This window comes from Chloroflexota bacterium (assembly GCA_009840355.1).
Taxonomy (GTDB): Bacteria; Chloroflexota; Dehalococcoidia; order Lucifugimonadales; family JADFKI01; genus Bin90.
In genome coordinates, this window is sequence record VXNZ01000025.1 from 1 (window position 1) to 115343 (window position 115343).

Here is a 115343-nt window from a genome sequence, read left to right on the forward strand (position 1 = left end):
CCAAAGAACATTGCCCGTGTCTATGCCCCGCTGCGCGTCGCTCATAGAAGTTCGGAAGATGTAATCGCCTGCGTTGGCGATGTCCGGGTTTGTAGCCAAGCCTGAGAACATCACCACGCCTTCTTCTTCGGCGAGCGGCGCTGCACCGAGCATCGCGCCGCTGCACGATGTGCCGAGGATAATCTTCACGCCGTCAACATCGGTCAGTTTTCTGTACGCGGTGATGGCATCCTGCGCGTTGCACTTCTCGTCTTCCACAATAAGCTCGATCATTCGTCCGTTCACGCCGCCGGCTGCATTAATCTCATCCACCGCCATCTGCTTCGCCTGCACCGCGACATTGCCGTAAGTCTCACCTGGTCCGGTTACAGACTCCATGACGCCAATCCTGAACGGCTCATCACTTGCGACGCCGCCAATAGAGCCGCATGCCAAGACTGCGATGGACGAGAGCGCCACAAGCGCAATCACGAATGCCTGCCTGAAATATCCGACTGTCATCTGGTCCCCTTTCCACGAAGCGCGTTTACAGATTCAACCACCTACGATTTCGTTAGTCAAGCGTCACTATGAGTCACACATAGCCATTAGACACATATCCATTAATTTTACCATATACTACCCCTTACTAAGGTTATGCAATACCTTTTGCGTGCTTGACAGGCAAAAGAACGGGCGCGAATGGCATTTCCGCAGAGCCTTGATACCTTGATGCATAGTAGCAAGCCTTGACGAATAAGGTTACAATTCACTGCGGGATAAAGGATGGACGGGCAGACTGCGTTCGCCGGAACGGTGATATTCTTCCGCATCTGACCGCATCGAGACTACGCATCGTGGAGAATGCCAATGCAAAATAGCGAGCCAGGCTCTGACGAGATCGTACATGAATCCAACATGTTCAAGAAGATGGAAGGACATGTTCAGAGCAAGACACTCGCTGGGTTGATAGACCTCGTACCTATTCTGGTAACCGTCGCGGTCATCGTCTTCCTTGTGGAAAATACAGACTCCTTTGTGAGACCTATGCCGTTCGTCGCTGGCCAGCCATGGGACTTCCCCGGCGTCGGCTTGATTGTGATGATAGTGCTGTTCTACCTGCTAGGGCTGCTAATATCCACGACATTCGGGCGCAGGGTCTCAGGTTGGAAGGATAATGTGATCGAGGTCATTCCCGTCGTGCGGAACATCTTCGGCGTAACGCGGCAGGTCATGACATCGTTCACATCGCAGTACACATTCAGCCGCGTCGTCTTCCTCGAATGGCCACGGGAAGGCATGATAGCCATGGGCTTTGTTACGGGACGCGCCTTTTCCGCGCGAACCAAGGATTCGATGGCGCTGGTGTATGTGCCGACAATCCCCAACCCGACTTCAGGCAACTTGGCGCTCGTGATGGAAGACGACCTCATTGAGACCGACCTGGATGTGGACGACGCGATGAAGCTGGTGTTCTCCGGCGGCATCGTTCTGCCGGAAGTGCTCACATTTGCCCGCATACCGCGCGACGGCAACGAGCAGATTGAAATCATCGGTAGGTTCGAAACAGAGCGGAAGGGATAATGATGCCGGAGGCGAAGAGCGTTGAATGAGTTTGCGAACTAGGTTGCGGACTAGACTGATTTTACCTGTTGCGATCTTAAACTTCCCCCAAGGGCCCTCCCATGAACCTCACCTCAATGAGCGACTGAACTCTAACAATTGAGGCTATATGGCTAAATTGAGACTATGCAGGTAAACCCTGCACGGGCAGCGGGCTTTGATATATCATGCAATATACCGAAATGCCACGAATGAAATTCCGCTCATCATCCAAGAAGATTCGCTAAATCCGAAATCAACAGACATCCACCGCAAGGAGATTGCCAATGGGCAGCCCGATTCTGGAAAGAATAGACGCTCCAGGCGACCTCAAGCCGCTGACATACGACGAGATGACGCAGGTGGCGCAGGAAGCTCGCGACACCATTATCTCCGTCATCACACAGCGTGGCGGGCATCTGGCGTCCAATCTCGGCGTGGTGGAACTCACGCTTGCGCTGCACCGCGTCTTCGACAGTCCCCAGGACAAGATTGTTTGGGACACGACAAATCAGCTCTACACACACAAGCTAGTAACGGGCAGGCGCGACGAGTTCAAGAACATTCGGTTGCAAGGCGGACTGTCCGGCTTCGGCGAGCCAGGCGAAAGCGAGCACGACACGCTTTGCGCGGGACACGCAGGCACCGGTCTGTCAGTCGCGCTAGGCGTCGCTCAAGGCGCAGTTAACCGCAACCTGGATTCGTGGACGATTGCCGTCGTCGGCGATGGCGCGATGACATCCGGATCCAGCTTCGAGGCGCTGAACAACATCGTGCATCTCAGCCCAGAGAAGATGATTGTCGTACTTAACGACAACGGCATGTCCATTTCCGAGAACATCGGCTTTCTGACGAACTGGCGCAAGCGGCTGATTACGCATCCACAGTACCAAGCGATGATTCGCCGAATGACCGCGCTGTCGAAGAAAGTGCCGACTGGCGAGCTAATCTACCAGCTGGTCAAGAGCATGAACGACGGCATCGAAAGTTTTATTCTGCCGACGATGTTTTGGAACGAGATAGGATTCCGCTATCTTGGTCCGGTTGACGGGCACGATTTCAAGCAGTTGGAAGACACACTGCGGCAGGCGAAGCAAGCTGCCGGCGCGGTGCCAGTGGTGCATGTGGTTACCCACAAAGGGCACGGCTACGAACCTGCCGAAGACGATCCGGTGAAGTTCCACCAGCCAAGCTCGCCATTGGGCACGGGGTCCGGAGCACCGACATACTCGAAGGTGTTCGCGCAGACTGTCAGCCGCCTGATGCGCGACGACGACGGGGTTGTGGGCATATCGGCGGCGATGCTGGAAGGCACGGGGCTTGAAGAAGTGCGGCAGGACTTCCCGGGCAGGGTGTTCGATGTGGGCATCGCGGAACAGCACGCGGTCAGCATGGCGGCGGGAATGGCGTCCACCGGGTTCAAGCCATTCGTATCGATATACTCCACATTCCTGCAGCGCGCGTTCGACCAAGTGATGCACGATGTGTGCCTTCAGAACTTGCCGGTGACGCTGATAGCAGACCGTGCGGGCATCGTGGGCGAAGATGGCAAAACGCATCATGGCGCGTTCGACATATCGTACCTGCGCTGCCTGCCCAATGCAGTCGTCGCCGCACCGACGAACGAGAACGACCTGCAGCACCTCATCAATACCGCGTACAAGCACAACGGACCGTTCGCGATACGTATTCCAAGAGGTACCGCGACCGGCGTATCGCTGGATCCGGCGCTCAAGGAACTGCCGATTGGTAAAGGCTATAAGCTGCGCGAAGGGCGCGATGTCGCCATATTCGCCTTGGGCAAGCCTGCCGGACCCGCTCTCGAAGCGGCGGAAATCCTAGCCGACTTTGGCATCGATTGCGGTGTGATCAACCCGCTCTTTGTCAAGCCACTCGACACCGAACTGCTGCTAGACGCCGCGCGTAAGACCGGACGCATCGTAACCGTCGAGGAAAATGTGCTCGCAGGCGGATTCGGTTCAGCAGTGCTGGAAGTCATCGCAGAAGCAGGGCTGCAAAGCGTGGCAGTGCACCGCATCGGCATGCCGGACGCATTCGTAGAACACGGCACCGCGGACGCCCAGCGCCACGAACTTAACCTAGATGCTGAGGGCATAGTGAGGCAAGTGCTGTCCGCATTCTACCCCGGCGGCCAGCCATCGTCCCACACGCCAGTAGTCGCCGCAGACTAATCTTCGACGACTACTGGGGAAGTTCAGGATGGGGAGGCAGTGAAGTGCCCTCAGTCCAACGAGGCATTACTTGCCACTACTTGCTGATCGACGCGGTCATACCCCAACGCAATCGCGGATCGATTCCGCTGATGCGTATGTCAGCGGAGTAGGTCACGGCGCCTTGCACTTCTTCACCAAAGCGGCTGATTCGCATAACCGTGCCGTTCATCTCGAGAGCGGGCAGCGCGTCGAAATTTATGCGAACGCTGTCGCCTTCGGACAGATGAATCACGCTGAGTTCGTCTAGGTCAACCGTTACCAACTCCCACTCGGATGCGTCCGCGAGGCTCATCAGGAATTGGCGCGGTGCGACTTCTTCGCCTGCGTCAACATTGGGTGCCACGATTACACCGCTGAACGGGGCGCGCAGTTCCATGTCGGCGAGCGCGAGCTGTGCCGACTGCCGCGCGGTCTCCGCCACCGTTACACGCGTTTCCGCGGCGATGATGCGCGCCTCCCTGCGCTCTTCGTCGAGCGGGTCTCTGCCCGCTTCCAACTTCTCGACGGCGAGTTGGGCATCTTCCATATGCTGCTGCGCGAGCGCGATGTCGTGGTCGTCGTGGTGCAAGTCATCGAGCGTCGCAAGCGCGACTTCAAGGTTCGCCTTCGCCTGCGCGACTTCCGCCTCGTCGGAGAAGTCTAACAGCGCCTCGAGTGCGGCGTTGGCCGCGTCCAACTCGGACTGTATGCTAGCCGCGCTTGCTTGCGGACGACCGGACTGGGCTATCTCAAGTGCGCGTTCTGCGTCCTCAAGGTGGTTCTGTGCCGTCAGCACTTTGCTCTCTGCGGCTTGCACTGCCGAGACGCCATTGGTCTCGGTGGTAATGTACGATGCGCGCGCGTCCGCGAATCCTTCCCACGCGTCGTCATACTCCTGCCTGATGCAACGCATGCCGGACGGCAGTGTGTTGACTTCGCTGCAAGTGGTCAGATGCGCGTTGAATGGGCTCAAGCCAAGCCTACCAAAGAGCTTCAGCTCGTCCCAACGTGTTGCCGGGTCGTCTTGCAGCACGTCGTCCGGGAACGACAGGTGATCGCGGTCAAAAATCTTCTCAAAGTCGGCGCCCCACTCGACGAAGAGCGTGTCCGGGTCTTTGTGCAATTCAGCCGCCGTCAGGTCGATGCCCATGTAGTGCTGGTGTACCCCGCGCCATAGGAATTCGGCGTCGGAGTATGCTTCATTGGCGAGCCTGTTTGCCTCGGCAGAATCGACGACCGTAACCTCCAAGTCGCGCTCGGCATTGGTCAGAAGCACGGTCGCGACAGTTATCGCATCCTGCGCGTCCTGCACAATCTTGTCAATGTCTTCGGCGTCATCGAGGGCGTTCTGCAAGTCAACTATCGATAGTTGGGCGGCTGCGATACGCGCGTCCCGCTCGGCGATTCTCGCGCGGCTCTCCGCATCGGCGTCGATGCCGTCAACGCTAGCTACGCCCATCGCCTTCAGCAGCGCGTCTTCGGCTTGCTGCACGCCGAGTTCGGCTTTCGTCCTAGCCTCGATGTATCGCGCCTCAAGCAGTGCGCCCTCCGCGCTGACGGACGCGCCTGCCCTGAGATTCGCGCCGGACAGGTGCAGGTAGCGTTCTTCCGCCCTCTGCAAAGTGTGCCGCGCCTGCTCAAGCCTGCCTGGCCTTGTCTCGTCGTCGAGTTCGCGTTCCTTGGCAATGGAGATTTTCAGCGTCTCAACTTCGGCGCGCGCGCTTGCCACAGCGTCCGCCGCGCGCTGCAACGCAATCTCCGCATCCGTCGTGTCCAGCATCACGAGGAGCTGCCCCTCCTCTACCGTGTCGTTCTCGCTCACCAGCACTTCGGTAACCGTGCCACCGCGCGGCATGCTGAGGCTGGCGCTGCGTAACGGCACGACCACCGCATCGGCGCGTACGGTAGGCGTTTCGTTCACGACTGCCGCGGATAGTTCACCGTCGTCCACATCGTCGTCGCGCAGGAAGAAAAAAAACACCGCCGCGATCACAATCGCAGCCACAACGACGAACGCAATTATTCCCGCAACCAGTCTATTCACAGAGTTCTCCTTCTGATGCGCCGGCGAGATATGTCAGCCGCATCTGCCCTGGGAACGCGAATTCAAAAGAACCTTGCGCCCATGCGAAATACAGAAACTAATCAATGTCTAGTTCGTGATTCAATCTTAAATGCCTGTTTGCCGCAAAGTAAATGTAATAAATGAACCACAATCACTGAATATCATAATCCAAAACTGGATTCACATCTCACCGAAGCAGTAATTATCCGGTGGTAAGACTTTGACTGACCTCGTATAATTGCAATTAACTTCTCGTATAATTTGCAAAGGTCAAAGAGCAACCAGCCGCACAACTCAACCGACAAGGGGTGTACCGATGACTGCCAAAATCGATTTCAACTGCGACATGGGTGAGAGTTTCGGCATGTACAAGATGGGCTTCGATGAGGAGGTCATCAAGCACATCACATCCGCGAACATTGCGTGCGGCTTCCACGCGGGGGACCCAATGTGGATGCGGCACACGGTCGAACTCGCGGAGGCGCACGGCGTCGCCATCGGCGCGCACCCAAGCTTTCCGGACCTGAACGGCTTCGGCAGGCGCAATATGGTCGTGTCGCCGACTGAGGCGAAGAATGATGTTACATATCAGGTCGGCGCGCTGCAGGCGTTCACGGCGAGCAAGAAGCTGCAACATGTCAAGCCGCACGGCGCGATGTACAACATGGCGGTCAACGACGAATCGCTCGCGCAGGCGATCTGCGAGTCGGTGATGGATGTAGATCCGCAGATGATTCTGGTCGCGCTCGCAGGTTCACGCTGGATCGACATCGCGGAAGATATGGGCATGAAGGTCGCGCGAGAAATTTTCGCCGACCGCGCGCTGAATCCGGACGGCACGCTAGTTTCGCGCTCACAGCCCGGCTCTGTCATCCACGACACGAACGAGGTCGTGGAGCGCAGCCTGCGCATGGTAACGGAGGGCAAGGCAACAGCGATAAGCGGTGAAGAAATCGATGTGCAAGCGGACAGCCTCTGCCTGCACGGGGACACTCCCGGCGCCGTGGAGATGGCAGCCGAGCTCAAACGCGAACTCGAAGCGGCCGGCGTGGAAATACTGCCGCTCGGCAGGATTCTGGACTAACGCCGTGCTTTACGACAATCCTCGCTTCTTCCCCGCCGGCGATATGGCGCTCGTCGCCGAGCTTGGCGACGCCATCAGCCCGGCGATTAATCGCCGGGTGCGCAGTCTCACGGACGCGCTCGAAGAAGACGGCGTGCCCGGCGTCTTCGATTTCCTGCCGACATACCGATCAGTGCTCGTGTACTTCGACCCGCTTGTGGCAACTTCGGGCGAAGTTCAAGACAGCATTGAGCGGCTGCTGCAACGCGCGCAATCGACCGACACGAGTACGCGAAATGTAGTGCATTTGCCCACGCTGTACGGTGGCGACTTGGGGCCCGACATCGCATTCGTTGCGCAACACAGCGGCATCGACGAACAGGAAGTCATCCGAATGCACTCTGGCACTGATTACCTAGTCTATATGATGGGCTTCAGTCCGGGCTTCGCGTATCTTGGCGGCTTGGACGAACGCCTTGCCACGCCGCGCCTGCAATCTCCGCGCACCGAGATTCCGCCCGGCGCGGTGGGCATCGCCGAGACGCAGACGGGCGTGTACCCGGTGGCAAGCCCGGGCGGATGGCAGCTCATCGGCAGAACGCCGGTAAGACTGTTCGACCCGGCACGCGAGCGCCCTGTGCTGCTGAACGCGGGCGACTATGTGCGCTTCGTACCAATCGAATCGCGCGAGCACTACGACGACATCTTTCGGCAGGTTGATGCAGGCGAATATGTAGTCGATGTAGAAACAGAAGCGGCCGAATCATGAACGGCCCAGCGCTGAAAATCATCCAGCCGGGGATGCTGTCCACCATTCAGGACCGAGGACGATACGGCTACCAACGATTTGGCATGCCCACAGCCGGCGCGATGGACACCTTCGCCCTGCGCGCCGCCAACGCGCTGCTCGGAAACGACGACAACGCCGCGTGCATCGAAGCGACCGTACTCGGACCCCGCGTTGAGATTCTGGCGGCTATACGCATCGCCATCACAGGCGCCGACCTGTCCCCGCGCTTGAACGGTGAGCCTCTGCCGATGTGGACGGCTGTACGCGCCGGAAAAGGTGACACGCTGGACTTTGGAGGACCGGCAGACGGCGTGCGCGCCTATATCGCAGTGTCGGGCGGAATCGATGTTCCGCAGGTGATGGGCAGCAGGGCGACATATATGAAGGCTGCCATCGGCGGCATCGACGGCAAGCCGTTGCGCGCAGGCGATATTCTGAATGTTGACGGCACAGATTCTACCGGCGCAGACGCGGAAGAACGACCGGACGGCAATATGCCGCAGGATGCGATTCCACAGTACGGCAGCGAGCATGTCGTCCGCGTGGTTCTTGGACCGCAGGACGCATCATTCACCGCAAAGGGCATCGATACGCTGCTTAGCGCTCCATATACCGTGTCCATCAACTCCGACCGTATGGGATACCGACTCGAGGGCGATCCGATTGAACATGTGGACGGCGCGGATGTGATTTCGGACGGCACGCCATTAGGCACGATCCAGGTGCCGGGCGACGGTCAGCCGATAGTCCTGCTCGCGGACAGGGGCACCACCGGTGGCTACACGAAAATCGCGACAGTCATCAGTCCGGACTTGAGCAAGATCGCGCAAGCGATGCCGGGACATACCATTTCCTTCAAGGCGGTTAGGGTAGAAGAGGCGCAGGCGGCATACCGCGCGCAGGAACGGCTGCTTGCATCGATACGCAGCGGTAGCGGCGTTACGGATGGCGCCGCTCCGCGCATCGCCTTAGTGATGGACGATTCTATCTCTGATATACTGGACGGCGACGGCGAACCGCTGACGCTGCCAGCAGCGGCGGGCGAACAAGCAGGCAGTCGCAGTGGCACGGCGCGAATTGGCGGAGCGACTTACGAGTTCGAAATAACGGTGAGGCGGATGGGCGATTCTGAGATTGATTAGGGATGGGCAAATCACCCAATCCCGCCCCTTTCTCCATCAAGGGGCTAGGGATGCAGTTTAGGACATTTCGGTTGTCACCCTGAACGAAGTGAAGGGTCTAAAGTCGCCCTATGGAAACAAGCCCGTCCGAAGTCAACGCGTTTAGATTTCTCGCTTCGCTCGAAATGGCATGAATAAACGAAAGACCCTAGGACACAGTAAACACGATAGGCAAGATTTAAGGAGATTACGATGTCAAAGAGGATTGCCATTTTCGGCGCGGGCGCGGCTGGCAGCTACATCGGGGCGTTCCTGACGCGTGAGGGGCACGACATCACGCTCATCGATATGTGGGGCGAGCATGTGGACGCGATGAACGCCAACGGGCTGCGCGCGTCCGGCAGTCAGGGCGATTTCACCGTCCCTGTCAATGCAGTCCATCTTGCCGACGCTTGGCAATTGGAGCACAACTTCGACATCATTTTCCTGGCGATGAAATCCTACGATACCGAGTGGTCGAGCCACTTCGTCAAGCGCCTTCTCGCTTCCAACGGCGTGGTCGTCAACAGCCAGAATTGCATGAACGACCAGCTCACGGCGTCCATCGTGGGCTTCGAGCGGCAGGTCGGTTGCATAATGTCCAGCATCACGGTCGCACTGTGGGAGCCGGCGCATGTTACGCGCGGGGGCACACCCGGTCGCGACCGCGGGCACGATGTTTTCCGCGTGGGCGAGCTGCATGGCAAGATTACGCCTCGCGTGCAAGAAATCGCCGAGATGCTGAGCTGCATTGACGGCTCACGCGCAACATCGAACATCTGGGGCGAACGCTGGTCAAAACTCACGACAAACTCCATCGGCAATCCTGTCGGCGCGATGACGGGGCAGGGTTCGCAGTCTTACGCGGCGAATCCGCGCACGCGGCTCATTCAGATTCAGATTGCTAAGGAATCGACGCAGGTCGGGCTGGCGCTGAACTACGACATCGAAAATATAAGCGGAGTAAGCGCGCAGACTTGGGCGAACGCCGATCAGGGCGATGTTTACGAAGAGTTGGACGCGATATTGCAGCCCAAGCCCGGCGCGGCGGACTGGAAATCGTCGATGGCGCAGGATGTGGCGAAGGGGCGGCGCACCGAGACGGCGTTCATGAACGGCTACATTGTGGCGCGCGGCCGCGAAGCCGGTGTGCACACTCCCATCAACGCGGCAATCGTCGAGGTGATGCACGGCATCGACAGTGGAGAAATCACGCCCGACCCGTCGAATGTAGAGCGCGTACTGAGCATGGCAGGGCTGTGAGCATCAACCGCCGGCGCCTGATAAGCATGCCTGAATCATCAGACGACTCCACGCCAAGCGGTTCGCTCGGCGTGGGCACTCTCAATCTCTGCGCTCTTATCGCTAGTGTCTTTGAGCATGGCAGCTGCTCACAGGACATTACATCTGCGACTATCTCGCCTATGATCGCCCATGATTGAACTCGTCCGCGAATTATCGCACTGGATGGTCGGTTTCGCGGACAGCGAGTGGGCGATGGCTGTGCTCGCCGTGACCGCGTTCACCGAGTCGATATTCTTCCCGTTGCCGCCGGACCCGCTGCTGATAGGCATGTCGTTCGTGCACCCGCGCCTGGCGCTGCTGTTCGCCGCCATCACGACGGTCGCATCTGTCGCAGGCGCGGTGGCAGGACGCTGGCTTGGCATGCGATACGGCAGACCGATACTAGACAGGTTTGTATCCGCCGACAAGGTTGACCGCGTGGAGGGGTTGTTCAATCGTTACGGCGTCTGGGCAATACTCATCGCCGCGATAACGCCGATCCCGTACAAAGTCTTCGCGTTGTCAGCCGGCGTGCTGAACATGCCCCTAACGCCCTTCGTCATCGCATCCATAATAGGACGCGGCGCAAGAATGTTCCTCATCGGCGCGCTGATATTCCTATTCGGTGAAGCAATCCAAGACTTCCTAGAGCACAGCTTTGAGCTTGTCATGATAGCGGCGGGCATAGGCACGGTATTGTGCGTCACGCTGTTCATGCTGTTCGTGCGGACGCGAAGGGCGAAGAGCGTGGCAGAGGTGGAATAGCCCCATCGATGGGTGGGGCGAGTCGGAGAACGGTCAGCGTTAAGACGCGCCGGCATCACTCCATCGCCTGCCTGTATTGCAGCGCCTCCGCGAGATGCGATACCTCAATCGTTTCGCTGCCTGACAAGTCTGCTATCGTTCGCGAGACCTTTAGTATGCGGTGGAAGCCTCTTGCGGATAGACTCATGCGTTGCATTGCGGTCTGAATTAGATTCTTCGCGGGGTCGTCCATTGGGCAGAAATCCCAGACTTCGTTGGGGCCCATTTCGGAGTTGTTCAGCCTGCCGGTGCCCTTAAGCCGCTGACGCTGCGCAGAAATTGCCGCCTCCACGCGCTCGCGTACCTGCTCGGAGCGTTCGGCGTTGCTGGGCATCGTCAGCTTATCGTATTCCACGCGCGGCACATCGACAAACAGGTCTATTCTATCCAGCAAGGGCCCGCTGATGCGCTGGCTGTACCGGGAAATCTGGCTCGGCGTGCAGACGCACTGCTTGGCGATGTCGTTGCGGTAGCCGCACGGACACGGATTGCGCGCCGCGACCAGCATGAAATTCGCCGGGAATCTAATCGTCCCCTGAGCGCGGCTGATGGTAACCGTTCTGTCCTCGATGGGCTGTCGCAGTACCTCCAGCACATTGCGTCCGAACTCGGGCAATTCGTCGAGGAACAGCACGCCGCGGTGGCTGAGCGTGATTTCGCCCGGACGCGGTATCCTACCGCCGCCGACAAGTCCCGCATTCGAGATAGTGTAGTGCGGCGCGCGAAACGGCCGCTCTTCGACGAAGGGCAGTGAACTCGACAGCAGACCGCTCACGCTGTAAATTTTCGTTACATCTATCGCTTCGTCGTAGGTCATAGCGGGCATGATTGACGGAATGCAGCGTGCGAGCAGCGTCTTGCCACTACCCGGCGGTCCCGTCATCAGCAGGTTGTGGCCTCCGCCTGCAGCGACTTCGAGCGCGCGCTTCGCATGCTCCTGACCGCGCACATCCGCGAGATCGACTTCCCTGCCCTGCCTGTCTTCCGTAACGCGTTTGAGCGCCAAGCCGTTCGCGCCGGACATTTCTTCCGGCACGGGTTCGATGGCAGTCTGTTCGCGGAAATGCTGCACTAGCTGCCCCAACGCCTGCACGGGATACACACGGACGCCCTCGACCAAGGCGGCTTCCGCAGCGTCGCAAGCCGGAACGAACATCGACTCGACGCCCTCTTCGCGCGCGACGGCGACCATGGGCAGCATGCCGTTGGTGTGCCGCAGCGTGCCGTCGAGCGACAGTTCGCCCAAGAACATCGTGGATGACGGCGCGGGCGGAAGCTGACCTGAGCCAATCAGCACGGCAAGCGCGAGTGGCAGGTCGTAGGCGGGGCCGGCTTTGGGCAAGTCTGCCGGTGCCATGTTGGTCGTAATGCGTTGCATCGGGAACTCGCAGCCGGAGTTGCGTATTGCCGAGCGAACCCGCTCGCGCGCCTCTCGCACGGCGGCATCCGGCAAGCCAACAATTGTGAACTGCGGCAAGCCCGGCGATATGTCCACCTCGACTTGGATGGCATATCCTTCCAAGCCAACGACCGCACATGTCAGTGCTCTGGCAAGCAAAAATTCTACTCCCTATACCGACCAGACGCCTATTGAGCCCGGTCCAATAAGCGCCGGCTCTTCTTGGCCGGTGGCGTCGGCGATGTATATTGATGATGCTGACCTGTCCGGCAAGGGACCGCGCACCTCGAGGAGACCTAGCACACCGGCGAATAAGAACTTGTCGCTGTCCGGGGACCACAAGTTGTGGGACTGCGCGTACTGGTCAAAGAACATGAACATCGTCAGCTGCTCTTGGCTTGGTAGGAAGTCCGCAAGGTAGCGCACATTGCCGGTTTCGACACTCAGCACCGCCCAGCACACCGAGCCTTCCGCGTCTTTGGATGGCGTGATGTATGCGATCTTGTTGCCGTCGGGTGACCAGAAGAAGCACAGCATTGGTTCGTCGATGAGTTCGCGCTCGACGGTCGTGTCGGCATCCAGCAGCACCAGTCTGTCGTAGTATCCGCTGCTGCGGTCCAGACCGCTTGCCACGGCAATCTGCGAACGCCAAGGGCGCCACGCCAGCGCGGCTGAGCCTTCGACCTCGCCGACGACTTCTGCGCCGCCCTGAATTGTCGCTACGATAATGCCCTGCACCGTGTCGGACATCTCGCCGCACATGGCGATTCGCCCGTCGTGCTGACTGACTGACGGCGCTTGGTAGCCCAGGGATACGACCGGCACTTGCGCAGGTTCCGGGTCGCTGAGCTTAATCAGGTAGTGCAACTCGCGCGTATGCACCAGGATGTACTCGGAATCGAGCGACCAGCAGAAGTACAGGGGCGCGCCGTCCAGCAGGCGCTGCGGAGATGTCCCGCCATGCACATCCGTAACCATGAGCGACATACCGGCGTCCAGCGTTTGCGCGATGAATGCGACCTTCCGGCTGTCCGGCGACCACATCAGATAGTGCGGCGTATTCTGCGCTATGGCGTCCGTGCCGGGTTCGTTTGTATAAATGGCGGTCGCAGGTTCGCCGGGCGGTCGTGAGATTACCCTGAATACGCCGTGCCCGTTGCTGCCAGCCGCGGGGTATGCCGAGTACACGACCATCCTACCGTCCGGCGACCAGACGGGCCAGGCACAGCGATGCTCGCGCGGCGATATGCGGAGATATGGTACACCCAGCACTTCCGAGCTGACCACGCGCACGCGCTCGTCGCCGCTGATGATGGCGATGCGGTTCAAAACGCACTCCCCAGCCCGGACTTCGCGCGGGTCAGGTAATCTATCACATCAGTGTCGTATGGCAGGTCGATTTCGTGCCGGTGGGATGGCGGCAAGCGCGGCACATCTGCCTGCAAGCGATTCGTCAGGCGATTGTACGCAATCTCGGCGAGCGCGGGCAGCGATGCCACGTCCTCGGCATTGTACCTGATCAGCGTATCGCGCGCGCTGTCGCTGCCGTGCCGCTGCCACATTCGCCATAACAGCACCGCGTCATAGCCACTCAGCGCGCTCAATTCGGACGGTCTGCCAACACCGGAACGCTGCTCAATCGCCTTTAGCCCGCCTGAGAAGCCCGCGCGCTTTAGCGGGAAGCGCAGGTCGATGTGCGCCACATGCTTGAAGATGCTGCCGAAGTGGTATTCGATATACGGCAGGTCGAACGCCGCGCCGTTGAAGGTAATCACAAGGTCGTAATGCTCTAACGCTTCGCGGAAGTCCGCTAGATTGTCATCGTACACGTAAGCAGTGTAGCCGTCGGCATCCAGCACGCCTATCATCGTGATGATTCCGCGCTCCGGAGATAACCCCGTCGTCTCGATGTCCACGAATGCGGCACGCTCGCGGAAGTCCGCGTACAGCCGCCACTGCTCGCCCGGACGTAACACTTTGTCGAAGTAGGCGGCATCGCGCAAGTCGTAGTGTTCTTCGGAGCGCTGGATCAGCGACCGCAGGTGGCGCCGCTTGCCATGTATGCGCGACGGTAGCTGCTTCGCGTGCAGAAAGTCAGTCCAGCTGTCGATGCCCGCATCCCAGATTTCGGACTCCGTGACCTTGCCCACTCTCGGCAGATGGATGAATGACTGTTTCAGCAATGTTGCACTCGGCGGTTCGGGTTTGGCGGTCTATTTCAGTGTCTTTTCCCCAATAACGGGGAAAGGCTAGGATAGGCATGACAATACTACGGCCGTTAAGTCGCGCCACTTGCCATTTTACGAAAATGCCGTAGCGCAATCTTACCAGACGCCGCAGGAAATTGTAGGGTACAAGACTAGAACTTAGCGACAACTAAGCGGGAGCCTGGGCGAGACGCGCTACTCCGCCGCCGTATATCGTGCGCATCGTCATGAAAAGGCTGCTTAGTTGGACGATGATGGCGAAGGAGAGTCCCGTAACTATCAGGACGAGCGGCGCGCCTAGGTAACTCGACAGCGCGCCATCCAACACATTCATCAACACAGGTACGCCGACCAGGATGTCTGACAGCCAAGCGTTGAGCGCGTTCATCGACGCCATCATGCCGCCGATGTGCACCGAGTAGATTGCCCCAACGCGTCCGCGCACACCGTCCGGCACGATGGTCTGTATCATCGTGTGCGTTAGCGTCATGAATGCCGCCGTGCTGACGCCCATAATAATGGCGCTGGGCAGCGCGGTCGCCAGATTAGGCGAGAGTCCAAGTGCGAAAGAAGACAGCCCGGAGAACACGCCGAATATGAAGAAAAGCCGTCCTTTTGTCAGGTCGCTCTTGATTCCGGCAAGAATGATCGCGGATGTAAGCGCGCCGGCACCAACCGCCATCATCAGCACGCTGAACCCGGCGCCCGATTCGTTCAGCAGCGCGGTCAAGCCGACGAAGAAAGTGCCGCCGCCTTCGGACTCCAATAACTTGGTGGACAGCACCGGCAGCATCGACTCGAACGACATCACAAGCCCACAGTGGAATATCGCCATCACGACTATGGAGAACAATATCGGCGTTCTGTACACATAGACCGCGCCTTCCGAGAAGTTGCGGATGAAACTCTGCCTTTGGTCAATGCGCCCTGTGGATGCGGTGCGAAGTCGCATCGTCTGCACAAGGCTGATGAGGTAGAAGCCGGCGCATAGGAATATCGCGCCGGTCGTGCCAGTGGTGGCAAGCAATGGGATAATCGCAAGCGGTCCCAGCAGGCGCGATCCGTGCATTGTCGCCTGATTGAGCGCGATGGCGTTCAGCAGCAATTCACGCGGTACGAGGTTCGGGATAAGCGCCTGACCTGCGGGCATCTGCGCGGCACGTGCTGATCCGTTGACGAACGACAGCACAACGATGTGCCATATCTCCGCGCTGCCGCTCAGCATCAGCCAGCCTAGCACAAGATTGTGCAGCGCGTTCAGGGCGAACATCGCGCGCAGCACAGTGCGTCTGTCGAATCGGTCGGACAGATAGCCGGTGAAGGGCGACACCACGACACGCGGCACCATCGCGGCGAATGTTACGACGCCAACCCACAGCGACGAGTCCGAGAACTCGTACACAATCCAGCCACGAGCAACGATGAGCGCCCATGCCGCAGCACCGGCGAAGAAGTTCGCCGTCCACAGCGTCTGATAGTCGCCATACGCCAGCGCCGCCAGAAAGCGACTGCCAACGGCACGACCCCGTTTGGGTTCAACTGCCATTAGTATTCTCTAATTGGCTCTGCCGAATTAAGCTATAGCCCGAATTTTTCGGGGCAGAACGAGGGTTGCGCAGGGCGAAGCTCCCAATTTCTACGCCCTGCTCAGCAACCCGCGATTGCCGGTGTTGCAGCGGTGATGCAATAGTGCAGCCCGTGCGGGCAGTCATTCCACCTCAATGCAAACGGGGCGCACGCCGTTGATGATGTAGCCAAGACTGTTCCAACGCGTTTCGAGCGGCTGCTCGTTGCCGTCTTCGTCGGTCGCTCTGGCAACCAGCGTGTATTTGCCCCTGGCTTTCGGCGTCCACGCGAAGTTCCACTGCTGCCACGAGTAGCGGTAACGTGGTCCTACGAGGTCTGCCGGATGCCATGTCTCGCCGCCGTCGTCGCTGACCTCGACTTTGGCGATGTGGGCGAAGCCTGACCACGCCATGCCGTTAACCATGTGAGGCTTGGCAGGCAGATGCATGTGTTCCGCAGGCCAGCTGATGAGCGACTTAACATGCATCTGCGCGACCGGCACGGTCTCGCCGTCGTCGCCTTCGATGATGTAGCGGTCGGTCTGGAAGAAGCCGACAAATCTTTCCTGCAGCACGGTGATGCGCTTCAGCCACTTGACCGATGCCATACCGTACCAGCCCGGCACGATGAGACGCACAGGATAGCCGTGTTCTCTCGACAACGGTTCTCCGTTCATCTCGTAGGCGAGCAGCGTATCCGGGTGCATCGCCACATCGATAGGCAGACTGCGCAAGTATGGCTGATGGCTTTCGCCCGGCGCGGGTTCGCCGGAGTCGAAGCCTTCGAACAGCACTTCGACCGAGCCTTCATTGACGCCGGCGCGTTCGAGCAGATGTCGAAGTGGAGCGCCCGCCCATATCGCGGTACTCACTGCGCCGTTCTGGAAGGGGTTGCCCGGCACTGTGGGTTCGAGGTCGCTGCGGTTGTTGCCAGCGCACTCTAGCGTGATGGGCAGCGTCTGGATGGGGAAGCTGTGGAAGTCTTGCAGCGTGATAGACAGCGCGTCTTCCACATTTCCGTCAAGGGTTAGTTCCCAGTCGGAAACACCCTCAGGAATAGTGTAGTGATTGCGGATGTAGAAGAGGGGGTTTGGGGTTAGCCAGCTTTTCAATATGGCCTGCGGGGTCTCACCGATAATCGGCTCTTCTTCGATAGTAACGAGACCCTTACCTTCAGGCTGAGCACTCAGGGTTTCGCTCCTATCCCTGTCGGACTCAGCCTTGCTACACTTGCAGGTATTCATCACAACCTCCGATATTTGTTATCGCACCTAGCGTATCGTGCTTTTCGCATACTATACATATCTGCAACCACTTGCACAAGTGGATTTTCTGCACTGACGCGCTTACAAGAATATTTCTTTTCCCCTTCTGCCTTCGCATTCCTCTTTCACCCTTTGATAAGATAAGAGGTTAGGATGGGGACAAAATATGGAGGGCTGGCGGAGTACCCCTGCCACACAACCGACAACCGCCATCTGTGATATGATTTCAGGCGAAAACACGCGCGTAAGAGGAGGCAGGTGAATGGCAGAATCAAGCCGCAGGCAGTTCGTAAAGTACAGTTTCTTCAAGGTTGACCCGGAGTGGCGTCGGTTGCCCGAAGAACTTCGATTCGAGAGCAAGCGAAACTTCGCGCAAGCCGTTACGGAAATCTCCGAGGAGATGTTCACGCGCTCATTCAGCCTCGTGGGAATGCGCGGCGACTCCGACTTCTTCCTCCAGCAGGCAGCCGACACGCTGGAAGAGATCCAAGACTCCGCCGTTCGCCTGTGGTCCACCGATCTCGGCGCATATCTCACGCAGCCGCATTCCTATCTCGCAATGACGCGCCTATCCGAGTATGTCGGCAAGGGAAAGCACGAACATGAGGGACAGGAGGGAACGGGCACTCGGCTTCGCCCGGTGGACGCCAAATACTTCATTGTTTATCCATTTCTCAAGACACGGGAGTGGTATCTGCTTCCGCAGGAAGAGCGCCAGAACATCATGACCGGGCACATTAGCGTGGGGCACAAGTACCCGTCCGTCAAAATTAACACCACCTATTCTTTCGGTCTCGATGACCAGGAATTCGTTGTTGGCTTTGAGACGGACAACCCGGGCGACTTCCTCGACTTGGTTATGGACCTGCGGACAACCAGAAGCAGCCTGTACACGCTGCGCGACACGCCTATTTTCACGGGCATCCACAAGACGATTGAGGACACGCTGGACGATTTGGGTGGGCGACCGTAGCGCGGGCGGCGTAAGGGACTGAAGTATAGCCCGCAACGGCAATTGATGTTACCATCGGTCTGGTAAACGGGCAGACAAATTAGTGTGGCAAATTAGACACGCAAGAATGGGAGGGCCTAAAAGCATGGCTACTACACTCAGCGGTGAACGGATCGAAGAACTGAAGCAGCAGGCGGCCGACCATTTCTGGCCGCACAACAACCCTGCTGGCAATATGGACGACGACGGCATCAAGCTCGTGCAGAGCGGCAAGGGCGTGTGGGTCGAGGATGTCGAGGGCGAGCAGTGGTTCGACACGATGGCGGGCATGTGGCTGAAGAACATCGGTCATGGTCGCAAGGAAGTCGCCGATGCCGTGTACAATCAGATGCTCGACATCAGCTACACTCCTGGCGGCACCGTTAGCCCGTCGACCGCGGAATTATCCGCCAGAATTGCCGGCCTCGCGCCCGACAAAGAAGCCCGCACCTACTTCGTCAGCGGTGGCTCCGAGGCAGTGGAAACCGCAATCAAGATGGCGAAGCAATACCACAAGAACAACGGCGAGCCAACCCGCTGGAAAGTCATAAGCAGGCGCGGGTCGTATCACGGTGCCACGCATGCCTGCATGAGTCTGGGCGGAGGCGGTGTGAGCGCGCCCATCCATTTCGGACCGCTCATGCCCGGCAACATCCACATCGCCAACCCGGATAGCTACCGCAACAACGGCAACGACCTTCAATGCGCGCGCGACCTGGAAATCGCCATACAGCACGAAGGTCCATCGACGGTCGCCGCCTTCATCGGCGAGCCAATCTCCGCCGCAGCCGGCATCCATGTGCCGCATCCCGAATACTGGCCCACCATCCGCGAGATTTGCGACAAGTACGGCGTGATAATGATCTGCGATGAAGTCATCACCGGATTCGGTCGCACCGGCAAAATGTTCGCCACCGAGCAATGGGGCATCAAGCCTGACATCTTCACGGTCGCCAAGGCGCTCACCAGTGGCTACATTCCCATCGGAGCGGCAGTCGCAAGCAAGAAGGTCTCCGAGGCATTCATGGGCGACGATTCCCAGTTCCGCCATCTGATTACCTTTGGCGGAAACCCGGTCGCCTGCGCCGCTGCCATGGCTAACCTCGACATCATGGAAGGCGAAGGTATGGTCGAGAACTCCGCCGAGATGGGCAACTACATGTACGAGCAGCTTCAGACTCTTTACGAGCATCCCATCGTCGGCGATGTGCGCGGCGGAATGGGCTTGCTCTGCGCCGTCGAACTGGTCAAGGACCGAGACACCAAGGAGTCCTTCCCTGCCGAGGCAAAGCTCGCCGACAAGATCGCGCCGCTGATGAACGAGCACAACCTGCTCGGTAGGCCCGGCAACAGCATCTACCTCGCGCCGCCGCTCTGCATCACCAAGGACGAGGTTGACCATGTCGTTTCGCAGGTGGACAGCGTCATAACCAAACTGGAAGCACAACTCTAACCCGCCCGGGTGGGAGGCTACAGCTCGCGGACCCCGCCGAACTGGTAGCCAAGCAAAAACCTGTGGGCGGATGTCTATTGGCATCCGCCCACAGATTGCTAAACCATCCTCCGCCTCAAAGTGAATAATGCTGAAACTCTTGGCGAAAGGCGGCAGGTAGAGTGTCGACTGAGGTCTTACGAAATTCAGTAGCCAAAAAATTCTTGCGCGCCGCGGAATTAGAGCAGCGAGGTGCCTCTCCCCTCTATGAACGCCTCTCGCTCGGCATTGCAAGAGACCCGACTTTGCTCAGATTAGCCGCTGAAGCTCGGCACGACCAACCTATACCCAACCTCTTCTTCGCAGCGGTCCATTTCTTGCTGCTGAGCGGCGTCCGGCATGAGCTTGCGAAGTTCTATCCGACCGTCACTGGCAGGCCCGGTTCCACCGCTGATCCGCTTCCTAACTTTCGCCGATTCTGCCTCGAATATTCAGATGAGATTAAACGGATCATCAAGGAACGGCGCGTGCAAACCAATGTCGTTGAACGTTGCGGCCTGCTTTTTCCTGCATTTGGAATCGCCGCCGAACGCGCCGACCACAAGCCCTTACATATGATCGAAATCGGCTGCAGCGCAGGACTGAATCTGTTGTGGGACAAATACTGCTACAGTTATGGCACTGGCCGCAGCTACGGTAATAGCACGTCCCGGGTTCAGATTGACGTCGAGACACACGGGATGACCCCACCAACGCTGACCAATACGACTCCTCATGTATTGTCGAGAGTCGGCATAGACCTTGAGCCTATCGATGTAAATGACGACGAATCTATGCTCTGGTTGCGTGCACTGGTCTGGCCAGAAGACTACGCCCGTCTGCAACGAATGAACTCAGCTATATCGATTGCGCAGTCCAGCCCGCCAGCCATTTTCAAGGGCAATGCTTTAGAACTGCTTCCTGCAGAGTTGGCGGATGTGCCAAGCTATGCAACGCCGATAGTTTATCACACTCATACAGTCAACCAATTTTCGACTAGCGAACGGCAATTGCTGGACGATTTGCTTTCGGACGTAGGGCGTAGGCGTGACCTTTACTGGATTTCGAGCGAGTATCGCGCCAGCCCTCGTCGATGGCTGACCGATAAAGCGGAAAGCGTACGCCCCACATTGAAGCTCGTTTCCTTCGAGAGTGCCGTCCGTCGGGAACGCACGCTGGCGCGTTGCCACCATCACGGCCGTTGGATCGAGTGGTTGGATGACCAATGAACCCTGAACAGGTCGGGTCAGTAATTCGGCCCGTTGGCACTGCCAATCGAGCAATGCCAACAGGCCGGATGATAGGAGTTACTGCAAAGGAGAAAACTCAGCAGGAAGAAGAATCTTGCTCTCTTGCTGGAGAGGCCTAGCAGCGCCGGTGGGCGGCCAAATTCCCCTTTCGCGGGTCTCTTCCCGCACTTGCATACGCTGTTCGAAACTCTCGTATGCCCAGATATGAGTCCACCTGTTCATAGAACCAGCATCGGAGTAGAATGCCCCGACCAGCGGTGAATACTTCTCCCGCTCCTCGATGGCATCTCCCCAAGCATCAATCACTTTAGATATGTCGCCGGACCGGTAGGTGTACGTCCGCATCTCGTAGATAGGCCCAAATTCGGCTTCGCCGAGTGGACGCATGAACGGCGCTGGCAAGTATATGTCAGACTGCATGTTCACGAGGAACTCAGCACCCAGGCAGCCCCACACGTTTCTGGCGTTCATAAGTGCCCGCGACGCTGTGCGGTGTTCCATGTTCTCGTAAGGCCAGATGTGAATGATCTGGTTGAGCGGTCCGACTTCAGTATGCCAGAAGCCACCAAGTGGAGAGATTTCAAGTCTCGTCGGCAGCACTTCTGCCACTTGCCCTTCAAGTTCAGCAACGGCCCGAGGCTTCACGTCGTAGGTATGAATATCGTATAGCATATCGAACCTCCTTATATTATCTCTAACCTAGTTAAAGCATACTATATAAGCAATAGATACGCAACACTTTATTCATTGAGCCTTATGAACGTCGCCTCCTAAAGGCTTACATCTTTCTGTGAGACTTTACGAACGCCCTACTGCATTGGCGAGCACTCGGCAGGCAGTAGTATCTTGTTTTCCTGGTGAACTGGCGCGACCGGGCTGGCCGGTGGCCAAACGCCCTTAGCGCGTGTCTCTTCGCGCACCTGCATGCGATGCTCGAAGCTCTCGTATGCCCACATGTGGACCCACTTGTTCAGCGCCCCTACATCCGAGTAGAACGCGCCTACTAGCGGGGAATACTTCTCGCGCTCTTCGATTGCGCCGCCCCAGGCCTCGATGACCTGCGGGATGTCGCCGGGTTTGTAGGTGTAGATGCGGATTTCATACACGGGTCCGACCTTGCGCTCGCCGAGCGGCTGCATGAACGGTGCAGGCAGGTAGAAGTCGGACTGCATATTGACCACAAACTCGCCCGTGTTAGGTGGCCATGCGCCCGCCGCCATTGCCTTGCCGCGCGTGTCGGTGCGGTGGTTCATGTCGTCGTAGGGCCAGATGTGCAGCACCTGATTGAGTGGACCCGCTTCCGTGTGCCAGAGGCCCGCGAGCGGCGAGAACTCCAGTCTGCCGGGCAACTTATCGCCGAAGCGCTTCTCGAACTCAGGCACGCTTCGCGGCACCAAGTCGTAGGTACGAAACTCATATAGCATATCCTGCTCCTTTGCTTATCCTTTCCATTCTGTCTATCGATGTTTGAATCCCTAATATACTCCGGTGCGCCATTCAGGATAGCGCGAATCTTTGCCTCTTACAACATCGTGGAAGAGTTGCTCCAATTGCGATACGGCCGGTCCGATTTCTCCGTCACCGATGGTATAGCCGTCGATGTTGCTGACGGCTTGCACTTCGGCGCCGGTGCCGCAGATGAACACTTCGTCGGCGATGTACAGCTCAGTGCGATCAACGTCGCGCTCTACGACTGGGATGCCGAGTTCGTTCTCGAAGAGTTGGCGCACGACATCGCGGTTGATGCTTTCCAGAATGCCGGCGGACACCGGCGGCGTTATAGCCACGCCGCCGCGCACGATGTACAGGCAGGCGTACGAAATCTCCGACACCTTGCCTTGTGGATTGAGGATTATGCCGAAGTCATAGCCGTGCCGCGAGGATTCGTCCGCGACATAGCGACTGTTCTGGTAATTCGCGATCGCCTTGACTCGCGGCGGCATCACGTTGTCTGATATGCGTGTCCACGAGCTTACGCCACAGGTGACGGTGCGCCCTGAGCCTAGCACCGAACCAATCTGCCGATTGAAGATGGTGATGTCGCCGGGGCGCTCCGATACCGGCAGGTAGCCGGGCGTGGTACTGCCACCGAAGTACGCGAGCGGCTGCACATAGATGTCGTCGCGGAATTCGTTCGCCTGCACCAGCTTGACGATTTCAGACTTCAGCTCGGTGACGGACCACGGCGACGTCATGCGCATCACCTTCATTGAGCGCAGCAGGCGGTGAAGATGCAAGTCAAGATGGAAGATGTTTAGCTGCTCTTCCTCGGAGTTCCAATAGCCGCGTATCCCCTCGAAGACCATCGAAATCGCTGACCAACCAAGCGTCGATGAGTGCACCACCGCATCGTCCCACGCCACGAGATCACCGGACATCCATACATAGCTCGGGTCATCTCCGGTTGTCCCCAGCGTGTCCCTAATTCCTCTTGTTGTCATTGAAGCATCCTCTTGCGCTAAATCGGTCCACTAATGCAAATCAATGCGAAAAGAGTAACATGGGGCGAATGCCATGTGAACCTTTAAGCGGGGGCTTGTCTATTCCCCCTGCGGAGAAAGAGCAGTTCGCCGGCAGCCGTTTATAGTAAAATATCCATGCCACACCAGCAAAACACTGTTTGCAGGAGCAACCCATGACCAACAGCGCGAACCGTCTCTTCGACGCCACCAGCGATCGGATACTCTCGGAAACCTGGGAGCACTACCCTAGCATGGCGTCGCGGCTTGGGTTGCACGAGTACGACGGCAGGCTACCGAGCGTATCGGCTCGTGCGATTGCCGCGCGCACGGGTCAGGTGAGAAATGGCTTAGCGGCGTTGGAGAGCATCGATACCACGGCGCTGAGCGCGCGCAGCTACTATGACCATCGCATTTTGACCGACAATCTGCGGCGCGAACTGCTGGAATTGACCGAACTGCGCTGGCACGAGACAAACCCGATGGAAATGCTGTGGCACATCGATATGAGTGCGTACATCCAGCGAGACTACGCGCCGCTTGAACAGCGCGTCGAATCACTAACGCAGGCTCTCACCGGCGTGCCGACATTCATGGCAGAACTACGGTACGTGATGAGCGGCAGGCTGGCGTCACCCGTGCTTGAGGCAAGCATCGAAGCATTCGAGGGCATCATTGACTTCTACCAACAAGACCTTGTAGATGCGACAGACGCAGTGCGAGACGACGGCCTGCAAGCTAGATTCGAGGACGCGCGCAGCCTCGCAACTGTATCGGTGCGGGAGTTTGTGGAGCATCTGAAGGCGCTGCGTCCATATGCGGACGCGAGTTTTGCCATCGGCGGCAAGCGGTTCGCGGCGCTGCTCGAGTACGGTGAGATGGTGGATTTACAGCTTGAGCAGCTGCTCAACTTTGGCGAAGCGGACTTGAAGGCGAACATGGAGCGCTTCGTAGAAGTCGCTGCGCTTGTGGATGCGGACAAATCGCCGGCAGAAGTGATGGCGGAGATTGCCTCTGACCACCCTGCCGCAGACGCGCTTATCCCGGAGACGCGCGACATGCTTGAAGACATCAGGCATTACATCATCTGCCACGACATCGTGAGCGTGCCGTCGGAAGTGCGCTGCCAAACCGTGCCCACGCCGTCGTTCATGCGCTGGGCATTCGCCGCGCTGGACTTCCCCGGACCGTATGAGCAGAGCGCGGACGAGACATTCTACTATGTAACGCCGGTCGAAGAGCATTGGAGCGACGACGAGAAAGAGCAGTGGATGACATCGTTCAACTACGCCACGCTGCGGGCGGTGTCCGTGCACGAGGCGTATCCGGGGCACTACATCCACTACTTGCACACCATGAGCGCGGACTCGATGATAAGCCGCGCATTCGGCGCGTACTCGTTCTGGGAGGGCTGGGCGCACTATACAGAGCAGATGATGGTGGAGGCCGGCTACCTGTCCGACCCGCGCAGTGAACTCGGTCAGCTGATGGAGGCGCTGATGCGAAACTGCCGGTACATCTGCGCCATCAAGATGCACACGCAGGGCATGACAATCGATGAAGCGACGCGCTTCTTCATAGGCAACGCCTTCATGGAAGAGCTGCCAGCAAGCAAAGAAGCGATACGCGGCACATTCGACCCGATGTACCTGAACTACACGCTTGGCAAGCTTATGATCCTGAAGCTACGCGAAGACTACCGGCAAGCAAAGGGCGACGCGTACACGCTGCGCCAATTCCACGACGAATTCCTTTCACACGGTGCGCCGCCAATACCACTTGTGCGCGAGATGATGCTTGGCGAAGATTCCGGGGATGTGCTCTGAGCGAAAGATGGCGACACTCGCGCTATTGCAATTCCGCCAGAATCTCGTCCGTATGCTCGCCCAAAGCCGGCGCGTGGTGGCGGATTTCGCCTTCGCTTTCGTCTAGGTGCACCTGAATGCCGACCTGCCGCATTGTGCCTAAGGCGGCATCGTCGATTTGTGTAACGGCGCCCATTGCGGACGATTGCTCGGTGGCTAGCCATTCGTCCACGGTACGGCACATTGTGCATGGCACGCCCGCGTCATCCATAACTTGCTCCCATTCGAGGGCGGGACGGCTTCGCCAGATGGCTTCCAGCGCGTCAATCCACAGGCGGCGGTCTTCAGGATGCGCGCGCAGGCTGTCCGTATCTAGCAGCGGCTCCGCCCATTCGGGATGCCCGAATGCTTGCACCATCGGAATCAGCGCGCGCGGATAGCCGGCGTTGATGTTCACCCATCGGCCGTCGCTGCACTCGTAGAAGCGCGCGACGGCCGGGTGTGGCTTAGCGTCGTCTGCATCGGGAGGCAGCACGACTGCCTGCGCACCCATCGCGCCGAACATTGCGTCGTACATCGGCAAGTCAATGCGCTGACCTTCGCCTGTTGCTTCCCTGTGCAGCAGCGCGGCAATGACTGCGGGCGCAGCGGTGATTGCGTCGAATATGCTCGCATGCGGAACGGCGATATAACTTGGCGCGCCTTCCCCTGTGCTTCCATCCGTGCCTCTAGTCGCGTAAATGCCGGTTGCGGCGGCGACAAGCGTCTCATGCGGCGGCAATGCAACGTTTGGATGTTCACTGCCAAATGCGGGCAAACAGACGGAAATCAGGCGCGGATTGTTGGATTGTATATCGCTGACATACGCGCCGTATGGCAAGGCTTCGCCATCGCTCACCAGAATATCGGCTGACGCGGCGAGACGCGCGATAGTCTCAGAGACATCGTCGCTTGCGGCGTCAACGACAATGGATTTCTTGCTACGATTCCACACCGCGAACGGCGCATCGCCGCGCAGCGTGCTGCCTTCGGGCGGCTCAACCTTTACTACTTCCGCGCCTTGGTCGGCGAGAAGCATGCCGAGCATCTGCGATGCGATATAGTCGCCGAATTCTAGTACGCGGTAGCCTTCGAGTACGCCGCTCAAGTGTTATCCTCCTGACTGAATGGTCGCGGCAATTATAACATGTGAGGCTTTGCATCGATGAACGGGTTAAGGCCAGGATCTTTCGGCTGTCACCCTGAACGAAGTTAAGGGTCTAAAATCGCTGTGTGGAAACAAGCCTGTCCGTAGTCAGCGCGTTTAGATTTCTCGCTTCGCTCGAAATGACATGAAAAGTCGAAAGATACTAGGGTCAAGACAAGAGTAAGACAAATGGGACGGATAGGGTTATAATCTGCGGCAGTGTTCAACTGCATGAAGGTCTTGTGGAGACTGCGATATGACGGCTAATGGGTCGATGAACGGAGCAAAGGGTGCGCTTGCGCCGATACGGATATGCGACTTTTCGGGACAGCTGGCGGGCGCCGGCGCCACGCGGTTCTTCGCTGCGTTCGGCGCGCAGGTGATCCGCATCGAGGACAGGCTGAGCCAAGGCGGATGGGATATTTTTCGCGGCAATGGTCCCTACAAGGACGATCGGCGCGGCACGAACCTAGGCGGGATGTTCAATAACCACAATGTGGAAAAGCTGGGCATTACACTGAACGCGAAGAGCGAGCGTGGCAAGGAACTGCTGCGCGAGATTATCTCCATCAGCGATGTGGTTACCGAGAACTTCAGCGCGGGCGTGATAGAGCGCTGGGGCTTCCCGTACGAAGAGATGCGCCGCATCAAGCCGGACATCATCTATGTGTCAAACTGCGGCTTCGGGCATCGCGGTCCGTACACGCACTTCAAGACTTGGGGCCCCGTCGTGCAGGCAGTATCGGGGCTGACATTCCAATCCGCGCTGCCGGACATGCCGCCCGCCGGCTGGGGATTTTCGCACATGGACCACACCGGCGGCTACTTCATGGCGATCGCGATTCTGATGGCGCTGTATCACCGCAACAAGACCGGTGAAGGTCAGTACATCGACATGTCGTGCACAGACGCCGCGCTGACGCTAAACGGGCCCGCGCTGCTGGATTACACGGTGAACGGACGCCCGCTGCGTCGAGACGGCAGCCCACACAGCAACCGCAATGTTTTTCCGCCGATGTCGCCCCACGGCATATACAAGGCAAAGGGCGACGACAGATGGGTCGCAATATCGGCGCGCGACGATGCGGAATGGCACGCCGTCTGTGATGTCATCGGACAGCCTGAACTCACGGCGGACGCGCGGTTCGCCACGCTGCAATCACGCTTGGATGGCGAGAATCAGGATGCCTTGGACACCATCATCGAAGCCTGGACACGAGAGCGATCTGCATTCGAAGTGCAAGACAAACTACAGGCGAAGGGCGTTGCCGCCGCTGTCGTGCAGAAGCCGGAAGACCGTATGGACTTGGACGCTAATTCGCTTGCGTGGGACACATTCCCAGAGGTCAAGCATCTCGAAATGGGCGATGTGCGCGTCGAGGGCATCCCTATGAAGTTGTCCGAGACGCCGGCGAAAATCAAGAAGGGCGCGCCGGTACTAGGAGAAGATAACGATTTCTTCTATGACGAAATCCTGGTGGTGGACAAGGCTGAGCAGCAGGAATTGCACGACAGGGGGGTTATTTAGATGGCATCTGTTCTCGACGATGTGCGGATTATCGAGTTAGGCGGCGCACTCGGTGGTTGGTGCGGCAAGCTACTGGCGGACATGGGCGCGAGCGTTATCAAAGTAGAACCGCCGGAAGGCGACGAGACGCGCGGCTATCCGCCGTTTCGCAATGACGAGCCGGACAAGAACAGCAGCCTGTATTTCTGGTACTACAATACCAGCAAGCAGAGCATCACGCTGGACGTGGAATCCGAGACGGGCCGCGACCTGTTCCTGCGGCTTGTGGAGAACGCGGATGTGGTCATCGACAGCAACCCGCCGCAGTATCTCGACTCGCTTGGACTGGGATACGAGCGAGTGTCGCAGGTCGCGCCGGGAATAGTATTCGCGGCGATAAGCCCGTTTGGGCAAAATGCGCCATACTGGGATCGCGCATCGACCGACTTGACGGCGCTGGCATTCGGCGGTCCGGCGTGGAGCTGCGGCTACGACGATCATTCGATTCCGCCGGTGCGAGGAGGAGGCAATCAAGCGTATCACACGACCTGCCACTTCGCCGCGATAGGCATACTGACGGCGCTAGTGCACAGGCAGTTCACTGGCGAAGGACAGTTCATCGATGTGAACATGCACGCGGCTCAGAATGTAACGACCGAAGGCGCGGTGTACAACTGGCTGGTCGCGGGGGACACGGTGCAGCGGCAGACCGGACGGCATTCGTCTCCCGTGCCGACTGCCGATGTGCAAATGCTCTGCGGCGACGGGCGATATGTGAACATCGGCTTCCCCGCGCGCACCGAAGACCAGTGGCTGCACCTGCTGGCATGGCTGGACGAGCATGGATTAGTGGGCGACCTATCGAGGTACATAACGCCGCCGAGCCGCGCGGCGCTCATTCAGCGCGACCCGGATGCGATAAAGCAGATGGACGAGGTGATGAGCGCGGTCAGCGACCTGTGCATGGCGAACACGGCATACGACATTTTTGTGCGCGCGCAGGACATGGGCTTCCAGTGGGGCGTAGTGTATTCGCCCGAAGAAACGCTCGAAGACCCACACTTTGTAGAGCGCGGCATGCAAGTGCCCGTCGCGCACCCGGAGCTGGACGCCGAGTTCGTCTATGTAGGCGCGCCCTACGACTTCGAGGCAACCCCGTGGAGCATCCAGCGCCGCCCGCCCCTGCTAGGCGAAGACAACGGCAGGGTGTACGGCGAGATTGGCATCGATGCCGCAGAGCTTGAAGCGTTGAAGGCGGCGGGCGTGGTATAGCAAACGGCAGCAATCAGCGGCCAGAAAGCACCATGACAGAAAGCACATCAAGGGCTTCATACCAACCACTTGCCAAATCGAAAGCCTCCGGGCAACACGATGCTCGGATGCCTCGTCACTCTCGCTATTCCGACTCGGCAACTAACTGCTCATAGCAATTTCGTGCCAGCTGGCAAGGCAGTCGGCACGCCAAATGCGTCTGCGCATTGAATTACGCAGTCGCCACTCACTTCACCGCAGCCGCCTGTTCCGCCCGCCACACTTCAAGATTCTCCCGCATTTGCTCAATGTGCTCGGGGACATGGCGCTCGTAGGTGTCAAGCCAGTCCTCTAGCGTGGTGTCGCCGTTTTCGGGGTGATACGATGCATGCGCCCAGACGGATTCTGGCAGCGTCTTGATTAGCGTGTAGCTCTTGTGACGCAGCCATTTGAACAACGCCAGCGCGTCTTCGGTGCTCTGCTCATGATAACCAAGCGTGGCGGTCCATTGGTTCTCGTCGTATGCCATCAGCGGCTCACCCTGCTCGGCGATGATGCGACGGCAGCGAATGTAGCTATTCGCCTCGCTGTCGGTGTTGTGAACTATGATCTCGTGGATGCTCCAGCCGCCGCGCTCGTCGCGGTACTGCCACATTTCGCGCGGGAACTCGTCTAGCGCGGCAACCAATAGGGCATGTGCGTTGCCGTAGGACTCTATCTTGCTTGCGCGTTCTTCTGGCGTCATTTCTGCGTTCCTCCCCTTTCCTTACGTGGAATTGTGATGTATTTCACATTTTAGTCTGGATTCCGGGCGCGCGCAAGGAACTCTGGCTGCCATCTAGGATATTTCGGTTATTCATGCCATATCAAGCGAGGCGATAAATCCAAACGCGTTGACTACGGGCAGGCTTGTTTCAACACAGCGACTTTAGACCCTTCACTTCGTTCAGGGTGACAACCGAAATGCCCTGGGCTGGCATCATTTCACTTTGCCCCCTAACGTTCCCCATCTGACTGAGGGAAGGGACTTTGCGCCGTCGCAAAATTGACCATAGCATTTAGACTACTTATAATTGCGGCTGACGCAGTTATGCGCAGTTGACCGATTTGCGAGATACCCATTTCGGCAGGAAGCGGAAGGAGACAGTTATGGTTCAGCAACAGCCGCAGATTTTGAGACCCGAGACTCTGGTGGAAGAGTTCAAGAAGAACGGCGTAACGCACATCATCACGATCCCGGACAGCGAGACGAACTACTTGTACGAGCTGATGCTGGAGCAGGATTGGCTGGACGTCGTACCCGTGTCGCGCGAGGGCGAGACGATGGGCGTGGCGCTTGGGCTGAATGTGGCGGGCAAGGTGCCCGTATGCCTCATTCAGAACACAGGCATGATGGAATCCGGCGACTCGATTCGCGGCATGGCGCTGGACAGCGGCTTTCCGCTGGTGATGGTCATCGGCTATCGCGGCTGGACGCGGTGGGGCAATACGCCGGACACGGCGGCGACATACACCGAGCCGTTCCTGAACGCATTCCGCATCAACTACTATCTGGTCGAGCACGACGAAGACGGCGACCGCATTTCCGAGGCATTCGCAGAGGCGCGGGATACGAACCGTCCAGTGGTCGTGCTAGTCGGCGACGAGTATCACGGATTCAACAGGTAAGGCGATGTGTCACAGGGTGGCGAGGCGTCCGCGCATCCATCCTGCAATGCTCCCTACCCTACACATCTCAAAGCAGTCACATCGCGGCGAGAGACACGGCAATCTGACAAGGAGACAAGATGCTAGATCCAATTGATGTATTCAACACATTCGCGCCGCATCGCGGCAATGCAATCGTAACCTCGGCGGGCACGGCGGGCAGGCACTGGCAGGACGTCAGCGACCAGCCGGCGCGGGACATTGCGCTGGGCGGCGCGATGGGACACACCACATCCGCGGCGTTCGGGCTGGCGCTCGGACTGCCGGACGAGAAGATTGTGCTGTTCGACGCGGAAGGCTCACTGCTGATGAATCTTGGCGTTATCGCGAGCATCGCAGGCAAGAAGCCAAAGAACTTCGTTCATTTCGTGCTGGACAACGAGTGCTATGCGACCACAGGCGGGCAGCCCGTACCGAACTCTGCGGAGATCGACTACGCTGCGATGGCGAAAGGCGCCGGCTATACCGCGGCGTACAACTTCGACGACCTCGAAGACTTCGCAACTAGCATCGAGGACATCATGAATGAAGAAGGTCCCGTTATGGTGTCCATCAAGATTCAGCCGGAAGTGCAGAACCTGCCCATCGGCTTGCGCGAGCGCCGCGTAACCCGCAGCCGCGCCGAGACCATCGACGATCTGCGCGCGGAGCTTGGCATAAGCTAACTGCCAGCCAATAGTCCATCCTTCTTGACTTGGGAACAACCTGCGAGGCAAAGGGTCGAGATAGAAAAGCCCTTTACATTTCGAAATGTAAAGGGCTTTTCATTTGTCCGCTAATGCGCCGAATCGCGGTCGGAGGCAAGCGGGCGTGGGCGGTAGTATATCCCCCAGCGCTGCATGGCTTCATACACGCGATCGTCCTGCATCTCGCAGAGTTCGCGGAAGAAACCGGCAAGCGAATGCACATGCAGCAATTCATCGCTGCAGACCCAATTCGCCTCACTGCGCACCACATAGACAATCCCGTTCTGGTGCTCACACTCCAACTCGATGCGCTTGCCATCGCTGTCGTGCTTAACCGTCAGTCCAAAGTTCGCCATGCAATGCTCCCTATTCTGCGCTTTCGCTTTCGCGCAGGCGAAATCATAGATTTTGGTTGTGGTTTCGTGTTCGGAGGTCATTTGTCGCTCCATTGGGTATTCAACCTCTGTGTGCGAACATTCACCCCCATCCAACCTTTCCACGCTCCAACGAGAAAGGACTGATAAGATTTGACGCGGCGTTGGGGGCTGATATAATTCCGTTTACGACACTATTTTATCAGACTTAGAGGAGTAGATATGCCGACGCCTCGCTATCAGGATGACAGCATTATTATCCATAAGATGGAATGTGGGCCCTACGCGAACAATATGTACCTCGTGGTGTGTCCGCAGACTAACGAGAGCATTCTCATCGACACGCCTGCGGATCCGGAGCCGATGATCGAGCTTGCGAAGACTACGGATGTCAAGGCAATCATCATCACGCACAATCATATAGACCACCTGCTCGGTTTTGACGCTGTAACGGCGGCAATAGACGCGCCGGTGGGCATCAGCACGGAAGACGCAGACGAACTGCCGCGCCCGGCGGACAGGCTGATTAGGGACGGCGATGTGATTTCCGCTGGGAAAGTCAACCTCACCGCGATGCTCACGCCCGGACACACGGCAGGTTCCGCCTGCTTCTACACGCCGGGACACCTGTTTGCCGGCGATACGCTGTTCCCCGGAGGACCGGGCAAGACCTGGTCGCCGGAATCGTTCCAGGAGATAATAGAAAGCATAACGACGAAGCTGTTCAAACTGGACGACGACGACACCGTGTTCCCCGGACACGGCGGCGATGAGACCGATGTAAAGACTGCCAAGGCGGAATATGCGGATTTCGCCTCGCGCGAACATCCAGACGACATTTTCGGCGATGTGCTGTGGAAGGACGCGTAGGCGACGAAGACGGCACGAAAACGCGCTGCCCGGACAACGCCACGGAGTCGCAAGACGGCGGCGGGCTTATACCTGACGAGGCGCGCTACGATGTGCCGGTTGCGACTGGCGGCGACGCACTGCAAATTGGTGCCGAAACGCACTGCAACGACCCAACGTCCGGCAGCGATGCCCTGTCCTGCAGCGACACCGGCAGCACAAGAATCGTACCGTGGTCGCTGCTTGATGTTGTCATCGCGTCCGTGCTGTTCGTGCCTGCGGGCGTCGCCGGCAGTATTGGCTTGGGATGGGCGCTGCTGTGGCTTGGAATCGTCGAAGACAGGCTGATGGCAGGCGTGCTGGGCAGCGCGCTTTTGCCGTCTGCGCTGGTAGCGGCGGGTTGGATATTCGGAGTGCGGCGGCACGGCGTATCGGCTGCGATGCTGGGATTCCGCCGCGCATCGCTGTTCGAGACGGCGTGGCTACCAGTTGTGGTGCTGGCGATTGGGCTGTCGGTTGCGATGGTGTACGCGCTCATCGTTAAGGCGCTGGGCATTGACATACTGCTGCCGGAGCAGAATCTCGACGAGTTGGCATCGTTCGACGGGCTTGCGCGAGTACCGGTATTCGCGGTTGTGAGCATACTCGCGCCGCTCGGCGAAGAAGTATTTTTCCGCGCGTTCCTGCTCACCGCGCTCGTCGCGGCGATTGGCAGGCTGCGGGGAATGATACTTAGCGCAGCGATATTTTCGGTGGCGCACCTGGGCATCGGCACGCTGTTTCCGATATTCGTGCTGGGTATGCTGCTCTCATGGCTGTACCTGCGAACAGGGTCGATATGGCCGCCATTCGTGGCGCACGCGGCACAGAACGCCTTGGCGCTAGTGGCGCTGGAATTACCGTTCGACACTCCGGCAGCACTAATTACGACATAACTACGACACATCAGGGCTATGCAAAGGAAGGCTATGACCAACCGCATCGATACGACACTGGCGGCGCTGAGGGCTGAAGACAAGTACGCGCTTGCGCCATTCGTTACTCTGGGATACCCGGATATGGCTACATCGGAGGATATGGCTGCGTCCATTCTGGACGCCGGAGCAGATATGCTGGAACTGGGCATACCGTTCAGCGATCCTCTTGCCGACGGTCCGACCGTTCAGATGACGAGTTTCTTGTCCTTGGAGAACGGGACGACACTCGTGAAGGCAATGGACGCTCTACGCAGGCTACGTGCCAAAGGTATAGACTCGCCATTAGTTTTCATGGGTTATTTGAATCCATTCTTGAACTACGGGATAGAGAAGTTCGCTAAGGAAGCTTCGGATGCGGGCTTAGACGGAATCATCATCCCGGACTTGCCGCCTGAGGAAGCGCCGCCGTATCAGGCGATACTGGCGTCTCAAGGCATACATCTGATACCCCTTCTCGCGCCAACAAGCACCGAGTCGCGTATAGAGCAGGCTTGCAAACAGGCAAGTGGTTTCATATACTGCGTGAGCGTTACAGGGGTAACGGGCGCGAGATCGGAGTTATCGGGCGGCGTAGAAGGCCTGGCGCGGCGCATACGCGAGCATAGCGACCTACCGATACTGGTGGGGTTCGGCGTGTCTAGGCGAGAGCATGTGGAGAACATTGCGCGCTTCGCCGACGGCGCGATAGTAGCAAGCGCAATGCTGGACAGCGTGAGCAGGGCGTCTAGCGAAGACGCGCCGGAGACTGCGGCTGCATTTGTGCGGCAGCTGCGTGGCGGCGATTAGAGCGACAATTCTCATTAGTCAGCAATAGATCACTCGAATTCCACTTTGAACAGAAAAAAGGTGCAGCAGGATGTCCAAAGTCCGCGGCATAAGAGGGGCAACAACGGCTCAAAGCAACGAAAAGGACGAAGTATTCAATGCGACGAGCGAGATGCTCGCTGAACTGGTGAAGGCGAACGATTTGGATGCGGACGATGTGGCGGCGGCGTTTTTCACCACTACGCCCGACTTGAACGCAGACTTTCCGGCAGCAGCGGCAAGGCTAATGGGCTGGACGCATGTAGCGCTGCTGGACGCAGTGGAGATTGATGTGCCCGGCTCGCAATCCATGTGCATCCGCACGCTAATCTTGGTCAACACAGAAAAGCGCGCCGACGAACTGGTCAACGTGTATCTGCGAGAGGCAGCAAACCTACGCCAATGGCGCACCGAAGACAAAGATTAGCCTTCGGTCTCAGCATGCGCGATCCTATATCCTATATACCTTTTCCTCTTTACAAGTCTCAAACGATTAATCTTGCTCAGCAAGTTATATGGGAATATGTCCCTGTTTGCCATGGGGCATCTCACCCTGGGGAAGTTAGGCTAGAGAAAGAGCACGCAACCCTTCACTTCGACCTTGCAATAACCACTGTGCTGTTCGTCTCACCGCCGTGTCCATGATGCCCATGCCCTTCGCCTTCGATGGGCGGCAGGTCTGCGACCTTCACGGCGCGCTCAATCTGCAGTTCCAGCCCTAATTCCAGAAGTTCCGCAGCGATTTCGTCTGCGTCTGTCAGAGTTGCTAAGTGCCCTTCTTCCGTCCAGCCTTCGATTGGCGTGGAACGGTCGTGGCTGACGAATAGCAGTCTGCCGCCGGGCTTCAATGCCCTGCATATATTGGCGAACATCGCAACCCTGCGCGCCGGTGGCAGCTGGATGTAGAACGATGTAATGAGATCGTAGGCGGTTTCCGGTCGATAGGTGGCGGCATCGGCTTCAATGAATTCGATGTCAACGCCGGCGTTGACGGCATTGCGTTTGGCGACATCAATACCGGCAGTCGAGAAATCCAGCGCGGTTACCCGCCAGCCTTGCTTCGCCAGCCAGATGGCGTCGCTTCCATTGCCACAGCCTACTTCGAGCGAATTGCCCGGCGGCACATCCGTAAGCTCCGCTACAAGAATCGGGGACACTCTGAAGTGCGGCGAATCCTGCGATTCGTCTTGCCAGATTTCATCCCAGAACACTTTCGTATCGCCGTCCATCTAAATCTCCGTGTTGTTTCGCGCATTTCGTGTCGTGCTTGCTTATTCTTACGCCAATTGTAGTATAATCCGCGCCACTATGCTGTCTGCCACTATGCGTTTCACCCGAAACTACATCATAAACCCGCCGCAGAGTCGCCGCTCGCTGTACTTTGGCTCCGGCACGCACATCGTGAGCGACCTGCACTTCGCGCTCTTGTATCCGTTGTTGCCTCTGATACAAAGAGACATGGGGTTGTCGTTCACGGAAATCGGCATCCTGCGCGCATCCTTTAGCGGCGCGTCGGCAGTGCTGCAATTGCCGGCCGGCTGGATCGCCGATTACACTGGCGAGTTCTGGTTGCTGTTGCTCGGCAATGTGTGGGTCTCGATTGGGTTAGTCGGGATGGCGCTCGCAACTACATTCCTGTGGCTGCTGATACTGAGCGTCGTGGGAGGTCTCGGCGGCGGATTCCAGCATCCGTTGGCATCCGGCATGGTGTCGCGCGCATACGACGACAAGGGACGCTCTGCGGCTGTCGGCACGGTGAACTTCGCCGGAGACTTGGGCAAGCTGCTCGCACCGCCGATTGTAACCGCAGCAATCTGGGCGCATCCCCTCTTCGCAGCCCGGCTTGGGATAAACTTCGGGTGGCGGCAACTGCTGATCGTTGTCGGGTTGATAAGCCTCATACTTATGGCGCTGGCAACGCTGACGCGGCGCGCCGTGGACATCGGAAAACCCGTGCGAGAGACGGACGAACAGCAGAGCGCAGCGGCGAACAAAGCGCGGATGAACGGCTTCGTTACGCTAAGCGGCATAGGCGTACTGGATTCCATGGCGCGGGTCGGCGCGCTCACATTCATCCCGTTCGTACTCATATCCAAGGATGTTAGCGAACCGCAGGCGATTGGGATGATGACATTCGTGTTCGTTGGCGGCGCGATTGGCAAATTCACGGTCGGCTGGCTCGGCGATAGGTTCAGCACGGTCAGCCTCATCTGGGCGACCAAAGGTTTGACTGCGGCGCTGATTGCACTCGCGCTGTACACACCCATGACGGTGGAGACAGCGCTGCTGCCCGGAGTACCGATACCCGTGATGGCGCCGTTGCTGGTGGCGCTCGGCATTGGGTTAAACGGCACATCGTCGATTCTGTACGCGACGGTGGCGGAGTATGTGCCGGCTAGCAGACGCGGCAGGTTCTACGGCTCGTTCTACACGACCAACGAAATTGGCACGGTAATCGCGCCAATAGGCTACGGCAGGATAGCCGACATTTTCAGCCTTTCCAGCGCGATGCTCATTATGGGCGGGGCAACGGCACTGATTCTGCCGGTGAGCTTGCTGTTGCTGACACATAAGTTTAGTCGGTAGCCGTTGACTCTTCAATGGCATAAGGCTAGGGCGAGCGCGCACCTTTTGGAAGCAATAGGCTTTCTTGCCCTATCCTACTTTCTCCCGAAGAGGGAAAGGACATATTGATGGAGAACAAAGGTGAGATGATATTTGAACGCCATACTGCATCAGAATTATGGCAGAAGGGAATGCGTGTCTGATATACTGCGAACACTTTGGGCGCAGGTAGAAAATCAGGGTTGAATTCGCTCTGCCCAACGCAGAAACCGGCGCGTAAATCACCGTGAATGGACGGCAAGGCCGAGGCACAATGCGAATCGAGCGGGAGCTGGGACAGGCGCACATCGACAGGAACTCGGTGCTGACCATCGGCGTCTTTGATGGCGTGCATCTAGGGCATCAGAGCCTGATTACGAAGGTGATCGCCGAGGCGCGAGCGCAGAACGCCTCGGCGGGCGTACTGACTTTCCGCAATCATCCCGACTCGGTGCTGAATCCCAACTTTCAGCCACAGTACATCACCAGCATTGAAGAACGCATTCGCCTCATCGAAAAACTTGGCGCAGACTTCGTTGTTCCGGTGTCATTCGATGAGGAAGTTGCGAGATTACGAGCGCGCAAGTTTGCCGAACTGCTGCGCGGTAAACTTAGAATGCACGGGCTTGTGGTGGGACCAGATTTCGCGATGGGATACAAACGCGAAGGCAATGTCGATACACTGACCAAGATTGGCGCTGAACTCGGCTTCTCGGTGAGCGCTGTGGACCTGCTGTCCGAAGGCGGTACCGCGGTGCGCAGCACCAATATACGCAGGGCGCTCGTCGATGGCAGAGTTGCGGACGCGGCAAAGAAGTTAGGACGCAATTTCGCCATCATCGGGTCGGTTGTGCCGGGTGAGCAGCGCGGCAGAATACTAGGCTTTCCGACCGCGAACATCGAAGTACGACCGCACATGGCGATACCCGGCAACGGCATATACGCGACACGCGCATTCGTGAACGGCGAGCGATATATGGCTGCGACAAGCATCGGCACTCGCCCGACCTTCGATGGCAAAGGGCGTACTATCGAGGCGTACTTACTGGGATTTGACAGTAACCTGTATAATATGGAACTACGCTTAGAGTTCGTACAGCGTCTGCGCGACGAATTGAAATTCGACAGCGTAGATGCCCTGCTAGAACAGATGGAGCTGGATGTAGAACAGACGCGGACATTGCTTCAGGCATAGCGATTGCCCGAAGCCCAGAAATAAGGGGGTCTCTCATGCAAGAACGCCCGGGCGAGCCTGGTCATACGACCGTAGAAGATGCCCCACGAAGTGCGAGCAGCGGCAATCGAGACGCCGTTGTAGAGGCTCGCCGCGTAGCGGCCGAGTACGCAATCTTCGCCGAGATAGGTCGCGTCATCAGCTCTTCGCCGGACATTCAGGAAGTCTATGAAGGCTTTGCGGCGCAGGTTCGCAACATTCTCCCGTTCGACCGGCTGGTCATCAACAGCGTGAACACCAATGCCGGCACAGTCGTTACGCTCTATCAGTCCGGCGAGACCATTCAGGAATGGGCGCCGGGTCTTGTGCGAGGTCTTGCGAATTCGCCTACCGAATGGGTCGTGGAAAATCGGCGCGGTCTGATTTTGACGCCTGCCACCGAACATCTTGTCGAAGAGCAGTTTCTGTTACAGACGCCCATCGCGCGCAAAGGGCTGCGATGGCTGCTCGCCGTGCCGTTGTTCTCGCGCAACGAAGTCATAGGCACGCTGCACTTCAGGTCGAGCGACCCGAACGCATATGACGAGAACTGCCTGGAATTAGCGGAGCGCGTCGCGTCGCAGATCGCAGGCGCGGTCGCCAATTCGCTACTCTATGCCAAGCAGATGGAAACGCAAGCCGCGCTAGAGGAGAGCGTGCGCTTCGAGCACCGACTCGTTCAAGAGCAGACGCTGTTCGCCGAAATCGGCAGAATTATTTCGTCGTCGATAGAAATCAACGATGTCTATCAGGACTTCGCCAATCAAGTGCAGAAACTGTTGTCGTTCGACAGGATTTCGCTAAGCATCCTGAACAAAGACGAAGACATGCTGACCAACGCCTATGTGCTCGGGGAAGCGATGGAAGCACGCGGCGTAGGCGAGACGTTTTCTATGCTCGGCACGCCCGCGGAAGACGCGATACTGACCGGTGAGACAATCTTAGTGCAAGGCAGTGCGGATGTGCTCCGTGCGCGATACCCGAGTATGGTGTTTCACCACATGCGCTCCATCGTTATGGCGCCGCTGGTATTTGAGAACGAGCCTATAGGCTTGCTGAACGTGCGCTCGCTCACGGAGAACGCCTACACGCAGCGCGACATAAACATGCTGACGCAAATAGCGCGGCAGATTGCGCCTGCGGTCGCCATTTCGCAATTACACGCCGAACAGCGCAGGCTGGCGACATTCCCTCTGCACAACCCGAATCCGGTAATCGAGGCGAATCTCGACGGCAGCATCGCGTTCTGCAACCCGCTAGCAGAGCAGCGCTTCCCGAACCTGCACGACATGGGCCCGCGACATCCTATCATGGCGGAGATTGACGAGATTATCGAAGATCTCGCGGCAAGCGGCGGATTCCACTCTCGCGAGGTTGATGTCGGCGACGAGACATACCAACAGCGTATCGTCCACATTCCCGCTACGAACCAGATTCGCGTGTATTCGAACGACATCACGCCGCGCAAGAGAGCGCAGGAAAAACTGGCGCGCCAAGCGGACGAACTTGCGCGCTCCAACGCCGAGTTGCAGGAGTTCGCATACGTGGCGTCGCACGACCTGCAAGAGCCGCTGCGGGTCATATCCGGCTTCGTGCAGCTGCTGTCCGACAGGTACAGCGGCCAGATGGACGAGACGGCGGACGAGTTCATCGGCTATGTAGTGGACGGCACCGAGCGGATGAAGATTCTAATAAACGACTTGCTGGAATACTCGCGCGTCGGCACGCGGGGACGTCCACTGGAGCCGGTCGAAAGCTCGAGTGCGCTGGAACATGCGCTTGCCAATCTGCGAGTCGCGATAAACGAATCGAACGCGAAGATTACGCACGATAGGCTGCCCAAAGTTCAGGGCGACATCAACCAGATCTCGCAGTTGTTCCAGAACCTCATCAGCAACGGTATGAAGTTCTGCAACGACGAGAAACCGGAGATTCACATATCGAGCGTGCGGCTGGGCGAGTCATGGGTGATGTCGGTGTCGGACAACGGCATCGGTATTGACCCGGCGCACAATGACCGCATTTTCGGTATGTTCAAGCGGCTGCATGGGAGGGGCGAGTATCCGGGCACCGGCATCGGCCTCGCGATATGCAGCAAGATTGTCGAGCGGCACATGGGAAAGATTTGGGTTGAATCCGAGGTTGGAAACGGGGCAACTTTCAGTTTCACACTGCCGGTTGCGGAGGATTAAATCAAAGGAGATGGATTCATGACTACAGAGACGGCAGACAGGGCTATCGAGATACTGCTAGTGGAAGATAACCCGGCGGATGTGCGGTTGACGGAAGAGGTAATCAAGGGCTCGGAGCACGCCACGAACATCACCGTGGCTGAGGACGGCGTTGTGGCAATGGAGATTCTGCGGGGCGAGGGCGAGCATAGCGGCGCCACGCGTCCCGACCTGATTCTTCTTGACCTGCGGCTGCCGCGCAAGGACGGACCCGAAGTACTCGCGGACATCAACTCGGACGAGAATCTAGTGAACATTCCGGTGATGATTCTGACCGGCACGGAGGCAGAGCAGAGCCTGCTGAACGCGTACAACATCCCGCCGAGCCGCTTTTGCCGCAAGCCCATCGAGTTGCAGCGGTTCAACAATGTGGTGACGCAGCTCAGCATGTTCAGCAGACAGCCGATCAGCCTCGGAGCGCCTGCGGGAGAGCAAGCATCGCAAGAGTCGGGTGGCAAGCGGCGCTGGTGGTGGCCGTTCGGCGGCAGCTAGGCTTCGCGCCGAATTCGCCATACGGAACAGTTAGAGTGATTCGAAATGACTACGATATATAGAAGGCCTGCGAGCCGACCGTTGGAGATTCTGCTGGTGGAAGACAATCCGGCGGATGTGCGACTAATCCAGTTGATACTGGAAGACGCTGAGTTCCATGTGAACTTCACGGTGGCGAACAACGGGCAAGAGGCGATGACAATACTCACGCGTGAAGGGGGATCTCCCGAAGCGCCGCGACCGGACATGATTCTGCTCGACCTGAACATGCCAGTCATGGATGGCAGGGAAGTCCTAGCCGCACTGGAAACAATGCCGGAATTGGGCAGGATTCCCGTCGTGGTCCTGACGACCTCGCAGTCGCAGGAAGACCTTGAGTACGCGTACAGCAAATGCATCAGCAGCTACATCACGAAGCCAGTAGATGTGTTCCAGTTCAACGCCAAAGTTCGGGACTTGCTGAACTACTGGACGAATGTGGCTGTGTTGCCAGACTAGGAGCGCAAGATTGTTGGCAGAGGCGATTAACGACGAAGGCGTGATGCGCCGCGTGTTGAAGCGCGGCGTGCACGATATTATCGTTGAGTCGGAGTTCGTGGAGCGGCTACAGGGCGGCAGACCGCTACGTCTGAAAATGGGCTTCGACCCGAGCGCGACCGACATTCACTTGGGGCACGCGGTAGGACTGCGCAAACTGCGGCAGCTGCAAGACCTGGGACACAAGGTTGTGCTAATCGTCGGAGACTGGACGGCGCAGATTGGCGACCCAAGCGGCAGGTCAGCGACGCGCCCGATGCTCACCGCCGAACAGGTGCGGGAGAACGCGGCGACATATATGGCTCAGTTCTTCAAGATTGTGGACCGCGACAGGACGGAAACGCGCTGGCAAAGCGAGTGGTTCGGCGAGTTCTCGCTGACGGATGTCATCGGACTGACCAGCCGGTTCACGGTGGCGCAATTCCTAGCGCGCGACGACTTCGCGAACCGTTTCAAAGCAAACCAGCCCATCGCCATCACCGAACTGTTATACCCGCTGCTTCAGGCTTACGACTCGGTGGCGATTGAGTCGGACGTAGAGTTCGGCGGCACTGACCAGATGTTTAACTTGCTGGTGGGTCGGGACTTACAGGGGATGGTAGGGCAGACACCACAACAGTGCTTCCTGATGCCGCTGCTGCCGGGTACCGACGGCGTGCAGAAGATGAGCAAGAGCCTCGGCAACTACATCGGCATCGACGAGCCGCCGGACGAAATCTACGGCAAAACGATGTCCCTGCCCGACGATCAGATCTTGCCGTATAGCGAATACTTGACCGACATAGCCGAAGACGAAATATCCGAGATGCGCACGGCGCTTGACGCCGGCTCCGTAAATCCTATGGAGTTGAAGAAGCGTCTGGCACGCGAACTGGTGGCTCAATTCCACGACGCGGATGCGGCGACTAATGCCGAGCACAAATTCGAGCGCACCGTGCAAGGCGGGCAAATGCCGGACGATATGCCGGAATTTGCATTGCCCACGCCTGACGCGCTCGCAGGAATGCGGCTTAGCCGTCTGCTAGTTGATGCCGGACTAGCGAGCAGCGCCGGAGAGGCGAGGCGGCTGATCAGCCAAGGCGCGGTGCAGATAGACGGCGAGCGTGTGAGCGAGGACACGGCGAGCGTGCTGACTGTCGGCTCAGTGTTACGCGTGGGACGCCGCAGGTATGTGCGAGTGGTGTAGAGATGGCAACATTATCCCACTTGGCTATACAAGAGACTGAGGCTCTTGGACTAGCAACGGCAAACAAAGCTCGTCCTTCGATAGGCTCAGGACGAACAGGGTCCAGCACCGAGCCATAGCTGCAAACTACGCCACCGCGCTGCCCGGATGGCCCGGGCTGCCGTAGAGTGGGCATCCTGCGCACGATGTGCCTGTGGCAGAGTTTCCGCAAGTTTCAGGACTGTACGATGGCTGCGGTGTTGTCTGCGCTAGACCTAGCCGCGCCGCCTGTTCGCTCTTGCGGGCTTGCTTCGCGCCTTCGCCGAATAGATCGAGCTTGAGCTGCCTTGCGCGCGGCGGGCGGTGCCCCGGGAAGCGCAGAAATGGCCAGGCGCGTTTGCGCACTACGCCCATGGTCTGCAAATCGCGCCAGTTGTCGATACTATGTGCCGAGCGATTGGCGATAATGCGATCAGCGGATGTGGGGCCTACGCCGGGAACGCGCAACAGCTGTTCCTTGTTCGCAGCGTTTACATCGAGCGGATATGCGTCGAGATTGTGCACAGCGATAGACTGCTTCGGGTCTTCGTCGTGCGGCAGGAAGCCGTCGGCGTCGTAGGCTAGGCGCATTTCGTCGTTTGTAAACTTGTACACGCGCTTGAGCCAGTCCGTCTGGTAGAGGCGATGCTCTCGAATCATCGGCGTCGCCGGATGTTCCGCCAATGGCGTATGTCGAATGGGCTGAAACGGCGCATAATACACGCGCTTGAAGTTCCATTCGCGGTAGAGTTGCTCCATGCGCTGGAAGATGTCCCAATCGGATTCGTTCGCAGCGCCGACGACCATTTGCGTGGCTTGCCCGATGGTCACGCCTCTTCCGTTGCCTCTATTGCGGCGCATCAGGTCCGCGACCCACTGCATCGGGTCGAGAATGTCGCGCTGCATGTCCTTCATCGTGCTGAGGCGCTGCATCATTTCCACAGTGGGCGTCTCGATGTTGACCGACAACCGTGTGCCTAGCCGGTACGCTTCTTCGACCAGCGGATAGTCCGTGCCGGGCATCACTTTCATGTGAATGTAGCCCTTAAAGCCGTGCTTGTTGCGAATGGCGTCCACGACCTTCAGCAGGCGTTCGGTCGTCTTCGATCCGCTGCCCGCAATGCCGGAGCTGAGAAATAGTCCATCGACCGTATGCCGGCGGCGCAGTTCTATGAAGGTGTTGGCGAGCTCATCGACCTTGAAGGCGAAGCGCTTGCGCGGCACCCAGTGGCTGTTCGGGCAATAGAAGCAGTCCATCATGCAGAAGTCGGTGAACATCACGCGCATTAGATTGATGAACTTTCCGTTGGGCATCGCAGCCTTGTAAACGCCGGGCACCGGATTGCGCCGCGCAGAAGTGTACGGTGCGGGCGTGTTCCTGCCGGGCGCGGTGGGCCGCGAGAGTATGTCGTCGCTTGCCATACCGCCGAGAATGTGCATCTTTTCGAATGTGTCCGGAGTGTGCTTGATTAACATCTGGCCTCACCTGTATAGAAAATATGTTCGCTTACATGATATTAGCACAGGCGAGCGAAATGTCAATGGAGAGACTGGCAGGATGTACGGTGTAGATGCGTTTGGGGAGTAGATTGCGGATTCGTGGTTCGACAAGCTCACCACGAACGGCTTGTTTCGCTAGAGGATTTGGCGGAGGCGGGTATCCCAGCGGTCGCGGAGCCAGTCGCCGATGAAGTTGAACGATAGGACTGTGAGGAAGATAGCGAGACCCGGGAAGAGCGCGACCCACCACGAATTGGAGAGGTAGTTGCGTCCATCGGCGACCATCGCCCCCCAGGCGGCCGTTGGCGGTGGCACGCCGGCGCCAAGGTAGCCGAGTATGGATTCGGCGAGGATGATGCCGCCTACTTGCAACGTGGTCGCCACGACGAGCGTGTTCATCACGCCGGGCAGGATGTGCCGGTATAGGATACGGAAGTTCGAGGCGCCCGCGACTTTGGCGAGCGCTACATAGTCGAGCGTCTTCAGTTGCAGCGTCTGCCCGCGTACAAGGCGCACGATTTCGGGCCAGCTCGCCAGCGCGAGCACGCCGATGATGACATAGATTTTCTGCCCTAGCACTACGACGATTATCAGCGCGAGCAGCAGGTATGGAATCGCGGAGGTGATGTCGGTGAGGCGCATTATGACTTCGTCTATGTACTTGCCGAAGTAGCCCGCGACTAAGCCAAGCGTAGCGCCGATAATCATGCCGATGGCGATGCTGATTGCCGCAAGTGTCAGCGAGACGCGCGCGCCGTGAATTATGCGCGTCAGCACATCCCTGCCAAGCGGATCCGCGCCGAGAATGTACTTGCCGCCCCTGCTGCAATAATCGCGATACGGCTTTTCTTCGCCAACGCACTGCGCGTACCAGAACGGCGCCGCCGTGCGGTCGCGCAAGTCTTGGCGATTGGGCAGGCTCGGTGAGATGTAGTCGGCGAATATGGCGCAGGCAACGAGCGTGCCAATTATGACGATGGGTATCAGAGGCCAGCGGCGCAGCACATACAGCGCGCGCCTCACTGTCGATGGGCGCATGCGCCGCTGCATATCGACGAATGCGGTGCTGGTGCGTGTAGTCATGAAATGGGAACTGACATGGATGCACAGGTTAAGCGGGATGGAGTGGCTGCGCAAAAGACAAGGGGCGGGTGATTTCCCGCCCCTCGGATAAGCGTTTGACTGCGATGCCGTGCGAACCGGGCTAGGTCGTGAATAGCACCGGATTGCGCAAGGGCGGCGCAATCTCTTGTTCGTTGAGCGCGTAGGCTTCCTTCTTGTATATCTGGATGCGGTGCGAACCGAAGTCGCAGACATACAGCTTGCCCTCATCGTCCGTGCGCACGGTTAGCGGCGCGCGGAAGCGCTTGGTGGCTTCTAGGTCAGCCATCTCGCGCAGGCGCAGTGTAACCGGGTTGGCAAGGATGTACTCGCGCGCCGAGCGCGACAGGTTCGCGTCGCCGATGAACTGCTCGACGAATCTGCCCTCGCTGTCGAAGAGCTGCACACGGTCGTTGCCCCAGTCGCAGACATATATGTCGCCGTCAGAATCAACGGTAACGCTGGTCGGGCGGTCGAACTCGCCCTTGTCGCCGCCGGGGGCGCCGATTTCCATCAGGAACTCGCCGTCGGGCGCGAACTTCTGCACGCGGTCGTTGCGCCAGTCGGCTACATAGATGTCGCCTTCGTCGTCAACGGTCAGGCCCCAGGGCATGTTCAGCTGCCCCTTGCCATCGCCGAACTCGCCGAACTGCGAGATGAACTCGCCTTCCCGGCTGTAAGTCTGAATGCGGTGATTGAGCGTGTCGGACAGGACGATGTTGCCGTCGTCGTCGAACGCCAATCCGGTCGGGCGGTTGAACTGCCCCGCGCCGTCGCCCTGCTCGCCCCAGCTATTCAGGAGCGTGCCTTCTCTGTCCAGCACGAAGACCTTGTTGTGCGCCTCGTCCGAGACATACAGCAGTTCGTCTTCGTCGCAGAGCAAGCCGGAGGGCCACTGGAATGTGCCGCCGCCGATGACGCCAAGATTGTCGTCCGCCCAGTTGATGCGCCGAATGTCCGTGCCGAGTCCGCCACGGCACAGGATGTAGATGCGGTCTTCCTTGCCGAACGCGATGTCAACAGCATTGGATGTTACGCGGCGCATGCCGAGCGTCATGTAATAGGGAAAGCCCGACCTGAGCAATGCGTATGGTCTGGCCATAATTTGCACCTCGCTGGAGTTTTCAGTTTGTCGGTATTTCAGTTAGTCAATCTTTCAGCATAGTGAATCTACTTTGAGTCGGTCCTGTGCTATGCCGCAGTGGATTCCTGCTTTCGTGCCGACGAACCGACTAACTGCCAGACCGACTAACTCTTTTTACTTGAATGGGGTAATCTGCTCGTACTTACCGTTCACGATGTCGGGGGAGTCGATGCCCATCCACTGCTCGAGCATCGTTGCGTAGATGCCGCGGAAGTCGATGGTGTGCTCCAGGTCTTCGCCCTTCGCCCAGTCCTTGGAATCGAGGGACGGGTACTCGGAGTACAGACCGCCCTTGACCGGCTCGCCGATAATGAACGCGCCGCCGCCCGAACCGTGGTCCGTGCCGCTGCCGTTGTCCTTGATGCGTCTGCCGAATTCGGTGAAGACTAGCATCACCACATTGTCCGCCGCGTCGTGCTCGTTCAGGTCATCGAAGAAGTCACGGATTGCGCCGGACAGGTCTTGCAGCAGTTTCGGATGCGTTGGATTCTCGTTGGCGTGCGTATCGTAGCCGCCGTGGCTGGTGTAGAAGATGCGCGTGCCAAGCCCGGTCGTGTGCACCCGTGCGATGTCGCGAAGGCTGTTAGCGATCGCGTTGTCGCCGTATTCTACCGTGGAGCTGTACTGCGCGGGGGCAGCTTTCAGCCTGTCCGCGCCGCGAAGCACATCCATGCCGGTACGCGACAGGTATTCCATAACGGGACCGGTGCCTATCGCTTGGGCGTACATGTCCTTGAAGATTTGCAGCGCCTGGTCGCGCTGTTCGTCCTCGCCGATGCCGGTCATCAGACCGTAGCTATCGAGATCGTTGACGGAAGTCACCGGAACGCCCGGCACTGCCATCGCGCGCGGCAGACCGACGCCGAAGTTGATGCCTGTAAGTTCATCTTCGCCCTTGGGGTCGAGTTCGCGGAGCGCCTTGCCGACCCAGCCCTCTGTTACGACCTTGTCCGGCTCACAAGTGTGCCAGATGTCCATTCCTCGGAAGTGGGAGCGGTTGGAGTTCGGGTAGCCGATGCCCTGCACTACCGCAACCTTGCCCTCTTCGAACATTTCCTTGATTGGGCGCGCGTTGGGGTTGAAGGCGAGGTCGTCGTTGATAGGCAGCACATCCTCGCGCTCGATCTTGACCAGCTTGCGGTTGTCGTAGTAGGTCGGGCTGTTGTACGGGATGAGCGTGTGCATGAAGTCGTTTCCGCCGGAGAGCTGCACTACGACCATGACCGGGTCTTTTCCGTTACCATTGGCTGGCATCTCAATGCCTCCTTATGCTTGCTTGCCTGTAGATGTCAACGAAAAGTGTATCTATGTTCAGTGTACTAGGCGAACTGGTACTCGCGGGTGGACACGATGAGCTGCAGCATTCTGCCGATGTGCGTGGCGCTGTCATTTGCCTCGCCTTCGGTGTCGAATGCGAGGGGCCCGGCCGCCTCCGCGTAACGCAGCAAGCCTTCGCGGGTTGCGTCGTCAACGGCAACATGACCGGCGAGTTCGAGCGACATTTCGACGAACTGCTCCGGCGCCAGCTTGCCGTCTTCGCTGCCATCGCCCATACGGGAAACGATGTCCTGCACGCCGGGCTTTGACAGGTCATTGAGCTGGTTGACCGCAAAGTTGATGCGCTCGTTAAGCGTGCCGCCGTCAATCCACTCGTGTCCCGTGTGCCAGCCTTCGACCGTTGGCGGGTTCATCAGCTGTTGCCCCATCACGCCGGTCGCAGCGCTGAGCGCGCCGATATTCTCGTTCGGTTGCGGGAACTTGTAAGTGCCGACCAGTTTGATAGTGCCAGCGACGAGTTCGGACGGGCTCTTCACCTTCTTGAACATCGCTTCCTTGAAGAACGCTGAGTTGAAGAGCGTCTGCAGGATGGGGCGAATTTCGCCGTTGTTCTCGAAGTAGGCGCTGATGAGGATTTCCATCGCCTCAGGGTCGCGCGGCGGCTCGAGTTCCCATGCGGGTACCTGCGGCTCGTCCGCGACGAAGAAGTTGTAGATGTGGCGGCAGATAAACGCTGCCGTGGCGGGCTGACGCACGATAATGTCGATAATATCCTCGCCGTTGAAGTTGCCAGTCTCGCCCAAGAAGGTCTTCTCGGATTCGTCGTGGTCTTCGGGAACATAGAGGAACTCGGCGTCGTAGCTGCCGAAGGGATACAGCGGTATGGGCTGAGTGAATGTCCAGCCGGTAAATGCGCGAGACGCGTTCTTGATGTCCTCTTCGGAGTAGTGCCCGACGCCCATGGAGAACAGCTCGAGCAATTCCCTGCCCCAGTTCTCGTTGGGCTCGCCGCGGTGGTTTTCGCAGTTGTCCAGCCAATAGTTCATCGCCGGGTCTTTCGCGAGCTCGAGCAGAATTGTCCGCATATCAGTCAAGCCGACTTCGCGGAATGTCTCGATCTGGCGGACGATGGACGGCACGTGCTCGCCCTTGTACCAAGCAGTGGCAAATACGTGGTGCCAGAGCAGCGCCATCTTCTCCTGAAGTGGCCGCTCCGAGTTGACCATGCGGTAAATCCAGCGTCCGGTGTGCGCGGGCAAAGAGTCCGTGTAGCTCAGTTCGAGGTTGTATCTCTTCCAGATGTCCTCTTCAAGCTCCGGAAAGCGTTCCGGATTCACGAGGTCATCGACGACCGCCTCGTAGCCCTTCTCTCCCAATTCGTCCAGCTCCGCCCGTGAGGCGCCGAAACCTGCGCGGCGCATCAGGTGGGCAATCTGGGCAACATCATTAGCCATTCTCGCTCCCTCCTTAAGAAGTGAGTAGTTTTCAGTCGAATTGATACTCTAATTCGTGGTTAAACACCTTACATGCCGTGTACGGGTATCTTCACATTATACATCAGTGTGTATTTTACATCACACGGGAAAGGCGCACAACAGGCAGCGACTTCGCGTTATATCGCAGGGGTGTTCCATTCTCAGGGTCAGCCGAGGCTCCAGACAGGTTTTACATGGGAGCGTAAGGCAAAACACGTCCCGCACTATCTGCCCACGACATTTGCGGTAGGTTATGTATAAGTGTATAGATGTGGTAAAGTTCTCCGAGTGTTGTCTCCAAGAGTGATAAGTTGGCGAGTAAACAGTCGGGAACGCAGAACAGCCCAACGGTATGAACTGAGGAGGCTTGTCCTCCGATTGTCGCATTGCTGGTCGGATTTCAGGGTGCCGCGCTCGTACTTGCGCCGACGGTGCTGAACGTGGCGATCGCGGTTCGATCTTCGGGGCTGGGCGACACCCACTTAACATGGAGCGTCTTCGCGGCAATGTTGATATGTGCGGCAATCACGGCGTTGCAAGCGTTCCGACTACAGCGATTCGGCCGGGCACCTCGTGCTCGCATGGCCCGCTGCAATGTTCATTGCCGTCATGGTGTCTTCAATCTCTGCGGCTGGGCCCGGAATGTTCGCGACACTGATGGTGGTTTGCAGCTTAATTCAGGTCGCGCTCGCTTGGTGGTTGCCAATCCTACGGCGAATAATCACGCCGGTCGTCTCCGGCACGGTGACAATCCTGATCGCTGTCAGCGTGCTGCCCATAGCCTTCGATACCATTCAGGATCTACCCAGCAATGCTCCATCTATGGCAGGGCCGGCGATTGCGGGAATGACCTTGCTGGTATCGGTGATTGTGACTTTGCGCGTGAGCGGGCGCTGGCGCCTGGTAGCGCCGTTCATCAGCATCCTTAGCATCCTTGCCGGATGCGCTGTCGCTGTCGCATTCGGCGTTGTCGAAACAGACCGAATAGCCAAAGCCAGTTGGTTTGGCATCCCCGAGATGCCCGCGCTTAGTTTCGAACTCACGCCGGGCAAGGAGTTCTGGGCTCTCTTGCCTTCGTTCGAGATTCTGACCTTAGTATTGGGTATCAAGACTATCAGCGACGGTGTGGTGATCCAGCAAGGCTCCCGGCAACTGCCACGAGCGATCGACTTCCGTCGGGTACAGGGCATGGTCAGCGTCAATGGCATTGGATTGGGATGTTGCTCGCCGGCATCGCCGGCACGCTGCCCACAATGGCAAACGCCTCATACAGTCTCTACCTGATTAGCCTCACCGGAGTCGCCGCCCGTCGTGTCGGCATTGTGGTGGGGATTGTCATTGTGGCGCTGGCATTCTTCTCGAAGTTTACTGCCATCTTGCTAACTGTCCCCGGTCCCGTGTTGGGCGCTTACCTAATTCTCGCCATGGGAATGCTCTTCGTCAGCGGCTTGGCAGACTATCTTACGCGACGGACTCGACTCCAGGCGTATATTGGTGGTCGCGCTCGCGAGCGCACTGGGCTTGGGCATCCAAGGCCATCCCGTCACGCGGGACATTTTTGGTGATGAACTAGGCGCGTTACTCGGTAGTGGAGTTACCGTCGGGGCTATCGTTGCCATCGGCATGACGCTACTGTTCGAAGCGACGAGTACACGCCACTCGCGCCTACAGACTACACTGAGCATGACTTCGCTCCCAGACATTGATGAATTTCTTACCCAGTTGGCATCTAGGCTGGGATGGAACGAAACCTCCACATTACGGTTGCGGTCCGCCGGCGAAGAAACGCTCGCCAGCCTACAGCTGCAAGAGGACGACTCTGGCGGCTCGGAGCAAAGGCGCCTAGTCATCAACGCAAGGCCGCAAGGAACGATGCTGGAGTTGGAATTCATCGCCACAATGCGTCAGGAGAACATCGAAGATCAGTTGGCTTATCTTGCCGACGAAGAGGCAGTGCCAACAGTCGATGATCTTTCGCTCAGGCTATTGCGATACCATTCCTCCGCTGTACGACATCAGAAATTCCATGGCGTGGACATCGTTACGGTGCAGGTCGAGGGCAGATTATAATTCAAAGCCTGCCGGGCAGAATGCACTCAGGTCTGAATTGGCTTCGTGGCCGAAATTGGGGGATTTCCCGGACAGGCTTGTTCGCACGGGACTGACTGCTTCGCAAGTTCTATGAATAGCATGGCGAGACCTCCGAACAGACCGATTTACAACACTTCCAATCATGCGACGCTCTCGCCTTCTTCGATCCTTCGTCTATTCCAACACTTTCTTCAACGACGCCGATGGTCTCATCAAGTTGACATTGCGCGGGCGATTAGAATAATATGACCTGAATTCTGGAATGGGTGCAATGTTTCACAAATTTCTTAGAAGTTAGGGACATTTGGACACCTATAAAAAATTGGAGGGACGAGAAATGACACAAGGCAAGAATGGAAGGTTCTTGTGGCTACTGCCTTTGGCGGCGCTGGTCGCTTTTGCCGCGATTGCTTGCGGTGGCGCAGCGCCCGCGCCCGAGGCACCCGAGCAGCAGCCTGCCGCACAGGCCCCAGCTCCTGCGGCTCCAGCGCAAACAGCGCCGACCGCAGCGCCTGCGCCGGCACAAGAAGCCCCCGCAGCAGCATCCGGCGAAGGCGCCACTCTAACAGTGGTGCTGGACAATGTCGGGTCTCCCCTTTATCGGAACGAGAAGGCGACATGGCCCGACAATATGATGAACTACTACTACGGCTTCCAAGAACTGCTGGTTACATGGGAGCCTAACACTGCCGGCGACGGCGGCAAGGGCAAGGTGTCCGACGAGACCTGCGAAGCGCCTATGCTGGCGCTGAGCTGGGAGTACGACCTTCCTCCGAACTTCGACGACCCCGAAAATCAGGGGTCGGTCTCGGTTAAGTTGCGCGAAGGCGTGGACTTCTATGTTGCCTCGGGCAGGCACTCGGAATTCACCGCCGAGGACGCGGCATGGTCGTTCAACGACGCCGGTTCCAACAACCCCGCCGCCACGCACTCCAATGCGGGCGAGGCGGGCGACTGGTTCAAGCTCTGGGAAGCGACCGACAAGTACACGCTGAAGGGCACCTTCCGCAACTACATCGCCGACTGGCTTAACGGCGGTGGCGCAGGCATCAGCAGCATGTGCGGCGATGCTATTGGCGTCGTGTCGAAGACGCTCTACGACGAAATCGGCGACGAAATCTTGACGACCCCGCACGGCACGGGTCCTTTCTATGTGCAGGAGTGGCGTCCCAACGAGCTTATCGAGGCGACTTCGCGCGTTGACCACTGGAACAACAACCCGAACTTCGCGTTCTTGAAGTTGCGGCAGGCAAGCGAGGCGGCACAGCGCACCGCTCTGCTCCAGACCGGGCAGGCAGACATATCCATGGTGTCTATCCAGGATGTAGCGGACTTGCAGAACGAAGGCTTCAAGTTCCACGACGGGCTGAACCAGATTCTCGGTCAGTTCATCTACATGGCGGGCAACTACTGGTCGTACAAAGACCCGCAGACAGGCGACCCTGTAGAACTTCGCGAGGGCTTTTACCCTGACGATGAGCATCCATGGATTGGCGACCCGCGTATAGAGTGCGCGGACGCCGACCGCTCGAACCCATCAGGTGCACTCGGCTCCGGCTGCGACGCCACCGGCTTCGACTACCAGGACACCGACAAGTTCTCTTACGAGACGGAGCACATGATGAAGGCGAAAGCCTTCCGCGAGGCTCTGATATATGCGATAGACCGCGACCTCATCGGCGAGACGATTGTTTCCGGTTACGGTGGCGCAATCTACGGCACGGGACATGGCGGCGGCATCGCCTTCCACCAGACGCATCCCGAGTATAAGGACAAGTGGGCAGCTCAGTTCGACCCGACAATCGCACAGCAAAAGCTGGCGGAGTCGGGTGTGGAGCCCGGATTCGAATTCGAGTACTACTGTCCGGCGGGCAACGGCACATCCATCGAGGTCTGCCAGGCTGTCGTAGGCATGTGGGAAGAGCATCTTGGCTTGAAGCCTTACATCGACAACACGGCATACTCGTCGCGTCGCCCGACAATGGTCGGACGCTCAATCAAGTCCGTGTGGCAGACGAGCTGGGGTCCTAACAGCGCGCAGGCGAAAGACCCGGGCGGAACCATTCCGGTCTGCTGCTTGTGGCCCATCGCTTCGGCGGGCGGCTATAACGCGGGCATCGAGGACAACAACTTCTACAACGACTTCGACATCACTCGCATTCAGGATAAAGGCTCCGACGAGAACCTTTCTACGCGCGAGGAAATCATGGACCGCTGGTTCGACTTGAAGACCGGCACCGGCATCGTGGAAGTGCCGACTCTCATCGGCATGAACCCCGACACCGTGCAGGACTGGGACCTCAAGCCGTGGCGCTTGACCAACAGCTTCGATACTGTGGTCTATCAGCCGCCTCAGTAGTCAAAGGCAATTGAAGCGCCCATTCCGGACTAATCCGGGTGGGCGCGCTTTCCACATCATATCGACCTAACTCGCGCCGCTCATAAGACCACAAGGCACGGCGGCGCTTATTTACTCAAACCCCAGAGTAAGGACACTATGCCCCAATGAAGACCTTCGTGCTTCGCAGGCTGTTCTTTACGATACTGTCCGTGATTGCGGCGACGCTGATAGTGTTCAGCATGTCGCGGCTTCAGGGCGATCCGCGCTATCTCTTTCTGGCGTCCGGCTACACCACGCAAGAGCAGTGGGACGCCTGGGGCAGAGAGTTTGGCTTGGACAAGCCGCTGGTCATGCAGTACTTCATCTGGCTGGGTAAAGCGTTGACCGGAGACTTCGGCAAGTCCTTGAAGTCAGGCTACGAATCCACGGAGATGCTGAGGATATTCGCGCCTGCGAGCTTGCAGTTAGGGCTTGCGGCGTGGGTGTTCGTGCTGATTACGGGGGTGCCGCTAGGCGTGCTCTCCGCGGTTAAACGCGGCTCTTTATGGGATCTGGTCGGAAGAACCTTCGCGGTGTTCGGGCAGGCGCTCCCCCCATTCTGGCTGGGCATTATGCTAATTCTCATATTCGCCGTTCAATTAGAATGGCTGCCGCCCGGAACACGTGGGGACGACGACGAAACATTGCTATCACGCTTGAGATACTTCGTGTTGCCCTCGATAACATTGGGCTGGCTTGCCTCCGCCGGACTAATGCGCCTAGTGCGCTCGTCCATGCTGGAAGTGTTGGACTCCGAGTTTGTAAAGTTGGCACGCGCCAAGGGCGTGGGCAACGCCACGCTAATCTGGAAGCATGCGCTGAAGAACTCGCTTATTCCGCCTCTCACATTCTCGGCGCTAATAATGGCGGCATTTATCGCAGGCACAGTCGTAACCGAAACGGTCTTCGCCTGGCCCGGCCTCGGCTTCATGACGGTGCAGGCAATCATCAACAATGACTTCCCGGTGATGACCACAGCGGTGATGATGTTCACTATCCTATATGTGATGACCGTCTTCATCGTGGATATACTCTACGCATTCATCGACCCGAGAATTCGGTACTCCTAGACTAGGAGCGGCAAATACGATGGCACAAGCAGCGGCGGTAAACCTGGAGAGCATCGAGCGCGCCAATCAGCAGACCTTGATAAGCAAGGTTCTGTATGTGTTGCGTCGCTGGCCGGTGTTCCCCATCTTCATCATCGTAACTCTGGTGGTTTCCGCCGTCTTTGCGCCTATCATCGCGCCGAACGAACCTATCAAGCAGGACTTACGCGCCAAAACGGACGCGCCCTTCTGGTATGAGACTTGCGGCACGAAGCAGAATCCGATAAACAACACTGAGGTTCCCGAGGTGCCGTGGTTGGACAAGTGCCGTCAGACCGGCGAGAACTTCTACTTGCTGGGCGCGGACGCGCTCGGTCGCGGGCTGCTGACGCGCATCATATATGGCGCGCGTGTGTCGCTCGTGCTCGCCGCGGTCGCAATTATCGTGGGAACTCTCGTAGGCACGGTTCTGGGCTTGTCTGCCGGCTATTTCGGCGGCGTCCTCGACGAGCTGATAATGCGCCTGACGGATGTCGCGACGGCTATACCGTACCTGCTGCTCGCGCTGATTATCGTGATTGTGCTTGGGCAGAAAGTGCTAATCAACGGCGATGTGATAGTGTTGGTACTGGCATTGGCGAGCTGGCCCGGCATCGTGCGCCTCGTGCGCGGGCAGACGCTTCAGCTCAAGAGCCTGGACTATGTGGCATTAGCGCAGATTGCGGGCGCGTCCACATTCCGCATAATGTACCGCCATATCCTGCCGGGCGTAACAAATACCATCGTAGTGGCGACAACGCTTCAGGTGGGCAGCATCATTTTGGCGGAGTCTATACTCAGCTTCCTGGGCGCAGGCGTTCCGCCGCCGACGCCGACATGGGGTTCAATGGTCGCTGACGGACGCGACTACCTCAGCTCTGCCTGGTGGGTGGCGTTCTTCCCCGGCATGGCGATATTCCTGACCGTGCTGGCGTTCAACTTCATCGGCGACTGGCTGCGCGACCGATGGGACCCGCGGCTGCGGCAGCTGTAAACAACAGCGCACATCGTCGGAAATCAGCCCGCCTTCAATTGGGAGGGAAGACAGGCTAGACTTCCGGACATAGGCGTTACGAAAAGGTGTGTGTCATTAGCACCGCCTTTTCTGGGTTGAGATATGTCAGTCCTGTCAGGCTTGACAATCTCAATATTATCAATTATAAGTTCACGCAAGACGCTGCGATTGTTCCACACATCATACGCATAAACCTCTCCCACACAGTGTTGGCAATTAGAGCACATGCCGTTTGTGCGGTGAGCCATCCTGTTACATGCAGTAGAATAATCGTGAATATATTTAGGAGGACGAAGCAAAGATGCGGATTAGTCTTACACGAGCATTGTGCATTAGTTTCGCTCTGGCTGCGCTGATGGCGTTTGCCATTGCATGCGGAGGCGCAGCGCCCGACGCTGCTCCGGCGGCGCAGGTGCAGGCGACGGCGACATTCCCGCCGACCGTCGTGCCTCCCTCGATTCCAACCGCGGCACCGGCAGCCGCAGCGCCCGCGGCGCCCGCAGCCGCAATGGCTGACGGGGATGTCGTCAGGGGCGGTCATCTGCGAGTCATCAATGCGACATTCCCGCCGAAGTGGGACTTCTCGCAGACTAGCACCTGGATCTCACTCTTCCACTATGGCGGCAGAATGTACAGCGGCTTGCTCCAGTTCTCGCCGCGCGACGGCATCGAGATTTGGCCCGACATGGCTGAGACATGGGAAGTCACAAACGACTCAAAGACGTTTACCTTCCATATTGACGAGGACTTGACCCAGTGGAATGACGGAACTCCATTCGACGTCGATCACATCATCTATGCGATTGACAGGTGGCGCAATCCACCAGAGGGAATCATTCAGCCTCGCGTGGGCGCTTTCGCGCTAATCGACACGATGAACAAGGTTGACGACAACACGCTAGAGATCAACCTCAAGGATTCCTTTGGCGACTTTATCGCTGAGTCTGCTAACCAGTGGCATTCTCTGATTCCTCAGCATATCCTTGAAGCCAATGAGAACACGATCAATAAGTGGCAAGACGTAATCGGCACCGGACCATACAAGATTACCGACGCTGAGGACCAGGTCTCAGTTTCTTCTGAAAGAAACCCCGATTACTTCAGAGACGCGCCAGATGGATCCCCTTACCCTTACTTGGACAATGTTACTTCCATCGTAATTATTGAGCCACAGGCGCAGATAGCCGCGATTCGAACGAAGCAGGCAGACGCTACGAAGCCGACATTTAGCCTGAGCCACGTCGAGTACAAGAATCTTCTCGACGACAACCCCGGACAGGCAACTTTCAAAGTGGAGCCGTTCGTGGACGTAGCGGCAATTCAGCTCAACAACCAGAAGCCTCCATTTGACAATGTTGATGCTCGCAGGGCCGTGTTCTATGGATTCTACAAGCAAGGCGTCATTGATGGTGAAGGTGCGGAGAACCCAGTGTTCCCAATAAGCTGGTTCAGCTATGTTTTCCCTGACCAGCAGGAGATACTGGACACCATACCCGGATACAAGCCGGAGAACCGAGAGGCAGAGCTTGCGATGGCGAAGGACTTCGCCGAGAAAGGCGGTCTGACGGAGTTCGAGGTCATTGCCGTGACCGCACGCACGCACCATGGAGAGTTGCTGCAGGCAGACATGCAGGAAATCGGAGTTGATGTCACGATTCGCGTTCAGGACTGGACGGCAATGATCGCGACGGTCGAGGGCAGGAACTACGAAGCGGCGACCGGCGGTACAGCTCCCAGCTACGGCGGAGTGGTTCCGGTTGCGGACATCATGTACAGTCCAGGCGGTGGACGTAACGGAGGTTGGGACCCGCCGGCTAATTACATGGAAGCGTGGAACTCCGCGCGGACACTTCCTGCAGGGCAGGAGCGCGATGAACTCTTCGGCGAAATGCACAGGATTATGAAAGACGAGTGGGTGCCCAGTGTGCCTTATATGGCGGCTAACCAGAACAAGTTCCATTGGAACTATGTACACGGCTGGGACCTCGTAGTGCAGGAAATCTTCAGTAACAATAAGTTTGAGGATGTGTGGCTGGATTGCGACGCACCGAACCCGAGCTCCAGTTGTTAGTAAAATTACAACGATAGCAATAGAGTCATCCACATCCCGACCGGAACGAATGCCCGTCGGGATGTGGGCTAGCATGGATATTTAGCTCTGACCTGCAGCGAAGGCTTGTGATATGTGGAAATACATAATACGCCGGTTGATGCTCATCATACCCACGGTGTTCCTGTCAGGCACGCTGGTGTTTTTCATGTTGCGCGTGCTTCCGGGTGATATCGTCAGCACGCTGACATCAGAGGGCGGCGCCACTCCGGAAACGAAGGCGAAGTTGCGGGAAGAGTTGGGGCTGAACAACCCAATAATCGTTCAGTATGCACACTGGCTGTGCGGAAATTGCGTCATACTGCGCGGCATTGGTTACCCTCCGCCTGATCTTGGCCGCGGGGAAGGGGAAGTGGGTTCATCTGCCGACGCCACCATAGGAGGCGTCATAAGTGGAGACTTCGGATACTCAAATTATCAGGACAGATATGTAGGCCAAATCGTCAAGGACAAAATGGAGGCCACAGTAACACTGGCAATTCTTGCAATGATATTCTCATTGTTGCTCGCCTTCCCATTAGGTATCTTATCGGCAATTACTAGAGGAAGTTGGTGGGACCAGAGCATAAGGATATTTACAGCGCTCTCATTAGCCGTTCCATCATTCTGGCTTGGCATCCTGCTCATCATATTCGCATCGCGGGTATTTAACTGGAGCCCGCCGTTGAACTACACTCCATTCTTTACGGATCCGGGCAGAAATCTGGCGCAGCTATTCCTGCCCGTCATCGCAACCGGGCTGACTTCGGCAGCGGTGCTGAGCAGGCTGGTCCGTTCGATGATGCTGGAAGTGCTGCGCGAAGACTATGTGCGTACTGCCCGCGCTAAGGGACTGCGTGAATTCATCGTGGTCGCGCGGCATACGGTTCGCAACGCCAGCATCCCGGTGCTGACAATGGCGGGCTATCACTTCGGCTTCATCATCTCCGGCGTGGTAGTCATCGAGTTCGTATTCTCCATACCGGGACTGGGACAGCAGGTTCTGTTCTCAATCCTCGCGCGAGACTACGATATGGTTGTCGGCATCGTCGTCATCCTGACAATAATACTCGCCGCATGGATACTGGTGGTTGACTTATTCTACTCGGTAGTCGATCCACGAATCAGATACTCGTAGCGCAGAATCAGCGTCAGGCGCTCGACTTTCCATTGAAGGAGTTTCCGACATTATGAGCCAAGCAGGATTAAGCTTCCCAACAACCGAAGCTTCTGCCCAGAGCCTGTCACGAAGGGCAGGAACCGCCGTCGGTAGATTCTGGAGTCGATACCCGGCAGCGTCCGTAGCGTTAGTGGTACTCGCTATTGTGCTGGTATCGACGCTATTCTCCAATTTCGTCGCGCCTTTCGACCCATACGAGCGACAAGGCGTCCGATTCGCGGAGCCGTTTTCACCGTCTAAGGACGGGCGTATACACATACTCGGCACGGACAGGATAACTCGTGACCTTTTCAGCCGCCTGCTACACGGGGGCAAGGTATCTCTAGTCGTTGGGTTGGTCGCTCCAACTCTTGGCATCACAGTGGGAGCGCTGTTTGGAATTACCGGCGCGTATTTCGGCGGCATTACGGACCTCATAATCCAGCGCCTGACGGACACCTTAATGGCCATACCCAGTATCATATTGGCTATGGCAATCATCATTCCGTTTGAACTCGAGGGGGAGTTGAACCTAATCTTCTTCGATATTGACTTAGCTGTGTTCTTGGTAATTGTCGCATTATCAATCGCAATATCCCCTTACGCCTCTCGATTACTGCGCTCTCACGCGCTGGTGCTACGTAACATGCAGTATGTGGAGGCGGCGCGCGCGATCGGCTCTTCAAACTTGCGGATAATTCTGCGCCACCTGGTTCCTAACTCGTGGGCGCCGTGGATTGTGATGCTAGCAGTAAATGTGGGCAACGCCATCGTGATCGAAGCATCCCTCAGCTACCTCGGCGTTGGGATTTCACCGCCTACGCCGTCATGGGGCAATCTGCTGACGGGTGCGGCGAACTACTTCGCGGACAACCCGCACTTGGTTTATGCGCCAGGGCTGATGATTACTATCGTGGTGCTTTGCTCGAATATCTTTGGGGATGCGCTGCGGGATATGCTCGATCCAAGGCTGCGCGGGGCTGACTAGGATCGCGGCGCTTATACTTTAATATCGCCTTTCAGGCCAAATTACTTATGCATGCATTCTTGAAGTGGTCCGCCGTCGCACTGGTTGTGGCGGCGGCTCCTTTTGCGCTCGCCTGCCAACGCAACGACGACGCAACCATAGAACCCGCCCCCGTCCCGGATGTCATACTTCCGTTCGTGAATGTTACGCAGGACGCGCTGAAAGGACTCAAGGAGTCATGGAATATCCGGCCGGGCGTGGTGGTATTCGACTATGATCGCGATGGCGATATGGACTTTTATGTGTCGAACGCCTATGAATTCGGCAATTGGCTGTATCGCAACAACGGCGACGGCACATTCGAGAATGTCGCGGATGATGCCGGCGCTGCCCTGCGACAGTCTCACGGTACAGGCGTTGTCGCCTGCGACGTGAACAACGACGGCTTTCAGGACATATATGTCGGCGCGCAGGGTAGCCTTACGGACAGGCTGGACTATCGCTCGCAGCCCGAAGGCAGGCAGAATATCGATCGACTGCTGCTGAATATGCGCGACGGCACATTCAGCGACATCACGGAAGCGGCGTTCGGCGATGCTGCCAACGCGCGCACGGCGATGAGCGCGACTTGCGCCGATGTCGATCGCGACGGCTGGGTGGACATCTATGTCGGCAATCTCGCGGAGGACGATTTCCGGGGCATGAGCGTGCCGTTCCAGAACGGGCAGTACAATGTGCTGTTTCGCAACAACGGCGACCTGACATTCACAGACATCAGCGAGAGTTCGGGCGTGCACGGGCAGCAGGTCTGGATGCGCGAGGGCGACGGCGAGCCGGTGCTGTACAAGGATGCCGAAACCGGGGACGAGTACGAAGGCTACGACCCCAATCTGCGCGACGACCTCGGCAGTCGCGTGGGCGATCCAAGCGGGCAGACTCAGGCGGTAACTTTTTTCGACTACGACAGCGACGGCGATTCCGACTTGTGGGTGGCGAATGACGGCGACAGGCTGCACGTGCTGCGTAACGACTCGTCGCCCGGAAATGTGCGCTTCACGAATGTGGCACGCGTCATGGGCGTGGATCAGGTAGGCGCGTGGATGGGCTTCGCCATCGGCGACTACGACGGCGACGCGGACCTGGACATCTTCGTGTCGAATGTCGGCTTTCATCCGCGCCTTGCCGCGCCGCCGGACACGCCGATGCCGTTCTGCGCGTACCACGAGCGCTTCGCCTGGGGCACTTGCCTGCACTATCTGCTGCGCAACGACGGTGTGCGCGATGTACCCGGCGCAGGAAGAATCGGCGCGTTCCACGATGTCGCGCCATCGGTCGCGGTAACGCCGAGCCCGCTGATGCCACCCGATTCGCTTGATCCCGCCAACATTCACCCGGATCAAGTCGTACCAACAGGATTGAGCGCATACGACTTCGCGTTCGGCACGACATTCTTCGATTACGACAACGACGGCGACGAAGACCTGTACTGGCTCGGTTCGACGGTGGACAGAGGTGAAGCGCCGGGCGGCGAAGTGTTCCCATCGGCAGGAAGGATGATGCGCAATGTTGGCGGCGCGTTCGAGGACATCACGGTGCGCGCGCAGCTTGTCGATGTGCAGCGCGCGCGTTACGACAAGATTGACCCTGCCGACCCGAAGAAGAATGCAGGGCTGCACCGCATTGACCCAATGTTTCACGAGAACGGCAAGGGCGTGGCGCACGGCGACCTTAACGGCGACGGTTACCTTGACCTGATTGGCACGAACAGCAAGGGCAGCCTGTGGGAGGACTCGCGGCAGGTGTCGTTCAGCGAGGCGGGCGGACCGATATTCGTGTGGATGAATCCGGGCGGCAACAACCGTTGGATTGCGCTGCGCCTCAAGGGCAGGATGGCAATCGACGGCACGGGCAGCAACGCCGACGGCATCGGCGCGCGCGTGTACGTCAGCGCGGGCGGGATGACACAGGTGCAAGAGGTTCGTGCCGGTTCGAGCTACCTATCTATGGACAGCGTGGAGCTGGAGTTTGGGCTGGGACGCTCCAACAGCGTTGACTGGATCGAGGTACACTGGCCAAGTGGTCGCACGCAGATGCTTGAAGATGTTGACGCCAACCAAGTGCTGGAAATAGTGGAGCCGGCACAGTAGTTTATCGCCGGCGAATATCTCAATTCACTGCGTTGTAACGCCATATTCAGACCGCCCTACGCCGCTGAATCACTCGGTCAACCCTACTGTGCCAAGCGTGTTATTGTCTCGAAGTGGAGATCGGAAGACGTGCCGTTGGTGGGCTGCCAACCGATTAGGGTTTGCTTGACAGCGTAGGTGTCGTGCCGCCAGAAGATCGGGATTGCCCAGAACTCGGCGTATGTCTTGCGGTTCAACGCCTGCAGGGTCAGATTGCGCTCGTCGTCGTTGACGGCGGCTTGTATCTGGTTGAGCATCGCGTCCGCAACGTCGGGCGCGTAGTAGGTCAGCATCGCGCCGTCCGCGCCGCTCATGTAGCGCCGGACACTGTTGATGTCGCCTCCGGGCCGCGACGGCTGCGCGCCATGTAGCACCGGCGCAGGCGCAAAATCGTCGAAGAGCTGCGGTCGGGGCATGAATAGTGGTTGCACTGCGGGCCACTCCGTCGGCACGACTTCCGCATTGATGCCGACTTCGCGCCAGTCTTCAACAATCATCTCATTGATGAGCGGCATTTCAGATAGACCGTAGGCGACGAGGGAGATTAGCTTCACTGTCTCGCCCGCGTATCCGGATTGCGCCAATTGCGCTCGCGCTTCGTCCGGGTCGTATGGATATGTCGGCAGGTCTTCAATGTAGCCGGGCGAAACCGGAGTGAAGAGCGCCGAACCCGTCGCCACGCTTGCGGCTTCCGGCGGGTACGCAGATGCGACAATCTCCGGCATGTTCACGCCGATTGCGAGCGCCTTGCGGAACTCTAGGCTGGATGTCAGGAAGTCGGTGTCGTAGCTCATGAAGAAGCGCAGCGCGGTGGACACTACATGCTTTGGACCGTCGATCCTGTAATCATTCTCTCTGACGTGCTCGAATGCGTCCGTGCCGATTGGCGCGATGTCAACGCTGCCAGCCTCTAACAGCGCGATTCGTTGTGGCTCTTCCGGCACCAGCGTGATGTCAAGCGTGTCGAACGGCGAGATGCGCTCGGCGTTCCAATATACCGCGTTGGATTCAAAGTGAACGGATTCGCCGAGCGATTTTGAGCCGTAGAGCCAGGGACCGCTGCCAATCGGCGCGGTGTTCAGCGCGGAAGGATTGTCGCCCAGTACATGCGCGGGCAGCAGGGGCATGTCGCCCTCCACCGGCGCGAGCAAGCCCACAAACACCACATCGGGGCTGGCGAGGCGCAGCGTAACATTACGGTTGTCCACCACATCCACGCCTGCGACGGTGGTCTTCACGTTGCCGCACACGCCGCATGTCGCGTCCTCGCGGAAGTAATACTCGAGGCTGGTGCGCACATCCTCCGCGATGACAGGCTTGCCGTCGTGCCACTGCGCGTTCTCGCGGATAGTGAGCGTGAACGCATCGGCGGTCGGGCTTACCTCCCAATCGCTTATCAGCCCAAACCGGGTGTCCAGCCTGCCTTCGCCGTTAACGCCGGCTAGGTGATCGTAAAGATGCCCGTGATATTTCAATCCATCCTGATTATCCAGCGACGGGTCAAGGGTCTCCGCGCTGAACGATGACAGCGCCACACGCAATCCGCCGCTGGTGTTAGGTGTCAATCCCAAGTCGAAAAATGTGTACGCGAGAGCGACCACGATAGCGGCTACAACCACCAGCGCGGCTACGATGATAAGCAAAAGTCTGTTCGTCATGCGCCTTCAATCTCAGTTGATTTAGATTCTTTTGGATACGAAATCGGCATAATTGGCATCCTGAAATAGATAAGAGTTGCCTGATTACCCTGCCCTATTCCGCGCCTATCCCGCGGGCTTCATTCCAGCGGGTTTCATTGGCAGCACTGTAATGGAGTCGCCCTGAAAGTTGGCGACCCACATGGTATCACTAATTTGCAATAGCGCGTGAGGTCCTCTCCCGACTTCGAGCGTATCAAGCAATGTGCCGTCCATGTCCAAGCGCGTAACGGTGTTGTCCAGAAAGTTGGCGACCCAGATGCTGTCCGCGGCGTGAACCACGGCGGTTGGCCATCTGCCGACGGGGTATTCGCCCAGCACTGCGCCGTCGTCGCTGAGCTTGACCACGCTATTCTTGGACGCGACCGTGACCCAGATAGACTCTCCGTCAAATTCGATCGCAGTGCCTCCCCCGCCCCAAGCTTCGGAGCGTCCTTTGGGCCATTCTGCGACCTTGAACGAGCCGGTCAGATCGCCCGCCTTGTCCAGCCGGTCAACCATCGTGCTGCCCATGCTCGCGACCCAAACTTCGCCGCCGTCGTGCGTAATCGCCCATGGCGACGGGTGATAACCAGGAATGCGAACCGTCCGCGCAGCAGTGCCATCCAAGCCGACTTTCGTGACCGAATTGCCCCAGGACGCCGCCACCCAGACGCTCTCACCATCAAAGGTCATCGCGGCGGGCGATGTGTCCGGAGTACCAATGCTCACAGTATCGATGACTTCGCCGTCCATGTTCAATTTCAGGATGGAGTTTACCGCGCTCCTCCCGACCCACATATGCTCGCCGTCAAATGCGAGCGCGCGGGGATAATCTTCGATGGGAAAGTCAACGACATTCTGCCCGTCGATGGTGTACTTCGAGACCTTCAGCGCGCCGAAGAACGCCACCCAGACGTGCTCGCCATCGAACGCCATAAAGCGCGGTCCTTGCTCGGTTTCGATGGTCTGCGGCACTGATTGCGCGCCTTCGCCTACGAAGAACATACCGCAGCCGGTAAAGGCGAATAGCGCTAACACCGATATGGCGCATAGTGCGGCAGAGTTCAATCGCACCATCATCCCCGTTATGAGCGAAGTTGTGTACGATTGCGTCAATGCGAAGTAGGAGTTGGGAATGAAATAAAGACTTGCTTGCACGGAATTGACGGTAACATGTGGGCATTGGGAGCGTCAATGTCAGAGATGTGTCGTCGTTTTCGCCTGATTCAAGATGCTGCTGCAAATGTCCATTCCACCCTATAGATGAGGTTGACAGGGGCATGTAATGATTTCCGTAACCAACATCACAAGTTTAGCCACGCGACGTACCGAAAGTGGCAGATTAACACGCTGAAAATCCACGATTATCCCTAGGGCAAATGTATTACAATGATAGGTGGCAAGCAGCAGTGCGAATTACGGAGTGGCAGCAATGTATGTCATTGGAACGGCTGGGCATGTTGACCATGGCAAATCGACGCTGGTCGAGGCACTGACGGGCATTGATCCGGACCGGCTGCGCGAGGAGAAAGAGCGCGGCCTGACCATCGACCTCGGCTTTGCGTGGCTGCAGCTACCGAGCGGCAACGAAACGAGCATCGTCGATGTGCCGGGACACGAGCGCTTCGTGAACAATATGCTCGCGGGCGTGGGCGGCATTGACCTGGCGCTGCTCGTGGTCGCGGCAGACGAGTCCGTGATGCCGCAGACTCGCGAACATCTGGCGATACTCGACCTGCTGCGCGTAGAGCGCGGACTCGTCGCGGTCACCAAGCGCGACCTCGTGGATGAAGACTGGCTCGAACTGGTGATTGCGGACGTGGAAGACACTCTCAAAGACACAATGCTCGAAAGTGCGGCGATATACCCCGTGTCCGCGATGACCGGTGAGGGTTTACCGGAACTCATCGCCTCCATCGACACGATGCTCGACGACACGCCGCCCAAGCGCGATGTCGGACGGCCGCGCCTACCGATAGACAGGGCATTCACGATTTCGGGATTCGGCACGGTCGTCACCGGCACACTCATTGACGGCAAGATAAGCACAGGGCAGGATGTCGAACTCGTGGTCACCGGCAAGTCCACGCGCATACGCGGCTTGCAGACACACAAGAAGGGGCAGACCGAAGCGCAGCCCGGCACGCGCGTCGCAGCCAATATCATCAACATATCCCAGGACGAGGTAGCGCGCGGCGAGGTGCTGACGACCGAGGGATGGATGCGCCCAACGGACGCGATGGATGTGCGCCTGCGCGTGATACCGGACGCGCCGCACGCGCTACGCCACAATATGTACATCACCGTCCATACGGGCAGCAGCGAGGTCGTAGGGCGGCTACGGCTGCTCGAACGCGACGTGCTCGAGCCGGGCGAGACGGGCTGGGCACAGTTGAAATTGGAATCTCCGCTCGCCGTCGTGAAGGGCGACTATTATGTCATCCGCTCCAATCGCACCACGCTCGGCGGCGGCAACATCGTGGAAACACACGCGCGGCGGCATCGTCGCGGACATGCGCCCACTATCGAACGCCTTGAGATGATGGAACTCGGTTCTACGCAAGACATACTGCTGAAGACCATCGAAACATCCGAGCCGAGCGAGTTCCGCGTGCTTGTAAATCGCGCCAACATGGACGAGAACACGGTCAAGTCCGAATTGGAGACGATGGCAACAGATAGCCTTGTCGTTAAATTGGGAATCGGTGACATCGGACAGGGTAGCATCCTGTACAGCGCGGGCGGATGGAACGGCGTCGTGGAAAAGACACAGCAATCGTTGGACGCGTACTACCGGCAATTTCCATTGCGGCGCGGCGCTCCCAAGGAAGAGTTACGCAGCAGGCTGGGAATGTCGGCGCAGGTGTTCAATCTTGCCTTCGCACGCTTGCAAGAGCAGGCAATCGTGGAAGAAGACGGCGCGCTCGCACGACTGCCCGGCTACGAACCGACGCTCAACGATGTGCAGAACAAGCAGGTCGCCGCATACCTGCAAACGCTCGAATCCGATCCATTCTCGCCGCCGACGGACGAGCCGCTAGACGACGAAGTGCTGAACCTTCTAGACGAACAGGGCAAAGTCGTTCGTGTCAGCGAAACGGTCGTGTATTCAGCAGACGCGTACGCCGAAATGGTGAAAATAATATCCGACTACATCCGTGACAACAGCGAGATAAGCGTGGCAGATGTGCGCGATGTGCTGGGCACAAGCCGAAAATACGCACTTGCGCTAATGGACTACCTGGACCACAAGCGCATCACCCGCCGCGTGGGCGACACACGGGTGCTACGGTGATGGCTATGTGCGATTTTGCGACGGTGATGGCGAAAACTAGAACGCATCGCTAACAACCGGACACGCTGACATGATGCTCGCCAACAGGACAAATGATGGCACTCGACTTAACTCGCACGGCTATTCAGATTGATGACATGGCGGCTTCGCTCAGGGCGGGGCGCGCCGATTGGCACGCGCGGCTTGAGAGCGCAAGGGCTGCTGCGTTCAAGTTCGATCCGGTCGTGTATTCGGCTAAGCTAGGGCAGGCGGAGACGGACTTAGACTGGGTTGTGCCGGATGTGTATGATCGGCTCGATGTGTCTTATGCGCCACCGCCGCTGCCACGCGATTACATCGTCGTGGGCGTGGACGGGTCGCACGTCGATGTGAGTCGGCATCTGCCTGCGCACTGCTACCTTATCAACATCGGCGGAATGACGCTCCGCTACGGCAGCGCCCCCGATGCGCAGGTTTTCAGCACGCCGCGCCTTTACGCTAATGCCGATGATCTGGTCATTCGCGACAGGGATGCGCCGTATCGCGAAGAAACGATTAGCGGTGCGCTGCTCGACGCCAAGCGTGCTGTTGAAGAACTTGCAGGGCTGCTCGAAAGACTGCGTGAGTCGCCGCCGGACATACCCGCAGTAGGGCTGATAGACGGCTCGCTGATTCTGTTCGGCATGCACCGGCATCCGCCTTTCGTCGTGCGCAATCTCGTCGAAGAAGGATATGTCGTGCTGTTAGACGAACTGCGTCAGTTATCGCTAGAGCGACCGCTTGCCATCGCGAGCTACATAAGCCTGCCGCGCAGTATGGAAGTGGTCAATGCGCTGCGCCTAGCGGTCTGCCCATATCCCGTCGCGGCCTGCGACCGCCAGTGCGGCGTAAAGCGCATCGGCGAGCGCCCATGCGATTTGGAAGTAGGCGGCGTACTCGACAGGCTGCTCTTCGATGATTTCCTCGGATTGGGCGAGCGGACGGCGGCGTTCGGCAGCAACGCGGCAATCGTGCGAGACCGCTATGGCGGGCACGGCGTGTCTTTCTTCTATGTGAAAACCGAAGAGGAAATCGGGCGCGTGGAAGTGCCGGACTGGGTTGCCGAAGACGAAGCGCTGCTGGGCGTGGTGCATTCGCTGGTCGTGGAGCAGTGCCGCCTTGGACTGGGCTACCCTGTCGCGCTGAAAGAGGCACACGAGCAGGCGGTCGTAACCGGCGCGGATAGGCAGTACTTCGTGGCACTGATCGAAGACGCGCTCGAACAGCAAGGGCTGCCCGTCTATTCGTCCGAGAAGAACATATCGAAAATTAGGCGTTGGATTTAGTTGCCGAGACAATCTCATAGATTCCCTATCTGCCCCTATTGGGAGAAGGAAGGAACGGGTATGACTTGGCATCAATTATGCCGCCTCCCAAGTATAATGGCGACAATATGACGGACGACAGTATGACAGATCAATACGCAACTGCCAGTGAACCGCAAACGGACAACAAGCGCAGGATGGGCGAGGTAATGGACGCATCGACGTCCGAGTTCACGGCGCAGTGCTACCGACTGTACGACGCGCCGGAGATTGGCAGCTTGGTGATGTGCGGGCAGGATGCCCCGGTGTACGGCATCGTGTACGAGGCTACGACGCAGAGCATCGATCCGGGCCGCGCCGCGATCCCTCGTGGAATGCACGCGGAGAGCGAGGCGGATGTGCTGCATGACAATCCGCAGATTGAACGCCTGCTGTGCACGAAGTTTAGCGCTGTCGTGGTGGGCTACCGCGATGGTGATGCAGTCCGCCGCTATCCGCCGCTTATCGCGCCGCGCATCTTCTCGTTCGTGTGCGAGTGCGACGACGATGAGTTGGCAGAGTTTAGCAGCTCGCACGAGTTTCTGGCCCTTCTGCTCGCCGCTCCCACAGGTTCTCAAGACCATGTAATCGCGTCCTTCCTGCGGCGGGCAAGCGCGGCGAACACGGATTCGCATGGCTATCTCGTCAGCGCGGGCAAGAGCCTCGCCACAATGTTGCCCGGACAACTGCAGCGGCTCAGCGGCATTCTACGGAGTCTGGCGTAATCACCGTCGCATACTTCCTTTACCTATTGAAACGGCAAGTCTAGGATGGCGATGATAACGGCGTTGAACACTTCAATTCAGTAATTCAGGCTGGCACGAACGATTCGACCGTATGGAAATAGGAGTTCGGAATGAACGGCTCAATGAACACAAACGGCGCAGTCAACGGCTTTACAGCATTCCCGGACGGTCGGGTACCGCTTGGCACGGTTGTCGCCGGCTCGCTGAGCGACGGCATACAAGTGCGACTTGACGACGGCGTGTCAGTGGAAGACATGAAGGTCGGCACATTCATCAGCATACAGGGACAGCGCCATCGCTTCTTGGGCGTGCTGACCGAAATTGAACTGGAATCAACAGATGACGGCATCGCCGCCACGCCGCCGGATACGTCCAGCCCACTCTTGTCGCAGGTGCTGAGCGGCACAATCGCGTACAACAGCCTGACGGTCGAGCCGATGCTCACCGTCAGCGCGGACGCCGAGAATCCGGTTAAGCCCGCGAAGACCATACCGCCGCACTTTTCGCGCGTGTCGCAGGCATCAGAGGAAGACATTCAGACCGTGTTCGGCGGCGAGGAGCAAGGGCATTTCTACATCGGCAATCCGATGGATATGGAAGCGCGGCTGTGCCTCAACATGGACGAGCTGGTGAAGCGCAGCAACGGCGTGTTCGGCAAGAGCGGTACGGGCAAGACATTCCTGACGCGCCTGCTGCTCATCGGCATCCTGCAACACGGCATTGCCAGCAACCTGATATTTGATATGCACGGCGAATACGGCTGGCGCGGTTCCAGCGAGCACACCACTGAGGTCAAAGGACTTAAGCAGCTCTTTGGATCGAAAGTCGCCGTGTTCTCACTGGATCCGGAGAACGACAGAAATCGCAGATTAACACCCGACTATCAGATTAGAATCGGATATGAAGAAATCGAGCCGGAAGATGTGGCAATACTCAAGGATGCTTGGGGGCTGTCTGAAATCGCCGCGGAATCCGCATATTCGCTCCGACAGATTCTCGGGGCCGGTTGGGTCAGCGAGTTTATGAGTTACCCCGCCGGCGAAGAGTTCAACGAGCTCGCGCAACGGGTCGGCGTGCCTGCAAGCACGCTGAACGCGCTCCGCAGCCGCTTGCGACCACTGACACGCTACGAATTCATGACGGAAGGCAAAGGCAACAACTCGGTGCGCGAGATAATGAACTACCTGCAGGCCGGGAAGCATGTCGTCCTGGAGTTTGGCAAGCACGGCAACGACATTGGCGCGTACCTGCTGATAGCGAACATGCTGACGCGGCGCATCCACGAGCAGTATGTGCGAATGTCCGAGCAGGCGAGCGCCGACCCTACACAGCAGCCGCGTCCGCTGGTCATCACCATCGAAGAGGCGCACCGGTTCCTCAGCCCCGCCATCGCCAGAAACACCATATTCGGCAACATCGCGCGTGAGATGCGCAAGTACAACGTTACGCTGCTAGTGGTGGACCAGCGACCGAGCGGCATCGACGACGAAGTTATGAGCCAGCTCGGCACAAAGATCGCCTGCCTGCTGGATAACGAAAAAGACACGGACGCCGTGTTGTCCGGCGTGTCCGGTAGCCGCAAGCTGCGAACCGTGCTGGCGCGGCTTGAGTCCAACCGCCAGGCACTCGTCTTCGGGCACGCGCTTCCGATGCCCGTCGTAATCCAGACACGCGAGTACGGCACCCCGGATTCGTATCGCGAACTCGGCGTAATAGATGACGAAGAACGGCAGGCGCAGACGCAGCGTGATGTTGATGCGTTGTTCGGTGCCGCATCATGCTAGAATGCAGGCGATTCGATTGTAATGTACAATTCCTCAAACATCACTAGGAGTACTCGTGCCTGCGGAACGAATTCACGGCTGTGATTGAACGTGACGGTGACTAGTATCGGGGCGTACTTGCTGACGCAATGCGGGAAACGGCCACTGTTGAATAAGATAAAGGGCATTGCTCCGGCACTTTCGTCGCCAAGGCTGCCATTTGAAACGCGAAGGGCATTCGCATTCACTGTGGCAAAACCCGTCAACCGGTCCGTTCGAAGCAGTCCTTCGACATAGTGAAATATCCACCCAATTGGCTGGAAAGATTTGCAGAAACTTGTCAATTCCTGAAATTGGCGGATGAAAGGAGATTTGCGATGGCAACCTTACAACACCTGACGACGGAGCAGCTCGAGGCCGGGCTGGGCGAGATAACGGACGCGCCGAAAGATTCAGGCGTGGTGCATCTCATCGTGCGGCGGCCGGAGACTCTGGGACGCGAGGTAATTGACGAAGGACAGCTCGATACGGTCGAGGGGCTGGTCGGCGATAACTGGAAGGCTCGCGGCAGCGGGCAGACCGCGGACGGCTCCGCTGATCCCGAATGCCAGATTACGATTATGAACTCCCGCGTTACAGACCTAGTAGCGCAGGACAAAGACCGATGGCACCTGGCCGGCGACCAGTTCTATGTCGAAATGGACATCAGCAGGGAGAATCTACCACCGGGAACCAGGCTCGCTATCGGCGAGGCGGTGCTGAAAGTGTCCGACAAGCCTCACACGGGCTGCGGCAAGTTCGTGGAGCGATTCGGCGCGGACGCCATGAAGTTCGTGAACTCGTCTGTCGGACGTGAACTGTGCTTGCGGGGCATCAACACCTGGGTTATTCAGCCCGGCAAAGTAGCCGTGGGCGATGTGGTGCGGAAACTCTAAACCGCGCGCGCTTCCAGCCAATCAGTGGTGATTTCCAGTCCGAAGCCGGGCGCGTCGCTAGGGGTTAGATAGCCGTCTTTGATTACCGGCGTTCCGGGCAGAACGACCATATCTTCCAGCGGGACGCCCGGCGGCGATACGCCCTCGGAACGCTCGCCCCAGGCGATGGCGGGCATTGCGTAAGACAAATGCTGCCCGTATGGGTAGTTCATCCCGCCGTGCGCGATAACTGTAATGCCGTGTGCCTCCGCGATGTGGCAGATGCGCATTATCGCGGTTATGCCGCCGACCCACGCCACATCGGGCTGCATTATGTCCACTATGCCCTGCCCTGCGGCAAGCGCAAACGGGTGGATCGTGTGCCAGTGTTCGCCGGTCGCGAGTATCTGGTGCGGTACGCGCTGGCGCACCTTGATGTAGCTATCAAAGTCGTACGGCGGCAGGTAGTCTTCCAGCCACTTAAGCCGGTAAGGGCGCAGCGCTTCGGACAATCGCACGACATACTCGGTGTTCAGCGAGATCCATGCGTCCAGCATCAGTTCGACGTCATCGCCAATCTGCTCCCGCGTGCGGGCGACGAGTTCCACATTCTTGTTCAGCCCTTCGATGCCTTCGTTGGGACCGTGCGGTAGGAACAGCTTCACCGCCTTGAATCCGAGCTCCAAGAACCAGTCGATGCTATTGGCCACGCCGTAGGAAGTGTCGGTGTTGCTTGCGTAGCAGAAAATCTTGTCCTTCTGCGGACCGCCGAGCAATTCATAGACCGGCACGCCGAGCAGCTTGCCCTTGAGGTCCCAGAGGGCGTTGTCCACGGCGCTAATGGCGTAGCTCGCCAAGCCGACATTGCCATACGCCGTCGTGGAGCGTTGCATCATGTCCCAAGCCTTCTCGGTCGCCATGCAATTCTGACCGACAAGAATCGGCGCGAACTGGTCGTTGATAATGGCGTTGACCGGCGCGGCGTTGATGGTGATGCCCAGCCCCCAAGTGCCGTCTTCGGCGGTAACCACGCAGGCGGTTCTGCCCCACGGCGCGCTGAAGTCGGATTTGCTGAACTCCGTGTACATCATCGTGGGGCTGACCCAATCGGGCACATCCAGCTTCGGCACTCGTGGCGCGGTGCTTGGGCTTGGTGCAAGGTTGACGGATACGGCTCGGACTGACTTGATTTTCATTGCGGATTCTCCAGTCAAAAGTATTGGCGAAGATGCTGGTAAAAGTATTGCGCCGGATTTTGCAATCGCGAGTTATCGGATAGCGTCCTGGCAGGTCTAATCGACGATAAGGCGGCTATATTCCAAGCATGTGCAAGCGGTCGTCGTCGATGCCGAAGTGGTGGGCGACTTCGTGGACAACGGTGGTCTGCACCTCGCGGATGATGTCTTCGTCCGTCTCGCAGATGGACTCGATGGGCTGCTGGAACAGAGTAATCTTGTCCGGCAGCACCATATCGTAGAAGTGCCGCTCGGTGAGGGGCAACCCCTCGTACAGCCCCAGCAGAATCTGGTCGTCTTCGATGCCGGAGCCGACGAGTTGCTCCCTGCTGGGCGCCTCGTCCACGACAATATCCACATTATCGAGGCGAGCCCGCAGATCTTCAGGGATACGGTCAAGCGCCTGCACGACGAGGCGTTCAAATTCGGTGCGTGTCATGGGTGAAAGTGTAGCAGGATTGGCGTTAATGGGGCAAGGAAAAGACGGCGTTTTCAGTTAGCCGCATCCGTGTGCCAGTGCCATGAGCGCCTTACGCAGTTCCACCATTGCCAGAGTGTCGCGGGCGCAGTAAGCGCGCAAGTTGTCGAATATCTGACGCCTCTCCCCTGCATCGGCAGTTGCCACGGCGCGAGCATACCAGACTGATGCCATTCGCCCATCGGCAACTTCCAAGTCGTCGTAGCCCATACCGGGCGCAATTATCGGCAGCACGGATTTGAGTGAGAATGAACCTCGAAAGCCGGGATGGTAGTAACCGCTTCTCACAATCGGCAGCAGGTCAACAAGGCGCGCGATAATGTCTTCAAGCGCATTGGCATATTGCGGGAAGGCAGCCGCAAGCGCATTTAGCTGGATTCGCTCAAATCTCGAATACACGCAGATGCTGCCTTCGCCACCAAGGGCTTCAAGCAACCATTCCACGAGCAGAGGGCGCGGGTCGCTGTTGTCTTCGTGCATGTATTCCGTATGCTCGGGCGGCCTCCCGTACGTCTCTTTGTGGACGGAAAACAGAAACGGGATTTGGTCGTAGGGGCGTGTGCCGGCGAACCGTGGGATGGCAGGCTGAAAGGTCTCGAAGTCAAGATGGCGCACGGGCGGCGTTATTTCGGCAAGCGAACTCGCTAAGTCGCCATGCACAGTGTCGCGTCCATCCCGCACAGATTGGTGGATGATGGATTGCAGCCGGTTGAGCGGGAAGCCGCCTGGAACGTCGCGCACTTCGGTAATGCCCATGGCTTCGAGTTCTTCACGGCGATTGATCCTGATACCGTTCAGTTCGCCGATGCCGTGTTCGGGTTGTGGGGTGTCTTGCGTGCAATGCTCATAGTACGGGCAGACATAGGGCTTCAGACAGTGCTGACCGGGCGCGATGTCGGGGGCATCGTCTGCGGCAAGCATAGCCTGCATGTCAACTACATCCGCTCCGACGCTTTCGAGCAACGCATCCGCCTCGTCGAGCACCGGATGAAACTTGAACAAGGCATCAAGGTCAAGTCGAAGCCCGTCGTAGATGTAATCGCGGTTGAGAGTGAGCACGCCCGCATCCTGCACATCCAGCCCGGCGCCTCGCAGCACCCATAGCTGCACGGCCGCATCGAGAATATGCTCATCCTTACAGCGCGTGGTCGATTTGACTTCAACCATACGCCAGCCGCCATCGGGCAAACGCTCAAGCACATCGACGCGCGACAGAACGTTGTCGTGCTGGAATGCCGGCTCAAACAGGGCGGCAGCGGTGTCTGCCTCGATGAGACGCTGCGTTTCGGCGAGCGCGGCGGGTATGTTGCGGTAGTCTTGCGCTATCAGATGACCGCCGGGGTAACGCTCACGCGCCAGGTCTCCGACCTCGTGGCCTGTGTTGAATGTCGCCTGCTGCACCTCGATTATGGGCGGCATTAGATGCCGTTCGTGGACATCGTACCAGAGGCGCAGGTGGCACTGGTTGCCGGACATGAAGCGGGATTTCGAGAGGCGGTGTTGGGGCAATGCGAATCAGCCTTAACTCTTCGTTGTCTAGCGGGGTGGACTTTTCGCAGGGTTTTCTCTCCATTTTCGCAGATAGCCTGCGAACAAGCCGCCCATATCGCCTTGACTTTCAACGATTTCGGCGAATTCGGCGAAGTAGATGTATTTGAAACCATCGACTTTGTTTTTCTTACACGGACGGGGCTGAATATAGACTACTTCAGGCTTGATGCGTAATTTAGGTAGGTCAGCTTCTAATTCACGCAGGGCACTTAGTAGGTGACGATATTTCTCCTTTTGTTCACTCCTCTGTGAGATTTTGGTTATGTCAGCCAGGGTCTCATCAACGTCTTTTTTCATAGCCCTTTTGAGATAGCATGCCTGCTCCTTGCTAATGGATGCCATATCTGTCTTGAGTTCAATCAGAAAGGCACACTCACCATTATCCGATAGGGCGAAGAAGTCAACATTGTTGGATTGGTTGTTGTCCTCTTTTTTAAGAGGAAACTGCGGTATTACCTGCGGCTTAATTTTTACGCCATCTTTCTTGAAATGGGATTCCAGCACTGTCGGCAAGAACAGCGCAAAGAACACTTCTGATCGGGCTTCGAGCGGGAAGGCGGGGAAGTGCCGCCACTTATCGAGCAAGCCGAAGAAGTCGTTCATGGTTGGACGCGTTGTCATAGCAACCTCTCTTTAATTCGCACGTTGCGTTACCATAACACGCCGCAAAGCAACCGTCTCCGTCGAAGTCCCTGATCTTTTGCCAATTCTGAACTCATCCCAATGTAGCGAATGCGGTTGCTCCCGCTTGACCGACCCCGCATACTTCGCTATCGTATGTGCGGCTATCTGAAATTAGTGGGGGACGAATGATATGAAGGTTACCGCCATCAAGAGTTATGCTTGCGAGGACGATGAAGGCAAGTTGTATTTCATCGCGAAGGTGGAGACGGACGAGGGCATTTATGGGCTCGGCGAGGTGGGCATTCCGCGCTGGGGCAATGCGGTCGCAAGCGCGATTGAACACCTGTCGCAGCTTGTCATCGGGCAGGATCCGTTCGGCACGGAACGGCTTTGGCAGCACATGTTCCGCGGCGGGTTCTTTCCGGCGGATAAGGTCTATTGCTGCGCGATAAGCGCGATTGACATCGCCCTGTGGGACATCAAGGGCAAGGCGCTGGGCATGCCCGTGTACAAGCTGCTCGGCGGACCGGTGCGCGACAAAGTCGTGTCGTATTCGCACACGCAGGGCAGCACGACCGAAGAATTGGTCGAAAACAGCAAGCGCGCGGTCGCGGAGGGCTGGAAGTTCGCGCGGTGGGGCTTGCCGGAGACCGGCGGTGTGTTCGAGTATCAGGGGATGGACGGACGCTTAGAACCTGTGGAATCGATGCGAATCGCAGAGGAGCAGATGGCGCTGGTGCGCGAGGCGGTCGGGCCGGACATTCAACTTTGCCTAGATGTGCACACGCGCCTTGATATGGCACACACCGTTGCACTGTGCAAGACGCTGGAGCCGTATCGCCCGTTCTTCATCGAAGACCCGCTGCGCTCTGAAAATCCGGCGAGCTACCGCACACTCGCGCGGCATGTGTCGTTGCCTATCGCGGCGGGCGAGCAGTGGGCGAGCAAGTGGCCATTCCGCGAAGTCATCGAGGAAGAACTGATAAACTACGCGCGCATCGATCTGTGCATCGTGGGCGGGCTGACTGAGGCGCTGAAGATTACGCACTGGGCAGAGGCGCACTACATCGACATCGTGCCGCATAACCCGCTCGGTCCGGTCAGCGCGGCGGCGTGCGTCAACCTGTGCATGGCGTCAACGAATGTCGGCGTGCAGGAGATGCCACGCCGACCCAGGACTTACGCGACCGAGTTGTTCCCGCAGCAGATTGACTGGGAAGACGGCTATAGCTTCGTGCCGCCGGACGCAGTCGGTCTCGGCGTGGATTTCGACGAGGAAGCGGTGAAAGCGCGCGTCGTGGACCCGACAGGCTGGCCGCCGCAGCTGCAACGCAACGACGGCGCGTTCACGAACTGGTAGAGCGTCAACTTTACAATTGATTAAGCAGTGATTCCGACTTAGACTATGTTTGCCAATGCGCGCGACGACATATTTCGGGCGGATACACTACCAAGGAATATTGAATAATAAGAATGGGGTGAAAGCAAGATTGCCCCAATCCCAACCTTGCCCTTGAAGGGAAGGAACAGCAAAGAACGCGTGCCGAGAGCCGTGGAGGGATTTAATGGTCAAGGCGTATGTGCTAATTGAGGCGAGAGCAGGGGCTTCTAGGAATCTCCTGCGAAATCTGGGCGACAAGCCGAGTGTCGTAAGCGCGTCTCGCGTTACGGGACCGTACGACATTATTGCGGTCGTGCAGGAAGAGGATCTGGAGCAGGTTCATGTACTGGTTACTGAGCAGATCCACAGCATGCAAGGCGTGCTCAGGACGACGACGATGGTTGCCGTGGGTTAGGGCTTCGAGCGCTATTGGGGACAGTAAGCGCGACAGCCGCCTTTTTGACACTATCATAGCACCCAGCGAATTATGATATTGATGGGGACGCAAAGAAAGGCGGGAATCGCCGCGCTATTCAGTAACGCCCTCGGGGTCGTCTAGGTCGTCGATGTCGTCCCATTGGTTTTCGGAGTTGCGCCTGCGATGCCCTATAGATGCGTGTATCAGCACCATTGCGGCTATGAAGCCAATGCCGACTGCCATCTGAAATGCCTGGCCGTCTTGGGCGAAGCCTAACGGATTGAATCGCGAGAGCCAAATGAGCGCGGCGACGCCGGCAACTGTACCCATCAGTGAGGTGTAAGGCAATTTCTGGCCGCCGAGTGTAACTATGGCAGCTATGACGGCGGCAATAAAGCCGTATACGGGGAACAGGGCAATCATTGCGCCGCCGAGTGGGGCGATGCCGTCTCCGCCGCGGAAGCCGGTGAATATAGACTTCCAGTGCCCAGCGACCATAGCGAAGCACGGCAGAAGTAGCCAAGCGTCGTCAACCTGCATCTGGCGCGCCGCAAGTATGGCGACGGCGCCCTTGGCAATATCGCCGATGAGCACCTGTCCGCCCGGCACATTACCCACCTGCCGCCGTACATTCGACGCGCCCGGCAGTCCCGTGCCAACGTTGAATATGTCCACATTGCGCCGGCGGCTCACCCATACCGCAATGGGCAACGCGCCGAGCAGGTAGCCGATTAGCGTGGAAAGTATGACGCCCGTGAACAGGTTAAAGTCTATCAAGGTACTGGGTCTCTTGGCACAAGGGCTGGGACTATTCAGGAATTACATTATCATTATATTGCATAAAAATTAACAAAGTATGAATTTCGGCGTGGTTTCCCCGAGATATTCGGCGATTTTCGCAATGCTTACGCCTTGATTAGCGAATTGGATGGACGATAGGCAATTTATGCTCCCATCCTAATTCCACTGCCGGAGAGGAATAGACATGCCTCTATCGCCGTTGTGATCCAGCGCATTCGCTTCTAAAAGTCGAAGTTTGTGCCTACGCCCAGCTCTACCGCTTGCTGATAGACATGGTAGGCGGTCGAAATGTCTTGGATGGACAGACCTACGCTCTTGAACAGCGTTATCTCGTCGTCGCTCTCTCTGCCCTGCTTTGCCCCGGTTACGAGGTCGCCAATCTCGCCATAGATGTCGTCCGGCGACAGCGCACCCTCTTCGATTGGCATCTGAATGTCGCCCGCTTCCACTAGGCAGGCATCCTTCTGATCGCAGATGATCTTGGACTTCACCACGCTCGCGGTGTCGAGTTCGCGCAATCCGGGCGCGTGCGAGCCGATGGCGTTGATGTGCAAGCCGGCGGGCAGCCAAGCGCCGTCCACGATTGGCGTCGCAGCCGTCGTCGCCAGCGCGAGTATATCCACGCTCTCCACGACTTCCTGCACGCTGCTCGCCAAGTTCACCGTCACGCCGGTCTTCGCCGCGATGTCGTCCGCGAACTGCTGCTGCGCCTCAGGCGGGTCCATCGAGAAGCACAGAATGCTGTCCAGATTGCGCGCGGTCGCCATGCCCTCGCACTGCGCGCGCGCCTGCACACCCATGCCAAGCACGCCCGCGACCTTCGCATCCTCACGCGCGAGATACTTCGTGGCGAGACCGGACACGCCGCCGGTGCGCATCGCAGTGATGAATCCGCCGTCCATAACCGAGATTGTCCGCCCTGTTTCCACATCCAGCAGGATGATAGACGCCAATGTGCTGGGCATGCTGAACTTCGCGGGATTGTCCTTGAAGACTGTAACCGCCTTGATACCGATCGTGCCCATGCCTTGCAGGTGTGCGGGCATGAAGCCGTACCAGCCGTTGTGCGCGGGGTCGGCCATCACCGTGCGCGGGGGCATTGCGGCGTCCCCGGACGCGAGTTCGCCGAATGCGCGCTCCAGCAGCGCGATAGTATCGCTCATAGTGAGCAATCCCTGAATCGTCTCTCGGTTTAGCAGCAACGCCATTTCTCGCCTCCAGAGCAATTGTCGTTTGGACTATGGTAAATGAAATGCCGCTTTTATTGTATCCCAATACGATTCAGATGCAAGTTTGTGCGCGGCGAATATAGTATCATCCATTGTGTTCCTTTTCCCGTCAAGCGAGGAAGTTTAGGATAGGGATGAAACCGCCAACTCATCACATTGACGAATTACCGCACATTCTAAGTTGCGCTCCTTTACAGCAGAAAGTAAATTGAAGATATGCAAGAACTCCTACGCCAATACTTCGGTTATGACGAGTTCCGGCCTCTACAAGAAGAGATCATCGACAGCGTTCTGCGCGGTCGTGACACGCTCGTGATTATGCCTACCGGCGGCGGTAAGTCGTTGTGCTACCAGCTGCCCGCGCTGAAATTCGACGGCATAACACTGGTGGTATCGCCGCTGATTGCGCTGATGAAAGACCAGGTGGACGCGCTCAAGGCGAACGGCATCGCCGCGGAGTTCATCAACAGCACGCTAACATTCGCCGAAATCCGCCACGTACAAGAGCTGGCGTACAGCGGCAATCTAAAGATACTGTACCTGGCACCGGAGCGACTTGCACTGCCCGACTTCCAGGCGTTCCTGAGGGGATTGGGTGTCAGCCTTGTGGCCGTGGACGAAGCACACTGCATATCAGAGTGGGGGCACGATTTCCGGCCGGACTACTACACGCTCGGCGACTTGCGGCGCAACATGCCCGATGTGCCGTTCATCGCGCTGACGGCGACCGCGACCGAGCGCGTGCGGCGCGACATCGTTTCGCAACTTGGCTTGCGAGCGAACCAAGAATACATCGCCAGCTTCGACCGCCCAAACTTGCGCTACGATGTGCGCCCAAAACGACAAGCGTTTGCGCAGTTGACCGATTTGCTCCGCGAGCGTAAGGGCGAATCCGCGATTATCTATTGCTTCTCGCGCAATGACACGGAAGAATTGGCGGACAATCTGCGGCGGCAAGGCTTCAACGCGCTGCCGTACCACGCAGGCATGGATGCCGATGCGCGGCGCGTCAACCAAGAGCGGTTCATCCGCGATGAGGTTGACATTATCGCCGCGACAATCGCGTTCGGCATGGGCATTGACAAGCCCGATGTGCGGCTGGTCGTGCACCAGGAATTGCCGAAAACGCTCGAGGCGTACTACCAGCAGACCGGACGCGCGGGACGGGACGGACTGCAGAGCGATTGCGTGCTCTTCTACTCGTATGGGGACAAAATCAAGCAGGACTTTTTCATCGAGCAGATTCGAGACGCCGCAGAGCAGCGGAACGCGCAGCAGAAATTGGCGCAGGTCATCGAATACTGCCAACTGAACACTTGCCGCCGACGTTTCTTGCTGGACTACTTCGGTGAAGCGATTGATGCGAGCGCTGGGGACTGCGGCGGCTGCGACGTATGCCTAGCCGAGCGCGAAGACTTTGACGCCACGATTATCGCGCAGAAGATTATGTCAGCGGTGATACGCACGGGGGAACGGTTTGGCGCGGGATACATCTCGTTGGTGCTACGCGGCTCCAAGGCGGAGCGGGTCATCAGACTTGGGCACGACAAGCTCAGCGTGTACGGTATCGTAAACGACTACGCAGACGGCGACATCCGCGAAATCTGCAGCATGCTGCTCGACACCGGCATGCTCTGCAATACCAGCACTGAGTACGCGACGCTAGGCGTAACGGCTGAGGGACGGGAGTTCCTGAAAACCCGCAACGAACTGACACTCAGCCGCAGGAAGAAGCAAGCAGCCGCCACAAGCAGCGGTACAGCGCGCAGACAGAAAGGTGCGGCAGAATACGACACGGCGCTGTTTGAACGCCTGCGCGCACTACGTCGTCGCATCGCATCCGAATCAGCCGTACCGCCCTATGTAGTATTCGGCGACGCTACATTGCAGCAGATGGCAAGCCGGATCCCGCAAGACTTAAACGCCATGTCGCGTATATCCGGCGTTGGCGCAGTGAAGCTACAGCGCTACGGCGACGAATTTCTGTCCGAGATATTGGGCTATGCCCAGGAGCACAATATCACCGCCAACACGGGAATGAGACGGCTTGAATACGCGGCCAGTGACGATGGGTTGCGCGAATCCACCTACGACAGCACTCTGCGCCTGCTATCGAACGGGCTTTCAGTTGAAGAAGTGGCGCGTCAGCGTGGGCTTGCCACAGACACAATCATGGGACACATAGACCGGCTAGTCGAATCGGGAGAAGATATAGACTTGCGGCTTTACTTGCCACCGCCTGAGCGTACAAGAAGGATCCAAGATGCTATGCTCGCATCGGATTCCAAAAGCCTAGTTCCTGTAAAAGAAGCGTTGGGCGAGGATTACAGCTACGGGGAATTGCGTATCGTTCGCGCCTTCATGAATCAACAGGCAACTCATGACTCTGACGAATCCAAGTCATACAGCGTGGAGAAAATTCGCCAAGAAGACCCATCGGCGTATGAGAAGGGACCCAAGAAGAATACGATGAGTTGAAGCGACTGCACGACACGGGATTGAGCGTATCGGAACTTGCGGAACGCTTTGGTCGCAATCATGGCGCAATCCGGTCAAGATTGCGAAAACTCTTGCATGATGAATAACAGATGACTAACCCATCAGGAGACTGCATGAAATTCGGAGACTTCCTATTTCCTGAAAGCAGGACGCCGGACACCGATTACCAAGTTGTGAATGATGCGCTTGCCGAGACGGAGTTGGCGGAGCGTCTGGACTACCATTCCGTCTGGCTTGGCGAGCATCATTTTGACGGGGTCTGCACCTACGCGGACCCGATGGCATTTGGCGGTGCAGTGGTGGCGCGGACTAAGCGGGTGCGCGTGGGCTTCTCGGCGGTGCAGACGGCGTTTCACCATCCGGTCAGACTCGCTGAGCAAATCGCGCTGCTAGACAACCTGAGCGGCGGTCGAATAATGGTTGGCACGGCTCGGGGGTCGGCGTTCAATCGGTATGAGTATCGCGGGTACGGAGTGAAGTATGAGGACGCTCAATCGCGGCTGCTCGAAGCGGAGCGGATATTGGTGAAGGCGTGGTCGGGCGAGCGCGTTCATCACAAGGGGACACACTGGGATATGGAGATTCCGGTACTGCGCCCTAAGGTCGTACAGAAACCGTACCCGCCGCTGATACGCGCAATCGCGAGCGAAGGGTCGCTGCTGGATATGGCAAGACAGGGCAGGCCCTTCATGCTGTCGATGCAGCCTGTGGACAAGGTACAGCGCATGTTCGACATGTATCGCGGCGCGATGTCGGATGCGGGGTACGATGACGATGCCGTCGCAAGGGCTACATCCAACTGCTGGATTTGGTTCAACGGCGTGGTAGCGGCTACGGACGCAGAGGCGGCAGAGATTGCGCGTCCGGCATACGCGGATAGCATGCGGCATATACTGGGTGGGCGCGTGAGGATGAACACCGCTGCCGAGCAAGCGGAGGTGGAAACGATATACGCTGGTTCGGACGCAGGCCCTGAGGATGACCTTGTGTACGGCTCGCCGGATACGGTATCGGAAGCAGTAGCTGCGCTCCGAGATGCCGGCGCGGGCGGAGTGATGATCCAGTTTCGGATTGGCGACATGTCGTGGGGCGCAATGGAGAGCAGCATGCGGCTGTTCGCGGAGCAGGTGATGCCGCGATTCACCTAAGGGGCTACTAACATCGATGAACAGGATGGACAGGATGGGACAGTGGAAATATAATGCGGATTATTCTATGAACAAGGGAGAGATACATGCACGCGATATTTGTAACGATAAACATCAAGCCGGGCTTCCGCGAGCAGTTCAAAGAGGCGAGCCTTGGGGACAGCCAGGGCAGCGTCAGGGATGAGCCGGGCTGCATGCGGTTCGACATCCTCGAGGACAAGACGAACCCTAATCGGTTCTACCTGTATGAAGTCTATGTGGACGAAGACGCGCACATGGTCGCGCACCGCAACGCGCCGCACTACAAGAAGTGGCGCGAGACCGTGCAGGACATGTTCGACGGCGATACACAGGCGATCCCGATGAACACCGTCTTCCCATCGGACGGCGGCTGGCAGGCACAGAAGCCGGGCTTACTCAACTGGTAGCAGGCTATTGCCGCCCATATAATGCCGTGGTCCGGTACGGATTGTGGTTATTCGTGGCAAGGCGTATATTGTCGTCAGAGACGGTGCGCCAAAGCACCGGTTAGGTGAGAACATGACAGGAAAACAGACGCACCGCAACAATTCCCATAATCGAACAAGTGTTGAATTCGACAAGGACATGATGGACGCGGCCGTAATTCCGGGGGGAGATTACATTCCGGATTCGGAGCCGCTTGAAGACCCGATAAGTATAGCCCCTTATGACCGCGCCAGATACTTCAGGGAGAACATCTACCCCTACGCCGAGCGCATGCCAAGGCGAGAGTATGAGTCTCAGAAGCAAGCCCTTCAGATAGAGCTTATGAAGCTTCAGAACTCTATGAGGGAGACCGGCGACAGGGCGATTATCCTCTTCGAGGGGCGAGACGCAGCGGGCAAGGGTGGCACAATCAGACGCTTCATGGAGCACTGGAATCCGCGGACGGCACGCGTCGTGGCGCTGGACAAGCCATCCGAAGTGGAAGCCGGTCAATGGTACTTCCAGCGCTACATCCGCCACTTCCCCACTTCGGGCGAGGTTGTCTTGTTTGACCGCTCGTGGTACAACCGCGCGGGAGTCGAGCGTGTGATGGGTTTCTCCTCCGATCCTGACTATAGGCTGTTCATGCGGCACGTGCCTATGCTGGAGCGCATGATTGTTGACAGCGGCATCAAGCTCATCAAGCTGTACTTTTCGGTCAGCCAGAAGGAGCAGCTAAGGAGATTCCAGTCGCGTTCCAGCGATCCGCTGAAGCAGTGGAAGGTAAGTCCAGTCGATATTAGGTCGATAGACAAGTGGCGGGAGTACACGGAGGCGAAGGAAGCGATGTTTCTGCTGACGAACTTCGAGGTCGCGCCGTGGACCATCATCAAATCGGACGACAAGAAGCGCGCGCGCATCAACGCGATGCGGCATCTAGTCAATGTAATGGACTATCAAGGCAAAGACCCGGATGTCGCGCACGCGCCGGATCCGTCCATCGTAGCCTATTCGCACGAAGTCTATACGGCAGGTGCGCCAATTCAACAGGACTAGCAGCGCGCGGCGCACGGCACAATGCCGTCAGTCGGCGCGTCAATTTACCATACATTCCTACTAATCGTCCCTTCTTTCTTGACTGGAAATCCATCGGAAATCCGCGATAGAAGAAGGGACTTTTCGTGTCCAAAATCTGATGCAATCGCGTCCTAGCTCCCCTTGACAAATCGCTACAAATGTTCTGCAATGTATGCAGGAACCACATAAATGCAATTTAAGAACATTTGTAAAACGAGAGGTCAAGCGATGTCGCAGAAGAATGGGGTTAGCAAGCCGGATGTGGCGCTGCTTGTGGGCACACGAAAGGGCGCGTTCGTGCTGTCGAGCGATAGCAAGCGCAAGAAGTGGGAGTTGTCCGAGGTGTACTGCCGCGGCGGCGATGTGTACCACTTCGTGCAGGACCGGCGCAACGGCGGCACAGTGTACGCCGCGGTCAACTAAACGGTATGGGGCGCTGAGGTGCACATCAGCGAAGACTTGGGCGGCACTTGGCGCACGGCAGAAAATCCGCCCAAGTTCGAGAACAGGGACGGTAAGACTCTCAACAAGATTTGGCACATCGCGCCCGGCCGCGCGAGCGAGCCCGGCGTGCTTTACGCCGGCGCAGATCCGGCATCGCTGTTTCGCAGCAACGACGACGGCGAGAACTGGGAAGAAATTCGCAGCGTCGCCGACCATCCGACGAACGAGCACTGGTTTGGCGGAATGGGCGGACTTTGCTTGCACAGCATCGCCCTCGACGAGCGCAATCCAGCGCGAATGTGGGTCGGCATGTCAGCGGTGGGCGTATTCGGCACGAGAGACGGCGGCGAGACATGGACGCCGCAGAACAAGAATGTCCGCGCCGACTTCATACCTGGCGCAGAAGACCCAGAGTACGGGCAGTGTCCACATAAAGTGCTCAGTCATACGGCGCGGGAAGGCTTGATTTACCAACAGAACCATTGTGGCGTGTATCGCACGGACGACGGCGGAGACACGTGGCACGACATCACAGATGGCTTGCCGTCGAGGTTCGGCATGGCGCTTGGCTTGCACCCGCACGACGCCGATACGCTCTATGTGCTGCCCGAAGACAATGTGCTCGCGGATGGCGAGGTTGGCGGCGATTTTCGCATCGTCAGCGGCAACAAGTTCCGCGTGTTCCGCAGCCGCGACGGTGGCAGAAACTGGGAGGCACTAACGAACGGCTTGCCGCAGAAGAATGCCTACTTGCACAGCATGCGCGAAGGCATGGCGACCGACTTGCTCGGTCCGTGCGGCGTCTATCTCGGCACGACTAACGGGCAAATCTTCTACAGCCGCGACGAAGGTGACAGCTGGGAGCTGATGATAGACAACCTGCCGCCCATCAACTCCCTTGAAGTGGCGCACTTCTAATCGCTTGTATGCAGCGTATTTGCCCGACCGCAATTGAAGATTTCTCCCACATATTGACCTTTTACCTTCCCTTCCCCTCGCTGAGGCTGACAGGACTAGGCAAATGGTGCAATTGAAGGCGGAAGGCACGCCGTAAGTAGGGGCGACCGGCCGGTCGCCCCTACGAACGAAATCAAATTTTTAAATTTTTGACAAAGACAAAGAGTATATTATTTATAGAACGATTGATTGACATAATGGTTTTCATGTTCGCGCAGAAGCGTCAGCTGGCGCAGTACCCTGTCCTGAGGCAAGCCGGGCCATTGCATGCGGAAGATAATGTAGTTCGCGCCTAGTTCGGATTCATAGCGGCGTATTTCGTCCACGATGTCGCTCGGCGAGCCTATCAGGAAGCGGTCGCGTGCCAAGTCCTCAAACGGCACGCGGAAGCTCTCCTCACCGGGCAGCGCCTTGTCCTGCCCCCACGATGCGTAAGCAGCGTACTTGCTTTCGAGATACGGGCGGCTCTCGGCTATCGCAGTCGCGCGGTCTTCGGCGACATACATTTCGCGGAACATCGGCATTGCGTCCGGCGCAGTCTTCCCTACCCTGTCCAACTCGGCATTGTACACCGCAATCTGCCGGTCAATAGTGGACATCGTGGCGTGTGGGTTGATAAACCACGGATTGCCCCAGCGAGCGGCGCGGCGAATGGCGACATCGTTGTTCGCCGCAACCCATATCGGCGGGTGCGGCTTGCGTGTGGGACGCGTTACGGGCCGCACTTTGGGCAGCCGATAATACTTGCCGTCATACTCCACCTCGTCTTCCGTCCAGAGCAGCTTCATCAATTCAAGCGATTCGCGCAGCCGTCCTACGCGCTCGTTGGACTTGATACCGAACGCGGCAAACTCTTCGTCGCGATAGCCCAACCCGACACCGAAGATAAAGCGTCCATTGCAGATGGCGTCCATCGTGGCGACATTCTCAGCGATGTCAACCGGGTTGTGCAGCGGCACGAGTATGACGGCGGCGGCAATCTCCATATCGCCGGCGTCCGCAGCCATGCGCGCTAAGAACGGTAGCGTCGCGGGCTGTGCGTACGGCGCGGACAGGAAGTGCTGGCCGGTACAGATGAGGTCGAAGCCGGCATCGCGCGCAGCGCGCACCTGGGCTACGCTGTCGTCAATCTGCCGGGCGAGCGATTCTTCGGGCGATATTTGCACCCCTAGGAATATGCCGAATTTCATGGTTTCGTCCTTTCGGGTTCGTTTCTACCCTTACATGGGATAGATAGGATGGAGAGGATATTCACCTCCATCCTAACCTTCCCCCTTGATGGGGAAGGGACTTAGGCTATCGCCGGCCGAATTCGCGTTCTAGGCGGCTGCCGCTCAGGTGGATTATAGTTGGGCGGCCGTGCGGGCAAGTGTGCGGCTGAGCGCACTGCTCCAACTGCCGTGTCAAAGCGTTCATCTCTTCGTGCGTCATGACTTTGCCCGCTCGAATGGCTGAATGGCATGCTAACGAGTGCGCAGCATGGTCCATCCATGACTCCACTACACCGCCCTGCGCCATTTCGTCCAGAAAGTCAATGAAGGCCTTAGCCGGGTTTTCGCCCGCAAGTATGGTTGGAACGCCGCGAATGACATACACACTGCCGCCAAACGGCTCCACTAGCAGCCCAAGATTGGCGAATAACTGCATGTGCGTCTGCGCTAATTCCTGCTGCTTCGGGTCCAGCTCGACCGTGAGTGGCTCCAGGAGGCTCTGTGATTGCGGCTCGCTGGCTGCCGCGTCCGCCTTAATGCGCTCGTACATCACGCGCTCGTGCGCCGCATGTTGGTCGATGAGATACATGCCGTCCGGACCCTCAGCCACGATGTAGGTGGACTGCACCTGTCCCAGAACGCGTAGCACCGGGAGCGCCTGTCTGGGTGTCAACGCCGAATCTGCCTCGTTCACGGAAACATCGGGCGGCGCGACCCCGTCGTCCCTTTGTTCTACGCTGCCAGGGTCGCGTTCGAACGGCTCAATGGGCCAAAAATGACGGTTCGACCGGCCCGACTCTGCCGGATACGGATATGAAGCCGGTGGGTAAGACTGCCCGACTCGGCGCATCGCCGGCACTGGCGAGTGTGCGGTCAGCGTTTGGCGCACTGCGCGTTGAATCGCGGAGAACACTCTGTCTCCGTTGCGAAAGCGCACCTCGGTCTTGGACGGGTGCACATTCACATCGACCAGATCGTAGTCCAGTGCGATGTTGACGACCGCGAGCGGATAGCGCCGCTCCATCATGAAGCCATGATACGCCCGCTCCAGCGCGTACGACAGCATTCGGCTTTGCACCCAGCGGCGATTAACGAAGAAGCTCATATAGCCGCGATTTGCTCTGTTGAGGTTAGGTTGGCTGACCATACCGCTGACCACACTGATGCCCGTCCGTTCGTCTTCACAATCAATATCCAGCATTGATTCGGCGACACTCAAGCCGTGAACGGCCGCGACCGCCTCGCGCAGGCTTCCGCTGCCGGGCGTGAGCACCGATTTGCCGACTGACTTCAGGGCAAAGCGCACTTCGGGATACGCGAGAGCGTAGCGCGTAACGAGATTCTGTATGTGCGAAGTCTCGGTGGCGTTGGTTCGCAGGAACTTGCGTCGGGCAGGCACATTGCGGAAAAGCTGCCGCACAGTCATCACTGTGCCGGACGACGCACCCTGACGCTGCTTGTCAACTATGCGCCCTTCGTCCAAGTCGAGGCGCGTGCCGGATTCTTCATCCACATGCCGCGTTACGACAGAAATGCGCGCGACAGACGCGATGCTGGGCAATGCCTCGCCGCGAAAGCCGAGTGTAGGAATGGCTTCCAAATCGGATGCGCCCGTGAGTTTGCTGGTGGCGAAGCGCTGGAATGCCAATTCCACTTCTTCGTGGGGAATGCCGTGCCCGTTGTCCGCGACCCGAATCTGCTCTACGCCGCCGCCGCTAATTTCCACCGAAATTTCGGTCGAGCCGGCGTCGAGCGCATTTTCCACAAGCTCCTTGACGACCGATGCCGGTCGCTCGATAACCTCGCCGGCGGCAATCATCGAGGATACTTTGTCTGGGAGTTGTCGTATCGGCATTATCCTTCGTCCTGCGCGCGCCGCCTGCCGCCACGATACGCCTTGTGGTCGGACTTGCCGCGCTCTGCGACATCGCAAATCGTCTGATAGATTTCGTCCATCTCGTTGTCTTTGGCGTTACGGAAGTAGTACGGCCGGCAGATAAAGCCGCCGAAGTGCCGCACGATTTCCGGATGGTCGTCGATGATGAAGTCCGGCGGCGTAAAGACACCAAGCCCGGGCAAAGCCGCATCAAAGTCTTCAAGCGGCTTCTGGAAGACCTTAGTAACATAGTCCGCAAGGCCGAAGCGGCGCACTTCCGCAGTGCGAATGCCCACGCCCGACCAGATAAAGACCTCGTGTCCGTCCGCCACCAGTTTGCCGAAAGTTTCGGCGGTATTGCGGCGCAGGCTGCCATCCGCGCCCATGATTGTGTAATCCACGTCGAAGAATATGTTCATGGAAAGTTTGTAGTCTTTAGTGATTAGAGGTTAGCAATTAGTTGTCGCGCCAGGCATAGGGAAATATACCGCCTAGCATCATATAATATCATGGCTGGGATATGGCAATGAATGTCTTATGCGCGTAACTTTTCGCAATGCTCGATGCGGCAGCATAAACCGACTGTTCAGAATAGACAATCACATTATGGGCAACAAACCAGTATGGCAACTAGCGCAAACGGGCTGGCATTCAACAGCGACGGAAATAAGATATTCTCCGACACTCCCATACCACCGGGCGAGCATTTAGAAGAAGAGATAGAGTACATCAGGATGACGGAGCGGAGCTTGCCGACAGGCTGGGCGTTTCAACATAAGTGGTGGGGGAAATAATCAGAGGCGAAACGCAGGTGAGGTGATACCGACGCGTGTCGCAGAACGGGAACGGTAGGCAGCAGATCGGAGTGTGGAGAGCGTCCCGGTTCGCTCGTGAGGAATCATGATAAACTTCGCCTATCGTAACCTTAATCAATACAGTTCGGGTTGAGCAGTTATGCCGGTCACAGCGCGTTATCAGAATTCGTGGACAGAGCGCAACATTGACGCAGTTGCGCATTGCTTTGACCACGCCTTTGCGAATGTCTTGGAAGCAGAGTTCAAGCGGATTACAACTGATATGAGTCCGCCCGATATTGTCAGTTACGTGAATAGGTCAAGAGTCAGCATAGACCTTCTCAAGAACAGTGGAAATTCACCCGACTATCAGAATCCGATGGTCGCATTGCAATATGTGCTGCGATACCAATTAAGTCACATCAATTTGGCTTATTCTCTGATCAAGAGCACCCAAACTGAGAATGAAGCTGCAAACATGGACGATTTACAAGTAGTGGACCTTGGAGCTGGCTCTTTATCTATGGCTTTCGGCTTGGTACTGGCAGTGGCGGACGCTCTGGAATCGGGCGTACAAGTTAAGCAAATACGAATGGATTGCATCGACACATCAACGACTATGATGGATTTAGGCGTCGAATTGGCGAATGCCTTTTACGCTCGTGCTAAAAGGGAAGATTTAGAACCGCTGGTTCAAGCTTTCAATCGCGTGAAAGTTGAGCGGTACACTGACTGGCGTAGTGTGAACAGACTTGACGACTACCACGGATATTCCAAATACTGGCTAAGTGCATTGCACACCTTTTACGATGAATCAGAGGCCGATATCTATACGGCGCTATCAGACATGAGCAGTGGCTCTGAGCCGATTGAGGTATTTATTACATGTCACTCCGGTAAGGCTGATATAGTCGAACGAGTTTGGCCTCGAAATGTTACCCCATACTACAAGTGTATAGACCCAATTTTGAAGTTTACTGGTGACATAGAACATAGCCATGTCGGGAAGGTAGCTATTGACAACGGTTTGTGGCAGTCACACTGGGGACCGCGTATCTTTGGTGGCTTCAAGACTGGAGACTTAGTAGCTTTCACCACTAGCAGAATGTCAAACATAGATGAGCAAGACATACCCATCACTCGCCTTGAGCAACTAGCCTTATTGGATGCCGACCTTGCCATAAAGATCAAAGAATTACAGCAACATCGGAATAAAGTTCGCGCAGACATCCGAGATGCCATTGGCGATGACCCGTGCGAATACATCATAGAAGGCACAGAAACTAATATGACGACAACTATCAAACTGACTCAACATGAACGGACATCTGTCAATCGCAATCTCCTAGAATCGCTTGCTGTGGAACGATTTGGAGACGCTGGAAACGAACTTATAAGAGATAGTATAGACACAAAGCAATTGACAAGATTGCAAATCAAAGTTGAAAATTGACACGAGGCACTATGTGAAAACACTGGTACCGCATCCTTGGACAGGCTCACATGACTCAATCCACACCAGCAGACGATACTCCCCTGCAGCAGTCCCCTCCGAAAATTGGACAGGCGAACATATCTTATTCGCCTACAAGGGATATTCTTACACGCGCTACCGGCTTCATGGACGCCTACGACTTCACGCTGAATCCGTACAGCGGCTGCTCGTTTGGCTGCTCATACTGCTACGCTGCGTTCTTCAGTACGACCGCCGACGAGCGCGACAATTGGGGCAAGTGGGTTCGCGTCAAAGACAATGCAATTGACCTAATGCGAAAGAAGATAAAGGGCAAGCACAAGGACAAGAACGGTAATTGGAAACCGAACAACGAAAGCCTCATATACATGAGCAGCGTTACCGACCCGTATCAGCCAATCGAGCGCAGGTTAGAGTTAACACGCGGCTTGTTGAAGATTCTGGCAAGCCAAGATGAGCCTCCTCAAGAGATAGGAACTACGAAGGCGCTCTTTGAGTTGAATGCGCCGTACAAGACTGATGAAGCACGCCACAAGCCCAAGCTCGTGGTGCAGACGCGCAGCCCTGATGTCGTGCGCGATGTTGACTTGTTTCAGCAGATTGAAGCCAACGGCGGGCGCGTGCAGGTGAATATGACCGTTACCACCGACGACGAAGACATACGGCGCACATTCGAGCCGTTCTGTCCGTCCAATATGGCGCGGCTTAAGGCAATAGGCGAGGTTAGCAACGCTGGCGTACAAACCTGCATCACGATGACGCCGTTGCTGCTTGTCAGCCAGCCTTACGCCTTCGTCGAAAGCCTGCTAGATACTGGCGTCGAGAAGTTCATCGCCCAGCCATTCCACTTCGCGCGCGGCAAGTTCGTTGCAAGCACGCGGGAAAGAGCATTCGACATGATGGCGGAAAAACTCGGCTGCGCCCGCTCGGAGTTTCAGCGCACATACATGGAACACTACGACCAAGTATTCGCCGTACTGCGCGACGGGCTGCCTAATTTGGGTGAAGGCAAGGGCGGCTTCAAACCTCCTTTCCAATAGTACAATAGCCTTTTGAATTAGGAGACCCTACATTGTGGAATAGACCAACACTACACGATGTCATAGACGCGCGGGGACGTATTGCGCCGTATATCACGCGCACTCCCCTGCACCACTACCTTTCGCTCGACAAACTGCTGGATGCCGAAGTTTGGGTGAAGCACGAGAACCACCAGCGTCTTGGCGCGTTCAAGATGCGCGGCGGCATCAACCTGCTGTCGCGCCTGTCGGACAAAGAGAAGGGGCGCGGTGTCATCACGGCGTCGTCCGGCAATCACGGGCAATCCATCGCATACGCGGCGGGCATTCTGGGCATCAAGTGCATCGTCTGCGTGCCGGAAGGCGCGAACCCCGGCAAGGTGGCGTCCATCGAAAGCCTAGGCGCGCAGGTCATTCACCACGGGCCATACTTCGACATGTCCAACGAATACGCGCAGCGGCTTGCCAAGGAAGAGGGCTATCGTTATGTCCACGCGGTCAACGAACCTTTGCTCATCGCGGGCGTCGGCACATACACGTTGGAGATTATGGAAGACCTGCCCGATGTGGACTACATCATCGTGCCTCTTGGCGGCGGCAGCGGCGCGTGCGGAGCTTGTATCGCTTCTAAGAGCGTCAACCCGAATGTGAAGGTTATCGCAGTGCAGGGAGAGCGAGCGCCGGCAGCTTATCTGTCGTGGAAAGCCGGCGAAATCGTCCAAGCGCCAATGGAATCGAAGGCGGAAGGCTTGGCAACGGGGCAAGGCTTCGAACTGACGCAAGGTATATTGCGCGATATGCTGGACGACTTCGTTCTGGTGTCCGACGAGGAGATGGAACGCGCAATCGTGCTGCACTTGGAGCACACGCACAACCTAACCGAACACGCGGGGGCGGCGTCCCTGGCAGGCGCGCTGAAAATCAAGGACAGGCTGCGCGGCGAAAAGGTCGCGCTAGTGATGAGCGGCGGCAACCTGTCGCTGGAACACCTGCGGGCGGCATTGCAAGCGTAATCGAATAGCGCGGCGACTGGCGATATATGGCTGAACATCGCTGAAAATCAAGGACAGGGCTGCGGCAAAAGGGCCGCGGTCAAGTCCTAGCATGTGGTGTGAGAAGTCGTCAATATTCCTACTGCCTGCCGCGCCACTTTAACTTCTCCACTGTATAACTTTCGTATCACGCAAGATTCCTCAGCACAGCCATCACTTGCGGCGCAGACTCTCCACCGGCGGCGATCGCGCGTTGAGCGGGGATCGGGCACTTGCGCCAACGCCCCAAGCAGGCTTTCTCCCAATCCTTCCGTACTCATAGCCCCAGCCTAACACTTGTCGGAAATAGCCGAGAGTCCTTGAGAGTCGCATCCACCATGATTGACGATTGACGGCATTCGCAATAGAATGTAGGCAGAACACTTGCTTATCGACATGAGCAGATCAGCCAGGAGGCAGCTATGGCGCGAGTACAACCTGAACCACTAAGCATAACCATCACGCCGGACGCGGCAGAGCATGTGCGGCAGTTCGCAGTGGATATGGGTAAACCCGGCTGCAATCTGCGCGTTGCCGTCAAGGGCGGCGGCTGCTCCGGACTCACCTACGACCTCGACCTCGTGGACAGCCCCGGCGAAAACGACAAGATTATCACCAGCCACGGGTTGGAGCTTTATGTGGACAAGAAGTCGTACATATTCCTCGCCGGCACGGAGTTGGACTACTCCGGCGGGCTGAACGGCAAGGGCTTCGTCTTCAACAATCCCAACGCGAAGACCGCCTGCGGCTGCGGCACATCGTTCAGCGTCTAGGGACGGACAGAGGGCGCTGCCCAGTGATAGATTGATATTCGGGACCGCCTCTTGGCCGGAGGCGGTCTGTTCTATTTCAGGAGGATATAGCGATGGCGCAGAGTGGAACGCTTGAAATGCCGGCAGCCGTCTATTCTACGGTGCGAGAAGAGTACGACGCCCTGACTAAAGGCGTCGCTCTGGTTGATCGTTCGCATCTCGGGCGGCTGAAGGTGAGCGGCGCGGACGCCATAGACTTGCTCAATCGCCTGTCAACAAACAAGCTAGACGATCTCGCAGTCGGCGATGTGATGGGCACCGTCTTGACGACAAACAAGGGACGCATCATCGATTTGCTCTATGTCTTGCGCCAAGACGACCACCTGCTCGTCATAACCGGTCCCGATACCTGCCAGAGGGTCGCCGAGTGGATCGACTTCTACACATTTATTGAAGATGTCGTTGTGGAAGATGTGTCGGACAGCACCGCAATACTCTCGCTCGTCGGCGCGAGTGTGCCGCACAAATTTGCAGGACTCTCCGATGTCCCACCGTTCAGTTCCGTTTCAGATTCATTTGGCAACATTGACACACTCGTACTTCGCACAGACTTCCTCGGCGGGTTCGCCTGCGACCTCATCGTTGCCGCAGAAGATGAAGAAGCGCTATGCGCGACGCTGACAGAGTTCGGCGCGCTGCCGGTTGGTTCGGATGCGCTGGAAGTTACGCGGGTTGAGCGCGGCGTCGCCGGATATGGCAGCGAACTCTGCGAAGACTACAACCCGCTAGAAGCAGGACTGATAGACTTCATCAGCTTCAACAAGGGCTGCTACATCGGGCAAGAAGTCGTCGCGCGCCTGAACACCTACGACAAAGTGCAACGAAAACTAGCCCGCCTATCGATGCAATCCAGCGTTCCCGAACTCCCATCCGACCTTCTGCACGACGGCAGAAAAATCGGCGCGCTCACCACAGCAGTCGCCCGGCACGACAGTGACGGTGTCGTCGGATTGGGGTATGTCAGAAATGCGTACGCCGAAGTAGGCGAGAGGCTGCTGACGGCCGACGGCAATGAAGTCGTCGTAGAACGCGTGCCGCAAGCCAGGGAAGAGTAATTATGCCGGTCGTCAGCCTGTCTAGGCGTCAGTCAATCATTGCTTCTATGAGAACGGCGCTATGCGCGGCGCGGGCTAGGTCGTCTGTGTTCAGCGTCACGTCGGCATTCAGTCGGACATAATGATATACGGCATCCTGTGGGAAACGGCGCAGGTAGATTTCAAGTGCGGGGCGGACGGTTTCGGGATCGTCGAATATGGCGATCGCCATACAGGATACGGTCTTGCCGGCAACATGCAGCGTAACTCTTGCGCCGCCTGCCATGTTGCGCCACCATCGCGTTCTCTGCGATGTGAAGCAGCGTATCGTGTCCTCGCTCCGAATGTATCTCACAGGCGTCGTATAGATGCACCCGCTGCCGCGCCCTGTGAATGTAAGCAGCATGATGTTGCCGCTGAACAGGAAATGCAGGGGAGATTTGAGCACGAGCGCCATCAGAGGATTGATGACCGCGAACCACTTTCTGCCGAGTCTCATAGTCAAGCCAGCAGCGTATATCCTCCGTCCACTACGATGACTTGTCCGCGAATCATCGCCGCGTCTTCGGTGCAGAGGAATGCTACTACTCGGGCGATGTCCTGCGATCTTACTATGCGGCCGACGGGCGTGTTACGGCCGGATTCGAGCATGCTTTCGCGGTTGGGGAAGTGCTCTAGCGCGCCGGTTTCTACATAGCCGCCGGAGACTGCGTTCACCGATATGTTCTTCGGCGCGAGTTCCACGGCTAAATAGCGCGTGAGCGATTCGAGTGCAGCCTTTGATGTGCCAACGGAGAAGTAATACGGCAGCACCTTGTGCGAACCCTGACTGGTGATGTTCACGATGCTGCCGCCATTGGGCATTATCTTGGACGCTTCGATGGAGCACAGCCACGGCGCTTTGGCATTCACGTTCAGCGTCCAATCCCAGTGCTTTTCCTCAAGCTCGGACGCAGATCGCTGCACGCCGGATGCCGCGTTGTTCACCAGCACGTCTATGTCGCCGTAGGTCTCACGCACCTGCTCGAACAACTCGCGAATCTTCTCCGAATCGCCGAGATGGGCGCGCACTCGCAGGCAGCGCACGCCGAGGGCTTCTATCTCGGATTGCGTCTCTGCGGCTGCCTTGTGGCTGCGAATATAATTGAAGGCGATGTCCGCGCCGCGCGCCGCGAACTCCATCGCGATCGCTTTGCCGATGCCCCTAGAGCCGCCGGTCACCAGAACCGTCTTGCCTGCGAAATCTGCCCTGTCCATCGCCGTTCCAAGCCGACTTGAATCTCACGCTTGTATCGCTGCCGATATAGCCCGGCCGATATAGCGCAAGCACACTATATCGCCATACCGCCATCGACGCTGATAATCTGACCTGTAACGTAGCTCGCCTTCTCGCTGGCTAGGTAGCCGACCATGTTCGCAATGTCCTCAGTGTTGCCGAACTTGCCCTGCGGAATCCAAGTCATAATCGTGTCTTTCTGCCGCTGCGTCAGCCCCGCCACAGTCTCCGTACTGATGTAGCCCGGAGTTACGGCGTTGACCGTGATGTTGCGTGTGGCGACTTCTTTAGCGAGCGACTTCGTGAATCCGATGATGGCGGCTTTGGATGACGAGTAGTTCGTCTGGCCGACATTGCCGCGAATGCCCACGACCGAACCAATGTTGATGACGCGCCCCCAGCGTTCCCTGACCATGTGCCGCAAAGTCGCGCGCGTGCAGAAGAATGTGCCGTTGAGGTTGACGCCCATGACGCGGTGCCACTGCTCGTCGGACATGCGCATCAGCAGCCCGTCGTTGATGATGCCCGCGTTGTTCACCAGAATGTTCACACCGCCCCACTTGTCGTTGACCTTGTCCACCATCGCATTGACATGATCGAGGTCGCTCACATCAGCATGCACCGCGAACGCATCGCCCCCCATCTCGGTTATGGTTTGCACGACCTCTTGCGCTTCGGACTTGGACGAGTTGTAGTTCACCGCGACATTGACGCCCAGCCGGGCGAGTTCGAGGCTTATCGCCCTGCCAATGCCCTTCGATGCGCCGGTTACGAGTGCCGTCTTGCCTTCAATATCCGAGATGCCGTCGATGTCCGAGTTGCTCAATTTGGCTCCTGCCTATCAGTCATTTGCAATGGTGTCGTCGGAAGAATGGCGCGTGCGAGATGTCTAATTGTCTTGCACTCTGCCGAAGACCTCTGCCATTTCCTCGTTCAGCTTGGGGATAAAATCGATGTCGTGGGCGAACTTGGCGGTGGCGATCGCGCGCTGCACAGCGACGGCGTCCCCCGCACCGTGTCCGACTATGCTGATGCCGTTTACGCCGAAAATCGGACCGCCGCCGGCCGACCCAACGATGTTGGTCAGACCGCGAAGTTCTTCCAACACGGCGTCAACTTCCGCGTCTCCAAACTTGTCTCGCAACGCATTGTTCAGGTGCGAGGACAGCGCGCCGCCAAGCCCCTCGGTGAGCTTCATCACTATGTTGCCCACGAAGCCGTCGCACACGACCACTTCCGCCTTGCCGGCTGCTAGGTCGTCGCCCTCGATGTTGCCGATGAAGCGCAGTCCGCTCTTTTCGAGCAGTTCGGTCGCCTCGCGCACTTGGCGATTGCCCTTGCCCGCTTCCGCGCCAACGCTGAGTAACGCGACACGCGGCTCGCCGATGCCCCAGAACTGCCGCGCGAACACATCGCCGATGACCGCGAAACTGAGCATCTGCGTAGGGCGGCAATCAACATTCGTGCCAAGATCGATGATGAATGTGTTGGGCGACACGCCAACGACCGGTCCGCCGAGCGCCGGGCGGTCAACGCCTTCGGACAGCCCGAGTATCACCGCCGCCGACGCCATCGTACCGCCGGTCGATCCCATAGAGACCGCCGCGTGTGCCTTGCCCTGCTTCACCAATCCGGTCGCAACGATTATGGACGCGCGCGGCTTTTGCCTGAGAGCCAACGCAGGCGCTTCGCCTTCGACTATTACGCCCTCCGACGGCACGGGCATAATCGGCAGATTCGCCGTGTCGTGCTTGGCAAGCTCAGCCTGCACCTGTTCAGGATCGCCGACAAGCAGTATCTGCACGCCACCTTGTTTCGCCGCCGCTACTGCGCCTTCAACCACTTCGGCGGGCGCGTTGTCGCCGCCCATAGCGTCAACGGCTATGCGAACCGGCATATCTGTTGTGGTCAAGTCATACTCTCCTGTGGCGTTAGGCGCCGTTCGCGATACGCACGACCGCGTTTCCGTTGATTGCGATGTCTCCGTTGTCTTTGCGCACGCCGACGGCACAGTTCAATTCCCGCGCATCGTCGAATTCGCTGACCTTCCTGACACTGCCGAATGTCGCAATGGTCTCGCCCGGATATACCGGACCGCGAAAGCGCACCTTCAGGCTGCCGCTGTTGAGCCAGTCCTCGCCGAATGCCGTCGTCAGCATCTCGGATATGGACGCGAGAATCATCATACCATGCGCGATTGTGCCGTCGAGCGTCGTGCCGCCGAAGTCAGCACCGGCGGCAAACTCGGCATCGAGATGTATCGGGTTATGGTCGCCCGCCGCGTCCGCGTATCGCGCAATCTGCGGCTGCGTTATCGTCTTTTCAATTATGGGCAGCGTGTCGCCTTGCTGCATTTCCTGTCCATTCTACGGCAAGACAATGCCACCATGCCGTCATCATTGCTCTTGTGTCTGTTGCTGAATAATTCGCGCTGAATATCTTGTGCCGAACATCTTATTCAATAGTCGTAGGATGTGCCTGTGCCAATATGATCCGATATGACAAATGCCGCCAGCGTACATCACACGGGCAGCATAATCGTACTTTTGCCTTCCATCACCACACTGCCGTTTTCGCCCGCCGCAATCATGTTGACCACAAGAAAGCGGAAATTGCGCCGCACCGAGTTCTGCGCCACTGTCGCGCTGCAATCTAATGTTGCCCCCACGGGCACGGCAACGCCAAAGCCGAGTTCTTGGCTGGCGTGAATCGTGCCGCCGGGAATTTGCAGCGCGTTTATGACGGCGCTAAGGGAGAGCGCGGCGATAGCCATCGGGGGAACGAGCGGCGCGCCTGCGGCGTCCGTGGGACTGCTGCGGTCGTCCACCGCTGCGGTGTACGCGCTCACCGATTCGGTGTCCATGGTGATGGATTGGCTGGTCAGCGGCTGCCCGGCTTCCAGCGTGGCATAGTCAATCATTCGCGGGGATGCCCTCGATGGCGCAAAAGTATCCCCTAGATTATAGACAGGTAAGGGTTGCAACGCAACGAAATAGGCATGCTTCACGCCGAACCGCAGGCTACTTCGGCGGCAGCGACAAAGCAAACTCCAGCCCCCGCTCAACCCAGTTCGCAAGGTCGCCGTCAGAGGAAATGCCGTCAACCCCAACGACTACGAACCCGTGCATCGGCCTCCCCGTAAAGTCCATTTCGCGCGCATGCGGCAGTCGTAGCGCATCTTCGTATCGCTCCGCTCCCACCCGAACGATAACCTCGTTGCCCATCACGCCGCCCAGCATATTGCCATGCGCCATAAAACAAAGTCCACCGAACATCTTGCGCTCCACGATGCCCGACCGTTCTCCTAGCGACTGCCGAATACGCAGCGCAAGTTCTTCGTTGTACGCCAATCTGCCCCTCGCTTGCGCCTACTCCGCCGTTACACGCGGAATGAAATGGCGATGCCGCTGCATCAGCGTTATGCTTGCCTGATTACCAAGTTCCGCTTCGGCTGCAGCTACTGCGTCTTCGACCGTTTCGAATGCTTCGTAGCCCATGCGCCGCGCCGCGTCCGTATCGCGCACGCCGGCGAACATTATACGGCTGAGGTAGCGCTTCGGTATGCCTGAACTGTTCCACATGAAGAACGGGTGCGAGCCATGGTATGCGTGCCCATATCGATAGCCGTGTATGAACTCCGGCCGATGCGCGAACTCTTCGACATAGTTTTCCCAAAGCCAGTACGGGTCGGTCTCCTGTGTCAGAAGCTTGTCGTAGAACTCCTTGTACGGCGCGAACCGCCGCGCGTCAAACTGCGCTGTCAGTGGATGCGCCAGGATCGCTATGCCGCCTTCGCGCACCAGCGGCGTGCCTTGGAACTGCATAACCGTGTTCGCCATCGCCTGATTCGACGCAAGGATCGGGTTCACAGTGGAGAACTTGGAGTAGCACTCGTTCCAGTTCGCCACGCCAGCCACCAGAATGTCGGACTGCCCTTGCACATCCACGACCTGTTGCTCTTGGATCGCCGCGAGCGTGTATGGGTGCACTTCGGTCGGATGCCCACCGTTGATTTCGATTATGTCCTTGCGCGGCTCGGAGTTGTCGTACACCGATTCTATCGTGAATACGCGCCGTCCCTTCGCCTCAAGCGCCTGCTTTATCAGTGCGCCTTGCTCCCATACTAGCTTCTTGAACGCCGAGTTCTTCGGATCGTCAACCGATTGCCCGCTCGCGATGGGCCAAGGGCGGTGATGATGGCGGATGCTCTTGAAAGTGCCAAGCCCTACGGCGGTCGATTTCCATCCGCCGTTGAATGGCGCCCACATCGTGTTCAGGTAGATGAACTGGTCGGCGTCCAAAATCGCGCGATTCACTTCTACATCGAAACCCCGGCGCGTATAGCCGAGATGGACTATCTGCGACGGGTCTTCGGCGTCGTGGCAGTACAGGTTATTGTACCCGAACTGCAACACCAGCCGCCTGCCGAGGAATGTTTCCATCTCGGTGCGGCTCAGCTTGCGATGCAGCCCTTGCGACAGCAGCAGTGTGATGTTGCCCAGTGGCACGCCCGCCTTGCGCAGCTCTTCCACGACGACTTCGATTGCCGTCCGGCGAAAGTCTGTGCGCTGCGTGCGGAAGTACGCGCCCGATGCATCGTCGAACGCGATGACGACCTTCGACTTGCCGTTCACCAGCTTATGCAGCGGTTCGTGCGCGGTCGGATTTGCGATGACCTCGCGCACGCGCTCCGCGACATCCGGAAGCGCGGGCAGCGGTCGCTTACCCTCGATAACGCGTGTCCGCTCCGGCAACGCCGCGCTGATGTATCCGTCGCCGTAAGCAATGTGGTGTGTCTGTGTAGCTGCCATCGTTCGTCCTGTCTCGCCTGTCTTGTGATGCGACAATTGTATTGGGGCTATGGGCTTCGCACAAATAAAACCGATCGCAAAGAAGGTATTACTTGCACGAAAATCGCGGTCGTCCAAGAAAGCACCGTTTCCTTCGTGGAACAGCTCGCCTCCGCCTATCATACATTGTTGGCGACAGGTTCGGCACGCATGGACAAGATGTTTGCAATTGGGTTGTGTGGACATTTTGGGGATATGCTATGTTCAAAGCATGGCAGAAACAAGACTAACTACTGCTCTGAATATCTGAAGATACACGATTTTCTTCTCTCCTACGCCAGAGTGTATGTCAAATAGGAGAGCGGGTGTAAGAACTTCATAGAGGCAATTGTCCGGATTAACAGAACAAGTGCGACGTGGAGAGACCTGTCGGAGAAGTTCGGGTAGTCTAATAGCGAGTTCAGGGGTTTCATGCGCCGGAATGCAAACGGCGTTCGGGAGCGGATGTACCTGACTTTCAATTAAGACTCTGACATGGAAAATCTGTTGATAGACATCGCTAGAAGGGAGCAAGTCACGCAGGAGTTAGGCAGAACCGGGAATGAGCGCAGGATTCGGCATAGTGCGTTTTAGAATGCTCACATCTTAATCACACGCCTGTCCTGAACTACTCAAATCAATGGGTCTAAAGGCGGGAATAGTATTACACCCATCCCCACAAATCCTGATAAAATGGTTCAATGCAACAACGGGTGTACACGGAAGAATCAGAAGTCGAAGACGGCAGGTCTGCGTTGCGGGATAGAGCGCAGGCTCTGCTGGAGTTCGATGTCATACGCGCGCGGGTGGCGGAGCGCGCCACTTTCTTTCCCGCGCGGCAACTCGCCCTAAAATTGCGCCCGTCGTATGACGACTACGAAGTCGCTATGCTGCAGCAAGAGACAGCAGAGGGTCGCGCGGTGCTTGACGAGGCGGGCGAGGTGGATATGTTCTGCCCTGACGACATCGAAGAATCGGTCGTGCGCGCGTCCATCGGCGGCATTCTTACGGGCATGGAATTGCTCGCCGTCGCGCAGACTATCGATGTGCAGGCGCGCGCGAAATCCGGCGTCCTCGCGGTGCGACAGCATGTCCCGCTGCTCGCTGATTTCGCCGAAAGCATACCCAATCTGAGCGAATTGACGCGGCAGATTCGCGGGCGCATCGGCGACAGGGGCATAGTGCGCGACGATGCCACGCACACGCTCCGCGCGCTACGCAGCCAGATACGGCAAGCATACCAGCGCGTTACAAACTCGCTGAATTCGCTGATTCAGAGCGCGCAGTCGGACAACGCGCTGCAAGACAATGTGATTTCGGTGCGCAACGACCGCCTAGTCGTGCAAGTCAAGGCGGAGATGCGCAGCCGCGTACCAGGCATCGTCCACGACGCGTCCAACACCGGCGCGACGCTGTTCGTCGAACCGTTCTCCACCGTCGAAATTGGCAACACTTGGCGCGAACTCGCACTCGCGGAAGAGCGCGAAATTCGCAAAGTGCTGCGCGACCTTTCCACGCTCGTTGGCGAATTGGCGCGCGACATTCAGCGCGGCAGCGAACTGACGGCACGCCTTGACCTGATACTGGCGCGTGCGCGTTATAGCTACGGCATTCGCGGTGTTCGACCATTGTCGCCCGCCGAACTCGCGCCGGGCGCTTCGGCGCCTGCCGCATCCGGCACAGTCGCCAAGCCTAGCGATGCAAACTCCGATGATGACACGGACAGCAAAGAGCAATCGGCAGTCGATATGCGCGTGCGGCTCATCAACGCGCGGCATCCGATGCTGGGCAGGGATGTCGTGCCGGTCAATGTGAGCGTTGGTCCGGACTGGTCGGTGCTTGTGGTTACTGGTCCGAACACGGGCGGCAAAACGGTGGCAATGAAGACGGTCGGGTTGCTCGCGCTAATGCACCAAGCGGGCTTGCAGATACCGGCGGACGATGGAAGCGTGCTGCCCACATTCGACGGCGTGTACGCCGATGTGGGCGACCAGCAGAGCATCGAACAGTCCGTGTCCACATTCAGTTCGCACATGCGCAATGTCATCGAGATTCTCGGCGCGGCGACTCCCGAATCGCTCATATTGCTGGACGAACTCGGCACCAGCACGGACGCTGAAGAGGGATCGGCTCTCGCGCGGGCGATTCTCGAAGACTTGGCGGGCAGAAAGGTGTCCACGATAGCGACCACGCATCATCGCAGCGTGGCGGCGTTCGCGGAGACTTCGCCGGGCATGATGAATTCCAGCGTGCAGTTGGACGCCGATTCGCTGACGCCGACATATCATCTGACACTGGGGATACCCGGCCGTAGCTACGCAATGGCGATCGCCGCAAGCCTAGGGCTGCCGGAGCACATCTTGGAGAATGCGCAGGGCGCTATTGAGCCGCAATACCTGCGCTTCGAAGACTGGCTGACCGAGTTGCAGCGCGAGCGCAATCAGCTGCAAGCGCTGCTGCTAGATGCGGAGCAGTCGCGCGGCAAGGCGGACGCACTTCGCCAGCAACTGGACGAGCAGATTGAATATCTGATAACGCACCGCGACGATATGGTAGAGGGCTTGCGGCGCGGCGTATTGGCGCAGTTCGACGAGACGCAGCGCAGGCTGAAAGCAGCAGAAGCATCGCTTTCGTGGGGAACGCCTGCCGGTTCGTCCGGCGTCGTGCAAACGGAAGACGCGCGCGAGGACATCCGACGCCTGCGCGAGGAGATTGCGGCAGAACGCGCAGCCGTGCCGCCGTCAACGCCCGTCCGTGAGATGCCGCATGAATTGGAAGTCGGTGACAAAGTGTTCGTGCGCGGGCTGAATCTCGGCGGCGTGCTCGTGTCGTTGCCGGAAAACGGCAGCGACGCCGAGGTTGGCATCGGCAATGTGCGAATTCAGGTGCAGCCGTCTCGCCTATCGCTAATTGAACAGCAGCCCGAACAATCTAAGCCGGAGGTCAGCATCAAGATAGGACCGATGCTAGATTCAACCGAGCTGGATGTGCGCGGAATGCGCGCCGACGAATCGCTTGCCGAGCTTGAACTGTTCTTGGACAAGGCAGTGCGCGACGGGTTCAACTCTGTGCGCGTGATACATGGGCGCGGCAAGGGCATCCTGCGAAACGCAGTTCGAGAACATCTGACGAGGCACCCGCTGGCAAGGTCGTTCGAAGCAGAGGCACGAGAGCGCGGCGGCGACGGCGCGACTCTGGTACATCTGGCATAGCGCTATGTTCGTCCGTATCGCGACTTTCGCTGCCGCATTCATCCTGTTAGCATCCGTCGCGGCATGCGCGTCAAACAACGGCCAGCCCGTAACACAGCCCGCGACGGCAATGGCAACAACAACTGCCACAACTGCCACGCCACCGCCTGCCGTTCTGCCCGCCCCTAAACACACGCCATTGCCAAGCGCGACTCGAACCGCATTGCCTACCGCTACAATGACGCCTGCGCCAACCTCTACACCTGCGCCAACTGCGACATCCACACCAATTCCCACGCCAACGTCCGAGCCGACAGTCACGCCGACTCCTACACCAACAGGTCCCTACTTGACCATTGACGACGCCAGATTCAGCGTCTTGATCGCCGACACTCCAGCGCTCCGCAGCAAAGGCTTGGGCGAACGGGACAACCTGCCGGAGCAGACGGGCATGCTGTTCATCTTTGAGACCGGATACGCATCATCGTTCTGGATGAAAGGTATGCGCTTCCCGCTAGATTTCATATGGGTCGGCGAAGACTGCACCGTAGTCTATCTTACTGAAAACGTGCAGCACGCCTCGCCCGACACCCCATCTTCGCAACTGGCGATATATCAGTCTGCCGTGCCCGCCGCATATACATTCGAGATAAACGCCGGCGAAGTGAGCGACTTCGGAATCGAAATTGGCAATAGCGTACAATTCCACAACATCGAATCGGACTTCGCCATGTGCTGCGAAGACGGGGTGTGCGATGGCAACTAGCGCGGATAATGGCGTGGATAATGGCGCGGGACTGCGAGTCGTCTTCATGGGCACGCCTGAGTTTGCGGTGCCGGCTCTCGATGCACTGCTTCAGGTGGGCTGCGAAATCACCGGCGTCTATACGAAGCCTGATAGGCGTTCCGGGCGCGGCAGACGACTCACCGCGCCGCCGGTAAAGCAGGCGGCAATTGAACGCGGGCTGTCTGTTTTTCAGCCCGCATCGCTCAGGCGCGACGCGGAGGCACGCGCGCAACTTGCCGCGCTGCAGCCCGATGTCATCGTTGTGGTTGCGTATGGGTTGTTCCTGCCCGCCGACACGCTCGCAGTCCCGCCATTGGGCGCGCTGAATCTGCACCCGTCTTTGCTCCCGAAGTATCGCGGTCCGTCGCCGGTGGCGTCCGCGATATTGAATGGCGATACGACGACCGGCGTTACGCTGATGCGCTTGGACGAGGGCATGGATTCCGGGCCAATCATCGCCCAGCGCGATACGCAGATTGGCGCAGAAGAGACGACCGCAGATCTGACGCCGCGCCTGTTCAAGATTGGCGCGCAACTACTCGCCGAATGCCTTCCTCAATGCCGTGATGGCGCAGCCAATGCGATGCCGCAGCGCGAAGCGGACGCGACGATTACCCGATTGCTTACGCGCGAAGATGGAGCAATCGACTGGACGAATTCGGCGGATCACATTGCGCGGCAGGTGCGAGCATATCATCCTTGGCCCGGCAGCTTCACGCGCTGGAACGGCAGACAGCTAAAGGTGCATCAGGCAACGGCTATCGGTATCGGCGCGTTCGAAGAATTGGGCGATGAGTCATTTGAACGGCAAGAGCCGGGCGAGGTTGTCGAGAATCCGCAGGGCATCGCAGTCGTGTGTGGGGATGACTTGCTGCTGCTACTGCGCTTGCAGATAGAAGGGCGGCAGGCGACAGACATCGACGACTTCGTGCGCGGATACCGCGATTTCCCGGGTTCACGTCTCGGCTCTACCTGATATAATCGGCGCAATAACACTCATAGACACGGTCAATTTCAAACGGCAGAGGTGCGACATGGACAAGGCGCTTTCGGGAGTGAAGATACTGGATATGAGCCGCGTGCAAGCGGGTCCGTCGTGCGCCCAGTTGCTGGCGTTTCTTGGCGCGGATGTCATCAAGTTGGAGGACACCGTCGGCGGCGACAACACGCGCTGGGAGCAGGCGCACATCGACGGCGTGGACAGCGTGTATTACACCATCTTCAATAACAACAAGCGCGCCATCACGCTCAACCTCAAGACAGAGCGCGGCAAGCAGCTGTTCGAGAAGCTAGTGCTGTGGGCGGATGTCGTGCTGGAAAATTTCTCGAAGGGAGTGATGGAGCGGCTCGGCATCGGCTACTCTCGACTGAACGAAATCAACCCGCGCGTCATCCACGCGAGCATAAAGGGCTTTGGCGAATATGGTCCCTGGAGCGAATATCGCAGCTTCGAAGTGGCGGCGCAGGCGACGGGCGGTGCGATCGCATCCAACGGGTTCGCAGACTTACCACCGATACCGTCGCCAATCGGCGCGGGCGACTCCGGCACGGGCTTGCACACCGCTATCGGTATTCTCGCGGCGCTGCGGCAACTCGACAACTCTGGCGAAGGCCAGCACCTCGAAGTGTCAATGCAGGACGGCATCGTCAACCTAATGCGCTATCGACTGATACGCAGCCTGTCGCTCGGCACACCGAACGAGCGCCCCGGTGACCGCGGCGGCAGAGGCATTCCGATGATATTCCCTTGCGCTCCCGGCGGCCCCGACGACTATGTGATGATTCACCTCGCGGGCGCACTCTGGGAGACGGTACTCGCCGTCATAGGCCGCGCGGACCTGATTGGCGACGAGCTGTATTCGACGGAAGAGATGCGTGCGGAGCGGGGCGACGACATTATGGAAATCGTCAGCGGCTGGACTATGCAGCACCACAAGTACGCGGCGATGGAAGCGCTGGCGGCGGCGGGCGTCTGGTGCGGCGCGGTCATCAGCCCGGAGGAAGTACTGTCCAACGAGCATCTGGCGGCGCGAGATATGGTCGTGGATGTGGACGACCCGGCGCGCGGCGAATATCAGATGATTGGCTGCCCTATCAAGTTAGACAAGTCGCCCGTCGAAGTAGAACCCGCGCCGCTCTACAGCGAGCATACGGACGACATCCTGACGGAAATGCTGGATGTGTCGGCGGATGAGCTGCCGGAGCTTAGGGAGCAGGGTGTGATAGTTTAGCTAGCCATTCATCCATGGGGAATTCCTCGAAGGAAAATTGCAGCTGAACGGCGTCTGTGCATCGAAAATGTACCCGCAGTCCATACTAGCGCACATCCCAGTAATCTTCCACTCGCACGGCTTCGTCTTCGCCGGGCCAAGGTGGGATGGTAACTATGATGAATTGCAGGGGTTCGTCTCTGGTGTTGCGGAATTGGAAGTGCGTGCCGACTGTGATGTTTAGGGAGGTGCCCGGCTGTACATCCACGACGGATTCCGCGGACTCGCTCTTGCGCCAGACTTGACCTCGACCTTGCAGGAAGTACCAGACTTCTTCGACGGTGCGGTGCCTTACGGCGGCTGATGTCGCGCCGCTTGGCAGTGTGCAATGAACCATGCTGCCACCGCTCACGGCGACGAGTTCGCGTATCTCGGAGCCATCCGGCGCGAGCACAGTAAGTTCGCTTGCTAGTGAAATTGTATCCATCAGCCAAAACCCGTGAATCTGAGTTGGCGCGGCTCTTCGGGATGCGCCTCGGATTGTTCGAAGCCGGACACGCCAACACCAATAAGCCTAAAACGCCTACGCCCGTATAGTTCGGCGCGCAGCAGTTCGCCGGCGGGCTGCGACAGGTCTGTGGCAGATTGTACCGAGTACGGCAGCGTGCGCTGACGGGTGAATGTCGTGAAGTCCGACAGGCGCAGCTTGAGCTTGACCGTGCGCCCTTGCAGTTGCTTGCGCCGCAGTTGCTGCGCGACACGCTGGCTAAGACGGTCCACCACCTCTTGAAGCGCGTCCGGGTCTCCGATGTCCTGTGCGAATGTCGTTTCTGCGCTGACGGACTTTGTCTCGCGGCTGACAACGACTGGGCTGTCGTCAATGCCACACGCGAACCGCTGCATCTGCTCGCCATGCTTACCAAAATTCTCCCGCAGCCAGTCCGCGTCGCACTCTGCGATGTCCGAGATGGTCTCAATACCAGCCGCTATGAGCCGTTCGGCGGTCTTCGGTCCGACACCCCACAGGTCGCGTATCGGCAGCGGCGCGAGGAATACCCGCTCTTCCCCCGGCGCCACGACGGTCAGACCGTCCGGCTTGTCCATGTCGGACGCTATCTTGGCGACGGATTTGGTTGTCGCCACGCCGATCGATATGGTCAGACCTAGCTCGTTCTTGACGCGGCGTTTGAGCGCGGCTGCGATTTCGGCGGGCTGGTTGTCATCTTCCACGACAGCGGTTACATCGAGATACGCTTCATCTAGCGAGAGTGGCTCAACGAGTGGCGTCAGGTCGCGGAATATGGACATCACATCGCGCGATATTTCACGGTATCGTTCAAATCGCGCGCCAACGCGGATTGCTTGGGGACATAACCGCTGCGCGGTTCGCATCGGCATTGCGGAGCGCACGCCAAATTCGCGCGCCTCGTAAGATGCGGACGCGACTACGCCACGCCCTTCTGCGCTGCCGCCGACAACGACCGGCTTGCCGCGTAAGTGCGGTCTGTCCAGCTGTTCGACGGACGCGTAGAAGGCGTCGAAGTCTGCGTGAAGTATATGGCGCATGTGCTTGACCTCATCCGCCATATTACAACGAAACGACGCGCCGGTTAAAGGGGAATTGCGAGTTTCTTGACGGCGCAGCATGAGAGAAATGAGCGGGGTCAGCGGGGCATGTATTGCTTTCCGTAACCAATATGCGTTCTTCGTAGGGGCGACCGGTCGGTTACCCCTACCGTCATTGTACCCCGCCCATTCACTCTCAAAGTACACATACCCCAGTCAGCCCAGGAAGGGGAATGAATTATTGAATAAAGAACATATGAAAGCGATGAAGGGGCTATACAGCGCCGTCTATGGATATGTCTAGCACGGCCGGCTTGCCTAGCGCGATAGCGTCGCGCAAGGCTGGGGCGATTTCGGTGGGGTCGGATATCTTGATGCCGTGCACGCCCATTGCGTTCGCGATTGCGGCGATGTCGAATGGTGTGGGGAAATCCATGGCGATATACTCGCTTTGGGGAATTTCTTCGCCCAAGATTTCGCGTTTGTACAGGTTCATGTTCAACTTGAGCACCCGATACGCGCGATTGTTGCAAATGACATAGACAACCGGAATGTCGGAGTTCGCGGCCGTCCACAGTGCTTGTACGGTCATCATCGCGCTGCCGTCGCCGATTATGCCGATAACTGGCCTATCGGGATTCGCCATCTTCGCACCCATCGTGCCGCCCATTCCCCAGCCGAGCGCGCCGCCGGTGATTCCTATCAAACTGCCCGGTTCATCGAAATCCAGCGCGCCAAATATGGACGTGCGTGTGGTAACGGAATCATCAACGACAATCGCGTCGTCGGGCAGTGCGGCTGCAATCTCGGTCATCATGCGCTCGGCGGACATCGGATTGATGTCCTTACGCGATTCGAGCCGCGCCTGCCAAGCCGCTTGCTGCGCTGCCTTCTCTTCAGCGACCGATGCGGCGCGTCCTATCGCCGCCTCTCTTGCCGCGCCGCTCATTCGCAGTTCGAGCGCATCGGCGAGTGCGGACATAGCAGTGCGCGGGTCTGCGACGATACCAACTTCTGTCGGCTCAGTCCTGCCTATATGCGTGGAGTCCGCGTCTATGTGAATCAAGTTTACTTCCGGATTCAGCACGCTGCCCGAAAAGTAGAAGTACCCCGGGAATACCGGCGTGCCGACCGCTACGACGGCGTCCGCGTCCGCCAGCAGCGCCTTGTCATCCGGCATGGTGGGGTTTGCCATGCCGAGATACTGTGGATGACTGGTCGGGAAGTTCACATGCGAGTAGAAGCTGGCATAAACCTTCGCGCCAAGTGTCTCGGCTAGGCGCGCTGCCTCCCCGGATGCGTGGGATCGCCCTACACCGTCGCCGACAATCAGCACCGGATTCGCGGAGCCTGCGAGGATGTTCGCGGCTTCGTCAATAGCGTTCGCATCGGGGGCAGTGCGCGAGTATGTCTTGTGCGACGGCACTATGCTCACTTCCGCTTCATCGTCCAGCGCGTTCGCGGAGAAGGCGACATACACGGGACCCATCGGCGGCGTCTTCGCCTCGTTGAATGCGCGGCGCATCACGCTCGGCACTTGCTCCGGGTGTGTTACCTCGGCGCTCCACTTGCAGAATTGGCTGACCATCTCCACAAGATTCGTGCGCCCCTCGGCGAGCTTGCGGATGTCCTTGTTCGCGGAAGTCAGGACGAGCGGTGTGTTGCCCTCGGCGGAGTTGGCGAGCAGGCTAATACCGTTGGCTAGGCCGGTCTCGATGTGCAAGTTGACGAACGCAGGCTCGCCGCGATGGCGGGCATACGCGTCCGCCATGCCCATCGCCGCACCTTCCTGCGTGGTGAGCATGTAGCGAATGCCCGGGTAGTCCTCCAACTCGTCGAGGATCGGCCCTTCGCTCGTGCCCGGATTGCCGAAAATATACTCGACGCCTTCCGCCCGGAGCATTTCCATAAGCGCGCGCTTTCCCGTCATTCTTGGCATATTTCAGACCTTTCGCTATCGAATAATCGTCTTTGAATGGAAGCATATTCGACATTACATGTTACGAAGCGTTTCGTGGGTGTGTCGGATAAGCCAATGTTCCCCAAATATCCGAGTCAGGGTTCATTGCTATGTCGCACCGCATTACATCCAAGATAGCAGGGACAAGAATTGACATCAGAATTGCGCCGTCTTGAATCTGTCCTCTTCCCACGCCTACCGCGTAGGTAGTGCCACCATGGAAAACTTGATTACGGAGTGTATAGAGACGATTAAAAACCAGCCTGAGGACAGTACCCACGTTACGATTTCTGTGGGGTTTAAGTTCCTCATTCACTCTTGATGTGTCTCTCTTGAATCTGGCCTGCCAATCGTGGTCTTCAGGCATGCCTTTTCTAACCCAATCCCAGTAGGGTTCGTAAATGTACTTGTTACCCACCAAACCAATGACAATCGGGCTATGCCGATTCCAAAGAGTGTCACCAATCACGCCATCTTCATCTCTATCCACTATCTCCTTCAGAAAATTCATGAAACGATAAGATTCAACGTATTCTCGATCTTCTGAGTTTAGCCTAGAACCTTCATCCCCATAAGCGGAATTGAACGCAATCCATAATGCGATGAATTTTTCGTCATCCGATATTCCCTCCCGTCGGCTCAACTCCACCCAACTATCAGCGCGCCTGATGCGATGCCTATTCTGCGTACTCTGATCTCTAATGTGTTCATTTTCCGTCCGCTGATTGAATATCATCGGAAACCTCCAAGTGCCGCGCATACTCAACCTGCTAACTGAATGACCGAGATACTGAATAACTTGTCATTATATCTTCGCCAGAATCTCTTCAATCGACTGCTTGCGAAAGCGTTCTAGGTCGTCCGCGTCTTTGATGATGGCGCCGAGCGTGCGATCTACGGCTTCGTAGTCCAGGTGGTCGAGATGCAGCACGACCATGGCGCGCGCCCAGTCGAGCGTTTCGGCGATGCCGGGCACTTTGTCCAGCCCTGTGCGGCGCGCGCTGTCCACGAAGCGCACGACCTGCCGCGCAAGCTTATCTTCGATGCCGTCCACCTTCGCGCGGACGATGCGCAGTTCCTTGTCGATGTCCGGGTAGTCTATCCACAGATACAGACATCGGCGGCGGAGCGCGTCCGAGAGGTCGCGCGTGCGATTAGAAGTGAGCACGACGAACGGCGGGTGCTGCGCCCGTATCGTGCCAATTTCCGGTATCGTAGCTTGAAACTCGGACAGCACTTCAAGCAGGAATGCCTCGAATTCTTCGTCGGCGCGGTCAACTTCGTCAATCAGCAGCACGGGCTGCTTTTCAGGCTCGGTTAGCGCGGCGAGCAGCGGGCGCTTGAGCAAGAACGACTCACTGAAGATTTCCTCCTCGCGTTGTTGCACGGAAGTTTCGGCGTTCTCGTTCAGCTTTATCCATAGCATCTGGCGCTGGTAATTCCATTCGTACAGCGCGGTAGAAACATCCAATCCTTCGTAGCACTGCAGGCGGATGAGACGCGTGTCCAGCAGGCGCGCCATCACATTGGCGATCTCGGTCTTGCCCACACCGGCGCGTCCTTCAATGAGCAGCGGGCGTTGGAGCGTCTGTGCCATGTAGATGGAAGTGGCAATTGCGGGGTCGCCGACGTAGTTTTCGTACGCGAGTCGGTCTAGGATGTCGCGTATGGGGTCGTGAGATGGATCGTGGGTTTGTGACAAGGTTTTTCCTGTAAAGCGTGGATTTGCCAGTTGCTATTGGTATCCGGATAGAGCACGAGAGTTGCGGGGAGTGGCGATTCCCCCTACCTGTTCAGATTTGCACCGCCTTGATGTGAAATGTACTTTGACATCGACGTCGTAGATGTGCCCAATTCGGCAAAAGGGGGCAGGTTGATTGTATGACCTGCCCCCTGTCTTTGCCAACTATACCGGGTCGTCTTTGCGGACGCGCCGGTGTGGATGTCGCTTTACGCGTCTTGCATTATGCGCCAGACCTTTTCTGCCTTAGCGGGCATGTCCAGGTGCTTGACGCCGAGATGCGACAGCGCGTCCACGACAGCGTTGATGACAGCGGGCGATGCGGCGATTGTGCCGGTCTCGCCTGCGCCCTTAACTCCGAGCGGGTTGGTTGGCGACGGCGTTACCGTGCGGGCGGTCTCGAACGCTGGCAGGCTTGCGGCTTGCGGCACTGCGTAGTCGAGCATGCTGCCCGTGATAAGCTGACCGTCGTCGTCGTACACGCCTTCTTCCCAGAGCGCCTGTCCGATGCCCTGCGCCACGCCGCCGTGCACCATGCCCTCGACAATCATCGGGTTGATGACATTGCCCACATCGTCAACCGCGACGTATCGCAGCACAGATACATCGCCCGTGTCCGCGTCAACTTCGACGGTGCAGATGTGCGTGCCAAAGGGCCAGGTGAAGTTTTCCGGGTCATAGATGCTGGTCGCTTCCAAACCCGGTTCGACGCCTTCGGGCAGACCGTCGTACCAGTACGCGGCGAGCGCGACCTCTTGGAACGACTTCGCCTCTGCAGGCGCGCCTTGAACGAAGAGTTGACCGTCCTCGTACACGATGTCTTCCGGCGATGCTTCGAGCATGTGCGCCGCAATCTGCTTCGCCTTGTCCTTGATTTTCTCGACGCTCATGTGGATGGCAGTGCCGCCCACGACCGCGCTGCGGCTGCCGAATGTGCCGGTGCCCTGCTGCACCTGCGCTGTGTCGCTCTCCACGACTTCGACATCCTCGACCGGCACACCCAGCTCGGACGCCGCCAATTGGGCGAATGTCGTCTCGTGTCCTTGCCCGTGTCCGGACGAGCCGCTGTACACGGTTACCTTGCCGGTGGGATGCACGCGGACGAGCGAACTTTCCCAGACGCCTGCGCGCGCGCCGAGCGAGTATGCGACCGCAGACGGCGCCATACCGCAAATTTCGACATAGGTGGACAAGCCGACGCCAATGTACCTGCCCTGCTCTCGCGCTTCCGCCTGTTCCTTGCGAAAGTCGTCGTAGCCGATCATCGAGAGTGCGAGGTCGAGCGCGTTCTCGTAGTCGCCGCTGTCGTAGCTGACACCGGTCGCCACTTCGTAACCGTCCTCGAACGGCTCGATGAGATTCTTTCGGCGCACTTCTGCCGGATCCATTCCAATCTCGGCTGCGAACCTGTCGAGCATGCGCTCAACGACATAGGTCGCTTCCGGCCTGCCCGCGCCGCGATAGGCATCAACAGGCGTTGTGTTCGTGAACACGCCGATGACCTTACAGTGCACATTTTCAATCTTGTATGGGCCGACCAGCATCAGCCCGAACAGGTATGTCGGAATGGCAGGCGCGAAGGTGGACAGGTATGCGCCCATATTAGCGTATATCGTGCCCTGAATACCTGTAATGGTGCCGTCGCGGTTGCCCATTATCTCCCAGTCGCCGATGTGGTCGCGGCCGTGCGTAGTGGCGAGGTAGTTTTCCTGCCGCTCTTCAATCCACTTGATCGGGCGGCCAATCTGCTTCGCCGCGACAAACGCGATAACCTCTTCGGCGTACAGGTAAAGTTTGCAGCCAAAGCCGCCGCCGACATCGGGCGCAACCACGCGAATCTGATGCTCAGGATGCCCGGTAACTAGCGCGAGCAGCAGGCGAACCAGATGCGGAATCTGCGACGAGGTCCAAACCGTAACCTGATTTGTGCCGGGGTTATAGTCCGCGACGACAGCCCTGCCCTCCATGGAGTTAGGGATGAGGCGCTGATTGACGATTCGCTCAGAAACTCGTACCTCTGCGGATGCGCCGGCGGCTTCCATATCGCCGCCGCCGAC

The 115343-nt window shown here is 57.9% G+C and carries 102 protein-coding genes (1 of these 102 running past the window's edge); 58 read left to right on the forward strand and 44 right to left on the reverse strand.

Annotated features, from left to right (window positions below):
• On the reverse strand, positions 1 to 501 hold a 501-nt coding region (locus F4X57_06990), incomplete at its 3' end, for an amino acid ABC transporter substrate-binding protein (GenBank protein MYC06900.1).
• A 342-nt stretch (positions 502 to 843) separates the two neighbouring features.
• Here F4X57_06990 and F4X57_06995 point away from each other — a divergent pair.
• On the forward strand, positions 844 to 1563 hold the full coding sequence (locus F4X57_06995; protein MYC06901.1) for a DUF502 domain-containing protein: 720 nt from the start codon (positions 844 to 846) through the stop codon (positions 1561 to 1563).
• A gap of 305 nt (positions 1564 to 1868) precedes the next feature.
• Positions 1869 to 3773 carry a 1-deoxy-D-xylulose-5-phosphate synthase gene (gene dxs, locus F4X57_07000; GenBank protein MYC06902.1) on the forward strand — a complete coding sequence of 635 codons (1905 nt, stop codon included), beginning with the start codon at positions 1869 to 1871 and terminating at the stop codon, positions 3771 to 3773.
• Positions 3774 to 3849: 76 nt separating this feature from the next.
• Here dxs and F4X57_07005 read toward each other — a convergent pair whose 3' ends face one another.
• Positions 3850 to 5838, reverse strand: a complete 1989-nt coding sequence (locus tag F4X57_07005; protein MYC06903.1) for an HlyD family efflux transporter periplasmic adaptor subunit — start codon at positions 5836 to 5838, stop codon at positions 3850 to 3852.
• Between the two features lie 337 nt (positions 5839 to 6175).
• On the opposite strand from F4X57_07005, the gene F4X57_07010 reads away from it, so the two are divergent.
• From F4X57_07010 to F4X57_07030, 5 genes are all read left to right on the forward strand, one after another.
• Complete coding sequence (locus tag F4X57_07010; protein MYC06904.1) at positions 6176 to 6943, forward strand: LamB/YcsF family protein; 768 nt, start codon at positions 6176 to 6178, stop codon at positions 6941 to 6943.
• A 43-nt stretch (positions 6944 to 6986) separates the two neighbouring features.
• Positions 6987 to 7691 (forward strand): 5-oxoprolinase subunit PxpB, encoded by a 705-nt coding sequence (gene pxpB, locus F4X57_07015; GenBank protein MYC06905.1) that lies wholly within the window; start codon positions 6987 to 6989, stop codon positions 7689 to 7691.
• Positions 7688 to 8854: a biotin-dependent carboxyltransferase family protein gene (locus F4X57_07020; GenBank protein ID MYC06906.1), complete on the forward strand. Its 1167-nt coding sequence runs from the start codon at positions 7688 to 7690 to the stop codon at positions 8852 to 8854. Before pxpB ends, F4X57_07020 begins: the two co-directional genes overlap by 4 nt.
• Positions 8855 to 9085: 231 nt before the next feature.
• Positions 9086 to 10135 carry a 2-dehydropantoate 2-reductase gene (locus F4X57_07025; protein MYC06907.1) on the forward strand — a complete coding sequence of 350 codons (1050 nt, stop codon included), beginning with the start codon at positions 9086 to 9088 and terminating at the stop codon, positions 10133 to 10135.
• 171 nt (positions 10136 to 10306) lie between these two features.
• Positions 10307 to 10921 (forward strand): DedA family protein, encoded by a 615-nt coding sequence (locus F4X57_07030; protein MYC06908.1) that lies wholly within the window; start codon positions 10307 to 10309, stop codon positions 10919 to 10921.
• 55 nt (positions 10922 to 10976) lie between these two features.
• On the opposite strand, the gene F4X57_07035 is transcribed toward F4X57_07030, so the two are convergent.
• The 5 genes from F4X57_07035 to F4X57_07055 form a co-directional block, all read right to left on the reverse strand.
• Positions 10977 to 12518 (reverse strand): YifB family Mg chelatase-like AAA ATPase, encoded by a 1542-nt coding sequence (locus F4X57_07035; GenBank protein ID MYC06909.1) that lies wholly within the window; start codon positions 12516 to 12518, stop codon positions 10977 to 10979.
• Positions 12519 to 12530: 12 nt separating this feature from the next.
• Complete coding sequence (locus F4X57_07040) at positions 12531 to 13688, reverse strand: hypothetical protein (protein ID MYC06910.1); 1158 nt, start codon at positions 13686 to 13688, stop codon at positions 12531 to 12533.
• The gene (locus F4X57_07045) at positions 13685 to 14542 is read right to left on the reverse strand and encodes an exonuclease (GenBank protein MYC06911.1); all 858 of its coding nucleotides are present in this window, start codon (positions 14540 to 14542) and stop codon (positions 13685 to 13687) included. Before F4X57_07045 ends, F4X57_07040 begins: the two co-directional genes overlap by 4 nt.
• A 193-nt stretch (positions 14543 to 14735) precedes the next feature.
• The gene (locus tag F4X57_07050) at positions 14736 to 16112 is read right to left on the reverse strand and encodes an MFS transporter (GenBank protein MYC06912.1); all 1377 of its coding nucleotides are present in this window, start codon (positions 16110 to 16112) and stop codon (positions 14736 to 14738) included.
• A 162-nt stretch (positions 16113 to 16274) separates the two neighbouring features.
• On the reverse strand, positions 16275 to 17375 hold the full coding sequence (locus tag F4X57_07055; protein ID MYC06913.1) for a sulfite oxidase: 1101 nt from the start codon (positions 17373 to 17375) through the stop codon (positions 16275 to 16277).
• Between the two features lie 283 nt (positions 17376 to 17658).
• On the opposite strand from F4X57_07055, the gene F4X57_07060 reads away from it, so the two are divergent.
• The 3 genes from F4X57_07060 to F4X57_07070 all read left to right on the forward strand — a co-directional run bounded on the left by F4X57_07060 (position 17659) and on the right by F4X57_07070 (position 21087).
• Complete coding sequence (locus tag F4X57_07060; protein ID MYC06914.1) at positions 17659 to 18369, forward strand: chlorite dismutase family protein; 711 nt, start codon at positions 17659 to 17661, stop codon at positions 18367 to 18369.
• A 106-nt stretch (positions 18370 to 18475) separates the two neighbouring features.
• Positions 18476 to 19840, forward strand: coding sequence for an aspartate aminotransferase family protein (locus tag F4X57_07065; GenBank protein MYC06915.1), 1365 nt, complete (start codon positions 18476 to 18478; stop codon positions 19838 to 19840).
• 161 nt (positions 19841 to 20001) lie between these two features.
• Positions 20002 to 21087 carry a DUF2332 domain-containing protein gene (locus tag F4X57_07070; protein ID MYC06916.1) on the forward strand — a complete coding sequence of 362 codons (1086 nt, stop codon included), beginning with the start codon at positions 20002 to 20004 and terminating at the stop codon, positions 21085 to 21087.
• A gap of 78 nt (positions 21088 to 21165) precedes the next feature.
• Here F4X57_07070 and F4X57_07075 read toward each other — a convergent pair whose 3' ends face one another.
• From F4X57_07075 to F4X57_07085, 3 genes are all read right to left on the reverse strand, one after another.
• Positions 21166 to 21780 carry an NIPSNAP family protein gene (locus F4X57_07075; GenBank protein ID MYC06917.1) on the reverse strand — a complete coding sequence of 205 codons (615 nt, stop codon included), beginning with the start codon at positions 21778 to 21780 and terminating at the stop codon, positions 21166 to 21168.
• 137 nt (positions 21781 to 21917) lie between these two features.
• On the reverse strand, positions 21918 to 22532 hold the full coding sequence (locus tag F4X57_07080) for an NIPSNAP family protein (protein MYC06918.1): 615 nt from the start codon (positions 22530 to 22532) through the stop codon (positions 21918 to 21920).
• A 51-nt stretch (positions 22533 to 22583) separates the two neighbouring features.
• The gene (locus tag F4X57_07085; protein MYC06919.1) at positions 22584 to 23549 is read right to left on the reverse strand and encodes a branched-chain amino acid transaminase; all 966 of its coding nucleotides are present in this window, start codon (positions 23547 to 23549) and stop codon (positions 22584 to 22586) included.
• Positions 23550 to 23743: 194 nt separating this feature from the next.
• On the opposite strand from F4X57_07085, the gene F4X57_07090 reads away from it, so the two are divergent.
• Positions 23744 to 25393, forward strand: coding sequence for a DUF885 domain-containing protein (locus F4X57_07090; GenBank protein MYC06920.1), 1650 nt, complete (start codon positions 23744 to 23746; stop codon positions 25391 to 25393).
• Between the two features lie 22 nt (positions 25394 to 25415).
• Here F4X57_07090 and F4X57_07095 read toward each other — a convergent pair whose 3' ends face one another.
• Complete coding sequence (locus tag F4X57_07095) at positions 25416 to 26519, reverse strand: hypothetical protein (protein ID MYC06921.1); 1104 nt, start codon at positions 26517 to 26519, stop codon at positions 25416 to 25418.
• Positions 26520 to 26814: 295 nt separating this feature from the next.
• On the opposite strand from F4X57_07095, the gene F4X57_07100 reads away from it, so the two are divergent.
• Together F4X57_07100 and F4X57_07105 are read left to right on the forward strand one after the other, a co-directional pair.
• Positions 26815 to 28086: a CoA transferase gene (locus tag F4X57_07100; GenBank protein MYC06922.1), complete on the forward strand. Its 1272-nt coding sequence runs from the start codon at positions 26815 to 26817 to the stop codon at positions 28084 to 28086.
• Positions 28087 to 29337 (forward strand): CoA transferase, encoded by a 1251-nt coding sequence (locus F4X57_07105; GenBank protein MYC06923.1) that lies wholly within the window; start codon positions 28087 to 28089, stop codon positions 29335 to 29337.
• Between the two features lie 226 nt (positions 29338 to 29563).
• Here the strand turns inward: F4X57_07105 and F4X57_07110 are convergent, their stop codons facing one another.
• Entirely contained in the window at positions 29564 to 30061 is a 498-nt protein-coding gene (locus F4X57_07110) for a hypothetical protein (protein ID MYC06924.1), read from the reverse strand.
• A 404-nt stretch (positions 30062 to 30465) separates the two neighbouring features.
• Here F4X57_07110 and F4X57_07115 point away from each other — a divergent pair, with 404 nt between their 5' ends.
• Together F4X57_07115 and F4X57_07120 are read left to right on the forward strand one after the other, a co-directional pair.
• Positions 30466 to 30984, forward strand: coding sequence for a hypothetical protein (locus F4X57_07115; GenBank protein ID MYC06925.1), 519 nt, complete (start codon positions 30466 to 30468; stop codon positions 30982 to 30984).
• A 119-nt stretch (positions 30985 to 31103) separates the two neighbouring features.
• A complete protein-coding gene (locus F4X57_07120) occupies positions 31104 to 31688 on the forward strand; it encodes a hypothetical protein (GenBank protein ID MYC06926.1) in 585 nt (194 codons plus the stop codon).
• 110 nt (positions 31689 to 31798) lie between these two features.
• Here the strand turns inward: F4X57_07120 and F4X57_07125 are convergent, their stop codons facing one another.
• Positions 31799 to 32065: a hypothetical protein gene (locus F4X57_07125; GenBank protein MYC06927.1), complete on the reverse strand. Its 267-nt coding sequence runs from the start codon at positions 32063 to 32065 to the stop codon at positions 31799 to 31801.
• A gap of 240 nt (positions 32066 to 32305) precedes the next feature.
• Between F4X57_07125 and F4X57_07130 the strand changes: the two genes are divergently transcribed.
• The 4 genes from F4X57_07130 to aroH all read left to right on the forward strand — a co-directional run bounded on the left by F4X57_07130 (position 32306) and on the right by aroH (position 35140).
• Positions 32306 to 32953 carry an MBL fold metallo-hydrolase gene (locus F4X57_07130; GenBank protein ID MYC06928.1) on the forward strand — a complete coding sequence of 216 codons (648 nt, stop codon included), beginning with the start codon at positions 32306 to 32308 and terminating at the stop codon, positions 32951 to 32953.
• On the forward strand, positions 32938 to 33867 hold the full coding sequence (locus tag F4X57_07135; protein MYC06929.1) for a CPBP family intramembrane metalloprotease: 930 nt from the start codon (positions 32938 to 32940) through the stop codon (positions 33865 to 33867). Before F4X57_07130 ends, F4X57_07135 begins: the two co-directional genes overlap by 16 nt.
• A gap of 18 nt (positions 33868 to 33885) precedes the next feature.
• Positions 33886 to 34695: a tryptophan synthase subunit alpha gene (locus F4X57_07140; protein MYC06930.1), complete on the forward strand. Its 810-nt coding sequence runs from the start codon at positions 33886 to 33888 to the stop codon at positions 34693 to 34695.
• A gap of 70 nt (positions 34696 to 34765) precedes the next feature.
• The gene (gene aroH, locus F4X57_07145; protein ID MYC06931.1) at positions 34766 to 35140 is read left to right on the forward strand and encodes a chorismate mutase; all 375 of its coding nucleotides are present in this window, start codon (positions 34766 to 34768) and stop codon (positions 35138 to 35140) included.
• A gap of 163 nt (positions 35141 to 35303) precedes the next feature.
• Here aroH and F4X57_07150 read toward each other — a convergent pair whose 3' ends face one another.
• Positions 35304 to 35942 carry a class I SAM-dependent methyltransferase gene (locus tag F4X57_07150; protein MYC06932.1) on the reverse strand — a complete coding sequence of 213 codons (639 nt, stop codon included), beginning with the start codon at positions 35940 to 35942 and terminating at the stop codon, positions 35304 to 35306.
• Positions 35943 to 36021: 79 nt separating this feature from the next.
• On the opposite strand from F4X57_07150, the gene F4X57_07155 reads away from it, so the two are divergent.
• From F4X57_07155 to F4X57_07180, 6 genes are all read left to right on the forward strand, one after another.
• Entirely contained in the window at positions 36022 to 37299 is a 1278-nt protein-coding gene (locus F4X57_07155) for an MFS transporter (GenBank protein MYC06933.1), read from the forward strand.
• Positions 37300 to 37591: 292 nt separating this feature from the next.
• On the forward strand, positions 37592 to 38512 hold the full coding sequence (locus tag F4X57_07160; protein ID MYC06934.1) for a bifunctional riboflavin kinase/FAD synthetase: 921 nt from the start codon (positions 37592 to 37594) through the stop codon (positions 38510 to 38512).
• A gap of 35 nt (positions 38513 to 38547) precedes the next feature.
• The gene (locus tag F4X57_07165) at positions 38548 to 40722 is read left to right on the forward strand and encodes a GAF domain-containing protein (protein ID MYC06935.1); all 2175 of its coding nucleotides are present in this window, start codon (positions 38548 to 38550) and stop codon (positions 40720 to 40722) included.
• Between the two features lie 18 nt (positions 40723 to 40740).
• Entirely contained in the window at positions 40741 to 41253 is a 513-nt protein-coding gene (locus tag F4X57_07170) for a response regulator (GenBank protein MYC06936.1), read from the forward strand.
• Positions 41254 to 41298: 45 nt separating this feature from the next.
• Positions 41299 to 41751, forward strand: coding sequence for a response regulator (locus F4X57_07175; GenBank protein MYC06937.1), 453 nt, complete (start codon positions 41299 to 41301; stop codon positions 41749 to 41751).
• Between the two features lie 43 nt (positions 41752 to 41794).
• Positions 41795 to 42976 (forward strand): tyrosine--tRNA ligase, encoded by a 1182-nt coding sequence (locus F4X57_07180; GenBank protein ID MYC06938.1) that lies wholly within the window; start codon positions 41795 to 41797, stop codon positions 42974 to 42976.
• A 126-nt stretch (positions 42977 to 43102) separates the two neighbouring features.
• On the opposite strand, the gene F4X57_07185 is transcribed toward F4X57_07180, so the two are convergent.
• The 5 genes from F4X57_07185 to F4X57_07205 form a co-directional block, all read right to left on the reverse strand.
• Entirely contained in the window at positions 43103 to 44470 is a 1368-nt protein-coding gene (locus tag F4X57_07185; protein ID MYC06939.1) for a putative DNA modification/repair radical SAM protein, read from the reverse strand.
• A 159-nt stretch (positions 44471 to 44629) separates the two neighbouring features.
• Positions 44630 to 45826 (reverse strand): ABC transporter permease, encoded by a 1197-nt coding sequence (locus F4X57_07190; GenBank protein ID MYC06940.1) that lies wholly within the window; start codon positions 45824 to 45826, stop codon positions 44630 to 44632.
• The gene (locus F4X57_07195; GenBank protein MYC06941.1) at positions 45699 to 46697 is read right to left on the reverse strand and encodes a 6-bladed beta-propeller; all 999 of its coding nucleotides are present in this window, start codon (positions 46695 to 46697) and stop codon (positions 45699 to 45701) included. The genes F4X57_07190 and F4X57_07195 overlap by 128 nt, the downstream gene beginning before the upstream one ends.
• A 156-nt stretch (positions 46698 to 46853) precedes the next feature.
• Complete coding sequence (locus F4X57_07200; GenBank protein MYC06942.1) at positions 46854 to 47993, reverse strand: DUF1501 domain-containing protein; 1140 nt, start codon at positions 47991 to 47993, stop codon at positions 46854 to 46856.
• A 65-nt stretch (positions 47994 to 48058) separates the two neighbouring features.
• Positions 48059 to 49471 (reverse strand): DUF1800 domain-containing protein, encoded by a 1413-nt coding sequence (locus F4X57_07205; GenBank protein MYC06943.1) that lies wholly within the window; start codon positions 49469 to 49471, stop codon positions 48059 to 48061.
• Positions 49472 to 50134: 663 nt separating this feature from the next.
• Here F4X57_07205 and F4X57_07210 point away from each other — a divergent pair.
• The 10 genes from F4X57_07210 to F4X57_07255 all read left to right on the forward strand — a co-directional run bounded on the left by F4X57_07210 (position 50135) and on the right by F4X57_07255 (position 62428).
• Entirely contained in the window at positions 50135 to 50776 is a 642-nt protein-coding gene (locus F4X57_07210) for a hypothetical protein (GenBank protein MYC06944.1), read from the forward strand.
• Entirely contained in the window at positions 50710 to 51057 is a 348-nt protein-coding gene (locus F4X57_07215) for a hypothetical protein (protein MYC06945.1), read from the forward strand. The genes F4X57_07210 and F4X57_07215 overlap by 67 nt, the downstream gene beginning before the upstream one ends.
• Positions 51014 to 51562: a hypothetical protein gene (locus F4X57_07220; protein ID MYC06946.1), complete on the forward strand. Its 549-nt coding sequence runs from the start codon at positions 51014 to 51016 to the stop codon at positions 51560 to 51562. Before F4X57_07215 ends, F4X57_07220 begins: the two co-directional genes overlap by 44 nt.
• A 358-nt stretch (positions 51563 to 51920) precedes the next feature.
• Positions 51921 to 53942, forward strand: a complete 2022-nt coding sequence (locus F4X57_07225; protein MYC06947.1) for a hypothetical protein — start codon at positions 51921 to 51923, stop codon at positions 53940 to 53942.
• Between the two features lie 146 nt (positions 53943 to 54088).
• Positions 54089 to 55033 carry an ABC transporter permease gene (locus F4X57_07230; GenBank protein ID MYC06948.1) on the forward strand — a complete coding sequence of 315 codons (945 nt, stop codon included), beginning with the start codon at positions 54089 to 54091 and terminating at the stop codon, positions 55031 to 55033.
• A gap of 19 nt (positions 55034 to 55052) precedes the next feature.
• Complete coding sequence (locus tag F4X57_07235) at positions 55053 to 56045, forward strand: ABC transporter permease (GenBank protein ID MYC06949.1); 993 nt, start codon at positions 55053 to 55055, stop codon at positions 56043 to 56045.
• 322 nt (positions 56046 to 56367) lie between these two features.
• Entirely contained in the window at positions 56368 to 58137 is a 1770-nt protein-coding gene (locus F4X57_07240; protein MYC06950.1) for an ABC transporter substrate-binding protein, read from the forward strand.
• A 112-nt stretch (positions 58138 to 58249) separates the two neighbouring features.
• Entirely contained in the window at positions 58250 to 59293 is a 1044-nt protein-coding gene (locus F4X57_07245) for an ABC transporter permease (GenBank protein ID MYC06951.1), read from the forward strand.
• A 52-nt stretch (positions 59294 to 59345) separates the two neighbouring features.
• Complete coding sequence (locus F4X57_07250; protein MYC06952.1) at positions 59346 to 60302, forward strand: ABC transporter permease; 957 nt, start codon at positions 59346 to 59348, stop codon at positions 60300 to 60302.
• 47 nt (positions 60303 to 60349) lie between these two features.
• Positions 60350 to 62428, forward strand: a complete 2079-nt coding sequence (locus F4X57_07255) for a CRTAC1 family protein (protein ID MYC06953.1) — start codon at positions 60350 to 60352, stop codon at positions 62426 to 62428.
• A gap of 83 nt (positions 62429 to 62511) precedes the next feature.
• Here F4X57_07255 and F4X57_07260 read toward each other — a convergent pair whose 3' ends face one another.
• Both F4X57_07260 and F4X57_07265 read right to left on the reverse strand, forming a co-directional pair.
• Positions 62512 to 64125, reverse strand: a complete 1614-nt coding sequence (locus F4X57_07260; protein MYC06954.1) for an ABC transporter substrate-binding protein — start codon at positions 64123 to 64125, stop codon at positions 62512 to 62514.
• A 105-nt stretch (positions 64126 to 64230) separates the two neighbouring features.
• Positions 64231 to 65214, reverse strand: coding sequence for a hypothetical protein (locus tag F4X57_07265; GenBank protein ID MYC06955.1), 984 nt, complete (start codon positions 65212 to 65214; stop codon positions 64231 to 64233).
• 364 nt (positions 65215 to 65578) lie between these two features.
• Between F4X57_07265 and selB the strand changes: the two genes are divergently transcribed.
• From selB to F4X57_07295, 6 genes are all read left to right on the forward strand, one after another.
• Complete coding sequence (gene selB, locus F4X57_07270) at positions 65579 to 67441, forward strand: selenocysteine-specific translation elongation factor (protein ID MYC06956.1); 1863 nt, start codon at positions 65579 to 65581, stop codon at positions 67439 to 67441.
• 92 nt (positions 67442 to 67533) lie between these two features.
• Positions 67534 to 68745, forward strand: coding sequence for a DNA double-strand break repair nuclease NurA (locus tag F4X57_07275; GenBank protein MYC06957.1), 1212 nt, complete (start codon positions 67534 to 67536; stop codon positions 68743 to 68745).
• Positions 68746 to 68867: 122 nt separating this feature from the next.
• Positions 68868 to 69488, forward strand: coding sequence for a hypothetical protein (locus F4X57_07280; protein MYC06958.1), 621 nt, complete (start codon positions 68868 to 68870; stop codon positions 69486 to 69488).
• A 131-nt stretch (positions 69489 to 69619) separates the two neighbouring features.
• On the forward strand, positions 69620 to 71293 hold the full coding sequence (locus F4X57_07285) for an ATP-binding protein (GenBank protein MYC06959.1): 1674 nt from the start codon (positions 69620 to 69622) through the stop codon (positions 71291 to 71293).
• A gap of 166 nt (positions 71294 to 71459) precedes the next feature.
• A complete protein-coding gene (locus F4X57_07290) occupies positions 71460 to 71636 on the forward strand; it encodes an addiction module toxin, HicA family (GenBank protein ID MYC06960.1) in 177 nt (58 codons plus the stop codon).
• Between the two features lie 13 nt (positions 71637 to 71649).
• Entirely contained in the window at positions 71650 to 72207 is a 558-nt protein-coding gene (locus F4X57_07295; protein ID MYC06961.1) for an MOSC domain-containing protein, read from the forward strand.
• Here the strand turns inward: F4X57_07295 and F4X57_07300 are convergent.
• The 4 genes from F4X57_07300 to F4X57_07315 all read right to left on the reverse strand — a co-directional run bounded on the left by F4X57_07300 (position 72204) and on the right by F4X57_07315 (position 76053).
• Positions 72204 to 73382 carry an L-rhamnonate dehydratase gene (locus tag F4X57_07300; protein MYC06962.1) on the reverse strand — a complete coding sequence of 393 codons (1179 nt, stop codon included), beginning with the start codon at positions 73380 to 73382 and terminating at the stop codon, positions 72204 to 72206. The two genes, F4X57_07295 and F4X57_07300, sit on opposite strands and share 4 nt — an antisense overlap.
• Positions 73383 to 73497: 115 nt before the next feature.
• A complete protein-coding gene (locus F4X57_07305) occupies positions 73498 to 73860 on the reverse strand; it encodes a metallopeptidase family protein (protein MYC06963.1) in 363 nt (120 codons plus the stop codon).
• Between the two features lie 57 nt (positions 73861 to 73917).
• Positions 73918 to 75408, reverse strand: a complete 1491-nt coding sequence (locus F4X57_07310; protein MYC06964.1) for a DUF2779 domain-containing protein — start codon at positions 75406 to 75408, stop codon at positions 73918 to 73920.
• A 27-nt stretch (positions 75409 to 75435) separates the two neighbouring features.
• Entirely contained in the window at positions 75436 to 76053 is a 618-nt protein-coding gene (locus tag F4X57_07315; protein ID MYC06965.1) for a hypothetical protein, read from the reverse strand.
• Between the two features lie 211 nt (positions 76054 to 76264).
• Here F4X57_07315 and F4X57_07320 point away from each other — a divergent pair, with 211 nt between their 5' ends.
• Together F4X57_07320 and F4X57_07325 are read left to right on the forward strand one after the other, a co-directional pair.
• Positions 76265 to 77434: a mandelate racemase/muconate lactonizing enzyme family protein gene (locus F4X57_07320; GenBank protein MYC06966.1), complete on the forward strand. Its 1170-nt coding sequence runs from the start codon at positions 76265 to 76267 to the stop codon at positions 77432 to 77434.
• A 205-nt stretch (positions 77435 to 77639) separates the two neighbouring features.
• Positions 77640 to 77870, forward strand: a complete 231-nt coding sequence (locus tag F4X57_07325; GenBank protein MYC06967.1) for an Lrp/AsnC family transcriptional regulator — start codon at positions 77640 to 77642, stop codon at positions 77868 to 77870.
• 114 nt (positions 77871 to 77984) lie between these two features.
• Here F4X57_07325 and F4X57_07330 read toward each other — a convergent pair whose 3' ends face one another.
• Positions 77985 to 78689 carry a hypothetical protein gene (locus F4X57_07330; protein ID MYC06968.1) on the reverse strand — a complete coding sequence of 235 codons (705 nt, stop codon included), beginning with the start codon at positions 78687 to 78689 and terminating at the stop codon, positions 77985 to 77987.
• A gap of 206 nt (positions 78690 to 78895) precedes the next feature.
• The gene (locus F4X57_07335; protein MYC06969.1) at positions 78896 to 79882 is read right to left on the reverse strand and encodes an ornithine cyclodeaminase family protein; all 987 of its coding nucleotides are present in this window, start codon (positions 79880 to 79882) and stop codon (positions 78896 to 78898) included.
• Positions 79883 to 80119: 237 nt separating this feature from the next.
• Here F4X57_07335 and recQ point away from each other — a divergent pair, with 237 nt between their 5' ends.
• From recQ to F4X57_07365, 6 genes are all read left to right on the forward strand, one after another.
• Positions 80120 to 82381: a DNA helicase RecQ gene (gene recQ, locus F4X57_07340; GenBank protein MYC06970.1), complete on the forward strand. Its 2262-nt coding sequence runs from the start codon at positions 80120 to 80122 to the stop codon at positions 82379 to 82381.
• A gap of 110 nt (positions 82382 to 82491) precedes the next feature.
• Entirely contained in the window at positions 82492 to 83550 is a 1059-nt protein-coding gene (locus F4X57_07345) for an LLM class flavin-dependent oxidoreductase (protein ID MYC06971.1), read from the forward strand.
• An 86-nt stretch (positions 83551 to 83636) separates the two neighbouring features.
• Entirely contained in the window at positions 83637 to 83978 is a 342-nt protein-coding gene (locus F4X57_07350; protein ID MYC06972.1) for an antibiotic biosynthesis monooxygenase, read from the forward strand.
• A gap of 181 nt (positions 83979 to 84159) precedes the next feature.
• Positions 84160 to 85053, forward strand: coding sequence for a polyphosphate kinase 2 (ppk2, locus tag F4X57_07355; GenBank protein MYC06973.1), 894 nt, complete (start codon positions 84160 to 84162; stop codon positions 85051 to 85053).
• Between the two features lie 249 nt (positions 85054 to 85302).
• Complete coding sequence (locus F4X57_07360; protein MYC06974.1) at positions 85303 to 85497, forward strand: hypothetical protein; 195 nt, start codon at positions 85303 to 85305, stop codon at positions 85495 to 85497.
• An 18-nt stretch (positions 85498 to 85515) separates the two neighbouring features.
• Entirely contained in the window at positions 85516 to 86436 is a 921-nt protein-coding gene (locus tag F4X57_07365) for an exo-alpha-sialidase (GenBank protein ID MYC06975.1), read from the forward strand.
• 209 nt (positions 86437 to 86645) lie between these two features.
• Here the strand turns inward: F4X57_07365 and F4X57_07370 are convergent, their stop codons facing one another.
• The 3 genes from F4X57_07370 to F4X57_07380 form a co-directional block, all read right to left on the reverse strand.
• The gene (locus F4X57_07370; protein MYC06976.1) at positions 86646 to 87665 is read right to left on the reverse strand and encodes an LLM class flavin-dependent oxidoreductase; all 1020 of its coding nucleotides are present in this window, start codon (positions 87663 to 87665) and stop codon (positions 86646 to 86648) included.
• A 106-nt stretch (positions 87666 to 87771) separates the two neighbouring features.
• On the reverse strand, positions 87772 to 89541 hold the full coding sequence (mutL, locus tag F4X57_07375) for a DNA mismatch repair endonuclease MutL (protein MYC06977.1): 1770 nt from the start codon (positions 89539 to 89541) through the stop codon (positions 87772 to 87774).
• Positions 89541 to 89981 (reverse strand): hypothetical protein, encoded by a 441-nt coding sequence (locus F4X57_07380; protein MYC06978.1) that lies wholly within the window; start codon positions 89979 to 89981, stop codon positions 89541 to 89543. The genes mutL and F4X57_07380 overlap by 1 nt, the downstream gene beginning before the upstream one ends.
• Positions 89982 to 90516: 535 nt before the next feature.
• Between F4X57_07380 and F4X57_07385 the strand changes: the two genes are divergently transcribed.
• The 5 genes from F4X57_07385 (at position 90517) to F4X57_07405 (ending at position 95747) form a co-directional block, all read left to right on the forward strand.
• Entirely contained in the window at positions 90517 to 91809 is a 1293-nt protein-coding gene (locus tag F4X57_07385; GenBank protein MYC06979.1) for a hypothetical protein, read from the forward strand.
• A 119-nt stretch (positions 91810 to 91928) separates the two neighbouring features.
• Entirely contained in the window at positions 91929 to 92870 is a 942-nt protein-coding gene (locus F4X57_07390; protein MYC06980.1) for a radical SAM protein, read from the forward strand.
• Positions 92871 to 92902: 32 nt separating this feature from the next.
• Positions 92903 to 93862: a threonine/serine dehydratase gene (locus F4X57_07395; protein MYC06981.1), complete on the forward strand. Its 960-nt coding sequence runs from the start codon at positions 92903 to 92905 to the stop codon at positions 93860 to 93862.
• A 440-nt stretch (positions 93863 to 94302) separates the two neighbouring features.
• The gene (locus F4X57_07400; GenBank protein ID MYC06982.1) at positions 94303 to 94653 is read left to right on the forward strand and encodes an iron-sulfur cluster assembly accessory protein; all 351 of its coding nucleotides are present in this window, start codon (positions 94303 to 94305) and stop codon (positions 94651 to 94653) included.
• Positions 94654 to 94745: 92 nt separating this feature from the next.
• On the forward strand, positions 94746 to 95747 hold the full coding sequence (locus F4X57_07405; GenBank protein MYC06983.1) for an aminomethyl transferase family protein: 1002 nt from the start codon (positions 94746 to 94748) through the stop codon (positions 95745 to 95747).
• 28 nt (positions 95748 to 95775) lie between these two features.
• Here F4X57_07405 and F4X57_07410 read toward each other — a convergent pair whose 3' ends face one another.
• The 8 genes from F4X57_07410 to F4X57_07445 form a co-directional block, all read right to left on the reverse strand.
• Positions 95776 to 96225, reverse strand: a complete 450-nt coding sequence (locus tag F4X57_07410; protein MYC06984.1) for a nitroreductase family deazaflavin-dependent oxidoreductase — start codon at positions 96223 to 96225, stop codon at positions 95776 to 95778.
• A gap of 2 nt (positions 96226 to 96227) precedes the next feature.
• Complete coding sequence (gene fabL / locus F4X57_07415) at positions 96228 to 96983, reverse strand: enoyl-[acyl-carrier-protein] reductase FabL (GenBank protein MYC06985.1); 756 nt, start codon at positions 96981 to 96983, stop codon at positions 96228 to 96230.
• 74 nt (positions 96984 to 97057) lie between these two features.
• Positions 97058 to 97795, reverse strand: coding sequence for a 3-oxoacyl-[acyl-carrier-protein] reductase (gene fabG, locus F4X57_07420; GenBank protein MYC06986.1), 738 nt, complete (start codon positions 97793 to 97795; stop codon positions 97058 to 97060).
• A gap of 96 nt (positions 97796 to 97891) precedes the next feature.
• Positions 97892 to 98914, reverse strand: coding sequence for a phosphate acyltransferase PlsX (plsX, locus tag F4X57_07425; GenBank protein MYC06987.1), 1023 nt, complete (start codon positions 98912 to 98914; stop codon positions 97892 to 97894).
• A gap of 19 nt (positions 98915 to 98933) precedes the next feature.
• Positions 98934 to 99356: a MaoC family dehydratase gene (locus F4X57_07430; GenBank protein MYC06988.1), complete on the reverse strand. Its 423-nt coding sequence runs from the start codon at positions 99354 to 99356 to the stop codon at positions 98934 to 98936.
• Positions 99357 to 99523: 167 nt separating this feature from the next.
• Entirely contained in the window at positions 99524 to 99922 is a 399-nt protein-coding gene (locus F4X57_07435; GenBank protein MYC06989.1) for a hypothetical protein, read from the reverse strand.
• A 100-nt stretch (positions 99923 to 100022) separates the two neighbouring features.
• Positions 100023 to 100352: a TfoX/Sxy family protein gene (locus tag F4X57_07440; protein ID MYC06990.1), complete on the reverse strand. Its 330-nt coding sequence runs from the start codon at positions 100350 to 100352 to the stop codon at positions 100023 to 100025.
• Between the two features lie 18 nt (positions 100353 to 100370).
• Entirely contained in the window at positions 100371 to 102038 is a 1668-nt protein-coding gene (locus F4X57_07445; GenBank protein MYC06991.1) for a DUF2088 domain-containing protein, read from the reverse strand.
• Positions 102039 to 102532: 494 nt separating this feature from the next.
• Between F4X57_07445 and F4X57_07450 the strand changes: the two genes are divergently transcribed.
• The 4 genes from F4X57_07450 (at position 102533) to F4X57_07465 (ending at position 108040) form a co-directional block, all read left to right on the forward strand.
• The gene (locus tag F4X57_07450; protein MYC06992.1) at positions 102533 to 105043 is read left to right on the forward strand and encodes a hypothetical protein; all 2511 of its coding nucleotides are present in this window, start codon (positions 102533 to 102535) and stop codon (positions 105041 to 105043) included.
• A gap of 109 nt (positions 105044 to 105152) precedes the next feature.
• A complete protein-coding gene (locus F4X57_07455; protein MYC06993.1) occupies positions 105153 to 105788 on the forward strand; it encodes a DUF192 domain-containing protein in 636 nt (211 codons plus the stop codon).
• The gene (locus tag F4X57_07460; protein ID MYC06994.1) at positions 105778 to 106785 is read left to right on the forward strand and encodes a methionyl-tRNA formyltransferase; all 1008 of its coding nucleotides are present in this window, start codon (positions 105778 to 105780) and stop codon (positions 106783 to 106785) included. Before F4X57_07455 ends, F4X57_07460 begins: the two co-directional genes overlap by 11 nt.
• 58 nt (positions 106786 to 106843) lie before the next feature.
• Positions 106844 to 108040, forward strand: a complete 1197-nt coding sequence (locus F4X57_07465; GenBank protein MYC06995.1) for a formyl-CoA transferase — start codon at positions 106844 to 106846, stop codon at positions 108038 to 108040.
• Positions 108041 to 108125: 85 nt separating this feature from the next.
• Here F4X57_07465 and F4X57_07470 read toward each other — a convergent pair whose 3' ends face one another.
• The 6 genes from F4X57_07470 to F4X57_07495 all read right to left on the reverse strand — a co-directional run.
• A complete protein-coding gene (locus tag F4X57_07470) occupies positions 108126 to 108506 on the reverse strand; it encodes a cupin domain-containing protein (protein ID MYC06996.1) in 381 nt (126 codons plus the stop codon).
• Positions 108506 to 109606 carry a DNA polymerase IV gene (locus tag F4X57_07475; GenBank protein ID MYC06997.1) on the reverse strand — a complete coding sequence of 367 codons (1101 nt, stop codon included), beginning with the start codon at positions 109604 to 109606 and terminating at the stop codon, positions 108506 to 108508. The genes F4X57_07470 and F4X57_07475 overlap by 1 nt, the downstream gene beginning before the upstream one ends.
• 253 nt (positions 109607 to 109859) lie before the next feature.
• Positions 109860 to 111524, reverse strand: a complete 1665-nt coding sequence (locus F4X57_07480; protein ID MYC06998.1) for a thiamine pyrophosphate-binding protein — start codon at positions 111522 to 111524, stop codon at positions 109860 to 109862.
• A 61-nt stretch (positions 111525 to 111585) separates the two neighbouring features.
• Entirely contained in the window at positions 111586 to 112281 is a 696-nt protein-coding gene (locus tag F4X57_07485) for a hypothetical protein (protein ID MYC06999.1), read from the reverse strand.
• 69 nt (positions 112282 to 112350) lie between these two features.
• On the reverse strand, positions 112351 to 113142 hold the full coding sequence (locus F4X57_07490) for a MoxR family ATPase (GenBank protein ID MYC07000.1): 792 nt from the start codon (positions 113140 to 113142) through the stop codon (positions 112351 to 112353).
• Between the two features lie 353 nt (positions 113143 to 113495).
• Positions 113496 to 115343, reverse strand: partial view of a molybdopterin-dependent oxidoreductase gene (locus F4X57_07495; GenBank protein MYC07001.1) — the 3' portion only. Its footprint extends 498 nt past the window's final position; only the last 1848 of its 2346 coding nucleotides appear in the window; its start codon lies off the right edge, out of view; its stop codon occupies positions 113496 to 113498.

Bases quoted from the DNA above. Each gene is read 5' to 3' on its own strand.
- F4X57_07225 (MYC06947.1), top strand. From the start codon at position 51,921: ATGACACAAGGCAAGAATGGAAGGTTCTTGTGGCTACTGCCTTTGGCG.
- F4X57_07075 (MYC06917.1), bottom strand. From the start codon at position 21,780: ATGCTATACGATATTCATACCTACGACGTGAAGCCTCGGGCCGTTGCT.
- F4X57_07085 (MYC06919.1), bottom strand. From the start codon at position 23,549: ATGACAACAAGAGGAATTAGGGACACGCTGGGGACAACCGGAGATGAC.
- F4X57_07300 (MYC06962.1), bottom strand. From the start codon at position 73,382: ATGAAAATCAAGTCAGTCCGAGCCGTATCCGTCAACCTTGCACCAAGC.
- F4X57_07210 (MYC06944.1), top strand. From the start codon at position 50,135: ATGTTCGCGACACTGATGGTGGTTTGCAGCTTAATTCAGGTCGCGCTC.
- pxpB (MYC06905.1), top strand. From the start codon at position 6,987: ATGGCGCTCGTCGCCGAGCTTGGCGACGCCATCAGCCCGGCGATTAAT.
- aroH (MYC06931.1), top strand. From the start codon at position 34,766: ATGTCCAAAGTCCGCGGCATAAGAGGGGCAACAACGGCTCAAAGCAAC.
- F4X57_07025 (MYC06907.1), top strand. From the start codon at position 9,086: ATGTCAAAGAGGATTGCCATTTTCGGCGCGGGCGCGGCTGGCAGCTAC.
- F4X57_07260 (MYC06954.1), bottom strand. From the start codon at position 64,125: ATGACGAACAGACTTTTGCTTATCATCGTAGCCGCGCTGGTGGTTGTA.
- F4X57_07150 (MYC06932.1), bottom strand. From the start codon at position 35,942: ATGGACGGCGATACGAAAGTGTTCTGGGATGAAATCTGGCAAGACGAA.
- dxs (MYC06902.1), top strand. From the start codon at position 1,869: ATGGGCAGCCCGATTCTGGAAAGAATAGACGCTCCAGGCGACCTCAAG.
- F4X57_07490 (MYC07000.1), bottom strand. From the start codon at position 113,142: ATGGCACAGACGCTCCAACGCCCGCTGCTCATTGAAGGACGCGCCGGT.
- F4X57_07370 (MYC06976.1), bottom strand. From the start codon at position 87,665: ATGAAATTCGGCATATTCCTAGGGGTGCAAATATCGCCCGAAGAATCG.
- F4X57_07160 (MYC06934.1), top strand. From the start codon at position 37,592: ATGCGAATCGAGCGGGAGCTGGGACAGGCGCACATCGACAGGAACTCG.
- F4X57_07120 (MYC06926.1), top strand. From the start codon at position 31,104: ATGCTAGATCCAATTGATGTATTCAACACATTCGCGCCGCATCGCGGC.
- F4X57_07485 (MYC06999.1), bottom strand. From the start codon at position 112,281: ATGATATTCAATCAGCGGACGGAAAATGAACACATTAGAGATCAGAGT.
- selB (MYC06956.1), top strand. From the start codon at position 65,579: ATGTATGTCATTGGAACGGCTGGGCATGTTGACCATGGCAAATCGACG.
- F4X57_07235 (MYC06949.1), top strand. From the start codon at position 55,053: ATGGCACAAGCAGCGGCGGTAAACCTGGAGAGCATCGAGCGCGCCAAT.
- F4X57_07205 (MYC06943.1), bottom strand. From the start codon at position 49,471: ATGGCTAATGATGTTGCCCAGATTGCCCACCTGATGCGCCGCGCAGGT.
- F4X57_07450 (MYC06992.1), top strand. From the start codon at position 102,533: ATGCAACAACGGGTGTACACGGAAGAATCAGAAGTCGAAGACGGCAGG.
- F4X57_07195 (MYC06941.1), bottom strand. From the start codon at position 46,697: ATGGCCAGACCATACGCATTGCTCAGGTCGGGCTTTCCCTATTACATG.
- F4X57_07115 (MYC06925.1), top strand. From the start codon at position 30,466: ATGGTTCAGCAACAGCCGCAGATTTTGAGACCCGAGACTCTGGTGGAA.
- F4X57_07065 (MYC06915.1), top strand. From the start codon at position 18,476: ATGGGAGGGCCTAAAAGCATGGCTACTACACTCAGCGGTGAACGGATC.
- F4X57_07475 (MYC06997.1), bottom strand. From the start codon at position 109,606: ATGGCGGATGAGGTCAAGCACATGCGCCATATACTTCACGCAGACTTC.
- mutL (MYC06977.1), bottom strand. From the start codon at position 89,541: ATGCCGATACGACAACTCCCAGACAAAGTATCCTCGATGATTGCCGCC.
- F4X57_07060 (MYC06914.1), top strand. From the start codon at position 17,659: ATGGCAGAATCAAGCCGCAGGCAGTTCGTAAAGTACAGTTTCTTCAAG.
- recQ (MYC06970.1), top strand. From the start codon at position 80,120: ATGCAAGAACTCCTACGCCAATACTTCGGTTATGACGAGTTCCGGCCT.
- F4X57_07430 (MYC06988.1), bottom strand. From the start codon at position 99,356: ATGCAGCAAGGCGACACGCTGCCCATAATTGAAAAGACGATAACGCAG.
- F4X57_07055 (MYC06913.1), bottom strand. From the start codon at position 17,375: ATGAATACCTGCAAGTGTAGCAAGGCTGAGTCCGACAGGGATAGGAGC.
- F4X57_07405 (MYC06983.1), top strand. From the start codon at position 94,746: ATGGCGCAGAGTGGAACGCTTGAAATGCCGGCAGCCGTCTATTCTACG.
- F4X57_07245 (MYC06951.1), top strand. From the start codon at position 58,250: ATGTGGAAATACATAATACGCCGGTTGATGCTCATCATACCCACGGTG.
- F4X57_07155 (MYC06933.1), top strand. From the start codon at position 36,022: ATGCTGTCTGCCACTATGCGTTTCACCCGAAACTACATCATAAACCCG.
- F4X57_07445 (MYC06991.1), bottom strand. From the start codon at position 102,038: ATGTCCACACAACCCAATTGCAAACATCTTGTCCATGCGTGCCGAACC.
- F4X57_07140 (MYC06930.1), top strand. From the start codon at position 33,886: ATGCAAAGGAAGGCTATGACCAACCGCATCGATACGACACTGGCGGCG.
- F4X57_07240 (MYC06950.1), top strand. From the start codon at position 56,368: ATGCGGATTAGTCTTACACGAGCATTGTGCATTAGTTTCGCTCTGGCT.
- F4X57_07325 (MYC06967.1), top strand. From the start codon at position 77,640: ATGGTCAAGGCGTATGTGCTAATTGAGGCGAGAGCAGGGGCTTCTAGG.
- F4X57_07050 (MYC06912.1), bottom strand. From the start codon at position 16,112: ATGGCAGTTGAACCCAAACGGGGTCGTGCCGTTGGCAGTCGCTTTCTG.
- F4X57_07215 (MYC06945.1), top strand. From the start codon at position 50,710: ATGTTGCTCGCCGGCATCGCCGGCACGCTGCCCACAATGGCAAACGCC.
- F4X57_07180 (MYC06938.1), top strand. From the start codon at position 41,795: ATGCGCCGCGTGTTGAAGCGCGGCGTGCACGATATTATCGTTGAGTCG.
- F4X57_07460 (MYC06994.1), top strand. From the start codon at position 105,778: ATGGCAACTAGCGCGGATAATGGCGTGGATAATGGCGCGGGACTGCGA.
- F4X57_07230 (MYC06948.1), top strand. From the start codon at position 54,089: ATGAAGACCTTCGTGCTTCGCAGGCTGTTCTTTACGATACTGTCCGTG.
- F4X57_07385 (MYC06979.1), top strand. From the start codon at position 90,517: ATGCCGGTCACAGCGCGTTATCAGAATTCGTGGACAGAGCGCAACATT.
- F4X57_07350 (MYC06972.1), top strand. From the start codon at position 83,637: ATGCACGCGATATTTGTAACGATAAACATCAAGCCGGGCTTCCGCGAG.
- F4X57_07285 (MYC06959.1), top strand. From the start codon at position 69,620: ATGAACGGCTCAATGAACACAAACGGCGCAGTCAACGGCTTTACAGCA.
- F4X57_07435 (MYC06989.1), bottom strand. From the start codon at position 99,922: ATGATTGACTATGCCACGCTGGAAGCCGGGCAGCCGCTGACCAGCCAA.
- F4X57_07020 (MYC06906.1), top strand. From the start codon at position 7,688: ATGAACGGCCCAGCGCTGAAAATCATCCAGCCGGGGATGCTGTCCACC.
- F4X57_07010 (MYC06904.1), top strand. From the start codon at position 6,176: ATGACTGCCAAAATCGATTTCAACTGCGACATGGGTGAGAGTTTCGGC.
- F4X57_07380 (MYC06978.1), bottom strand. From the start codon at position 89,981: ATGAACATATTCTTCGACGTGGATTACACAATCATGGGCGCGGATGGC.
- F4X57_07255 (MYC06953.1), top strand. From the start codon at position 60,350: ATGCATGCATTCTTGAAGTGGTCCGCCGTCGCACTGGTTGTGGCGGCG.
- F4X57_07295 (MYC06961.1), top strand. From the start codon at position 71,650: ATGGCAACCTTACAACACCTGACGACGGAGCAGCTCGAGGCCGGGCTG.
- F4X57_07275 (MYC06957.1), top strand. From the start codon at position 67,534: ATGATGGCACTCGACTTAACTCGCACGGCTATTCAGATTGATGACATG.
- F4X57_07305 (MYC06963.1), bottom strand. From the start codon at position 73,860: ATGACACGCACCGAATTTGAACGCCTCGTCGTGCAGGCGCTTGACCGT.
- F4X57_07400 (MYC06982.1), top strand. From the start codon at position 94,303: ATGGCGCGAGTACAACCTGAACCACTAAGCATAACCATCACGCCGGAC.
- F4X57_07030 (MYC06908.1), top strand. From the start codon at position 10,307: ATGATTGAACTCGTCCGCGAATTATCGCACTGGATGGTCGGTTTCGCG.
- F4X57_07105 (MYC06923.1), top strand. From the start codon at position 28,087: ATGGCATCTGTTCTCGACGATGTGCGGATTATCGAGTTAGGCGGCGCA.
- F4X57_07170 (MYC06936.1), top strand. From the start codon at position 40,741: ATGACTACAGAGACGGCAGACAGGGCTATCGAGATACTGCTAGTGGAA.
- F4X57_07480 (MYC06998.1), bottom strand. From the start codon at position 111,524: ATGCCAAGAATGACGGGAAAGCGCGCGCTTATGGAAATGCTCCGGGCG.
- F4X57_07090 (MYC06920.1), top strand. From the start codon at position 23,744: ATGACCAACAGCGCGAACCGTCTCTTCGACGCCACCAGCGATCGGATA.
- F4X57_07100 (MYC06922.1), top strand. From the start codon at position 26,815: ATGACGGCTAATGGGTCGATGAACGGAGCAAAGGGTGCGCTTGCGCCG.
- F4X57_07125 (MYC06927.1), bottom strand. From the start codon at position 32,065: ATGGCGAACTTTGGACTGACGGTTAAGCACGACAGCGATGGCAAGCGC.
- F4X57_07465 (MYC06995.1), top strand. From the start codon at position 106,844: ATGGACAAGGCGCTTTCGGGAGTGAAGATACTGGATATGAGCCGCGTG.
- F4X57_07250 (MYC06952.1), top strand. From the start codon at position 59,346: ATGAGCCAAGCAGGATTAAGCTTCCCAACAACCGAAGCTTCTGCCCAG.
- ppk2 (MYC06973.1), top strand. From the start codon at position 84,160: ATGGACGCGGCCGTAATTCCGGGGGGAGATTACATTCCGGATTCGGAG.
- F4X57_07360 (MYC06974.1), top strand. From the start codon at position 85,303: ATGTCGCAGAAGAATGGGGTTAGCAAGCCGGATGTGGCGCTGCTTGTG.
- F4X57_07345 (MYC06971.1), top strand. From the start codon at position 82,492: ATGACTAACCCATCAGGAGACTGCATGAAATTCGGAGACTTCCTATTT.
- F4X57_07165 (MYC06935.1), top strand. From the start codon at position 38,548: ATGCAAGAACGCCCGGGCGAGCCTGGTCATACGACCGTAGAAGATGCC.
- F4X57_07175 (MYC06937.1), top strand. From the start codon at position 41,299: ATGACTACGATATATAGAAGGCCTGCGAGCCGACCGTTGGAGATTCTG.
- F4X57_07320 (MYC06966.1), top strand. From the start codon at position 76,265: ATGAAGGTTACCGCCATCAAGAGTTATGCTTGCGAGGACGATGAAGGC.
- F4X57_07455 (MYC06993.1), top strand. From the start codon at position 105,153: ATGGCAACAACAACTGCCACAACTGCCACGCCACCGCCTGCCGTTCTG.
- F4X57_07185 (MYC06939.1), bottom strand. From the start codon at position 44,470: ATGTTAATCAAGCACACTCCGGACACATTCGAAAAGATGCACATTCTC.
- F4X57_07200 (MYC06942.1), bottom strand. From the start codon at position 47,993: ATGCCAGCCAATGGTAACGGAAAAGACCCGGTCATGGTCGTAGTGCAG.
- F4X57_07110 (MYC06924.1), bottom strand. From the start codon at position 30,061: ATGACGCCAGAAGAACGCGCAAGCAAGATAGAGTCCTACGGCAACGCA.
- F4X57_07335 (MYC06969.1), bottom strand. From the start codon at position 79,882: ATGGCGTTGCTGCTAAACCGAGAGACGATTCAGGGATTGCTCACTATG.
- F4X57_07280 (MYC06958.1), top strand. From the start codon at position 68,868: ATGACAGATCAATACGCAACTGCCAGTGAACCGCAAACGGACAACAAG.
- F4X57_07470 (MYC06996.1), bottom strand. From the start codon at position 108,506: ATGGATACAATTTCACTAGCAAGCGAACTTACTGTGCTCGCGCCGGAT.
- F4X57_07080 (MYC06918.1), bottom strand. From the start codon at position 22,532: ATGCTATATGAGTTTCGTACCTACGACTTGGTGCCGCGAAGCGTGCCT.
- fabL (MYC06985.1), bottom strand. From the start codon at position 96,983: ATGGACAGGGCAGATTTCGCAGGCAAGACGGTTCTGGTGACCGGCGGC.
- F4X57_07190 (MYC06940.1), bottom strand. From the start codon at position 45,826: ATGAGGGCAAGCTGTATGTCTGCGACTTCGGTTCGCACCGCATCCAGA.
- F4X57_07410 (MYC06984.1), bottom strand. From the start codon at position 96,225: ATGAGACTCGGCAGAAAGTGGTTCGCGGTCATCAATCCTCTGATGGCG.
- F4X57_07315 (MYC06965.1), bottom strand. From the start codon at position 76,053: ATGAACGACTTCTTCGGCTTGCTCGATAAGTGGCGGCACTTCCCCGCC.
- F4X57_07130 (MYC06928.1), top strand. From the start codon at position 32,306: ATGCCGACGCCTCGCTATCAGGATGACAGCATTATTATCCATAAGATG.
- F4X57_06995 (MYC06901.1), top strand. From the start codon at position 844: ATGCCAATGCAAAATAGCGAGCCAGGCTCTGACGAGATCGTACATGAA.